Source organism: Hyphomicrobium methylovorum, assembly GCF_013626205.1.
GTDB lineage: Bacteria > Pseudomonadota > Alphaproteobacteria > Rhizobiales > Hyphomicrobiaceae > Hyphomicrobium_B > Hyphomicrobium_B methylovorum.
This window is the reverse complement of the sequence record NZ_QHJE01000001.1, coordinates 3,340,292-3,442,264: the sequence shown is the minus strand read 5'-3', so window position 1 is coordinate 3,442,264 and position 101,973 is coordinate 3,340,292. Positions and strand designations below refer to the sequence as shown.

The following is a 101,973-nucleotide window of genomic DNA, read 5'->3' as shown; positions in this document are numbered from 1 at the left end:
CACCAGCGATGGCAACCTTGAAGCCGTGGTGTTCGCCAGCGTAACGAGCTGCGACATCCCAGAAGTCGTCTTCACCCCAAGAAGCCGAAACCGAGAAGCCAGCAAACGTCGGCGAGTCGTAACGGACTGAGTTGGTCGGGAGACCATTGCAGTCACCCCAAACGCAGCCGCCAGCGGCGCCCCACTTCAATTCCGTCAAATTGCCGGTAGCCGAGTTGCGGATGAAGAAGTTATTGACGTCGAACGAAACCCAGTTGGCGGGAACGAGCGAACCCGAGCCGTCGACCAAGATGGCCGTGTTGTCCGAAGCCTGAGACTGCTTACCAACCGACACCTTGCCGAGCTGATCGCTCTTGATGAACCAGAATGACTGCAGCGTACCTACGCCGTTCGGCGCGCCCGTCAGAACCGACGGACCGTCAACGAGGTCCTGGTTCATCGTCAAGCTATCGGAGCCGACGGCTTCAAGATGGAGAACATAACCAGCGGTCCAGCCCGGGACGATCGTGGCTTGACCCGTAAATTTCACGTGGCTGGCGAGCGTGGTGCCGAGATCGTGCACGTACACGTTCGATTCGCCACCATCATCCCACCAGGTGACCTGCTGACCGACCCAACCGGATACCGTCAGCGAAACCTTGCGGTTGCCTTTGCGTGCCGTCGTCGCCTCGAGTTCCGCAATGCGTTCCTCAAGGTCGGCGCAGCAGTTGCCACCGAGGTCGGCAGCAGAAGCACTGCTGGTCGACATTGTCATGCCGCCTGCCAGCAGGCCTGCAGCGACGACAGCGCTCAGCCCATATTTCATCATCTCACTCTCCCGATCCGCTAACGATCCTTGACCGGGAAGCTCTGTGATTCTTCACCTTGCACAAAGTGAGTTCGGGGAAAGATACATGAATAGCACAATCGATGTTGCGAGGTAGCAACTGACAGATGAAACGAAAAAGGCCGCCCCGAAGGGCGGCCTCAATCATTTCAGTCGTTCGGTTGAGCTAGATCAGAAGTTGATCAGAGCGCCCATGCCAACGTACTGGAAGTTGTCGGTCGGGAGCGTGCCACGTGTGTCGTCGACGAGGCTAGCATCGAGATGGCGATACTTGAGCCAGATCGACATAGCAGCCGCATCGATTTCCTGAACAACACCGAGACCCCAGACGTCAACCTTGCCGGTGCCGACGAAGTCGTCAGTTGGCGAGAAGCCGGCATTTGCGAATGCAAGATTGTTGTTCTCAGCGCGCTCGTACTCACCGTAGAGAACGGTGTGACCGAGCGGGTTCCAACGCTGACGGATACCAGCCTTGATGTAGTACGTGTTGTTCGAGTCGATGCCGGAAAGGTTCAGGTCGAGGTGACCGTAAGCACCGTAGACGAACAAGCCAGTTGCGACGTGCTCAGCATATGCACCGAGCTGGAAGTAGTCGCTGCCAGCCGGCTGAGCAACGTTGACGTTGATCGAACCCGGGCTGCCCGTGAAGTCCGACACGTGGCTGAAGGCACCAGCGATGGCAACCTTGAAGCCGTGGTGTTCGCCAGCGTAACGAGCTGCGACATCCCAGAAGTCGTCTTCACCCCAAGAAGCCGAAACCGAGAAGCCAGCAAACGTCGGCGAGTCGTAACGGACCGAGTTGGTCGGGAGACCGTTGCAGTCACCCCAGACGCAGCCGCCGGAACCGCCCCATGTCGCATCGGTCAGCTGTCCAGTAGCCGAGTTGCGAACGAAGAAGCTGTTGACGTCGAACGAAACCCAGTTGGCGGGAACGAGCGAACCCGAACCGTCAACGAGAATGGCCGTGTTGTCCGAAGCCTGCGACTGCTTACCGACCGACACCTTGCCGAGCTGATCGCTCTTCAAGAACCAGAAGGACTGCAGCGTACCAACGCCGTTCGGCGCGCCCGTCAGAACCGACGGACCATCAACGGTGTTCTGGTTCATCGTCAAGCTGTCGGAACCGACGGCTTCAAGATGGAGAACATAACCAGCGGTCCAGCCCGGGACGATCGTGGCTTGACCCGTAAATTTCACGTGGCTGGCGAGCGTGGTGCCGAGATCGTGCACGTACACGTTCGATTCGCCGCCATCATCCCACCAGGTGACCTGCTGACCGACCCAACCGGATACCGTCAGCGAAACCTTGCGGTTGCCTTTGCGTGCCGTCGTCGCCTCGAGTTCCGCAATGCGTTCCTCAAGGTCGGCGCAGCAGTTGCCACCGAGGTCGGCAGCAGAAGCACTGCTGGTCGACATTGTCATGCCGCCTGCCAGCAGGCCTGCAGCGACGACAGCGCTCAGCCCATATTTCATCATTCTACCTTCTCCCGTCTTCATCACTTCTAGTGGTGGACGCGCTACTTGGCCCCTTCGCCTTGTTAGCCGTGTTTAAAAACACAGCCACGGCGTACACCTGCCAAGTGACTTCGCCGCTTGACGGGGAAGCTCTGCGATTCGCCCTTCTGCAACAATTACGCTTTGCGAAAACGCCCAGACGAATCCAAGGTTGTGGCGAACGGGCAACTAAATCCCGATTCAGAAGAAGTGATATATGGCGGATAAGATATTGATTTAAAATATGAAAAATAGATATCGACGCGATGTGTCATAGCCAATGGGTTTTCAACGCATCACTGGCGAACAACCTGTGTACGAAATGAAAAAGGCCGCCCCGGAGGGCGGCCTTAATGATTTCAGTCGCTGGATCGAGTCGGATCAGAAGTTGATCAGAGCGCCCGCGCCGACATACTGGAACTTGTCCGCATCGAATGCGCCGACACCCGAGGTATCTGCATCGAGGTTGCGATACTTGACCCAGATCGACATCGCAGCGGCGTCGATTTCCTGGACAACGCCAAGACCCCAGACGTTGACTTCGCTGCGTCCCAGGAAGGCTACGCCTGCACCGTTGTCGCCCGCATTGATATCGCCGTCGGCGTCAATGAATGCCGACGAAGACAACTTGTTCTGGGCCCGCAGGTACTCACCGTAGAGAACCGTGTGGCCAAGTGGGCTCCAACGCTGGCGGAGACCGCCCTTTGCGTACCAGGTGTTGTTCGAACCAACGCCTGCGATGTTCGGATCAAGGTGACCGTAAGCACCGTAAGCAAAGAGACCCGTCGGGATGTGCTCCAAGTAAGCGCCAACCTGGAGGTAGCTGCTGCCATTCGGCTGAGCTACGTTACCCGAGGTTTCGAAGTCCGAAACTTCGCTATAGGCAGCGGCAACAGCAAGCTTGAAGTCGCCCAGTTCGCCAGCGTAGCGGCCTGCGACATCCCAGAAGTCGTCTTCACCCCAAGAGGCCGAAACCGAGAAGCCACCGAAGGACGGCGAGTCGTAACGGACCGAGTTGGTCGGGAGACCGTTGCAGTCACCCCAGACGCAGCCACCGGCTCCACCCCAGCGAAGCGTGCTGAGATCACCCGTCGATTTGTTGCGGATGAAGAAGCTGTTGACGTCGAACGACACCCAGTTGGCAGGAACGAGCGAACCCGAACCATCGACCAGAATGGCCGTGTTGTCCGAAGCCTGCGACTGCTTACCGACCGACACCTTACCGAGCTGTTCGCTCTTGATGAACCAGAAGGACTGCAGCGTGCCGACGCCGTTCGTCGTGCCCGTCAGAACCGACGGACCGTCAACGGTGTTCTGATCCATCGTCAAGCTGTCGGAGCCGACGGCTTCAAGATGGAGAACATAACCAGCGGTCCAGCCGGGGACGATCGTGGCTTGACCCGTAAATTTCACGTGGCTGGCGAGCGTAGAACCAAGATCGTGGACGTACACGTTCGATTCACCGCCGTCATCCCACCAGGTCACCTGCTGACCGACCCAACCGGATACCGTCAGCGAAACCTTGCGGTTGCCCTTGCGGGCCGTCGTTGCTTCAAGTTCTGCAATCCGCTCTTCGAGGTCCGCGCAGCAGTTCCCCCCGAGGTCGGCTGCAGTGGCGCTGCCAGCCGACATCCCGCCTGCCAGCAGGCCTGCCGCCACCAGGGCACTCAGACTGTACTTGTTCATTGACCTACTCCCGTCTGCTTCGACTTGAGAAATGAGGGACGGGACGTATCACCCAGCCCAACACTCGCCTGTATGATCTTCTTGTGAAACCCGTCCTCAAACCCGTCATCCGCGGCCTACGGGATTTGTGTCCCCCCGAATCACCGCTCAGGGCATTGCTTAAAGCAGATCCGATTCGGGTATGAAACAGTCTTGGTAACTTCGGCTGTGGAATTGCGGGGATTTGTGACGGAAAAGCCACGAATAACGAGAGTGCCGCAAGCCCGTCCTAAAGCGGTCGAACTCACGACATTTTCTCGCGAAACCGCGCGGCCAGCAGCGGCGTCCGACGCGTTTCTTTCAATCATTCCAAGCGGCACGTTGCGAGAGTTGGGCTTCAGAGCGAATTGAACCCAGTGGGACGATAAGTCTGCACGCAAGCTTCCCGGCCGCCCGGTCCTTTTCATGAGCGAGCGCTGTGGAGAAAGTCCTAGGCGACGGATATGTCAGGGATATTGCGCCACCTTCGTTTTGTGGCCTCGAAAATTCTGACCTTTACTCGCTGACAGCAAGCCCAAGGGGTGACGCTATCCCGGCGAATTATTCGAGCGAGTCCCCGGCACGCATCTGATTTCATTCCAATGTCTACACCGCGCTCGAAAATTAGGCCCGGTCGGTGCCACAAGATCGCCCTTAACCGGAGTATCCAATTATCTGAGCCGGCGACATGGAATCCACTTGTCGAGAGGCGGGGAAAGAGCGCTCTATAGGTGGCGCGAAAACGAATAGGAGAGCTGCCCGGTGCTCCATTTTGCGCCGCATTAAAGGGCGAGAAAGTCACACATACTGCATCGCCGAGTGGAAAATCTGCCACAATCATTGTTTAGCAATTTTAGTCGTAGCGCTTGTACCTGGAACCAGGACGGTGCACGCCCAACTCAACGCTCACCCCAGGGGCTGACAGTATTCCGGACATGACAGGTAATTCGCTCGATCGCCGAACGGTGCTCGGTCAGGCTGCCGTAGGAACTTTTGCCCTCGCCCTCTCCAAAATGGCACTGGCCGCATCCGCGGCGACAGCCGACACCGTTTCTCCGCCGAAGGGCACGCCCTTCACCGCGACGAACGCGAACACCGAGGCTAAGCGCCTTGCGGACCAGCCGTTTGCCAAGCAGACGATGGATCTGCCCCCTCCATTCAATAAGCTGACTTACGATCAGTACCGCGATATTCGCTTTCGCGCCGAGAAGGCGATCTGGAAGGGCGAGAATATCGATTTTGAGATCCAGCCGTTCGCGATGGGCTGGCTCTACGACACGCCGGTCGATCTATGGCTCGTCGACAATGGACAGGCGACGCGCCTCATCGCCGATAGCAATCTCTTTTCCTTTGGCACCTTGATTGGCCCCGGCCCCGAGGCGGCGCCCTATGGCTTTTCCGGCTTCCGCATTCACGGGCCGATCAACAGGTCTGATGTTTTCGACGAATACGCCGGTTTTCAAGGTGCGAGCTACTTCCGCGCGATCGGCCGAGGGCAATCTTACGGCGCGTCCGCGAGAGGACTTGCGCTGAGCACAGCCCGTGCCGAGGGCGAAGAATTTCCCTTCTTCCGCAAATTCTGGATCGAGAAGCCGAAGCCGGGTGCAACCCAAATCGTCATTCACGCGTTGTTGGATAGTGTATCCACGACCGGCGCGTACCGGTTCATCATCGAGCCGGGATTGACCACGGTTATGGACGTATCGGCAACGCTGTATCCGCGCACCACGCTAACCCACGTCGGAATAGCACCTCTCACGAGCATGTTCCTGCACGGCAAGTCCAGTCAGCGCTTGACGCGCGACTATCGCCCGGAAGTGCATGACAGCGGCGGGCTCGCCATGATCAATGGTGCCGGTGAGCGCATCTGGCGTCCGCTAAACAACCCGAAAACGCTCCAACTGAGTGCTTTCACTGATCGCGACCCTAAAGGCTTCGGACTCTGGCAGCGCGACCGGTCTTTTGACACCTATGAGGATCTCGAATCTCGCTACGAGCGCCGGCCGAGCGTTTGGATCCAACCGAAAAGTGGCTGGGGCGAGGGCTTCATCGAACTGATCGAAATCCCGGTCGAGAACGAGATCCACGACAATGTCGTCGCCTACTGGAAGCCGGTGCAGGAACTGACGCCTGGCGGTCCGCACGTATTTTCTTACAAGATCTTCTGGGGAGACGGCGTGCCGTCATCTTGGGCAGGTTCGCGAGTGGTCAAGACGCGGATCGCAAAAGGCAAGAGCCCCGACACAATCCTGTTCGTTCTCGATCTGACCGGCGCTTCGGTAAAGGACGCTCGTGACCTCCCAGTCGCCGATGTGTCCGCGCGAACCGGCAAGATTTCGAACGTCAGCGTGCAACGCAATTCCGAGATTTCTGGCGTGCGGGTCATGTTCGAACTCACTCCGGGTGACGCCGAACTTGTTGAACTCAGATGCGTTCTGAAAGCCGGTCAGCAGCCGGTATCCGAGACATGGCTTTACCGATGGACCAAGCCGTAAACGAAAACTTCAAAGGCAGGATTCCGGACATGTCTGCGGAGACGCAAAAAGCGCTCGACGCAGGACCGTGGGTGAATCTTCCGCCTCCAGCTCCGCTCGCGATGCCGGTGCAGGAATTTTCTGTACGCGCCGAACATCCTCCCGAGTCGAGAAGGCGCGTCTACTGGGTACCGCGCGCTGCGATCTTTGCAGGCGCCGCTGCGTTAACGGCAGCATTCGCGCATGAGCTCTTCAGCATTCTGGCGTTCGTTGTCATTACGCCCGTGCAGTTTCTGTTTCTCATTCTGTCGACGATTGCGTTCGGTTGGATCGCCATCGGCAGCCTGAGCGCCGCGCTCGGATTTTTGCCGTTGTTCGCCGGTGAGCGACCCGACACGATGGAGCCGCCGCCGCTCGATACCCCGCTTGAATCGAAAGTCGCGCTGCTTTTCCCCGTCTATCACGAAAGCCCGGCTATGATCGCCGGCGCGATCGAGGCGATGCTGCGAGACCTGAAGGCGCTCGGCAGAAATCAGAACTTCGACGTATTCATTCTGTCCGACACGCGCGGCGACATCGACGGAAATCGCGAAGCAAAAACCTATAGCGCCTTGAGCCAGGAGATGGCTGAGATCGCGCCGGTCTATTATCGTCGCCGGATCCAGAACACGGCCCGCAAGGCAGGTAACATCTCCGACTGGGTGGAACGCTTCGGCGCCGACTATGAGTCATTCATTATTCTCGACGGCGACAGCGTAATGAGTGGTGCAACGCTACTCTCGTTGGCGCTGGCCATGGACAGCGAACCAAAGGCTGGACTGATACAGACGGTGCCGCGCATCGTCGGTGGCGAAACGCTTCTGCAGCGATTGCAGCAATTTGCGTGCAATACGTATGGACCGCCCGTCGCCGCCGGTCTCGCATTCTGGCATCGCGATCAGGGCAACTACTGGGGCCACAACGCGATCATCCGAACACGCGCGTTCGCTGGTGCGGCTGGCCTGCCGGAACTGCCCGGGCGCAAGCCGTTCGGCGGGCACATCATGAGCCACGACTTCGTCGAAGCCGTGCTGCTGCAGCGTGCCGGATATGGCGTGCACATGATGCCATCGCTCGAAGGATCCTATGAAGGGATGCCGCCCAACATCGTCGATGTCGTTGCGCGCGATCGGCGTTGGGCGCAGGGCAATCTGCAGCATCTCGCCATCGTCTCGCAGCCCGGTTTGACGCCGATGGGCCGCCTTCATCTGGGTATGGGCGCAACGGCGTATTTGATCTCGGCCGTGTGGGCGCTGTCGCTGATCGTCGGTATCGTTCTGGCTCTGCAGGGCCAGCAGATGATCCCGAGCTACTTCCGCGACGCCAAGACTCTTTTCCCGATCTGGCCGATCATTGATCCTGGCGCCGCGCTGAGACTTTTCCTTGCAACGATCGTTGTCGTGCTGCTTCCGAAATTTCTCGGACTATTTCTGGTTTGGAAACATGCGCTCGCCGAGCGTAGCCCGCTCGGCGCTCTCCGCGTGACGTTGGGTGTCTTCACCGAAACCATCTATTCCATGCTGATCGCGCCGATCTTCATGGTCACGCAAACAGTCGGTTCCATTCAGATTTTGGCCGGGTTCGACTCCGGCTGGAAAGCACAGCGGCGAAACGATGGTGCCTTGCCGTTTGACGATGCGATGTGGTTTAGCCGCTGGCACACCGCGATTGGTATCATCGCGTCGGTCATCATCTGGAACGTCTCGCCAGGACTACTCGGCTGGATGTTGCCGGTCCTTTTGGGACTGGTGTTTGCCGGACCAGTTAGTTGGCTGACGTCTCTGAAAGCCGGACCGATCGAACGCTGGATGCTGGCGACCGCCGAAGACCGCGCGCCGCCGCCCGTGCTCGTTGATGCTGAGCACCGCGCGCGAAATTGGAGTGAGCGGATTGCCGTCGCAGATGCGCTGGCAGGCACGCCGGAAGCGGCCGCAGCCTAACCGGCGCGACCGGACGGCCGATCATCAGTCGCCTTCGAGCTACGTAGCGAACGAAAGAGTTCGTTGAAAATCTCACGCACGCGCAAAGGCTCGGTATCGAGATAGGGAAGGGGCCGAGTCACTTCGGCAGCAACCACACCGAGCCGTGCCGTGAGCGCGCCGTTGAAGGCACCTTCGCCCAGTCGCCGCGATAGACGGCGCAGCACATCCTGTCCGACAAACTGCCCAAGCAGATCGTCCGTCATGCCAATGCCGCCGGTGGCAATGACATGCCCAACGACGAGCTTCGCGAGCCGGAGCGCACCGAGCACGCCGGGCCGTCCACCGTAAATAGTCGCGATCGAGCGGAACATGCGCACGTTCTCGACGAGCACAAACCCCATCGCGATCCAGAGGATGGGCGACAGCGCCGAAACGGTCGCCACGCGCTTCGCAGATTTCAGAATGATCCGCCGCGCCTCGACATCGAGCGGCCGGATCAGTTCGCGGTCGGTGAGCCTAAGCAGTTCCCCGGGTGCGAGCACATCGCCGCGATGATCGTTGACGCGTGCAAGACCCCAGGCAAGATCCGGCCGCGCGCGATAGTGTTTTATGAGCGCGTCAGCCGCGGTTCGTTCTGCGACAGCGTCCGGCTTCGCTAGTGTCGCCTTCACCAGCGCACGAAGTTTCGCGAGCCGCGCCAGACGCCGGAAGCCGATGAGTTCGCGCAGAACGATGGCCGTGAGTGCAAAGGCAATCACCATCAAAAGCCCGAACGCAGTCCAGCCGACCCAATCTTGCCGCTCGAGCGCGACGGACACAAACCGCGCAAACCAAAGCCCGGCAGCAAGAGACGCAAGCGACGCCATCGCCCCGAAGAGAATGCCGCCAAAGCGAAAGCCGCGATTGATATCGCTGACCGTCAATCGACGTTCGGGGACGGGCATACGCCGCTGGCTCGCCGCGCCGGAGGTTTCGCTCCATTCATCGATCTGAGGTGCAGGCTCGATTTCGTCGAGCTTGAGAACGCGGGGGCGGCGCGATGGCGGATCGTTTTCGAACGTCATGTGAGATAGTCCGAAATGAGAAAATCTAGGGCTCGGTCAAGCCGGATATGAGGAAAGGCCGCCGGCGTTCCGTCGGCAAGGACGTCCAAGAGTTTTGGCGGCTGAAAGCGAATGAGTTCGAGCGGCGATGTTGCCCGCCGCGCGGCGTCGAGCGCTGCCGCTGGATCGGCCGGAAGATCGCCCGGAAAGATTGCGGCTTCTGTCTTCCCGTTGAAAGTCACGCCATCAATGCGTTCACCGGTCATCGGTATGCCGACAAGGCAGGGCAGCAGCTCTCCGCCTTGCTTCGCTGTTGTCTCGCGCGTCGCGCGGATGGCCGCGAGCGCCATTGCATTGACGCCCGCGCCTTCTCCTTCGGCACGCGTAACCGAGTCATCAACGATCAGCTTGAGAACGCTAGCCAGACGGTCGTGGCTCGATGCCGGTAAATGATCGGCCTTCGTTGCAGCAAAGAGAACGCGGTCGATCTTGCGGCCCATAAGAAGCGAAAGCCACGAGTTGGTGCCGGGCCGGAACGCTTGCAGGATTGCCGTCATCGCGCGTTCGAGATCAGCGAGTGCGTCTGCGCCTCGGTTCAATGCGGAAAGCGCGTCAACCAGCACGATCTGACGGTCGAGCCGCGCAAAGTGATCGTTAAAGAACGGGCGAACCACAGTCGACTTATAGCTTTCGAAACGCCGCGTCATCATCGCCGCGATCGATGCGCGGGGAAGGCGCTCGTCCGACGCGAGCGGCATCGGAAAGAACGTCAGTAGCGGCGATCCTTCGAGATCGCCCGGAAGGAGAAACCGTCCTGGGGCGAGCGTGGATTGGGCACCGGTCTCGCGCATGCGCGACAGATATTCGGTGAAAAGCTTCGCGCCGGTGATCGCAATTTGCTCGTCCTCACCCGCCGCCGGGTCGGTTCCCGCGAGAAACTCAAGAAACGGTTTCGCCGCCGCCGCGCGCGAGGGATCGGCTGCAAGTCGCAATGCTTCGGAAGAGAAGGCGCGATAATCCTGCGTCAGCAGCGGCAGGTCGATGAGCCATTCGCCGGGATAATCGACAATGTCGAGATAGAGCTTCGAAAGCCCGAGTGTCCGTTTCAGCAGCGATCCCGACCGGTATTCGATGGTGATGCGCAATTCCGAAATACGCCGCGTGCTATCGGGCCAGACCGGCGGCACGGCGATAAGGTCGCGCAGATGCGCCTCGTAATCGAATCGCGGAACACTGTCGTCCGGCTGCGGTTCGAGATACGCACGCACGATGCGCTGCTCAGCCTCAGGCGCGAAAAACGGCAACCGGCCGCCGCTGATGAGGTTGCGGATCAGGCTTGTGATGAAGACGGTTTTACCCGCACGCGACAGTCCGGTGACGCCGAGACGCAGCGACGGCGTTAGAAAGTCGCCGAGGCGCGTCTGAGCATCCCTGATGAGATCGCTGTAGGAGGCATCTGCCAAAGTCGCCACTCTCGGGTCACGTTGCGCGAATGACCCGTAGGTCGAATCCTTAGGTGGCCCAAGTTGTGCCCGGCGACAAGCGGCGGCTGGGTTCTATCTGGCGGTCTTCAGCCGTAGAACATCACCGCTACGCCCGCCGCGCACACGATCACCGCCATGACCATGAGGGCTCCTGAACGTAGAATTTCCGACACTTTATTCTCCATAAGCCTCGCCAATCGCGAGTACTTCAGGAGACTAGCTGTCTGGAGTTGAATGCGCGCTGAAGCATAAGTTCAGCTGGCGTTCATGGAAAAATCGCGGCGTGACGGCCCTGAATTCAGGCGTCATGCGCCTTGCGGACCTCAAAAATCTCCATGATCCGGCATCCGCGATGCGGACCATCGACCACGAACGTCCACTTGCCCTCGGTAAAGGTGTCGCACATTTTGACACCCTTCACGAGAATCCAGTGGCCTTCCTTGCCCTTGTGAATGGCGAGAATGTAGTAAGCCCAAGCATTCCGCGGCTTTTGCATCCACGTCCAGACCGTCGGACGCTCTTTGCGGGCGCGATGCAGATGTGTTTCCGTCAATTCCATGCGGTAACCGAAGTGGGCGAGAGCCGCCTCGACTTCGTCCGCATAGGTTCCGCGCACGACGGGCTTTCGATGCGGCGGCAACTCGCGCCCCTCGCGAATGACGTCCTCGATCCGGGAAATCCCATATCCAGTAATCGCGGAGAGAACGTAGGGCCCGCAGAACGCCACGCGGCCGGTATCGTTGTTCGCCGCGCCAAGATGAGAGCTGGCGGTGGAAAGCCGTTCGGCCATGTTAGAGTTGCCTTATGAATGTAAGGCCGAATGCTCAACCGATCTGGTTAAGCAAAAGTTAACGCAGTGCCGGTGCGCGCATAGGAGGGCAGTTGCCGTTGAACGTTTCCTTCTTTCAGGAACTGATGAATTCGATCGCGGAGCAGAGCCGAGCGCTTCTGCCGAAAGGGCTGTTCGGCGACGACGACCGGGGAACTCTTGAAGACCTGGCGCGGGCGCTGATGTCTGGACGAGGTGAGGCCTCCGGCGTCGCCATTGCGCGGCAATTGCTGATCGGGCTGAAAGCGGCGCCAACCGAGGAACGCCATCGCTTCTACCGCTTTCTGTCTGAGGAACTGCGCCCGGATGAGGCCGTCGTGGCCGAAGCGGCCCGCGCTTATCTTGAGCAGCCCGCCGAGGCCACGCTCTTGCGCCTACAGAAAGCCTGCTATCCGCCCCGGCTAGAATTTTTTCGCCGCCTCAACCTCGCGCACGGGGCGACGGGAGAGATCGTCGCCCTGCGTGCCGACCTTCTTCGCAACATCAAATCCGACGCGTCCTTGGCATCGATCGATCGCGATCTCGAGCGTCTTCTGACATCATGGTTCAATCGCGGCTTTCTCGTTCTGCGCCGCATCGACTGGCAGACGCCGGCAGCCATTCTCGAGAAAATCATCGCCTATGAAGCCGTGCACGAAATCCGCGGCTGGGACGATCTGCGCCGCCGCCTCGATCCGGCCGACCGGCGCTGTTTCGCCTTCTTCCACCCGGCGCTGGTAGACGAGCCGCTGATCTTCGTCGAAGTCGCCCTCACGCGCGACATTCCCGCGACGATCTCGGAAGTTCTCGACGCGCACCTGAACGACGACGCACCGCCGCCGACGACCGCCGTCTTCTATTCGATCTCCAACTGCCAGGACGGCCTCAAAGGCGTTTCGTTCGGAAATTTCCTGCTCAAACAGGTGGTCGAAGACCTCGTTCGCGATACGCCGACGCTCAAAACGTTCGTAACGCTTTCTCCCGTTCCCGGATTCGCGCGCTGGCTTGACCGGACTCTCGCAGACGAAAATGACGACAGCGTCACACTTGAGGAACGCCGGGCGCTGGCGCCGCTGCGCAAGCCAAGCTGGGTCGAAGACATCGGCAAGAACGCCGAAGCGGATGCAGAGCTCAAATCGGCTGTACTCGCGCTTGCCGCCAGGTACTTCCTTGTGGCGCGCTCGTCGGAAGATCGCCCCGTCGATCCGGTGGCGCGCTTCCATCTGGGCAATGGAGCGCGGCTGGAGCGTATGAACTGGCTGGGAGATACATCTGAGCGTGCCCTGCGCGACGCGTATGGCTTGATGGTCAACTACCGCTACGAACTCTCGGAGATCGAACGCAACCACGAGGCCTACGCTCAGGACGGTGCAGTGGCGGCGTCACGCGCGGTGCGTGCACACTTGAGAATGCCAGCGAAAGGCAAGGGCCTGGCGGCCGTTCCTGATCTGCTCGCGCTTCCCGGAAGCGGAAAAACCAAACGAGCGCCAAGCGGGGCGCAAGAGTAAATAGGCCGGAAAGGCGATAGAAAACGGCCTTGTGTTGGCTTAATGCTCGTGCAGTATGAGCGCCTTAACGGACACGGCAGAGGCTGATCTCGGCCGCGTGTCATACCGGTGTTCGCCGCTTAATCTGTAAGGTCTTCCATGCGCTACGACGACAACGATCGCGAAAGTTCCAACATCGAAGATCGGCGCGGCCAAGGCGGCGGGTTTCAATTTCCGGGACGCGTTCAAATTCCATTGGGTGGTGGTGGCGGTTTCAGCATCACGACGCTGCTGATCCTCGGCGCGCTGATGCTGTTTATGGGCATCAATCCGCTCGACGTGCTGTTCGGATCCGGCGGACAGGTCAACATGCCTGAGCTTCCGCGCAGCGAGCGACCAGCCCAACGCACGCCGAACAACAACATACCGGGCCTGCCGGGGTCCTCAGGAACGCAGACCGCGGGCCAGGAAGACGCCGAGCGCATCTTTATGGGGCGCGTGCTGGCCGACACGGAAGACGTCTGGACGCGGGTCTTCAAGAGCATCGGACGCACGTATAAAGAACCGCCGATGGTGATCTATTCCGGCATGACGCGAACAGCATGCGGCGCCGGACAGGCGGCAATGGGTCCGTTCTATTGCCCGCTGGATCAAAAGGTTTATCTCGATCTTCAGTTTTATGACGAGCTGAAGCGCAAGTTTAACGTCAGCGGAGATTTCGCTCAGGCGTACGTCGTTGCGCATGAAGTTGGACACCATGTGCAAAAGCAGCTTGGTATCCTCGATCAGGTGCAGGAGCTGAAAAATCGCGCCGACAGCGAGGCGACGGCAAACCAGATTCAGGTCCGCGCTGAATTGCAGGCAGACTGCCTTGCGGGCGTCTGGGCCAATCTCAATGACCAGTTGAAGAAGAGACTGCAGCCGGGCGACCTCGAAGAGGCGCTGAACGCAGCTTCGCAAATTGGTGACGACATGATCCAGCGGCGGATGACCGGACGGATCGTCCCGGATGCGTTCACGCACGGCACAGCGGCCCAGCGCGTTCGCTGGTTCAAGGCCGGATTTGAATCCGGACGCCTCGATCAGTGCGATACCTTCAACACGTCGAACCCGTGATGTGAAGGAAGTGTGCCAACGCGCATCGCTTCGAGGGACCTGAAAACAAAGCGGCCGATCTTTCGATCGGCCGCTTTTTTATAATTCCGCTATCGCACGTGAACGTTCGCGAATGTCTTACAACGCAGCGCCGCCTCTTAAAGCGCGTTGCCGATGAAGTCGCCGACCTTGCACGTCACGTTCTGCGCGTTGAGTTCCTTGCAGATGCGAATGGCATCCGCTTTGGTTTTTACCGGCCCGGCGACAAGCTGGAAGTTCGGATTATTCGGATCACCGTTCGAGGTGTAGCGCGGCTTGAATGTCTTCAGGCGGTCGTTGTGCAAGGCCGCGATCTGAATCCAGCTCATCCGTAGACCTTCGACGCTTGAATCAGACCCGATCTGCAATCCGATAGGCTTCGCTTCCTGCTTGACGACAGCGGTCCCGAAATCGAGCGCCTCGTTCGAAGCAGCCTTTGCTTTCGCCTTGGTCTTCGTCGGAACGGCGGCCTTATCGACACTACCGGTCACGATTGGATGCTCGGGTGATGCGTTGATGATGCGCGTCGAAGGCGAGGGCGGCGCCGCTTCTGCCGTCGTCGTCGCGGGTTCGGGAATGCCTTCCACATCGGTACCCGATTGAGACATCTGCTGAGCGCTTGCCGCCGGTGGAGCTTCCGCCAAACGCATCTTGTCTTCGATGGCCGTTACTTGCTCGCTGAGCGTGTGCGTCTGCTGTTGCTGATTACCCACGTCGGATTTCACGCTCGCAACATCGAGTTCCAGGCGCGTTAGCGACGAGCGGATACCATCGACATCGGCCGCGAGCTTGAGAACGGCGGCATCCGTTTGCGCGGATTGGGTCAGATGATTGCCCGGCGTCAATTCTCCGAGCCAATTGGGAGCGAAAATCGCGACGCCGAGATATCCGGCGCCCAGCGCTCCGAGCATGGACCAGAGAACGGCGTATGACGTTCCGGCCTTCGCCCGTCCCGTCTTGTCACTGGCTGGCTTAGTCATATCGTGTGGTGTCCTAATTCCGCATCCGGGGCACTCACTGCGAATTGGCGGATGGCGTGCCTCGAATCATTTTCTCGATCTGTCAGACGTTGGGCTCCCGATTGTCGACACTGCAATGCTTCTGACCGCCCTGTTGCATCGAAGTTGTGGATCGTGGCCAATGCGCAATTGAACTGGCCATGCATCGGAAACCTTTGAGCAAAATGGACCAGCGTTAGAACGAATCGCCGCTTATCCCCACGCGCCGCGCAAGTCTGCGGCTCTGCTGTCATGACTTATCGCGGTCCGCTATGGCGGCAGCCATTCGGGCGAGATAGAGGATGAGCAGCCAAACTCCAGAACAGGTTGTTTATGACCGCATCGTCTCCTTTGTTCGTCGTCCTGGCCGCCGGCAAGGGCGCCCGCATGAAATCAGCGTTGCCCAAGGTGCTGCACAAGATTGCCGGCCGCTCGCTCCTCGCGCACGTCCTGGCGACGGCGTCGTCGGCCGAAGGCAAGCTCGCAGTCGTTGTCGGTCCGGAGATGGAAGCCGTCGGAACCGAAGCGAAGGCGGTCGTGCCCGCGGCGCAGATATTTGTTCAGGTTGCCCAGTGCGGCACGGCCGACGCTGTAAAGGCTGCAACGCCCGCCATCGACGCGCACAGTGGCGACGTCATCGTTCTATATGCCGATACGCCGTTGATCCGGCCGGAAACCATTCAGCGCCTCAGAAGCGCACTCGATGCGGGCGCCAATGTCGCCGTCCTCGGCTTCAGGCCAACCGACCCGACCGGCTATGGCCGCCTCGTCACGGACGCGCAGGGCCGCCTGACGGCAATCCGCGAGCAGAACGACGCGACGGAGGCCGAGCGCAAAATCGGCCTGTGCAACTCTGGCGTCATGGCGTTTCGCGTGCCTCGCTTCTCCGAGCTGCTGGGTCGGATCGGCAATGCCAACGCCAAGGGCGAATACTACCTGACGGACGCCGTCGAACTGGCGATCGCGGACAAGCTGACGGCCGCCGTCGTCGAGTGCGACGCAACCGAGGTCATGGGCGTCAACTCGCGCGATCAACTCGCAGAGGCCGAAGCGATCTGGCAGTCGCGCGCGCGGATCGAACTGATGCGGTCAGGCGTGACGATGATCGCACCGGAAACCGTTTGGCTGAATTTCGACACCCGCATCGGCCAGGACGTAGCGATCGAGCCCAATGTTGTCTTCGGTCCGGGCGTCACCGTGGAAGCAGGAGCTAAGATCCTGGGCTTTTGTCACATAGAGGGCGCGACGATCGGGGCTGGCTCTCGGATCGGTCCGTTCGCACGCTTCCGGCCGGGCGCGCGGCTCGGGCCTGAGGTCCACATTGGCAATTTCGTCGAGGTGAAAAACACCACGCTCGAAGCCGGTGCCAAAGCCAATCACCTCTCCTACCTCGGAGACGGGCACATCGGCGCCAAGGCAAACGTCGGCGCGGGCACGATCTTCTGTAACTACGACGGCTTCTTCAAGCACAAGACCGAGATCGGGGAGGGGGCCTTTGTCGGCTCCAATACGTCGCTGGTTGCCCCGATCAAAGTGGGAGCGGGCGCCTATATCGGCTCAGGCAGCGTCATTACAAAGGATGTCGGTCCGGGCGCGCTGGCACTGGAACGCGGTACGCAAGAGGAGCGGCCGGGTTGGGCGGCCAAATTCCGCCAGATGATGGCCCGCCGGAAAGCCGCATCAACCAACCGTTAACGATGCACGGAACTTGCAAAGCAGGAATGCGCGCCGCTTAGGCCTTATTTTGAAACATTCTGTGATTTGAGAAGAGCTATGCCCACCGTCATCGTTGCAGTGGGGACTGATCAAGTGAGGGACAGCTACGAATGTGCGGGATCGTCGGAATCCTCGGGAAATCTGCCGTTTCGACCAACCTCGTCGAAGCGCTGCGCCGGCTCGAGTATCGCGGCTATGATTCGGCGGGAATCGCCACGGTCGAGGCGGGCTCCCTCGCGCGGCGCCGCGCCGAAGGCAAACTTCGGAACTTGGAAACGCGCCTGCTGAGCGACCCGCTCGACGGACGGACTGGCATCGGCCACACGCGCTGGGCAACGCACGGCCGCCCGATCGAACGCAACGCGCATCCGCACATGACGGCGAAAGTCTCTGTCGTCCACAACGGCATTATCGAGAATTTCCGTGAGCTGAAAGCCACGCTGGAAGCCAAGGGCCACCGGTTTGAGACGGACACGGACACAGAAGCGGTCGTCCACCTGATCTCCGACAGCCTGGACCGCGGACTGGATCCCGTAGCGGCGGTCCAAGAGGCCTTGCAGCATATCAAAGGTGCATTCGCGCTCGGCATCATCTTTGCGGGCTACGATGATCTCATGATCGCCGCGCGCAAAGGGTCTCCCCTCGCCATTGGCCACGGCTCCGGCGAAATGTATCTCGGGTCCGACGCCATCGCGCTTGCGCCGTTCACGGACACCATCACGTATCTCGAAGACGGCGACTGGGCCGTTCTGCGCCGGTCGGGCGTCGAAATTTTTGACAGTGAAGGTGCGCGCGTCGACCGTCCCGTCATCAATGCGGTGGCAAGTTCGTTGCTGGTCGACAAGGGCAACTATCGCCACTTCATGCTCAAGGAAATCCACGAGCAGCCGGAAGTCATTTCGCATACACTCGCAAGTTACCTCGACATGGCGAACGCGCGCGTTGCCTTTCCGGATCTCGGTGTCGATCTCGCGAAAATCAGCCGTGTCACCATTTCGGCGTGCGGCACCGCTTATTACGCGGGTCTTGTCGCAAAGTATTGGATCGAACGCTTCGCCCGCCTGCCGGTCGATATCGATGTCGCGTCCGAGATGCGTTACCGCGAAACGCCCTTGCCGAAGGACGGCCTCGCGGTGTTCGTATCCCAGTCGGGCGAAACCGCAGATACACTGGCGACGCTGCGTTACTGCAAGGACAACGGCCAGCGCATCGCATCCGTCGTCAACGTCAGAAGCTCGACGATCGCCCGCGAATCCCATGCCGTGCTGCCGACGCTTGCCGGACCTGAGATTGGCGTTGCCTCCACCAAGGCATTCACCTGCCAGCTCTCAGTCCTCGCCGGACTCGCGATCGCGATCGCACGTGCGCGCAACACGATCACGCCTGAAGAAGAAACCGAGCTCGTCACCGCGTTGACCGAGGTGCCTCGGCACATGGCGTCGTTGCTGCATCACGACGAAAACTATCTTTCCATCACCGACGTGCTCTCCAAGGCGCGTGACGTCCTTTATCTCGGACGCGGCCTGAGCTTCCCGATCGCCCTTGAAGGCGCATTGAAGCTGAAGGAAATCTCCTACATCCACGCCGAGGGCTATGCGGCCGGAGAACTGAAACACGGCCCGATTGCGCTGATCGACGAGACGGTGCCGGTGATCGTGGTCGCGCCGGAGGATGAACTGTTCGAGAAGACGGTCTCGAACCTCCAGGAAGTCGCCGCGCGTGGCGGGCAGATCATCCTGATTTCGGACGCCGAGCCCGAGAAGGCGGGCTGCAAGCTCGCCGGGCATATCCAGATGCCGAAGGTTGCACCGTTGGTCGCCCCGCTGCTTTATGCTATACCGATACAACTCATTGCCTATCATACGGCCGTGCAGATCGGTACCGATGTGGATCAGCCACGCAATCTCGCAAAATCTGTCACTGTCGAATGATGGGGGAAAGTGAACAGGGGATAGGGCCGTGAAATTGCCCAGTTCTCTTGCATGCACTAGGTTCGGGCACGGGCACCGCTTGAACACTTGCTAATGGGGAAGAGACGGACATGACGCCAATACAAAGCCTGGCGCGTAGCGTAATGCTCGCGACGGCTGCGGCTTGCGCGCTGGCTGTGGGTGTTACCGCGTCGTCGCCGGCCGCCGTGGCCAAGAAAAAAGCCGAGCAGTCGGCTCAGCCAGCAGGCGAAGGATCCGAAGCTCAGAAGACTGAGGCGGCGCGTAAAGCCTATGACGCGGGCCTGAAGGAATACGCCAACGGCCGCAGTCAGGGCGCGATCGATCAGATATCGGCGGCTCTGAAATCCGGCGGGCTCAATGGCCAGCAGACGGCCAAGGCGCTCTATACGCGTGGGCTCGCCTACAAAAAGCTGAAGCAGCCCGGCCTCGCAATCTCCGATCTCACGAGCGCGCTTTGGCTCAAGAATGGCCTGACCGACGCTGACCGGGCCAGCGCCACGAGCGAACGCGCCGCGGCCTATCAAATGGCCGGCATCCAGGACGAAGGCAAAGGCCCGGAACGAGTAGTCGGCGTAGCGAGTGCGGTAAAGCCAACTGCAACACCAGCCGTTACGCCAACAGCGGGTCCGAATGCGGGCTCCGCTGGCTTGTCCGCTGCCGCGATCGCGCAAGCCGCGTCAAGTAACTCGAACTCAGCTTCGGGCCCGGTAACGCGGCAGGATACCGAGAGTCAGGCAGCGAAGGATGCTGCGAATGCCCGCGCAGCGTACGCGCCGGTGAACACCGGCTTGCAGTCCGTCGCCTCGTCGACGGTTACGTCGGGTGGCGCCGCAACACCGCCTCCAGCCGCGGCACCGCCCACATCGTCGAGCGGAAGTTCGGGCGTAAGCGGTTTCTTCTCAAATCTCTTTGGTGGCGGGACATCGGCGCCTCCACCGCCCCAAGCGTCAGTAACGACGGCATCAACCGGCCCAGCCGCAGACGTGTCGGAGTGGAGCAGTGCGACCGTCGTCAATAAAGGCGGCAAGGCGAGCCGCACGGCCGCCGCCACGCCGGTCACTGGCCGCGCAACCAAAGGCAAGTACAAGGTTCACATCGCGGCGTTACGCTCGCGCGCGGAAGCTGATGCGCTGGCGCAGCAGATCGTGGCTCAGCACGGCGCTGAACTCGCAAATCACGTTCCGATGGTCGATGAGGCCGTTATCGGTAGCATGGGCACCTTCTATCGCGTTCGCATCGTTGGCTATGCCAATCAGGAAGAGCCGCGCGGCGTATGCGATAAGCTCAGGACCAGTGGCCTTGACTGTCTTGTCGTGACAAACTGACGGCCGCCCGAACTCCGTCGGGCATTTGCCCGAGTAGGAGAGTATGAGCACGCCCCCTTCCGACCCGAACAATCCAGCTCGCCACGGCCCATCCGCGGCCGAGGCAGCTCAATTGACCGAAGGCCTGAAGCGGCTTGCGAGTAATGAGAGTCGCGCCGGTCGCTGGCGCCTGGGCTCGCGCTTTCGCAACGCATTCTTGACCGGGCTTGTGATCGTCGGCCCCGTGACGATTACGCTGTGGCTGATGTGGGGCGTGATCCACTGGATCGACGCCTGGATCAAACCGCTCCTGCCGAACACATTCAATCCCGACACGTATCTGCCGTTTCCAATCCCCGGCATCGGGCTCGTCGTAGCCGTCTTCGGTCTGACGATCATCGGCGCGTTGGCCGCCAACCTCCTTGGACGCACGCTTGTCTCGTCTGGCGAGCTGATGCTGTCGCGCACGCCGATCGTCCGCAACGTGTACGGCGCGATCAAGCAGATCTTCGAGAGCGTCGTCTCGACGGCTGGCCCCAATCAGAGCTTCCAGAAAGTCGGCCTGATTGAATTTCCGTCGAAGAGCATCTGGAGCATCGTCTTTGTTACGGGCGAGACGACCGGCGAGATCAAGGATGTCGGCCCTGGCGGTGAAACGGACCTGCTGACGGTTTTCATGCCGACCGGCATCGTGCCGCCGGCTGGCTTCATCTGCTTCGTGCCGCGTTCGAGTGTCGTGTTCCTCTCGATGACGGTTGAGGAAGCGGCGAAAATCATTCTGTCCGGCGGCATCGTGATGCCAGACCTGGAAGAGAAGTCGAAGCGTCTGGCAGCTGCCGCATCGTCAGGTTCACGGACGCGCTTCGGGCGTGGCAAGACGCCAGCTTAGATCCCGATCGTCACGCAACGCGGAAGAGACGGACGGCGTCGTCGCGCTCGAATAGATAAAGCAGCGTCCGCAGAGCTTGCCCGCGTGACGATGTCAACATCGGATCTTGCGCAATGATCAGTGCCGCGTCGTCATGCGCCGCCGCCAACAGTTGATCCGATCCTGGAATATCCGCGAGACGAAAGCCCGGCGTGCCGCTTTGCCGTGCGCCAAGGATCTCGCCGCCACCACGCAGTTTGAGGTCGGTTTCGGCAATCAAGAACCCGTCTTCCGTTTCTTCCATCATGGCGAGCCGCTTGCCTGCGGTTTCCCCGAGCGGCGCTTTGTAAAGCAGCATGCAAAAAGATTCACGCGTACCACGCCCGACGCGTCCCCTTAGCTGATGCAGCTGCGCAAGTCCGAACCGTTCTGCATGCTCGATCACCATGATGTTCGCGTTCGGCACGTTGACGCCGACTTCGATGACGGTCGTCGCCACGAGGATCTTGATCTGCCCCGCTTCAAACCGGCTCATCGTCTCGTCTTTTTCTTTCGCCGCGAGTGCGCCGTGCAGCAAGCCCACCTGGTCGCCGAAGAGCTGGCGCAGATAAGCGAAACGCTCCTCAGCCGCCGCGAGATCGACCACCTCAGAACTCTCGATCAGCGGACAAACCCAATAGACCTGCGCGCCTTCCTGAAGCTGCACGCGAATGCGCTCGATGAGCCGTTCGAGCGATTCAATCGGCACCGCCTTCGTCACGATAGGCTTTCGCCCGGCGGGCTTTTCCGTGAGCTTTGAAACGTCGAGGTCGCCGTAGTGGGTCATCAGCAACGTGCGCGGGATCGGCGTCGCCGTCATCACCAGCACGTTCGTATCTTCGTTGTTGCCTTTCGCCTGAAGCGCCAGCCGCTGATGCACGCCGAAACGGTGCTGCTCGTCGATGATGGCGACAGCCAGATCCTTGAAGTGAACGTCGGGTTGAAAGATTGCGTGTGTCCCGATCAGAATATCGACGTCCCCGGACGCGAGGTGTTTCAACACCGCGTCGCGCGCCTTGCCCTTTTCGCGACCCGTCAGAAGAGCCGCGCGAAGCCCCGCGGCTTCAGCAAGCGGGGCAATGGTTTCGAGATGCTGCCGCGCCAGAACTTCCGTCGGCGCCATCAAAGCCGCCTGTGCACCAGCTTCGACGGCAACGGCCATCGTCAGGAGCGCGACGACTGTTTTGCCTGAGCCGACGTCTCCCTGAAGGAGGCGGAGCATCCGATGCGGCGCCGCCAGATCGTCAGCGATTTCGCCGAGTGCCGTGCGCTGCGATCCTGTGAGCGAGAAGGGAAGGGCCGCTTCAATTTTGCGGCGGATATTTCCATTTCCAGAGATCTGCCGTCCGCGATCGATTTTCGATGTCTGGCGAACGAGGGCGAAAGCTAGTTGCCCCGCGAGAAGCTCGTCGTAAGCGAGGCGCTGCCAGGGCGCGGCACCGTTTGAAACATCCTGAGCATCGAGCGGGCGATGCACGCGCGTCAGCGCAGTCCTGAAATCTGGCCAATGCCGCGCGCCCAGCCAGTCGGCTTGCTGCCACTCGTCAACCTCGGGAACACGTTCGAGAGCCTGGCGCTGGGCTTTCAGCAGGATTTTTCCGGAGAGCCCTGCCGTGAGCGGATAGACGGGCTCGAGCATCGGCAACTCATTGCGCGATTCCGGCGGCACAATGTAATCGGGATGCGCCATCTGCAGTGCTTCGCCGTACTTCTCGACCCGGCCCGAGACGTAGCGCACTTCGCCGACCGGAAGCTGCCCTTCGACGAATTTCCGCTCGGCATGAAAGAATACGAGATCGATGCGGCCGGTATCGTCCTCGCACGTGACCTTGTACGGAGCCTTTTTGTTGCCCCTTGGCGGCGCCTTGTGCTTCAGCACGCGGAGCTTCAAGGTTACGATGGTTCCAGGCACCGCCGCCGCCAATTCGGGCTCCGCCCGCCGGTCGATCACCCCGGTCGGCATATGCCAGAGCATATCCGCAACGCGCGGCTCGGTGACCCCAGGCGGCAGCGCGAGGCACTTCTTCAACAACAGGATCAATCGCGGCCCGATTCCCGACAGCGACTGGGCCGAGGCAAACAGCGGATTGAGCGATGATGGGCGCATTTCGTGGGAAACCGGCTCGCGAGAGACGCTAGGAAGGGACCCTAGGATGAGGCCCAGGCGTGCACCCGGCGGGTCGCGGCAATAAGCACCGCGCTCTATGCTAGGCTTAGGGTGCCACGGGCGCTATAGGAGCCTTTCGCATGGAAGGCGCACCGTGACGACTGACCGCCCCGCAGTCAAGTCGGGGGGCGGCCGATTTCCATGTGTCATCGAACCAGGGCCCGGCATGACCGACGACCTCGACGTGCGACGGCGGCGAGCCGCCTACCGCTCTCACCACCGCGGCACGAAGGAGATGGATTTCCTGCTCGGCCGCTTTGCCGATCAGCATCTTCCAGCGTTTCTCGATGCGGAGATGGCGCAGTTCGAGGGTTTGTTGGAGCTACCCGATCCCACTCTGCAACGGTGGATCCTCAGCGGGGCCGAGCCGGACCAGAGCGAGTTTCGGACCCTGATCGCCGACATTCGCGTTTTCCACGGACTTTGAACGAAGAGACGAACATTTTCGATGGCCGAGCAGCAGCAATCCCGCGCGATCTTCTCCGGTGTTCCGGAGGGCTTCGACGCGCGCGTCATTGCCGATATCACGAAGGCTGCCCGCTCCGGTGACCAGCATGGTCTGCATCTCCACATCGCGCGCGACGATCGCCGCATGGAGGAACTGCAGGCTGCGATGGCGTTCTTCGCGCCGGACGTCGCCGTTGTTCCGTTTCCGGCTTGGGATTCCGTTCCCTACGACCGCACCAGCCCCAACGCTGAGATCGTCTCGAAACGCATCATGGCGCTGGGCAAGCTGGCGTTGGGCGGCCGCAAAAAGCCGACGCTCGTTCTGACGACCGTAAACGCAATTCTGCAACGTCTTCCGCCGCAATCTTTCATTCGCGGCGCGGTCAAGACGATCGCGCCCGGTCAGCGCCTCGATCCGGCCGATTTGATCAAACGGCTTGAATCCTACGGCTACGATCGGTCGAGCACCGTGATGGAGCCGGGCGAATACGCGCAACGCGGCGGCATCCTCGATCTTTATCCGCCGGGCCGCTCCAATCCGATGCGTCTCGACTTCTTTGGCGACACTCTTGAATCGATAAAGTCGTTCGATGCTGAAACGCAGCGATCGCTGAAGCCCGTTCCGAAGTTTTCGCTGATGCCGGTCAGCGAAGTGGCCTTCGGTGAAGCCGCAACAGCGCTCTTCAGAACACGCTACGTCTCGATCTTCGGCGGCAATACGGGTGACGATCCGCTTTATGAAGCCGTCAGCAGCGGTCGTCGCTACCAGGGCCAAGAGCATTGGCTGCCGTTCTTCCATCCCCATCTCGAAACGCTTTTCGATTATCTGCAGGGCGCAGGCGTCAGCTTCGATCACATGGCGGACGAAGCTATCAGCCAGCGTTTCGAACAGATCCGCGAACACTACGAAGCCCGCGTCGATAGCCTCGAAGGTCAACGCTTCGGCGCGCCGCCGTATCGACCCGTTCCGCCTCACGAAATGTTCCTCGACGGCAAGGATTGGGCAGCCGCCCTCTCGACGCGCACCATTTCGCGTCTGACGCCGTTCGATGAAGCGGGCGCCACCGGCGTCTACGAGATGAAGGGCAAGCGCGGACGCACCTTCGCAGCTGAGCGCGCAGACCCCGACGCCAATGTGTTCGACTCCGTCGTTGGTCATATCCGGCGCATTCTTGCTGAGCGCCGCCGCGTTATTCTCGCGGCATGGTCGACCGGCGCGCGCGAACGCCTGATGACGCTCCTCGCAGAGCATGGCCTTGCCGATGCTCACCGCGTCGAGAGTTTCGCTGAGGTGCAGGCGCTTTCGTTCGGCGCAACGGCCTTCGCCGTATTCGGCGTTGAAGAGGGTTTCGAAACTCCGGATTTCATCGTCATCGCTGAGCAGGATGTGCTGGGTGATCGGCTCGTGCGCCAGCGCCGCCGCGCACGCAAGGCCGCGGATGTTCTTACGGAAGCGACAAGCCTTTCGGTCGGCGACCTCGTGGTTCACAGCGATCACGGCATCGGTCGCTTCGCAGGCCTGCAGACCATCACCGCGCTCGGCGCACCGCACGATTGTCTCGAACTGCACTACGCAGGTGGCGACAAGCTCTTTCTCCCCGTCGAGAATATCGAACTTCTATCGCGCTACGGCGCCGACGAGAGCGACGCGCAGCTCGACCGGCTCGGCGGTGTGGCTTGGCAAACGCGTAAGGCGCGGCTGAAGAAACGCCTTCGCGAGATCGCGAACGAGCTGATTAAGATCGCGGCCATGCGCGCGATGCGCGAAGCACCGGTTCTGGTAGCGCCGACAGGCGCCTATGACGAATTCGTCGCGCGTTTTCCGTATGAGGAAACAGAAGATCAGGCCGCGAGCATCGATGCGGTTCTGGGCGACCTTGCATCCGGCAAGCCGATGGACCGTCTCGTCTGCGGCGACGTCGGTTTCGGCAAGACCGAAGTTGCGATCCGCGCTGCGTTCGCTGCGGCAATGAACGGCCTGCAGGTCGCGGTCGTGGTGCCGACGACGCTGCTGGCACGCCAGCATTTCAAGACGTTCTCAGAACGCTTCCGCGGTTTGCCCATCAAGGTCGGGCAGGCATCGCGTATGGTCGGAAGCAAAGGATTGGCCGAGGTTAAAGCCGGTTTGAAATCCGGCGACGTCGACATTGTCGTTGGTACGCACGCCCTGCTTAGCAAGTCGATCGAGTTTCAGCGTCTCGGATTGCTCATCATCGACGAGGAACAGCACTTCGGCGTCAACCACAAGGAGCGCCTGAAGAAAATGCGCGAGGACGTCCACGTCCTGACGCTGTCGGCAACGCCGATCCCGCGCACGCTGCAATTGGCTCTGACAGGCGTGCGCGAACTCTCGTTGATTACGACGCCGCCTGTCGATCGCTTGGCGGTGCGCACGTACATTTCGCCCTTCGATCCCGTCATTCTCAAGGAAGCGCTTCGGCGCGAACGCTTCCGCGGCGGCCAGACGTATTACGTCGCCCCGCGCATTTCTGATCTCGACGAGATCGCAGAATTCCTTCGCGAAGCTGTGCCCGATCTCGCCTTCTCGCGAGCGACCGGGCAGATGTCGCCGACCGAACTCGAAGACGTGATGACCGCGTTCTACGAGGGCAAGTACGACATTCTTCTTTCGACAGCGATTGTCGAATCCGGCCTCGACGTACCGAACGCCAACACGCTGATCGTGCATCGCGCGGACATGTTCGGCTTGGCGCAGCTCTATCAGCTGAGAGGTCGCGTCGGCCGTTCGAAGACGCGCGCATACGCGTACATCACGACGCCGCCCGGAAAGCAGCTGACGGAAGGCGCCGACAAGCGTCTCAAGGTTCTGCAATCGCTCGACACGCTTGGAGCGGGCTTCTCGCTCGCATCGCACGATCTCGACATTCGCGGCGCAGGCAATTTGCTCGGCGAAGAGCAGTCCGGCCATATCCGCGAAGTTGGTTTCGAACTCTATCAATCGATGCTCGAGGAAGCCGTTGCCGCAATGAAGGGCGGCGATCTCGAAGCCGACGACAAGTGGAGCCCGGAGATCCAGCTCGGCACCGCGATCATGATCCCCGAGTCCTACGTCTCGGATCTGCAATTGCGCCTCGGTCTCTATCGCCGTTTGTCCTCTCTCGAAACGCGAGCCGAGATCGACGCATTCGCGGCAGAGCTTGTCGACCGCTTCGGCGCATTCCCGCCCGAGGTCGAACATCTGCTGGATGTGATGGAGATCAAGGGCCTCTGCCGCATCGCGGGCATTTCCAAGGTCGACGCTGGCCCGAAGGGCGGAGTGGTAACGCTCTACAAGTCGAAGTTCGCGAATCCCGACGGCCTGATTGCATTCGTGCAGAGTTCGCGCGGCGCACTGAAGGTGCAACCCGATCAGCGTCTCGTGTTCCGCGCCGACTGGGATCTACCCGAAACGCGCCTCAAGGGCGTGCGCTCGCTCATCCAGAAATTTGCAGACCTCGCGAGCAAGCCGAAACAGGCCGCTTAATTCCTGCGTGACGAGCGGACAGAACTCAGGCGATGGTGCGCGCAAGATCGAGTGACAACGCCTTGCGCTGAACTTTCCCGTTAGCGGTGCGCGGCAGGCTCGACACGAACACCACTTCGCGCGGCACCTTGTATCCAGCGAGATGTTTGCTGGCGAACGCCGTCACCGTCGAGGCGTCGAGAGCTTCGCTGGAGCGCACGACGAACGCTGCGATAATCGAGACGTCGCTGCGGATGTGAACTTCGCGGCATGCCACTTCCGCAACGCCGGGGCACTGCCCGAGCACGGCTTCCACATCGAGCGGCGAGACCCGAAAGCCGCCTGCATTCATCAGTTCGTTCGCGCGGCCAAGGTGCGTCACGTATCCGTCGGCATCGATCGATCCGAGATCGCCGCCCGCGAACCATTCACCGAAATAGACTTCGGCTTCTTCATCCGGTCGCTGCCAATAGCCGAGCATGAGTCCCGGATCGGAGCGATGCACCGCGATCAGGCCTTCCTGATTTGCGCCGAGCACGTTTCCATTCGCGACATCGAGGATTGCAATGCGCCGCCCGGCCTGACCTTTACCGACGGTTCCGGGACGATAGGGAACGCTTGGCGCCGTCGAAATGTAGGTCGAGATTTCGCTCATGCCGAGCGCTTCGTAGAGCGGCAAGCCGGTCATCGCTGTCCAGCTTTCGATCAGCCCCGGCGGCGGTGTCTCGCCCGCCATCAATCCGTGACGCAGTCGGCCGAGTGCGCTCCGGTCGGGCTGCGCATATTTCATCATCTGGCGATAGACGCCGGGAACAGCCGCAAACAGCGTAGCGCCGGTCTCTGAAATAACGCGCGGCCAAAGTTCCGGCGCTTTGTCACCGGTGCAGACGATCGCGGTTGCACCGTTCGCCCACGGGTCTGTCAGGCCAACGCCCAGCGTGAATGTCCAGTTGAATGCCCCCGCGTGAAGCATGCGGTCGTCGCTGCGAATGCCGTACCATCCCTGATACATGGGCTGGCGTCCGCGCGCGGAGCGATGCGCATGGAGAACGCCCTTTGCACGCGCCGTCGTGCCGGACGTGTAAACGAGGAAGGCCGGATCGTCCGCCTGCGTTGCTGCATAGGGAGCCGACGTTTCATCGGCGACCATTCTTGCGACATCGTCTGGCGTGATCTGCAGAGCGCTTTCGAATGCAGCCTCGCGCGGTAACGTATCCGCCGATGCGATCATGGCTGCACCGCTATCTTCAACGAGGACGGCGAATTCGCTTAGTGTAAGTTGGTCCGAAAGCGGCATCGCCACGAAGCCGCCTGCAATCGCGCCAAAAAACATCAGCGCCGATTGGCTCGAATTGCCGAGACGAATGGCAACGCGATCGCCGCGTTTCAATCCGCGCGCTGCAAGCCCCGACGCGATCCGGCGAACGGCGATTTCAATCTCGCCGAATGTCCAAGTCTCGAGCGGCACACCCGGATGATGCGCATCGCATACAAGCAGCGCGATTTTATATGCGTTCGCTCGCGCTTGGCGGCCGATCGTATAGTCGGCCATGTTGAACGATGCGCTTGGATCCGTCATGACGTCCATTATTTCTTCTCGAACCACCATGTATCGACCGAGTAGCCGAACAGCGGCGTCTTTTCTGGATGACCGAGCCGCGCCCAGTAGGCCACCCATTGGCGCGGCATGAAGAACAACGGAACGACGTAATCGCCCGAGAGCAGCACGCGGTCGAGCGCACGCACCGAAGATACGAAATCGCCTTGTGTCTCCGCCGCAAGCATCGCAGCGATCATTGCATCCGCCGCCGGGTTTTTGACGCCCGCGAAATTAAACGATCCCTTTGTGTCTGCCGTCTTCGCTGACCAGCGGAACAACTGCTCGTTCCCCGGCGATAGTGACGACGGCCAACTGTTCTGGATCATGTCGTAATCGTAGCTCGCCAGCCTTTGCTGATATTGCGCGCTATCGACGACCCTGACACGCGCGCGAATGCCGAGCGGTTCGAGACTGCGCGCGTAGCTCAGGAGTAAAGCTTCCTGCGCGTTGCTGTTGGCGAGAATTTCGAACGACAGCGGCTGCTGCGTTTTACCATCGACGAGGCGGCCATTCTTCATCACCATTCCTGCTTCGCGAAGAAGGGCAAATGCAACTTTCTGGTTCGCGCGGTTCTGTCCGCTGCCGTCAGTGACAGGAAAGCGATAAGTGCCGTCGAGAAATTCGGGACGGACGGCATCCGGATACGGAGCGAGAATTTTCTTCTCGTAGTCGTCAGCAGGTCGCCCGGTCGAGGCGAGCTCGGAACGTTCGAAGTAACTTTCGGTGCGTTTGAAGAGACCGTTGTAAAGCGTGCGGTTCGTCCACTCGAAATCGAACAGCGTCATCAGCGCGCGCCGCACGCGCGGATCCGCAAACACAGGCCGCCGCGTATTGAAGACGAGAGCCGTCATCCCCGCTGGCAGCCCTATGGGAAATTCCGCTTTGATGATCCGTCCGTCGCGAACCGCTGGAATGCCGTAGGCATCCGCCCAGCGTCCCGGATCTTCTTCCAAACGAAGATCGAGTGCGCCAGACTTGAACGCTTCCATCATCACGGACGCGTCGCGGAAATAATCGAACTTCACCTCGTCGAAGTTGAAGCGCCCGCGGCTTACAGGCAGATCGCGTCCCCAATAGTCCGGATTGCGCGTATAGGTGAGCGAACGCCCCGCATCGACACGCGAGATCGTATAAGGACCGGAGCCAACGAGCGGCGTCATCGACGACGCTTCGAATTTTTCGGGGCTGGTTGCGTGCGCTGCGAACACAGGCATCAGACCGAGGATGAGCGGCAACTCGCGATCGTTCGCGTCTTCAAAAGTGAAGCGCACCTTGCCGTTGTCGATCACCTCGGCCTTCGTCACCTTTTCGAAATACGTTCGGTGATTTGGCCGCCCTTTGGCCTTCAACAATTCAAACGAGGTGATCACGTCCGCGGGCGTCACGGGCGTATTGTCGGAAAACCGCGCTCGGGGATCGATCTCGAACGTCACAGATTTATGATCGCTCGCGACGTCGATCGTCTTCGCCAACAGTCCGTAGAGTGTGAAAGGCTCTTCGAGGCTGCGCGCCATCAGACTTTCGACACTGAATTCGCGAACGCCCGCCGCCGCGACGCCCTGGACGATGAGCGGGTTGAGATTTTCAAACGAACCGAGAACGCCAAGCGTCAGACGCCCTCCTTTCGGCGCATCGGGGTTCACATATGGAAACGCTCTAAAGTCTTCGCCGAAGAGCGGCTCGCCATGAAGCGCGATTGCGTGGCGTGGCTCAGCCAAGGCCGCCGTCGAGACGGCAGACAGGATCGCAGCCAGAAAAATAGCGCGAGAAATCTTCCCAAGTGACATCGCTGGCCCCGGAATCAGGATTGTTGGGCACACCGCGCCGCAAAGCCACGTGGTTATTGCACTTTTTAAGCGACACCAAGGCTTTGTATCGATCGATTGCAGCGCTTGTCCAGTTTGCGGCCGTTGCCCACAAGCCACGTGCTCAGATTGGAGCGAACGACCCCCAATTGTGGCGTTACCCGGCCACGGGATTGCCGCATTCGAGGCCTTAGTCGCCCCCCAAACGGCCGTTGGGTGCCGAAAGTGCGCGGCGGCTTTCGATCTTGCTCCGCGCTGAACTATAGAGGGGCACAGGCGGCATTGCCGGCCTGATGAACAAGCGAGGATTTTTACGTTGATGGGAAACGCAGTATTGCGCACGGGTGGTAAAGCGCTCGCTTCGGCTTTGGCGATTGCGATGATGTGCGGTTCGGCAGTGTACGCACAGGACGCTGAGCAAGAAGTTCAGATCACGCCGAAGAAGGTTCAGTCGGCTCCGGCCGCGAAGGCAGCGCCAGCCGCAAAGGCGGCGCCTGCAGCCGGTAAGGCAGCAGCTCCGGCGATGGCCGGCAAGACCGCGACGACTGCAAACGGACACCAGAGCGCCTGGGTCAAGCTTTGCGAGGCCGCGCCGATCGTCAAGAGAGACAAGGACGGCAAGGAAGAGAAGAGCGAGAAGCGTCTCTGCCTTACGCATCACGAACGCCTCGACGGCAACACCGGCATGGTTCTCGTGTCCGCTGCCATTCGCGACGTTGAAGGTCAGGCGAAGAAATCGCTGATGATCATGGTTCCGCTCGGCATGGCGATCCCGCCGGGCATCCGCGCCGCTGTGTACACCAAGGACCAGTGGGAAAAGGCTGCCAAGAACGAGAAGATCGACGAAAACGCACTGAAGCCGATCGAACTCAAGTACGCGCTCTGCCACCCGGCAGGCTGCACGGCTGAGACCGAGGCGACGGCTGACATTCTCGATCAAATGTCGAAGGGCGGCGGCATCATGGTTCTCGCCATGAACGCAGCAGCACAGCCTGTCGGCTTCCCGGTTCCGCTTGACGGCTACAATGAAGCCGCTGCTGGTCCTCCGGTCGACAACAAGAAGTACGCTGAAGCACGCAGCGCTCTGATGAAGCAGATCCACGACCGTCAGCAGAAGATGGCTGAGCAGTGGAAGGCTGATGAGCTGAAGAAGCTGCCGCTCGACGCGCCGGGCGCGCCGCCGACCACCACGGGTTCGACGGCAAAGAAGCCAGCCGCGAAGGCTCCGGCACCGAAGAAGGCAGCGGAGTAACGTCGTCTCCGCAGGCCGAAACGGGCTTTGCTTGAAGTTTGAACCGCCCTGGGACACCCGGGGCGGTTTCTTTTTGTCTCAATGAAACCAGGGAAAATCGACACGCTAGAGAGCGTCGATCGTAGATCCGCCCGTCAGTTCTCCGAGCCGGGCAGCAGGCGGTAAACCCCATTCCCGTCCGCTATAAACTGGTCCGCGATATCCGGATGGCGCAGCGGCACATCCGACTCGTCGATCAGCAGATTTTGCTCGGAGACATAAGCGAGATACGTCATCTCCGCGTTCTCCGCGTAGAGATGATAAAACGGCTGGTCTTTCCGGGGACGGATTTGTTCCGGGATCGACAGCCACCATTCTTCGGTGTTGGCAAATTCCGGATCGATATCGAAGATCAGCCCGCGAAACGGAAATATCCGGTGGCGTACCACCTGACCAATCGCGAATTTGGCATGTCTGATCGGGCTCATGCCAGCAATGTGTGGCTTGACGTGAAAACTCGCAAGCCCCGGACGGCGCGGCGGCAAGAATTCACCGCCATTCCGTCCAATCCCGCCAGATGCGTCCGGCGGGATTGGCGGCAAGGGCCTAAGTCTTAGAGGTCGCCGTAAAGCGCCGCGCGCTCCGCGTCCTTCGAGGCCACGATGCGCGCAAGATCGACGATCACCTTTGCCTGCTTCCAGGTCGCGTCGTCCTGCATCTTGCCGTCGAGCATAACGGCGCCCGTGCCGTCCGGCATCGCGTCGAGAATGCGCTTGGCGAATTTGACTTCAGCCGGATCGGGCGAGAACACACGCTTGGCAATATCGATCTGCGAGGGATGCAGCGTCCACGCGCCAAGGCAGCCCTGCAGAAACGCGTTGCGGAACTGCGCTTCGCATGCCGCGAGATCGGCAAAGTCGCCGAATGGCCCGTAGAACGGCTTGAGCCCATAGGCGAGGCACGCGTCCACCATCTTGCCGATCGTATAGTGCCAGAGGTCCTGCTGATAGAATGTCCGCGCCGCGCTTGCGTCCTTTCCAGGGTCCGCCAGCACGCCGTAATCGGGATGGCCGCCGCCAACGCGCGTCGTCTTCATTCCGCGCGACGCAGCGAGGTCGGCCGGACCGAGGCTCATGCCGTGCATGCGGGGGGAGGCGGCAGCGATCGCTTCGACGTTGTTGACGCCTTCAGCGGTTTCCAGAATGGCGTGGATCAGGATCGGCTTCGTCACGCCGTGGCGCGCTTCAAGCTGCGCCAGAAGCTGATCGAGATAATTGATGTCCCAAGGCCCTTCGACCTTCGGCAGCATGATGACGTCGATCTTGTTTCCGGCGTTCGCGACGATCTCCGTCACGTCGTCGAGCACCCACGGCGAATTGAGGCAATTGATACGGGACCAAACGCCGGTCGATCCGAAATCGTTCTCGCGCAGCATGGCGATGAAACCCTTGCGCGCATTCTCTTTCTGATCGAGCGGAACTGCATCTTCAAGGTTGCCAAGAACCACATCAACTTGGCTCGCGATGTCTTTAACCTTGGAGCGAATTTTCTCGTTATGCGGCGGCACGAAATGGATCATGCGCTCGAGATTGACCGGAAGCGACCGATAAGGCTCCGGCGCGCCAATAGCCAGGGGCGAAAAAAACTTGGCGGGCGTGCGCGTTGAGGCCATCGTGCTATCCTATTCAAAGAGCCTGGGATTGGCGGCAGCAATGAAGCGGGGTGTCGCCGCTGTCAATCGGGCACGGTTTCGCGGCTCGATCTGCGCTGCCGAATGCCGCCGATGCGCCGTCTGAGCCATAATATTAAGGCTATCTGGATCACCCCGATGATCGAAGTCTCCAATCAACCGCCCGCGCTCGAAAATTACAATGTCTACTCAAGCGATACCGTTCTGCGCACCGCCGTCGCCCGCGAAGGGGCAGGTTGGGCCGAGCCTGAGCTCGACGAACTCGGCGAAACATTCGGACGGGCGGGCACGATTGCGCTTGGCGCAGTCGCCAATCGAATAACGCCCGAACTGATTGCCTATGACAGGGTTGGCCGTGAGCAAGGCGACGTTTCGTTTCATCCGGCCTGGCACGCTCTTCTCAAGATCGCGGTTGGCGCGGGGCTGCATTGCAGCCCGTGGTCCGATCCACGCCCCGGTGCTCACGTCGCGCGCGCCGCCGGAACTTACATGCTCGCGGGCGTCGAAAGCGGAGTCTATTGCCCCGTCTCGATGACGTACGGAGCGGTTCCGGCGCTGGGGCAGAGTACAGGCATCGCCGAGGAATGGCTGCCGCGCATTTTCTCGCGCACCTATGATCCGGCGTCGCGACCGGCGGCTGAAAAAGCATCTGCGCTCATCGGTATGGCGATGACCGAAAATCAAGGCGGATCGGATTTGCGCGCCAACGGCACGCGTGCCGAGCCTTATGCCACCGAGGGCGATCGCCGTTACTATCGCCTGACAGGTCACAAGTGGTTCATGTCCGCGCCGATGTGCGACGCGTTTCTCGTTCTCGCGCAGACCAAGGACGGACCGACGTGCTTTCTGGTTCCGCGATACGCACCCGACGGAAGCCGCAACGCCATCCACATCCGCCGCTTGAAGGACAAGCTCGGCAATCGCTCGAATGCATCGAGCGAAGTCGAACTCACGGACGCGCACGGCGAGCTTCTGGGTGAAGAAGGCAGAGGCATCCCGACGATCATCGAAATGGGAAATCATACGCGGCTCGACTGCGCGATAGGCTCCTCGGGCCTGATGCGTCGCGCGCTGGCAGAAGCAACCCATCACGCAAAATTCCGCATGACGTTCGGCAAGCGCCTTGCCGATCATCCGCTGATGACGAACGTACTGGCTGATCTCGCAATCGAGTCCGAAGCCGCAACCGTGCTGACGTTTCGTTTGGCGCGCGCCTACGACGAAACGGATGAAGCCTCAGCAACCTTCCGGCGTCTCGTCACGCCCGCCGCGAAATTCTGGATCTGCAAACGCGGAGCCGCCTTCGCCGCTGAAGCGATGGAAGTTCTCGGCGGCAATGGCTACGTCGAAGATTTTCACGTCGCGCGCATCTATCGTGAAATGCCGGTGAACTCGATCTGGGAAGGATCGGGCAACATCATGTGTCTCGACGTGCTGCGTGCCCTGACGCGGACGCCGGCGGCCATCGACGTGCTGACGGAGGAGATACGCCCCGTGGCGAGCGCGGATCGACGCCTGGGCCAATTCCTTGCGCGGATGCATGAGACGGCAACGGACGACGAAGCGCACGCGCGCGCCTTTGTCCGCGATCTTGTGATTGCGCTCCAGGCTGCGCTTCTCATCCAGTATGCACCCCAGATCGTCGCTGACGGCTTCTGTGCGTCGCGTCTCGGCGGCAATACGAGTGCCTTCGGCTTCCTTCCCCCAGCAGTGGATACACGCCGTATCGTTACGCGTGCTGCGCCCGATTTTAGTTGATTGCTCGGATTGCTATCCCCGTAGTCGTGACGCTCACTCGCTGCTTCTTCAGGTCCGTCGATCGGTGAGGCGAGGGAGCTGAGCGCGTATGCCGCGCGTCGGGTTAGACCGGATGATTTTTTGTCCGGTCCGCGCAAAGCCCGTACACGCTATGATCCGCGCGTCAACCATGCCTCATGGTTATTTCGCAAATGCAAAATTGCATCGCCCGCGGGGTCGACAGGCTTGAAATGCGCAAGCATATCCATGGCTTAGTTTTCCCCGATTTTTACCGAACGGCATAGACGTGAAAGCGCGCGAATGACCCTGACGGACTCCCGCACCACCGCGTTCGAAACGCCCGAGAGCCCCGCAACGGCTCCGGTGCATTCCGCGTTGGTGCTTTTCGCGCTGGCGATGGGCGGCTTCGCGATCGGCACGACCGAATTTTCTGCAATGAGCCTGCTGCCGTATTTCGCTGCCGACCTTCGGATCGACGAGCCGACGGCGGGTCACGTCATCAGTGCGTATGCGTTGGGTGTCGTGGTCGGCGCACCCGCGCTGGCGCTGCTCGGCGCGAAATGGTCTCGCCGTTCTCTGCTGATCGCGCTGATGAGCATGTTCGCGATCGCCAACCTTCTGAGCGCATTTTCCCAGAGCTACGGCTCGATGATGACGTTCCGCTTTTTGAGTGGCGTGCCGCACGGCGCTTACTTCGGCGTCGCGATGCTCGTCGCGGCTTCGGTTGCTGGGCCTGATAAGCGCGCTCAGGCTGTCGGCTGGATCATGACAGGCTTGACAGTCTCGACCGTCGTCGGCGTGCCGCTCGCCACGTGGATGGGGCAGGCACTCGGATGGCGCAGCGCCTTCGCAGTGGTTGCGCTTTTAGCGGCGCTAACCGCGCTACTCATTCTCAAATTCGTACCCATCGACCGGCCGGTTCCCGGCGCGAGCGCATTGCGTGAACTCGGCGCGCTGAAACGTCCGCAGGTGTGGCTGACACTCGCGATCGGAGCCATCGGCTTCGGCGGCATGTTCGCAGTCTATGCCTATCTCGCGTCGACCTTGATGGCTGTTACGAATGTTTCGCCATCCGTCATCCCGCTTGTGCTTGTGATTTTCGGCTTGGGCATGACGGTGGGCACCCTCATCACCGGATGGGCCGCGGATCGCGCGTTGATGCCCACGGTCGGCGCGTTGCTGCTCTGGAGCGCGGCATCTCTCGCGCTGTTCCCGTTCGCCGCTGGAAACGTCTACACGCTCTCGCTTGTCGTGTTCATGATCGGCTGCGGCGGTGGCCTCGGAACCGCGCTGCAGACGCGCCTGATGGACGTCGCCGAAGATGCCCAGACACTTGCCGCAGCGCTCAATCACAGCGCGTTCAATATGGCCAATGCGCTTGGTCCATGGCTCGCAGGTCTCGCGATTGCAGCGGGCTTTGGCTGGACATCGTCAGGTTTCGTCGGTGTCGGATTGGCCGCAGGTGGATTGATGTTCTGGGCGCTGTCGATCGCGCTTGAACGCCAAAGCACACGTTCGAGGATAACGCGTCGCTAAGATTCAGGGCATAGGGGTGGTGTGCCACATCATAATCAAAGTTCGACGTTAGGAGGCCATATGCTCTCGTTCTGCGTGAAATCTTTGGTGACGATGCCCCGCGCGCTGCGTGCCACCGTCGCCCCGTGCGCCATTGTTGCAAGTCTCGCCATGGCGGTCCCATTTTCGTCTGCGGCTCGCGCAGACTGCATCGAGGGGGCAGCGAGCACGAGCGATGTTCAAATCTCGAACTGTGATCTCACATGGCAGGACGTTGACGTCGAGGATGCGCTGAATGCGCAGACGGCACCGCATTTGGATGGAACGGCCGGTGGCACGCCCTGGATCGCGCAACGCGCTGCGGGCGCGCCGGTAAGAGTCAATTCATCCGACACGGGCGTCTCGGTACGCACCAGCCTCGACGATGTCCGCAGCTTCAACGCCCAGAAAGCGTCGCGCAGCTTCTCAGATCCGGATGCAACACCAAGCGCCATTCCGCTGCCGAAAGGCCCGGTCCGGAAGTCGGCGCTGGACGTTTGGACCAATGTCGACGTCAACGGATACAACGGCAATACAGACCAGGCGACGCGCGCTGGCGTCGGTGCGGATTACAAGCTGTCACGCTCCGCGACCGTTGGCGTATCTGCCGAACGTGGTGACGCGCGCACGGCGGCAAGTGCGGCGACGGAGGCCGATTCCAAAGCGTCCGCTTACGTCACGCTTCAGGCCGCACCGATGTTGAGCCTGGATGCGCGCAGTCAATGGCAGGCGGGCAACGCCGAATTCGCCGCGGCATCCGGCGTGATGGAGAAAAGCTCGGTGACGCTGTCGCCGAAGATCAATCATTCCTTCTCACTCGAAAACGGCAAGACGATCGAGCCATACGTCAGCTACAAGCGCGAATTCGATGTCAGCACCAGCGGACGCGAAACAATCGATGCGCTTGCTGCCGAACGGTCGGCTGAAGCTGGCATCAAATACGTCAGTCCCGACGCATACACGTTGAGCGTGACGACCGGCGTCAATGGCGTCGGCGCGTCTGAATCCGAACGCAGCGTCAACAGCAAATTCCAGTTGAGCGTACCGATCAACTGACTTGCTCTGCATAGATGTGAGGAGAGCGCGCCGCGGTTTAGAGCGGCCCCTTGAACACGAAGAACGCGCCTGACGCGATCAAAAGAAAACCAATAGCGTGATTGATCGTCAGCGGCTCTTTGAGATACGCGACAGAGAAGACCGCGAATACGATCAGCGTAATGACCTCCTGCATCGTCTTGAGTTCGGCCGCCGAATAAACGGTGTGTCCGATGCGATTTGCAGGCACCGCTAAACAATACTCAAAAAACGCGATTCCCCAGCTGACGACGATGACGAGCATCAGCGGACGGTCGGTGTATTTCAAATGGCCGTACCACGCGAACGTCATGAATACGTTCGACATCGCCAGCAGCGCGATCGGAAGAAGGTTTTGCGATAGCATGAAGATCTCGGCTTATTGCGGAAACGGTGGAGAGGGTCGGCGTTGGCCAGCCCGGCGTTAACGTATCGACGATCAAGATACGACGCGCAATTGGAACTGATGGCGGAGCGCGGCGTTCATAGAACAGTCATATCCCTGAAAGGCGCCGAGAGGTTCCAATGGCCGAAAGTATCAAAGACTCAATTCCGAAAGTCCTGAAAACGCTTTGGGACCTTGAAAACGAGCTTCGCGGTGCTGCTCAAAACGGAGTGTTTATGCGCGGCGAGGAAGCGAGCAAGCATCTGTCCGAAGCTCGCCGGCACCTCGACGAATTGCTCGGAATGGCACGGTCGCCGGACGAGTCGGCGTCACAGTCTGTCCCCCCTGTCCCTACCGCTCGAAACGCCGAGTCAGGCGCGAGCTCAAACAACCAAATGAAGGAGTAACGACATGGCACGCGATTTAATTCTCTGGTTTGCCGGTGTTCCGCTGGTCGTCATCATCGGCTTGCACCTCTTCGGCTTCCTTCACTGAATTTGACGCTTTTTTACCTATCTACGTCCCGCGCTGAATCCATCCTAGACTTCAAACTAAACCCGAGGCTCATCGCTTCGGGTTTTTTTGCGTCTCCAATACGCCCCGCGTAACGGCGGGAACAGCGCGAACCTTTGAAGTCCGGCATCTCATTCAGCAAAGGCCAAGATGGCTTGGCCGCTGGATAGTATGGAGATCGCCGATGCAAGCTTCGCCTCGCACCGTTTTGGCCGCTGCAGTCACGTTAACCGCCCTCACGGCTTTGACCGGAAATGCCTCTGCCGTAAATCTGCGCGTTCAGGTGGCGTGCGCCGCCGACTATTACGCTCACTGCAGCGCCCACAGCCCAGACAGCCCGCAAGTTCGGTCTTGCATGAGAGCGGTCGGCTCTGGGCTGTCAAAAACCTGCGTCAACGCACTTGTCGCGGCCGGAGAGGTTTCCGCCGCAGAAGTTGCGCACCGCCGCGGCGTCGCGAAGACGGCAGCCCGGTAACCCGCGTGTTTACAGGCTTATCCGAACATCGGCGCGGTGCCCGGCGGCTAGCATTTGCGCGGCTGCTGTTCCCGTGTTTTCGGCGCGGCGACGGATAATCCGACCATGGTGCAACCAACGTCTGGGCACGGCGTTGCACAAGGGCAATTGCAACCATGGAGTCAAATGACATGACAGCCCAATCATCGTCTTCAAGCTACGGTTCTGGCTCGATTGAAGACATCAAAGGCAAAGCGAAACAGTCGTTCGATGCGGCCGCCGACCGCGTGCAGGAAGCTGCAAGCGAAGCGCGCGATCAGGTCGAAGATTTCGCCGGTAACATCAAAGGCCAGATTGATCGCTCGGTCAGAGATCAGCCTCTCACAACGCTTCTGACGGCCGCTGCAATCGGTTTCGTCGTCGGAGCAATCTGGAAGTCGTAACTCGGTTCGCCTCGCGAGTTCGCTCGCGTTCAAGATCTCATTCGGTCTCGCGCCCCCGCAAAGAGGAATGATCTGTGAAGTCTGTTTTAGGCAGAGCGAAACGATCCGTCGACAATACCTTTAACGCCTATTTGGGGCGCGCTGCTTTCGCAGCGTGCCTCATTGGCGCAATTGTACTTGCCATGCGCGGCGTGTGGCTGCTCGCATTAGATCACTATGGAACGCTTGGAGCCTGCTTCGCCGTCGCAATCGTGCTGGCGCTCGTCGGGCTTGTCGTCCGCTCCATCGTTATCTCGAATGAGAAGGCGGCGAAGGAAGAGGCCGCGGCACGTGCACGTATCGAAGCCGCCGAGAAGGAAAAGGCATCGCAGAGCGGTCTACCATTCGACATGTCACAAGTGATGAGCGCATTGCCTATCGTGATGCCGCTTCTACGCTCGTCGAAAGGTGCTGCTTCGCTGATTGCGATTGCCACGGCCGTCGGTGGTCACGCTTTCGCAAATGCAAAGTCTCCTGAACAAAACACCGGCAACGCCGATCCAACGCCCCGGCCGCAACCGGATCGCACGCCTCACGCTTGAGGTTCGGCGTCTGAAGCAGGCGGCGGCACTTTCGATTTTGACTGCGCACGACCGGCAGCGGCGGCTCTCCTGAGTTCGCCGCTGTACAGATCGACAGACGCCGCACCGACTTCGTTGACGAAAGCGCGTGAGAGCCGTCCGGTGATCGATCCCTTCAACCACTGCAGCAGCGAGCCTGAAAGCCGCTCGCGCATTTCGTACGTAAGGGCCGTTGCGGGATTGACGACGCGCAGAACACGCCAGATCGACCAGGCACGCCCCGCGAAGTCGTAAATCCCGCGCCAACGATAAATCTGCGCGAATTGCGCAACCGTCAGACGGCCTCCAAACGGAATAATGCCTTCGAAGACAGGGCGAAGCCGCCCGCTTACTTGTTCCACCAGTGTCAACGCTTCCGGCACCGTAAAGCGCAGCATCGGATCATCGCGGTCTGGATGATAGACCTTCGCGACTGTTTCGACCGTGTTCAGACCGGTTTGCAGAAGTCCGTCCCACGAGTCGATCGTTTCGGTCGCGGCTTTGTTCGCGAGTTGCTCGACGGCAGCTTCCGCTCGCGCCCGTAGAGGGTCCACGCCGTCACTCATTTTGAGGTCGCCCGCAGGGCCGCTGAGCGTTTCACCGACGGTCGGTCGTTCCGGGACGCCGCTGAGCGTCGTGCGCTCGAAGATGTACGCGATCAGCGTGCACGCGAGCGTCGCGCCAGCCCAGTAGATGAGATAGCCGTTCTGCCATAGCCACAGACTGCCCAGCGGGATGAGCGCCAGCGTCGGGAACAGCAACCCGAGAAAGATGATGAAAGAGCGCAAGGGGGTGAGGGTGTCGCGCATCGAGGGCCCTCGTTGATGAGACCTATAAAACGCTCCTCGGTCGAGAACTGTTCCCCCGCGCTAACGCACGCCGGATGGCCACAGAAACCGCCCGCCGATCAGCTCCAGCGCCGGTTCGACCACATCCACTGTTCCGGCGTTTCCCGCACCCAGGCTTCGAACTGCCGCGTCATTTCGGCGGTGGCCCATTTCACGTCTTCACCGTGATTGGCCGTGCGCGGAATGCGAAGCTCCTTGAGCTCGATTTCGAAACGGCTGTCCTTCCCGACGCGCAGGCAGCGTGACATCCAGATCCGTGCGCCCGTTCTGCGCGCAATCATCGCCGGTATCGCGACGGTGCGCGCAGGCTTGCCGAAAAAGGGAACCGGCAATCCTGTCCGGTCATAGAGATCGCAAACGAGCCCGAGGCGGCCGCCGCGACGCACGAAATCCATGATGAGGCGCGCCGTCTTCTGGCTTTCGTCGTGTTCGCCTTCGACCTTGCCACGCCCAAAGAGCCCGCCAGGATAAAGGTCCCGGCGCTGGTAGCGGATGTAGCGGTCGACGTACGGGTTGTTCACGCTGCGATAGACACATGCCGGATCGGCGCCAGCAATCGTCAGCGGCCAGATTGCCAGCTCCCAATTGCCGACATGGAGCGACGCGCCAACGATCGGCCCAAGCTTGCTCGAATAACGGCTGAACACATGTGGATCGCGGATCGTCATGCGCGAGGGATCGGCGATGATCTGATCGATGCGCATCGTCTCGGCCATCACCCGGCCAAGGTTCTCCCAGTGAGCGAGCGCAATCGCGAGACGCTCTTCCTCGGTTTTTTCCGGAAAGGCGATGCGGAGATTATCGAGTGCCCGGTTGTGCCGCTTCGGATTGATGATCGGCGCAAGACGTCGCCACGACCAGGCCGAGAACCGCGTCGCCCAATCGAGGGGCACGGCGCGGATCCCGCCCGCGATGACGCGAAGCAGCGCGTATTCCAGTCGGAACTGCAGATCGCGCAGCGGCGATACGACGGCAGTGCTCAGTCGAAGTCTCCCAGCGAGCATTGGCACGGGCAACCGCGGGGAGGATCAAATCCCGCCCGATACGCATCCCCAGCGCACCCGAAAAGCTAGCGTTCAATCGTTGCGAGGGTCATGCCCGTGACGGAGAGGGCGCGTCAAGGCCGGGCGCGGCTTTTCCCACTCCGGCGGCAATTGGCGCCGTGAGCATAAGGGGCGCGAGAGAGGGCGAAACGCCTTCACGCATCGCCTGCTGGCGAAGGGTGCGGCTGGCGGCGAGCGCGGCCAATCCGGCGCCGCGCGCAAGATTGACGCCGGGAAATGACGTCAGCAGCGAGCGATTCAGGAGATTGACCGCGAACACACGCGACGCGACGTCCGCCCGCCGCGAGCGATCGTAGCGATCGACCGTCTCTGGGGCGCCGATGGCCGATCCGCCGCTCCGTGCCGCCGCCGCGATCTCCGCAAGGGCCGCTGCGTCACGAAACCCAAGATTGAGGCCCTGCGCCCCGATGGGTGGCACGACGTGCCCGGCTTCACCGATGAGCACGACGCACCCCTTGCCGAAACGCATCGCCGTTTGGCCGGATAGCGGATAGGAGCGGCGCGGAGCAAGCGCGCTTATAGGGCCAAGCAGCGGCGCGATATGCGTATTGAGAGCACGTATGAATCCATCGTCGTCGAGCCTCAGCAGTCGTTCGGCTTCCCGTGGCGTCTCAACCCAAACGAGGCTCGACGTATTGCCAGGGCCGGGAACGACGGTGAGCGGACCAGAAGGTCGATGCAACTCAGTCGAGACGCCGTTATGTGGACGCGGATGCGCGAACGACGTGACGACTGCGATCTGCGGATATGACCAGTCCGTGACAGGAATTCCGGCATAGCGACGGATGAACGAGTTGCGTCCGTCCGCCGCCGCGACGAGTGAAGCCGTGACCGTCTCGCCATCGGCCGTCGTCAGGAAGGCGCCGCTGTCGGTCGACTCGAATGATGTAACCGCGCGGGTCGTGATGCGGGCGAGGCGTGTTTCGGCCGCGGCTTCGAGCGCGCGCGTAAGATCCGAGTTGGCGACGTTGTAGCCGAACGCGGGAAGGTCGATCTCGCTCGCGTCGAAAAGAACCTCCGGTGCGCGAAAAATGTGGTCCGTCGCGTCAACGAGCCGAATGCCCGTCAGAGGTGCCGCGACAGGTTCGATCGTCTCCCAGAGGCCGAGACGCTTGATGACGTTGATCGAGCCGTTGAGGAGCGCCGCGACGCGTCCGTCGGCCGCGTCCGCCCGCGGACCGATGACAGCAGTCTTCAATCCGGACGCCGCGCAAGCGAGCCCCGCCACCAGCCCCGCAGGCCCTGCTCCAACAACGGCGATGTCGAATTGATGTGCGTCTTTCACGGTCGGCCTACTGAAATCCTCTGTGGCTGTAGAAGCACATAATCATTGGGAAAAGCCAGTGCTGCAGCGAAGCAAGGCAAACGCTGTCACACTGTCACGAACCTGTAAAACACGCGTGGTTAGCAGTCCGTGGAGCCGCTGGGGGAAAGTAAACCTTTCGGAGCGGTGGACCTGGGACGCCCGACAACGAGCGCTTCAGGGGTTGGGGTGGCTAGTCAAATTAAAGGGGCACCGATGACATCGGTATTCAAAGTGGCGCGCGTCCAATGGGCGTGTCTTGCAGCGTTCGGTCTTGCCGCAGGGGTTTCCCCGGCAAGCGCAGCTGATCTCGGGGGCAACTGCTGCGCAGATCTCGAGGAACGCATCGCGGAACTCGAAGCGACGACAGCGCGCAAAGGCAATCGCAAGGTGTCGCTGACCGTATCGGGCTGGGTCAACGAAGCTGTGTTCCTGTGGGACGACGGCACGGAGCGCAACGCTTACATCGGCACGAACTCGCTTGAGCAGACGCGCTTCAAGTTTGCCGGCGATGCAAAGATCAACGGCGATCTCTCCGCCGGTTACACGTTGGAAATCGGCCTTCAGGGCAACGCATCCAACAAGTGGGATCAGAATTCCGCCAGCTCTTCGTCCAGCAACACGCTGAGCGTTCGTAAGAGCAACTGGTGGCTGAAGAGCAAGTCCTTCGGTAAGGTAACGGTCGGCCTCGAAGGCACCGCCACCTACCATCTGCTGGACGACGCAGCCACGGGCAACACCCGTAACTACTCTGACGCTGAAGCAGCCGCTGTGGCGCAGGGTGCATTCTTCCTGCGGAGCAACGGCGCGTTCTTCGGCAACGGCTCGAACCTTCGCTGGAGCGACGTTCTGCGCGGCGTCAACAACGGCACGCCCGGCCAGAACGGCCGCCGCAACATCGTTCGTTACGACTCGCCTGAGATCGCCGGCTTCACCGGTACGGCCTCGTGGGGCGAAGACGACATGTGGGGCCTCGCACTGACCTACAAAAAGAGCTGGGGCGATTTCGACGTCATCGGTAAGGTCGGCTACGAGCACAACTCAGACGAAAATTCCTCAAGCTGCTCGAAGATCAGCGGCCAGGATTGCGAATGGTGGGGTGCAGCCGGTTCGGTCATGCACGTTCCGACGGGCCTCTTCGTTTACGGTGGCTACGGCGAGAACAGCGACGATGCTGAAGCCGCATTCAATCCGACCGCCCAGTCCAAGGACAAAATGTGGTTCATCCAGGCCGGTATCCAGCAGAAGTGGACCCCGCTCGGCAAGACCACAGTGTTCGGCGACTATCGTAACGACAATGCAGGTTCGAACCTCGACAAGTCGTTCACTGTCGATGGCGCCTCTGGTTACGTCCACAACAGCGACCTGAAGTTCATCGGCGCCGGCGTCATCCAGACGATCGATGCCGCTGCGATGGATCTTTATGTGATCTATCGGCACGCTGAAGGCGATGTCACCAACTCGGCCAACGCGACCGTCGAGCTCGACGATTTCGATATGGTCATGACGGGTGCCCGCATCCAATTCTGATTGCAAACCCTCCCGTCTGCATCAGTCTTAGGGGCCACCTTCGGGTGGTCCCTTTTTTGTGTCGAAGGGCTTAAAATTCGGGGTGCGCGACCTATCTCTCTTTTTGTGTTATTATGGCAACATGGCGGGGTTGCAACAGCCACGGCCAGAAACGGGGTTTATGGCCATACGCCTAGGAAAAGGACATTGAACTTCCACACTCTCCCGCGCATCACTAGCCCATGTGCGTGCTTTCAAGGCGCTGCGGGGTTTATGTGAAACGGTTTTGTTTGGTGATGGGTGCGCTGGCGTTACTCGCTGCAGCCGCGGCCACCGCAGCCACGGCGCTTGAGGAACAGCGCGGCCCCGCGCCGGTTATCGGGCCGGACGGCACGAAAGCGCAGGTCCAGGATCAGTCGGCCCCGGCAAAGAGCGAAGGTACGGAAATCCGCATCCCGGGCTTAGGCAAGCTCGGCACGCTCCCGAAGATGGATTTCGGCTTGGAGCTTCTCTACGGCGCGGCTGACGGCGGCCGTCCCGCGAACGAGAACGAATCCCCCGCAACGGACGATCAGCGCGATCTGATGATCCATGGCACGGTGAAGCACCGCTTCTGAACGTAGTCTCGGCTTTCGGAAATCTCGCTGCGCTTGCAGGCGATGCGTCAGCTCGCCTTTGATCCGGAAGTCTTTTCCCGCTTCGGTGCGCGCCAAAAACATTCGCCGGTTTACTCGCTCTTAAACGGTCCCCAGCATAGTCGAGCGCGTTACGGAATTCTCCAAGTGGAGACCGATGCGCGTGCTGCGTTTCAATACGTTTGAGGGGCGAAATAGGCCGAGATCCTTTATGGGACAGGCGCTTGTGTTGCTTGCCTGCCTTACGGCAACGGCCTATTTCGTCTATCACGCTCGCCATGGGCGCCACGGGCTTGATGTCCGCGCCCAGCTCATCGAGCGGATGGCTCTCCTGGATTTCGAGATCAAGGGACTGGAGACGGTGCGCTCCAAGCTTCGCCGCGACGTGGCATTGCTGTCGCCCGAAATCCCGAATGCCGACCTCGTCGAGGAGATCGCACGCGATGTTCTCGGCTACGTTCGGCCCAACGAAAAAATCCTGACATCACGCTAATTCTCGAACATTCGAGCGTATTTCTGCGGATGTGCGGCGGGCTCTTTGCGTTTGGCAAGTTGAGCGCTTCTTAATGGTATGAGCAAGCCTAAGGGCAATTCACTTGTCCCGTCCGGATCGAGCGGCTAAAGGCTGTCTTAAAAACTTACGTTTGCGTACGGAGACGGCAATGAGCGATGCACCGGAATCAGAAGAGCTGTTGGAGCTCGAGATCCCGGACGGTGTTCCCGAAGCGGATCAGGCCGTGGAACTCATTCGCGCCTGGATTGCTGACGGCACGTTGATGGTAACGCTCAACGGCGAAGCTTTGGGCGATCGGATGCAGGACTGGGGCAGGCTCCTCGCGCAGATTGCCCATCACGTCGCGCGTTCTTCGGCGTTGAACGGTAATGCGAACGAGTTCCAAGCGCTGACCGAACTCCGCAAAGGCTTTGATGCTCTCGTGCCGGTAAACGAGCCGACGCTCACCGGAAAAACGCGCCGACGCGTGATGCACTGACGCGTCACCTCTTTCAGCTAAAGCGATCTCCTCGCGTCGCGGATGTTTCGCGACGCTTTCCTGTGGCCGATTCGCATCAATTGGCCCCTGTCCACTATTTCCGGGAAGTTTGCCGCCGATCATCGGGGATGATCGCGGCCGCTCACTTGTAGGCGCTGCTCTCCGCCCGCTAAGGACGGTTGAAGTGCGCGTATTTGTTGCGGATGGCAACGTTCCGGGGGTTGGGATGAAACAAGGCGCGGCTAGGAAATTAGCATTCGTCGTCGTGGCAGCGGGGCTCGCTACGGGATGCGCGGACGGAAACGGCGGGCTTTCGACGCAAGCGCTTGCCCCAGACAAGACGGTTGATCCAGTCTGTGTTTCGCTGGCGAGCCAGATCGCGTCGCTGCGGGACGACGGAACGATCGAGCGCCTGGAAAAGGCTGCCGACGGCAAGTCGAGCAACGTCCAGGTCAAGCGCGCATCGCTTCAGAGGCAGGCTGATCTGAACAAGGCCAACGCCGATTATCAGGCGCGTTGCGGCAAGGCGGTTCCGGCGGCCCAGCAGTCCGCATCGGCTGCACCGTCTGCAACGACTGCGGTAGCTCCGGCGAAAACCGCGTCCGCAACACCCGCCGCGACGCCGTCGTCGACGCCGGTTGCAGCAGTACCGGGACAGGCTCAGGATTAAGGCAGCTGGCGCGCGGCAAGCGGCGGTCATCTATGCGAAATCCGCAAGCCGTGTGCGCCTTCGACAACATCCAGCAGCCGATTGGCGTAGGATCGCCACATGAGCGCCATTGAGGCTTGCGAAGCCACTAGGGCTATGGTCTTTGCAGTGCAGCGAGTTTTATTCGTCGTTCGCTGTCGTCTCTAAGCCAGTAGGATCGAGGAATGCGGGGTTTTCTCACGGTCGTATTTGTGACCGTCACGTCTGTGATTTTGCAGGGTTGCGGTGGCGCGTCTGGTGGCGGCTATTCGGATCCGGGACCGCGTTCGCTTCCGAGCGGTCAATCGTGCCAATCCATTCGTGGCGAACTCAATCGACTCGATTCGCGCGGCGTGCCCGCACAAGTCGAACGTGCGAGTTCGGGTGGATCGCTGAATGCGTCGCAGCGTTCGGATGTCGACCGGTATAACGAACTTCTCAATCAGTATCTCGGTGCCCGCTGCCACGTCTGATGGCGCTGGCACTTGACTGCCGGATCGTTTCTGCGTGTGCTGAGCATACGCTGGACTTCTTCGGAGACCCCACATGGACGACCAAGCCCGCGATCTCCTCATTTTCGCAATCATCGGCATCGTCGCCGGATTTCTTGCGTCTTTCGTCGTCGGAGGCAGCGGGATCGTCCGCTATCTGATTACGGGAATCATCGGCGCGTTTGTCGGCGGCTACCTGTTCAAGGCGATGGGCATCAATCTCGGCATCGGTAACGAACTTCTCTCGCAGATCGTCACTGCCGCCATCGGCGCGATCATCGTCGTGCTGCTCGCGCGTCTCATCGCGTGACGCAACATCTCAAGGCGCGCAGGATGACTTGGCAAAAAGGCACGCGCAGCTAGTACTCTGAAGCCATGCCATCCTTCGCAACCAAGCACCACGTACCGTTCTCGGCCGCACAGATGTTCGCGCTCGTCGCAGACATCGAGCGCTATCCGGAATTCCTTCCGCTATGTACGGGATTGACCGTTCTCACGCGCCTTCCGGCAGGCGAGGGCGAAGAGATGACCGCGCGTATGGAGGCCGGTTACAAGGCGATCAAGGAAAGCTTCACGACGCGCGTCGTGACGTTCCCGGCTGAGAAGCGGATCGAGGTTGCGTACCTCGACGGGCCCTTCAAGCACCTTGAAAATCGCTGGTCCTTCATCGATGACGCAACCGGCTCGACGATCGATTTCTTCATCGATTACGAATTCCGTTCCCGTCTTCTCGGCGTACTCGTCGGCCAGATGTTCGACCAGGCGTTCCGACGTTTCGTAGTGGCCTTCGAAGAACGCGCAGGCGCGGTCTACGGCCACCCGGGTCAGCCGGAAATCAAGCACGCCGAAACCTGACGCGCCCAGCGCCAAAAACTATCTCACAGCCTTCGTAGCGTTGCGTGCGAAGGCCGCGCCTTTCAGGCTATCGAAGCCCGTTACATTGTGCAGCTTCGCGCCCTCGAGATTGGCATCGGTCACGTTGGCGTTCGTCAGGTCAGCGCCGCTTAAATTCGCGCCCGAGAGATCCGCACCAGTCAGATCAGCTCCCGAGAGATCGGCGTCGACCAAAATGACGTCGCGCAGAACCGCGCCCTTGAGGTTTGTAAAGCTCAGGTTCGCACGCGTCATGTCGGCCCGAGTGAGGGTCGCCCCGGCAAGATTCGCGCTGGTGAAATCCGTCCGCCAGATGTGCTCGATGAAACCCGTTTTGCTCGTCGGCGCACAGACGGAATCCGTAAGGTCGGCGCCCGTGAAATCAGCGCCGGTGAAGGTCCCAAAAAATTTAACGCTGCGCAGTGACGATCCTTTGAGGCTTGGAGCTTCGCTGGCGAGCATAACCAGCCCCTGCGAGGTCGAAGGCCGCATGAGCGAAGCATTGTCGAGCCGCGCGCCATCAAGCCGAGTGCCGATAAGCGTTACGCGATCGAGGTTCGTCCCCTCGAGATTGGTTCCAGAAAGGTTGGCACCCGAAAGATCCGCGCCGAAAAAATTCGCTGACCGGAGATCGGCGCCTTTGAAATCCAGATTGGCGAGATCGAGACGCGAAAGGTTCTGTCCGCGCAATGTGGGATGGGTTCCGGGCGCCGCGTTGAACAACAGCTTGGCAATGTCGCGCGCCGTTGCATCCGCCGCGATCGCGCGGGAGCCAGGCGTCGGCGCAAATAAGAATGCCGCAATGGCCAGACCGAATAGGCATTTCGAAACGCCAAACGTCATACCGCCTCCTCGAGCATACGCAACGCCTCTAGAACGCTGGAGAGGCGAATTTGGTCACGCCCGACTTCGCCGAAGGTGAATCGTTCAACGCGCACAGCGCCGCCCTTTGTGGCTGTGGCGATGTAGACGAGGCCGACGGGCTTGTCCGCCGATCCGCCGCCGGGCCCCGCAATGCCGGTAATTGCGACCGAGAGATCGCTCATCCCCGTGCGAAGCGCCCCGGTTGTCATCGCTTCCGCAACTTCGGCGCTGACCGCGCCTTGGCGCTCAATCAACGCCGCGTCGACACCGATCATCCCCGTCTTCGCGTCGTTGGAATACGTAACGAAGCCGCGCTCGAACACCTCTGACGAACCGGCCACAGCGGTGAGTGCCCCGGCGACGAGTCCTCCAGTGCAGCTTTCGGCTGTCGATACAGTCAGCCGACGTGCGCGGAGGTGGGCGATGAGGCGTTCCGCGCGATCCTGGATCTGTGGGGGAAACACGCCGCGCGCCTCTGGCTAGGTCCAAAACGATTTCGGAGAGTGCTTCGATTGAAGCACTCTCCGAAAACTAGCTAGAGAGAGGCGAATGTGCAAACGGCCTTGCTGATCAGGCCGCTGCCAGAACTTCGGCGTGCGACAGCAGTCCATCGAGGACGGAGCGGCTATCGGAACCCATGGCTCCGACAGCCCGCTTCTGGGCACCTTGCCAGATCGGATAGGCATCCTTCAGAACGACCTGACCTTTGGGCGTAAGGTGAAGACCGCGACCGCGACGTCCCGCGGGAGGATCCATAATGATATGGCCGAGTGCCAAGAGGCGCTTCAGGTTGCGAGAGAGTGTAGACTTCTCGATATCGAGTTCGTGACCGATCTCGACTGCAGTAATTCCGTCACGCGAGGCAAGCTGCGCGAGCAAGGTGTACTGGCTCGCGGTGATGCCGAGTGGGCGCAAGGCATCGTCGTATACGCGCGTGACGATACGTGAAAGTTGACGCACACGGGTGGCTAAACACATCTCAGACGTCATCTCGGCGATCGTACTAATCGCTGCATCGGCGGGTTGGCGGTCGAGAGTGTGGGGCATGATGTTCATATCGGCTCCCGTGAGCGCTATCTTCCGGGTCGTGGCAATACAACCACTTACCCATTGATGCCGCGATTCTCTCAAGCCGGTCAACGACCGTGCGTGACAAACATGCCTTCCGGCGCGTCGAAAAACGATGCGCGGATGCAACTCAGTCCCGCGCCGCCCTGTGCTCTTCGCGGGCCGCCTCGTAGACCTCGTGGGCCGCTCCGGCGTTGAGCGCGGCGATACCCAGGCCCGCGATAATGTCGGGCCAGCGCGAAGCGAGGAGGGCGGTCAAAAGCCCGGCAATAACAATCGCGATGTTGGCAATCACGTCATTGCGTGCCGAGAGGAAAGCCGCCCGCGTCAAGCTGCCGCCCACGGTCCGGAAAGGAGCCAGCATGCGCGCGCAGATGAAGTTTACGGCCATGGCGCCCATGCCCGTCAATGTCAGCGGTACGGGATCGGGTACGGCGCCGGTCGTAAAGTTCTGCCAAGCCGTCCAGAGCGTTGCCAGCGCCGGAAGCAGAATGATGGCGGCGAGCAGCATGCCGAGTTTCGCCCGCCGCGCCGCCGTGAAGCCGAGCCCCGCAAGGATCAGCAGATTGACCGCGCCGTCCTCGAGGAAATCCACGCTGTCGGCAAAGAGCGCAACCGAGCCGATCGCCAGCGCAACCGCGAACTCGATACCGAAGTAGCTAAGGTTGAGCACCGCGACGTTGCGCACAGTGTAGCGCAGCGCGCGGTTGCCTTTGACGTCATCGATTTCGATGTCGTCATCGTCGCTCATCGGCGTTGAACCGGCAGATGCAGGGTTGCGCTCGCCATTGCCGCAATACCTTCGCGTCGCCCAACGAAGCCCATGCCTTCCATCGTCGTCGCCTTGATACCGATCCGGTCAGAGGAAAGGCCGAGCACCTCTCCAATTAACGCCTGTATTTGCGGCCGATGTGGGCCGATGCGTGGTGCTTCCGCCAGAACTGTTATGTCGACATTGCCGATGCGCCCGCCAAGGGCACGAACGCGCCGGGCCGCATCTTTGAGAAAAAGCCGTGACGCAGCGCCTTTCCATTTGGGATCGGAAGGCGGGAAATGCTGGCCGATATCGCCGTCGCCGATTGCGCCGAGGAGCGCATCCGTCAGCGCGTGCAGCACGACGTCGGCATCGGAATGGCCTTCCAGCTTATGCGTATGGGGGATTTTGATGCCGCCAAGCCAGACATGGTCGCCGTCGGTAAAGCAATGCACGTCGAAGCCGGAGCCGGTCCGTGTTTCGAACATGACGGTTGCCGCGCTCGTCAGTTTCTGATCTGCGGCGATGATGTCGGCCGCCGTCGTCAGCTTGATGTTCTCGACGTTGCCATCAACCAGCGTCACTGGAATTCCGGCCCATTCTGCAAGAGCCGCGTCATCGGTGAAGTCATCGCGATCTGCATTAGCGGCACGACGATGCGCTTCCAAAATCGCGTCGAAGCGGAAGGCTTGCGGAGTTTGCGCACACCAAAGTCCGCGCCGGTCGATCGTCTCTGCGATCGTACCGTTACCGCCCGCGCGCTTGAGCGTATCGGCCAAGGGGAGGGCCGCAATCGCTGCCGGTTCCGATTGAAGAACCGCGATAACGCGTGCGATCGTCTCCTGCGAAACGAACGGACGCGCAGCGTCGTGAATGAGCACGGCGTCAGGCTTTAGCGCGCTCAGCGCTTCGAGCCCGAGCCTGACGGAGACTTGCCGCGTCGCGCCCCCCGTGACGGGCGGCCAGACGGTTGCGGCCGAGGGCGGAACGCTTTCGCGATAGAATTCCATGTCATCGGCATGAATGACGACCTGAACATCGCTAATACCCGGCGCCGCCGCGAAGGCGCCAAGCGTATGCCAAAGGACCGGCGCACCTCCGATCACGGCATATTGCTTGGGGGCGGACGCGGCCGAAACGGCACGCGTGCCCCGTCCGGCGGCGACGATCAAAGCGGCGATGCGCAAGGCGAACTCCATATCCTGAATTAAATCCAGCCGAGCGATAGCCCGGATGGGCGCGGCGGGGCAATTCCGCGCGGAAAGAGCCCTTGCGCAATTTGCCCATCTCAGAATAGCTTGCCCAATCTCGCGGCAGTTGTTACTCGTGTCTAATTATTAGGCAAACAAGGAATACCCTTGCCCCCGTTCGAAATGAAATCCGACGCGACAGCCGGACCGACGGTGGCGCTCGCCCCGATGTCCGGCGTGAGTGACCTGCCGTTCCGTCGCCTCGCCCACAGCCTCGGCGCGACATACGTCGTCTCGGAGATGATCGCCAGCGAGGAACTCGTGCGCGCGCGTGCGGACGTCGTCCGCCGCGCGGAGGGGCGCGACCTCACCCCGTTCGTCATCCAGATCGCCGGCCGCGAACCACACTGGATGGCAGAAGGCGCGCGCATCGCCGAAGATAAAGGCGCGCAGACAATCGACATCAACATGGGCTGCCCGGCCAAGGAGGTAACGGGCAAGCTTTCGGGCTCGGCGCTGATGCGCAATCTCGATCACGCGCAGGAATTGATCCGAGCGGTCGTCGGCGCCGTTCGCGTATCGGTGACCCTGAAGATGCGCCTCGGTTGGGATCACGCCACAGCAAACGCAGCCGAACTCGCGCGCCGGGCTGAAGCCGAAGGCGTTCGTCTCATCGCCGTGCATGGGCGCACGCGCTGTCAGTTCTTCACGGGCACGGCCGACTGGAAGGCGGTGCGCTCCGTCGTCGAGGCAACGAGTCTGCCCGTGCTCGTCAACGGCGACATCCTCACGCCGGAAGACGCGAAGGCCGCGCTCGAAGCCTCAGGCGCGCACGGCGTCATGATCGGACGCGGCGCATATGGTGCGCCGTGGCTACCGGGACGCATCGCATCGTACTTGGCGTCTGGCCGCGATCCCGGTGCGCCGATCCTCTCTCAGCAGCGCGATATCGCGCTTTCGCATGTGGACGCCATGCTCGCGCACTACGGTCGCGATCTCGGCCTCAAAAACGCGCGCAAGCACATCGGCTGGTATCTGCTGTCGAGTGGTGCATCCGTTGTCGAGGCCAAGCCGTGGCGCGCGAAACTCTGCACCGAAACCGATCCCGAGCGCGTCTTTGCCGGGTTGAAACAGTTTTACGCGGAGCGGGAGCCGTTAGCCGCATGAGTAACAAAGTGTCGTCAGTGCGTATGCCGTCGTTCGCCGCCAACCTGGTGCCAGGCTTCATCGATGGCGAGAGCCTGCTCAACGCCCTGCCGCACGCGATCCTTGTCATAGGCAGCGATCGCGGAATCGTATTCGCCAATCAGGCGGCGGAACAGTTTTTCTCGATGAGCGCGCCGACGCTTGGCCGCAGCCGGATCGCGGATATCGTTGCATTCGGTTCGCCGCTATTGCCGCTGATCGAACAGGTTGAAACAACGGGCGCGACAGTCAGCGAGTACGCCATCGAGGTCGCATCTCCGCGTATCGGTACGCCGAAACTCGTCGACATCTTCGCTGGTCCGCTACCCGAGGACCCGAGCTTTGTTTTCCTGATGCTGCAGCATCGATCGGTCGCGCAGATGATCGAACGGCAGTTGACGCATCGCGCCGCCGCCCGCTCCGTCTCGGGCATGGCCGACATGCTGGCGCACGAAATCAAAAATCCGTTGTCCGGAATCCGTGGCGCCGCGCAGCTTCTTGAGCCCGGCCTATCCGACGAAGACCGGTCGCTGACACAACTCATCTGCGCTGAGACGGATCGCATTCGCGACCTCGTCGATCGGATGGAAGTGTTCGGCGATGAGCGGCCACTGACGAAGGACGCCGTCAACATTCATGACGTGCTGAGCCACGTGCGCAAGATTGCCCAACACGGTTTCGGCAGCCGCATCGAATTCATCGAGAACTACGACCCTTCGCTGCCGCACGTGCTCGGCAATCGCGATAAGCTCGTGCAGTTGTTCCTCAATCTTCTGAAGAACGCCGCGGAGTCCATCGGTGCGCGCTCGGGCAATGGCCGCATCGTTTTGCAAACGGCTTTCCGTCCGGGCGTCCGCCTCTCGCTTCCGGGCACCGGCACGCGCGTCAGCCTGCCGTTGATGATCCAGATCGAAGACAACGGCGCCGGAATTCCAGATCACCTGAAGCAACACCTGTTCGATCCGTTCGTGACGACGAAACCGTCAGGCAACGGATTGGGCCTCGCCCTTGTGGCGAAGATCGTCGCCGATCATGGCGGCATCATCGAATGCGAAAGCGAAGATAAGCGCACCGCCTTCCGCGTTTTGCTGCCGATGCAGCAGACACGCGGCGAACCTTCAACCAGCGAGTAGTCAATCATGGTCAAAGGAACCGTCCTCATCGCCGACGACGACACAGCGATCCGAACGGTGCTCAATCAAGCGTTAGCCCGCGCAGGATTTTCGCCGCGTGCCACGGGCAACGCGGCAACGCTCTGGCGCTGGGTCAGTCAAGGCGAGGGCGATGTCGTCATCACGGACGTTGTCATGCCTGATGAGAACGCTTTCGATCTCATCCCGCGCATGAAGAAGATGCGTCCCGATCTGCCGATCATCGTCATGAGCGCGCAGAACACCTTGATGACGGCATTAACAGCGACCGAGAAGGGCGCGTTCGAATATCTTCCCAAACCGTTCGACCTGAATGAAGTCGTGGCCGTCGTCACGCGAGCATTGTCGGACCCCGGACGGCCGCGAACGTCCGCTGCAGCCGAACGCGAGACGGACGAGCTTCCGCTGATCGGCCGTTCGGCGCCGATGCAGGATATCTACCGCGTCCTGGCGCGCCTGACGCAGAGCGATCTGACGGTGATGATCAATGGCGAGTCGGGAACCGGCAAAGAACTCGTCGCCCGCGTGCTGCACGATTACGGCAAGCGCCGTCATGGACCGTTCGTTGCGATCAACATGGCAGCGATCCCGCGCGAATTGATCGAAAGCGAGCTCTTCGGCCACGAGAAGGGCGCCTTCACCGGCGCGCAGACACGTACCGCGGGCCGCTTTGAGCAAGCCGAGGGCGGTACGCTCTTTCTCGACGAAATCGGCGACATGCCGCTTGAGGCGCAGACGCGTTTGCTCCGCGTTTTGCAGCAGGGCGAATACACGTCCGTCGGCGGACGCACGCCGCTCAAGACGAACGTTCGCATCGTCGCCGCGACGCACCGCGATCTCAAGGCGCTCATCCAGCAGGGCATATTTCGCGAAGACCTCTACTACCGCCTCAACGTCGTGCCGATCCGCCTGCCGCCCCTGCGCGAGCGCTTGGAAGATATCGGCGATCTCGTGCGCCATTTCCTTCGCCAGGCCGGACGCGACGGGCTCGGTCAGAAATCCATCGAAAGCTCCGCCATCGAGCGACTGAAGGCGCATCCCTGGCCCGGCAATATCCGCGAGCTCGAAAACGTCGTGCGCCGTCTCGTGGCGCTGCATCCGCAAGACACGCTGACGACAGCGATCGTCGATCATGAGTTGACCGAAAGCCAGTCCGGCGCGCCAGCAGGGAGCGGTTCGGACGGCGGAGACCTCGGCGAAGCGGTTGAGCGCTATCTCGCGCGCTACTTCTCTTCGTTCGGAGATAGTCTTCCGCCGCCGGGCCTATATGAGCGCATCATGCGCGAAGTCGAAAAGCCGCTGATGAGCGCCGCGCTCGCCGCAACGCGCGGCAATCAGATCCGTGCCGCGGAGTTGCTCGGCTTAAATCGGAACACCCTGCGCACGCGCATCCGCGACCTTAATATCCGTGTCTTCCGCTCCGCGGACGTCTAGACCCGGACCGATAGCAGCGACGAAAAATCTGTCGGCACTTTGCCCAGAGCATTGAAAAAGCTCATGGAGCAGGCCACAGTAGTCGCGAAAATGTCACAGTTAGGATATTGGGTCTCTCTGAGCAAACGGGGGAGAGCCACAGTGCGTTATGCAACTTGCCTGCGGCGACTGGAAATCCTCCCGCAAAATTCTGAATCAACAAGCGAATTTAATACGTTGAATTGCCGGGACGAGTATTGATGGAAGCGCGCCACAGCGATGCAGCCGTGCCCGGACCGGCACCCGAACGTGCTCCCGCGGTCGCTGCGGCGGCGCGTGAGGAAGCGGCTGCCCACCTCAATCCGTCGGGCCCAGCATTCTGGTTTGGCCTTGGCGTCGTATTGCTGTCGATGCTGTCGGCGCTCGTCAGCTACCTGATCCTGACCGGGCTGACGGCCATCGCGCCGCGCAACGAATACGTCTGGACCGCGCTCGCCGTGAATGTCCTGCTGATCCTGACGATGCTCGGCATCATCGTCTGGCAGGCGGTTGGTTTGAGCCGCGCGTGGAAGAAACGCGTTCCCGGTGCTCGCCTTCATATTCGCATCGTCGCGCTTTTCAGTTTGATCGCCGCGCTGCCGGCTGTGCTTCTCGCCGTCGCCGCAACGACGACGTTTTCGCGTTCGCTCGACGGATGGTTCTCGGGCCGCACGCGCGCAATCGTCGAGAATTCCTACGACGTCGCCAAAGCCTACGTCGATGAGCACAATCAGATCATCCGCACCGACATCGTCAACATGGTGCGAGACATCAACGGCGAGTCCGCGACTCTGAACACCGACGCAGATGCCTTTCAGAAATTCCTCATCGGCCAGGCCGGGCTGCGCGATCTGACGTCCGCTTACATCATCGACGCCGAAGGTGTTCCGACCGTCCTCGCCCTGGACGATCCGAAGTTGCCCTATGTCGTGCCGCCACAAGCAGCGATCCAACAAGCGGAGTCGGGGCAGGTGGCACTGTCGTTGCCGTCGAGCGATTACCGCATGTCGGCCATTGCCAAAATCGACACGATGCCGGGCCGTTATCTCTATGTCGCGCGCGGCGTCAGTCCGAAGGTGATCAGCCACCTCCTGAGCACCGAGCAGAACGTCTACGAGTATTCGCGGCTGCGGCAGGCGAAGGGCGGGCTCAAGGTCGCGCACGGCCTGATCTACTTTATGATTTCGATGACGTCGCTGCTCGCGGCGATCTGGGTCGGCATGTGGTTCGCAGGCCGTTTCGTTGCCCCGATCCGCCGTCTGATCGCGGGCGCGCAGGAGGTATCGAAGGGCAACCTCGAAGTTGCGCTACCCGAACGGCGAGGGGAGGGCGATTTGCGACGGCTCTCCGAAACGTTCAACCTGATGACGCGCGAGCTGAAGAGCCAGCAGGACGCGCTGCATCAAACCAACACGCAGTTGACCGAGCGGCACAACTTCATCGAGGCGGTGCTTTCCGGCGTCTCCGCTGGCGTTATCGGCATGGATAGCTCCGATCGCATCACGTTGCTCAGCCGCTCAGCGGAACGCCTGCTTGGGCTCGAAGGGGAGAGCGTCGTCGGCAAAACGCTCGCGGAAGTCGTGCCTGAATTTGCTGAGATCCTCGCGGCGAATGAAGAGTCCGGTTTCAAGAGCAAAGGTCAAAGCGAAATCCAGAAGCAGATCGGCGACGAGGAACGCACGTTCGCCGTCAAGATCACGCACGAAAAGGCAGACGAGGGTGACGTCGGCTCGGTGTTGACGTTCGACGACGTCTCGGAACTCGTGTTGGCGCAGCGGACGAGCGCCTGGGCTGACATCGCGCGCCGGATTGCACACGAGATCAAAAACCCACTGACGCCGATACAACTTTCGGCCGAACGCCTGCGCCGCAAATTCGGCAAGCAGGTCGTCGAAGATCACGATCTATTCGAGACGCTGACCCAGACGATCGAGCGCCAGACAGGTCAGATCAAGAGCATGGTCGATGAGTTCGCCTCGTTCGCGCGCATGCCGCAGCCCGTCATCACCGATCAGGATTTGCGTCTCGCCGTTCAGGAACCGGCGATCCTTTTCCGCGAAGGCCACAAAGACGTGGACTTCAAAATCACGATTCCCGATACGCCGGTTCGTGCGCGCTTCGATCTGCGCCTCGTATCCCAAGCAGTCACCAACCTGATCAAAAACGCCGCCGAAGCAATTGAATCGTATGGCGAGGCACAGGGCCGTCCGCCCGATTACAAGCCAGCGATAGAAGTCCGCGTCGTTCCGGGAACCGATCGCGTTGCGATCGAAGTGATCGACAACGGCATCGGCCTGCCGAAACAGAACCGCGCCAAGTTGCTCGAACCGTATGTCACGACGCGCGCGAAAGGCACCGGCCTCGGCCTTGCCATCGTGCAGAAGGTCGTTGAGCAGCACAATGGCGCGCTGTCACTTGAAGATGCGCCGCTGACCGAAACGCGAACGCGAGGCGCGCTTGTCCGCCTCACATTGCCGATCGGTACTAAAAATCATCAGACTGTTTCCAACGAAGACGCTCGCGCCCCCTCCCATGTCGCGAGTGGAGCATGATACAACCGCTTAATCCCCCAGGAGCGCCGTGATGTCCGCTGATATTTTGATCGTAGATGACGAAGCCGATATCCGAGATCTGGTCTCGGGTATTCTGCAAGATGAAGGCCACCGCACGCGCCTTGCGCGCGACAGCGATGAAGCGCTGCGCGCGATCGAAGATCGCAAGCCGCATCTTGTCGTGCTCGACATCTGGCTTCAGGGCAGTCGCCTTGACGGGCTGGAAGTGCTTACGATCATGAAGCGCACGTATCCCGATCTGCCCGTCGTCATCATTTCCGGACACGGCAACATCGAAACCGCGGTAACGGCGATTAAACGCGGCGCCTACGATTACATCGAAAAGCCGTTCAAGGCTGATCGCCTCGTGCTCGTCGCGCTACGTGCGCTAGAAGCCTCGCAATTGAAGCGCGAGGTGAAGGAGCTGAAGGAGCGCTCGGTCGTCTCCGCCGAGATGATCGGCAAATCGCCTGCGATCAATCAACTGAAGAACAACATCGACAAGGCAGGGCCGACCAACAGCCGCATCATGCTGCGTGGCTCATCCGGCACGGGCAAAGAACTGGCCGCCCGCGTGCTGCATCAGAAGTCGCTGCGCAGCGACGGTCCGTTCGTCGTGCTGAACGCTGCCGCAATGGTGCCTGAACGTGTCGAGGACGAACTCTTCGGCACTGAAGATCGCACCGGCGGGCCGCGTAAGGTCGGTGCGCTCGAAGAAGCTCACACCGGAACGCTGTACATCGACGAAGTCGCTGACATGCCGATGGAAACGCAAGGCAAGATCCTGCGCGTTCTGGTCGAGCAGAAGTTCCTTCGCCTCGGTGGAGCGCAGAAGGTGTCGGTCGACGTCCGCATCATCTCGTCAACGTCGCGCGATCTCGAACAGGACATTCGCGAAGGGCGTTTCCGCGAAGATCTTTATCACCGCCTGAACGTCGTGACGTTGCGCGTGCCGAGCCTTGCGGAACGGCGCGAAGACATTCCCGACCTTATTCAGTATTTCATCGGGCAGGTGGCGCAGACGTCAGGCCTTGCACCGCGCCGTATCGGCGAAGATGCAATCGCCGTGCTGCAGGCGCATGACTGGCCGGGCAACGTGCGCGAGCTTCGAAACAACGTCGAGCGTCTGTTGATCCTGGCGGGTGGTGACGCCGGCGCGGCGATCACAGCCGATATGCTTCCCGATGAGATCGGCTCCAATGTGCCGCTGCCCGTCAACGGTGGGGCGGAACATCTGATGTCGCTGCCGTTGCGTGAAGCGCGCGAAATTTTCGAACGCGAGTATTTGCTGGCGCAGATCAATCGGTTCGGCGGAAATATTTCGCGGACGGCGGAGTTCGTCGGCATGGAGCGGTCTGCTTTGCATAGAAAGCTGCGGGCGCTCGGCGTTTCGTCCGAGCAGCGCTCCGGCGATTTGCGTTCCGCATCATAGGGCAGCAGCGTGACCCGCATCGTCTATGTCAACGGCGCATACAAACGTTACGCCGAAGCGGCTATTCATGCCGAGGATCGCGGCTTCCAGTTTGCCGACGCCATCTATGAGGTGATCGAGGTCCGTGACGGCAAATTGGTTGATGCAACTCAACACCTGTCGCGGCTCAACAACTCACTGGCCGAACTCGCAATTCCGCGCCCGATGTCGGACGCAGCTCTGCGGATCATCATCGCGCGGGTGATCCGGTTGAACGCCGTCCGCAACGGTGTCGTCTATATGCAGGTAACGCGCGGTGCCGGACCGCGCGATTTTGCGCTTCCGCCCGCTGATACCCCGCCGACCCTTGTCGTTCTGGCCCGCCAGCTCCGCGCGGGCATGGCAGACGAACGCGCGCTCGAAGGCATCGCGGTCAAGACGATGCCGGACCCGCGCTGGGCTCGGTGCGATATTAAAACTGTCATGTTGCTGCCCGCGGTGCTGGCCAAGGAGGAGGCTCGCAAGGAGGGCGCGCGCGAAGTCTGGTTCCTCGACCCCAAAGGCGCAATCACCGAAGGCGGTTCGAGCAACGCGTGGATCGTGACGGACAAGGGTGTGCTGGTGACGCGTCAGCTCGACCCGAGTATCTTGCCGGGAGTCACGCGTTTGACTGTTCTTGATGTGGCAAAAGCGCTGGGGCTGAACGTGGAAGAACGCCCGTTCAATCGCAGCGAAGCGCTTGCTGCCCAGGAAGCTTTTTTAACATCGGCGACCCAAACTGTGATGCCGATCGTCAAGATTGATGAAAAATTAGTGGCAGACGGCCGACCGGGCGCTATAGCCAAGCGGCTACGAAGAGAGTTCTACCGATTTGCCGCATTTTCAGGCGTTTGAGCATATACCTATGCCGCATTGTGCGGAGCAATAACGTCTATAATGTACAATGACTTCACAGCCTCCCCCGGGCTCGAACACACTGGCCGGATACATTTGACGACGCCGGTGTTTAGAGACGACGGACTAAGAAGAACGGACAAAAACAATGGCCGCCGAAAAAACCCAAAATCTTCAAGACACGTTTCTCAACTACGTCCGCAAAAACAAAACGCCCCTGACAATATTCCTCATCAATGGCGTGAAGCTCCAAGGCATCGTTAGCTGGTTCGATAATTTCTGCGTGCTGCTCCGGCGCGACGGGCATTCGCAGCTTGTCTACAAGCATGCGATCTCGACCATCATGCCGGGTGGTCCTGTGAACCTCAACGATCAGGACAATGAAAGCGGTCCCGGTTGACGTCGCGCTCCGAAGAGGGGGACGACAAGGGATTTCCGGATAAGCGCCGTCGCGGTCGCGTCAGCGAAGAGACGCGGCGGCCGCGAACACGCGCTCTTGTCCTGGTGCCGATTTTGAAGCGCGCCGCGCGCGGCAGCAAGATCGCGGGCGCGGAAACGCACACCCCGGAAAATAAGCTTGCCGAGGCTGTAGGCCTCGCGAACGCGATCGATCTCGACGTCATCGATGCGTCGACCGTTCCGATGAACGAGCCGCGCCCGTCGACGTTGCTCGGATCGGGCAAGGTCGAAGAGATTGCGCAACGCGTTGTTGAACTCGAGATCGGGCTCATCATCATCGATCACACTGTGACGCCGGTCCAGCAGCGCAATCTCGAGAAGGCGTGGAACGCCAAAGTTCTCGACCGGACAGGGCTCATCCTCGAAATCTTCGGTTCACGCGCGCGAACGCGCGAAGGCGTGCTGCAGGTCGAGCTTGCGCATCTCTCATATCAGAAGGGGCGTCTCGTTCGCGCCTGGACACACTTGGAACGTCAGCGCGGCGGCGGCGGCTTCCTCGGCGGCCCTGGCGAAGCACAGATCGAACTTGACCGCCGCATGCTGCAAGACCGCATCGACTCGATCAAAAGCGATCTCGCCGACGTTATCAAAACGCGCGATCTGCATCGCAAGGGACGGCGCAAAGTGCCGTACCCGATCGTGGCCGTCGTCGGTTACACGAACGCTGGCAAGTCGACGCTCTTCAACAAGATCACGGGCGCCGGTGTCGTCGCGCTCGACCAGGTCTTCGCGACGCTCGATCCAACGATGCGTGAAGTGAAGTTGCCGAGCGGGCGACGCATCATCCTGTCGGATACGGTCGGCTTCATTTCCGATCTGCCGACGATGCTCGTCGCGGCTTTCCGCGCCACGCTCGAAGAGGTGATCGAAGCCGATCTCATTTTGCATGTCCGTGACATCTCGCACGCCGAGTCCGAAGCGCAGGCGCGTGACGTTGAGAAGGTCCTGACCGAACTCGGCATCGATACGCTGCCGGTCGATGGCCACATCCTCGAAGTCTGGAACAAGATCGATCTACTGACGCACGATCGCCGCGAGGAGCTGCAACACGAAAGTCGCCGCGACGCGCGACCGCCGGTTCTCGTTTCGGCGGCAACCGGCGAGGGGATCGCGCCGCTGCTCGATACGATCGACGCCGCGCTCAGCACGTCCGACGTGATGTTAGACGTCGTGGTGCCGGGCAGCGAAGGCCAACTTCTCAACTGGCTGCACGAGACCAGCGAAGTCATCGCGCGCGAAGGCCGCAAGGACGGCGCGATTGAACTGCGGTTACGCATTCCGAGCGAAAAGAAAGACCGCGTGATCGGCCGATTGCGAAAAGCCGGTTTGAAAGTCTGAGCAGCGCCGCTACAACAGTAAGCATGGAACAACGCCAGACGTGCTGCATAGCCGGAGGCGGTCCGGCCGGAATGATGCTCGGCGTGCTGTTGGCACGCGCGGGCGTCGATGTGCTTGTTCTCGAGAAGCACAAGGATTTTTTGCGCGACTTCCGTGGCGATACAATCCACCCATCAACGCTTCAGATGATGGATGAGCTTGGCTGGCTCGACGAGTTTCTCCGTCTCCCGCATCAGAAGGTGACGAAGCTAACCGGCCAGTTTGGCGACACGCCGCTGACGATCGCAGACCTCTCGCATCTTCCGGTGAAAGCGAAATACATCGCGCTGATGCCGCAATGGGATTTTCTCGATTTTCTCGCGCGCAAGGGCCGCGCGTATCCGAGCTTCCATCTGATGATGAATGCCGAAGCGTTGGGGCTCATCTCGGAAGATGGACACGTAACCGGCGTCGAAGCGCGAACGCCCGAAGGGCCGTTGACGGTGCGAGCGGATCTCGTCGTCGCCGCGGATGGACGCTCGTCAGTGCTGCGCAAAGCGGCGGGTTTTATTAGTGAAGACTATGGCGCGCCAATGGATGTCATGTGGTTTCGCCTGCCGCGCCGTGAGACCGATACGGAAGACACGCAAGCGCGCTTCGAAGCAGGGCACCTGTTCATCATGCTCCAGCGTGGCGACTATTGGCAGTGCGCGTATGTCATTCCGAAAGGTGGCGATGCCGAGGTGCGCAAAAAGGGGCTCGACGCCTTCAGGCGATCAGTCGGTGCGCTGCTGCCGTTCGACGCCGCGCGCGCAAACGACATTCCCGATTGGGATCACGTCAAGCTGCTCACCGTTACGGTCGATCGGCTGAAAGAGTGGGCACGGCCAGGGTTTCTCTGTATCGGCGATGCGGCGCACGCCATGAGCCCGGTTGGTGGAGTCGGCATCAATCTCGCCGTGCAGGACGCCGTCGCGGCTGCCAATGTCCTCTGGCAACCGCTGAAGGAGAAGCGGTTGAGCTTCGACGATCTGAAAAAAGTTCAAGCGCGACGCGATTTTCCAACGCGCGCCACCCAGCGCCTGCAACTAACGATGCAGAATTCAATCATCGCCCCGACGCTCGCCGCGACAGGAAAAATCAAGCCGCCACTGCTGCTGAGACTTCTCACCAGCTTGCCGCTGATATCACGCATTCCAGCGCGATTGCTCGCTTTGGGGTTCCGTCCAGAGCACATATCGCAAGCCATTCGCGACGGCGGGCGGACGGTCACTTAAAGCGGTCGTTCAGCGCGACTTCGCCAGCTTGTCGATCGCTTTTGCTTCGTCCCAGAACGCATCCATTTCCGCGAGCGTCGATTGCTCCGGCGTCCGGCCGCTTTCCGCCAGCCGCGCCTCGATATGTGCGAAGCGGCGCACGAATTTCTGGTTGGCGGACCGAAGAGCCGCCTCGGGATCAATTTCAAGATGCCGCGCGATGTTCGCCATCACGAACAGCATATCTCCGAACTCTTCTTTGATTGCGTCAGGCGACTCGCGTTCCGCGAGCCGGCCGCCTGACGCAGCGCCTACCGACTCCCCTACGGGGTGCCGGCCGGAAGGCGCAGACAAAACCATCTCTTCTTCAAGCTCTGCGATCTCTTCTTTCAGCTTGTCGAACACCGGCCCGATGCTGGGCCAATCGAACCCGGTCTTTGCGGCTTTGTCCTGCAACTTGATCGCGCGTGCGAACGCTGGAAGCGTCACGGGAATGTCGCCCAAGAGACCGGTCGCCCGCTCCTTTGCCGGATCGTGTCCGCGCGCAGCGGCCCGCTCGGCGCGCTCCTCGGCCTTGATTGCGCTCCAGGTCCGTTTGATGGACGCTTGATCGCGCGCCGCATTCTCGAAGACGTGCGGATGCCGACGGATCATCTTCCGGGTGATCGCTTCGACCACGTCCCCGAATTGAAACGCGCCTTCTTCTTCCGCGAGCCGCGCGTGATAGACGACCTGCAGCAGGAGATCGCCCAGCTCGTCTTTGAGGTCATCGCGGTCGTCGCGTTCGATGGCGTCGGCAACCTCGTAGGCTTCCTCGATGGTGTAAGGCGCGATGGTCGCGAACGTCTGATCGAGATCCCATGGGCAACCTGTGCCGGGCGTTCTCAGCGCCGCCATGATCTCGATGAGACGACCAATATCCCGGGAAGGTTTCATTCCGCCTGCCATGTCCAATCCTTCAATCGGGCGGGAGACTAGAGGAAGGGAAGCGGCACGGCGAGGGGAGGGCCGTCGCAGCGCCAGGCTAGGAGGCAAACGCGCGTGCGAAGAGCCGCGGCTTTGCCGTAACGATGGCAAGAGGCAGCAGCCAGCCGAGCCACGCGGCAAGCGCGTAGACCGGTTCGAAGGGCCACTGGAAGGCGATGGCCGTGCCCGTCATCAGGCGAAACCAGACCGCGCCGGTCGTTACTGCAACCATTGCGATCATCAGGCGCGCATGGCGGGGAACGTCACCAGCCCGGATCGCGACGACGGCGGCGATCATCAGGTAAAGCCAGACGAGCCCCTGGACAAAAAAACCGGCCCGCGCCAACGGTGTCGAATGGCTCAGCACCGCTACGGGCAAAGCTGTCAGCCCACCAATCAACACAAATATGCCCAACGCCCGGCCAAGCGGTCTGTGAATCTCCGGGCGGCGGCGGAGCAGGATGACGGCCGGCGCCAGCAGCAGAGCCAGAGCCGACGAGAGCATATGCAGCGGAAACAGGATCGGCGTGCGGCGCGCCAGTTCGAACATCTCATAGGGCAGCGGGATCAACCCGGTGCCTGACCCGATCGCGACGACCCCAACCGGAACAACGAGGACAGCGATGATAACAAGGCTTGCGAACCGAACGAGAGAGACGGCCGGGCGAGCGCGCGTTCTGGCGGCGGCAAAGCTCCGGTATCGGTCGGCAGGGATCGTCGCGGCGCTGTCACTCATGGCAGGGGTGATGATCGCGGCTAGTTTTGTCGGCTCTGCGGCAGCGCAGGACGATGTGAAAGAAAAGGTGACGACGGCTGCGGTGGTCCCTTCGCTCGCGGGCCGCTGGACGGGACACTACTACAGCTACGATCATCGCGGCGATCCGGCATGCGATGAAAAAGGCTGCGCGCTGACGTATGATATCGTCGCCTGCAAGGATGGTTGGTGCGGTATCGCGGTAACGAACGAGAAGACGTGCGGCGCGGTGGGGTTCCGCTTGGCGGCCGCCGACAACAGGCCCGCTAACGTCTTCCGAGGCAAATTCGAAGTGGCGAAAGGCTCTCAGGCCTATACTGTCGAAGCGTCCACGCACAGCGCAGACGATCCCGCACAGCGGCTCGATTTCGTCGGCGACACTGGGCCCGAGCTTCGTCTGTTCCGGCGCTCCTATCCGTTCCATGCCAATTTCGTTCGCGCCGGAGATGCGATCTGCACCCTCGAGAAGGCGACCAGCTAGAGGCATGAGCATCGTTATCCGCAGCGAAATCCCGGCCGACGCGCCGGAAATAAGCAGGCTCATAACCCAAGCATTTTTAGGTAATCCCCATAGCGAGGGCACCGAGGCAGCAATCGTAGACGCGTTGCGCAGTGCTGGAGCCCTGGTGTTGCCGCTCGTGGCGCTCAGGGACGGCGAAATCGTTGGATATTCCACGTTCTCGCCTGTCCGTTTGAGCACGGGAGAGAGCGGCTGGTTCGGATTGGGGCCGGTAGCAGTTGCGCCAGACGCTCAGCGGCAAGGGATCGGCACAAGGCTGATCGAAGACGACCTCCTACAACTCATCGCGGCGGATGCTGCGGGTTGCGTTGTCGTCGGTGAGCCGAATTTCTACCGCCGCTTTGGCTTCGCGCCCGTCGCGCATTTGCGGGTCAACGGCATTCCGCCGGAATACATTCTCGCGCGGGCGTTCGCTGGGCCGGAACCAGATGCGGTGCTCATCTACCATCCGGCGTTCGGGCTGCCAGATCCAAACGCATAGACCCAAACGCATAGAGAATGACGCTACCGGAGAAGCCTTGAGGCGCCGTCAACGAATTGATGTTACGATCGCGTGCGAGGGAGCGGAAACGCACGAACGGGGCGCGGGCGGGTGCACATCCTTTTCAACGGCCTGATGATGGTTCTGGAGCTGGCGGCGATCGCTGGCATCGCCTGGATCGGCTTCACCGAACCGCTGCTGTTCGCAGGTGGAACCGCGCTCATCGCACTCGCCGTCGGCGCTTCGCTGGAGGTCGCGCGCCTCAACTACGAATTTCCGTTCTACTTCGACCGCCTGCCGGGCCGCTCCCGTTATCTCATCATCGCCGTCGGCGCTCTGGAAGCGATCACGAAGGCGGTGCTCGCCGGTGTGGTCGGCCTGCTGACATTCCTCGGCACCGATCAGGATCGCCTTATGTGGGTCGCGGTGATCTTCGCCGTCACGCTTTTCCTCGGCGTCCAGGCTGTGCGCTTCCTGATCGAGCGTTTGAAAGCCAAGCCGCTGCGCTGGGGATACTTCCGCCTCGCAGCGCCGCTCGGGCTCCTGTTCTCCGCCGGGCTGACGTTCCTGCCAGCGCCCGGCATCACGGAGCTTGCCAAGCGCGCCACGTTCGATCTCCCAGCGCGCCCGACAATGGAGCAGGGCAGCGAGTTCCTGTTCCTCCTGAAACAGAGCTTTGATGAAATCGTGGTACGCATGCTGTCGTGGATATTCGATCCGTCACTCGCCCAGGCGATCGGCGCGGTCGTCTCCGTCAACATGCTGACCGGGTTCGTGCTGGCGCTCTATGCGGTTCTGATCGCTGAAGGGATACGGCGGCTCGAAACGAGAGCGTAACCAACAAGGGACTGCGCACATGGCGCTCGTCACCGCCCATAGAACGCTGATGCTGCCGGAAGCGCTCGTTATCGAGAGCTTGCTCGAAGCCCATGGCATTGCCGTCGCGACAGCCAGCAAAGACATCGTCTTCCAGTGCCCGCAACTCACAACATTGTTCGGCGGCATAGAGATCCGCGTCGCGGAATCCGATCTCGCCGCCGCACGTGCTCTGATTGCCGACGTGGTGGAGGAGGTGCCAGGCTACGAGACGCTGGAGAGCCGCGCTTTCAGACGGCGGCCCATCCGCAACGCGCTGCTCACGTTCGCGATGCTGCTGATCGGTGCGCCGTTTCCGTTCTGGTATCGCAACGAAGGACTGCGAGGGTTGGGCTCCGGAGAATGACGGCGCGCATCGCTGCCGAGCGTCCAAAATTTCTCATCAGCAACTCGATCTGCCGAACGCTTATTAAGGCCATCCGAGCGCGAATATCAAATTCGCATAATATATATTATGGAAACAAAACGATGGAGTTAATTATATAACAGGATATTAACGGTCAGACAGCGCGAGCTGTCTGGCCGTTATGCGATCCTTACTTCTCGTGATGCTGCGCCACGAAATCGTTCAGCAGCCGGACACCCCAGCCAGCGCCCCAGCTTTGATTGATGTCGTTGCGCGCGCCGTCCATCGCCGTGCCAGCGAGATCGATGTGGCTCCACGGAACGTCCTTCTGCACGAAGCGCTGCAGGAACGCTGCCGCCGTCGCCGAGCCGCCCCAGCGCCCGCCGGTGTTCTTCATGTCGGCGTTCTTGGAATCCATCGCCTTGTCGAATGCCTTGTCGAGCGGCATGCGCCAGAGCTTCTCGCCTGTGCTGCGTGCCGACGCCAGTAGATCGTCCGCAAGTTTGTCGTCGCTCGCGAACAGCCCCGCATACTCCTTGCCGAGCGCGATCATGATGGCGCCGGTCAGCGTCGCAAGATCGATGACGAGTTTCGGCTTGAACTGCTCCTGCGCGTACCAGAGCACGTCCGCAAGCACGAGGCGGCCTTCCGCGTCCGTGTTGATGACTTCGATCGTCTGGCCCGACATTGACGTGACGATGTCGCCCGGACGCACCGCATTGCCCGACGGCATGTTCTCGACGCAGCCGACGAGCCCGACGGCGTTGACGTTCGCCTTGCGCTCAGCGAGGGCATACATCGTGCCGATGACGGCTGCCGCGCCACCCATGTCGCCCTTCATGTCTTCCATGCCGGCCGCTGGCTTGATCGAAATACCGCCGGTGTCGAATACGACACCCTTGCCGACGAAGCAGATGGGCTTTTGTTTCTTCGCGCCCTTCGCGCCGTTCCACACCATAACTGCGAGACGCGACGGCCGCGCACTGCCTTGGCCGACGCACAAAAGCGAGCCCATGCCCAGCTTTTCCATATCCTTCACGTCGAGAATTTTGACGTCTACGCCGAGCTTTTCGAGCGCCGTGGTCTTCTCTGCGAGTTCGACGGGACCGAGAATATTGGCCGGCTCATTGACGAGATCGCGCGCGAAGTTGACTCCGTTCGCGACGGCTTTCAGCGGATGGAATGCGGTCTTCGCCTTGTCGGGATGCGCCACATGGATGATCAGCTTCTTCAAGCCGTCCTTGCCCGATCCGCCGCTCTCGCTCGTCTTCTTTGTGTGATACTTTTTGAACGTGTAGTGACGCAGCAGGGCGCCCTGTCCGATCAGCGCGGCGATGCGCTCAGCCGGGAAGTCTTCACCAGCATCCGCATCGACAACGATGCTCGCGCTCGATGTCTTGCGCCCTTCGATCGCGGCTAGGATTGCACCACCAAGTTCGACATAGGGCTGTGCCCCAGCCTCGCTGTTGTCCTTGCCAAGCCCTGCCACGATCAGGCGCTTCACGGAGAGTTTCGCTGGCGCCAGAATTTCGATCGTCGCCTTCAACTTGCCCTTGTAGTCCGCCGCGTCCGCCGCCTTGGTGATCGCGCCGCCGGATTTGGAATCGAGATCCTTCGCCTGTGGTCCGAACGCTGGCCCATCGGCCGCCAGAATGACGGTTACTGCCTCCGGGTCTGCGTTGAGAGGCGCAAAGCTAACGTCAAGACGATCGGCCATTTCAGATAAGCTCCATTGAGGACGGTTCGAACCAGGATGGTTTTTCGAGAAGTCGCGAACGCCGATCCGCGGTTCGGTCCGGCGCCTGCCTCGGAAAGAGGCCGCGGTGAGGACACGTCAGGAAGGTTGAGACACGTTAGATTAGTCGTTCGCGCGGGTCTGGCAAGACGGGCATTCCAGTCTACGAGCGCCAGAACACGAAAGAGGGTCAACTCTCTGTGTTCAAATGCCGATTCTGCTCCACGACACCATCGGCCACATAGCCTGGAGCCGAAATTCCGCCACTGTGGTATGGGACCTCCGAGGTAGAGGGGTTAGGCGAGCGGCCGGCGGAAGCGCCAGCGCCGGCATGGCCGGCTGGGGGGATACGGCGGACGCATGCGAATTTTTTCGCGCTATGTGTTTCGACAGGTCACGGGATCGTTTTTGCTGATCCTTGTGTCGCTGACCGGCATTGTCTGGATTGCGCTGGCACTGCGCCAGTTCAACGTCGTGACGAGCCAGGGTCAGGACACCTGGACTCTGATCAAGATGACGTCCCTCGCCGTTCCCAATCTGATGGCGATCATCGCCCCCTTCTCGTTCCTCATCGCCGCCATCCATACGCTCAACCGCCTCAATACCGACAGCGAGCTCATCGTGCTCTCGGCCGCGGGCTCGAAAGTCTGGACGGCCGCGCGTCCGCTGCTGTTGTTGGCGGTCATCGTCAGCGTCTTCCTCGCGCTTGTCGGACATTTTGCGCAGCCGTGGAGCATGCGCACGCTGCGTGACTACATGGTGCAGGTGCGCAGTGATTTGCTCACGCAAGTCATCCAGCCCGGCCGGTTTTCGAGCCCCGAACAAAACCTGATGTTCCACATCCGCGACCGTGACGTCGAAGGCCGCCTTCTCGGCCTCGTGATGCACGACACGCGCGACAAGGCGCAGACGCAAAGCTACCTCGCCGAGCACGGGACGATCGTGAAGCAGGACGGCACGGCCTACCTCGTCATGACGGAAGGCCACATCATCCGCCGCACGGACGCCAACGAGCCGCCCCAGATCGTCGCGTTTGACAAATATGTCGTCGACCTCGACCGGTTCGAACCGCAGGACGGCGGCGCGGGTGAATTGAAGCCGCGTGAGCGGTACTACGATGAACTCGTCAATCCTGCACCCGACAGCAAAATCTACGCCCAGTCGCCCGGCCAATTCCGAGCCGAGTTGCATGAGCGCCTGAGCAATCCGTTTTATCCGATCGCCTTCGCGTTTCTGATCATAGCGTTCGTCGGCCAGGCGCAATCGACGCGATCGAGCCGCATGGAAAGCCTTGTGATCACATTCGTCGTGGCCGCAGCCTGTCGTCTCATCGGTCTCGCGGTGAACAACGCAATGGCGCGCAACCCGAGCATGGTCATCGTCGCCTATGCGCTGCCGATCGGCGCCATCGTTCTATCGATGATCATTCTCAGAAGGCAGGAGGTCCAGCGATCCGGCCCCGGCCTGCGCGATTACATTAGCGACGCAACCGACTTCATAGGCGCGGGGCTTCGCTCGCTCTTTCGCCGTCGCAGAGCACAAGGAACGCCGTCATGATCGGCGTCAGCACCCTCTCCCGCTATATCGCCAAGCTGTTCCTGGTTTCGATCACCTCGACGCTCGCCGTTTGCGCCCTTCTGATCTTCATGATCGACTTTGTCGAACTCCTTAGAATGTCAGGAAAATTCGGGAATGTTCCGGGGCTGACGCTGCTGCGCATCGCCCTCCTCCGCCTGCCCGCATACATCGAATTCCTGATCGGCTTCGCGGTCCTCGTCGGCAGCATCAGCACGTTGATCTACCTCAATCGCAAAAGCGAGCTGGCCGTCATGCGCGCCGGCGGCATGTCCGTGTGGCAATTCCTGAAGCCCGGCCTCTTCGTGGGGCTCTGTGTCGGGATTTTCTCCATGGCGGTCTTCAACCCGCTCGCCTCGCGCGGCCGCGCCACCTCGGAGAAAATCTTCGCCAAAGCGTTCGGCAACGAAACCAATCTCCTGCGCGCACAGGGCGGTGGCTCATGGATTCGCCAGAACGGCGCCGATGGAGAATCGATTCTGGGAGCCGCAGCCGCGTCTAATCGGGGCCTGACCCTCACGGGCGTGCTGCTTTTCGCTTATGATCGCGAGGGGCATTTCACCGAACGCGTCGATGCAGGCCGCGCCGAGCTGAAAGACGGCTACTGGGACATGGAAGATGCGTGGGTCGCGCGCCTCGGTCAGCAGCCCGAAAAATACTCATCCTACTACGTCTCGACCTACCTTACGCCAGATCGCGTTCAGGAGGCCTTGGGCACCGTTTTTTCTATTTCTTTTTGGGACTTGCCGAGCCTAATCGAAGACTCTGAAAAAGCTAAACTTTCCACCGAAAGGCTGCGCGTTCAGTTTCAGTCCCTCCTGGTTCGTCCGCTCCTGTGCCTGGCGATGGTCCTTTTGGCGGCAACTGTGTCATTGCGGTCATTCCGGTCAGGCGGCATCCAGACTATGGTTACGACCGGGATGGTAGGTGGGGTTGGGTTCTTCTTGCTTTCGGAAATTGCAAGACAAATTGGTATCGCCGGACTCACGCCTGCGTGGGTCTCTGCGTGGGTGCCTGTTATCTTGGCCCTGGCCATTTCAACCACGGTGCTCCTGCATCAGGAGGACGGCTGAGTGAGGCGTATGGCGCGGACACCGCAGGGTTGCGGAACGTCACGCGACGGTCCCAGTAGCTTCAAGGCACTGGTAACCGGTCGTGCGCTTTCGTGCGTCCTGTTTACGGCTCTTCTGGCAACAACGGCCCTCCATCCCACGGAAGCCCTCAGCCAGAAAAAACAGCCGTCGTCCTTCGGCAGCAATCAGAGCATTTTCGGCAAGGTCGACACCAAGATAGATCACACGCAGCCCATGCGTTTGCAGGGCGATCAACTGATCTACGACAAGTCCGGAAACCGCGTGATCGCGCGCGGAAACGTCGAAATCTACTACAACGACAACATGTTGACGGCGAACGAGGTCATCTATGACCAGAGCGCCGGCACGCTGACGGCAATCGGCAACGTCACGCTCAAGGAGCCGCAAGGCAACATCGTCCACGCCGACCGCTACACACTGACGGACGATTTCCGGGACGGCTTCGTGCAGTCGCTCTCAGTCGTCTCGAAGGATGAATCGCGCATCACGGCAGACCGCGCGACGCGCCGCGGCGGCAACGTCAACGAATTCGAAAACGGCCGCTTCACGCCGTGCAAAAGCGACGGGAACACGCCGCCGCTCTGGTGCATCAGCGCCGCCCGGATCGTGCATGACGCAGACGCGGCGACGATCACCTACCAGGACGCGTATTTCGAGATCTACGGCCAGCCCGTGTTTTATATGCCGTGGTTCCAGACGCCTGACCCCTCGGTCAAGCGCAAGTCTGGCTTCCTGACGCCTGACTACGGACACTCCACGTCGCTCGGTTACATCACCGGCATCCCCTATTATTGGGCGATCGCGCCGAACTACGACGCGACGATCACGCCGACCTACATGAGCAATCAAGGCCTCTTCATGCAGGCCGAATGGCGTCATCGCCTTGCCAACGGATATTACAACGTCAAGCTCGCGGGCATCGATCAGGATGCAGCCGATCTTGATGGAACGCCTTCGACGAATGCAAAATACGACGGCTTGCGCGGCAGCGTCGAAACGCATGGCGCGTTCCGGCTATCGAGCTGGTGGAAGTTCGGCTGGGACGCGATCGTCGAAAGCGACGACCAGTTCCGTCGCTTCTATAAGCTCGACAGCCTTCTGGTCACCGACCGCGTCAACCAGATCTACCTGACGGGCCAATCGGACCGGAACTACTTCAGCGCCAAGCTCTACCAGTTCGGCGGCTTGTTGACCGAAGACACGCCACGAACGGAAAGCTATGCCCATCCGCTCATTGACTATAACTACGTCTTCGCCGATCCCGTGCTCGGCGGCGAATTGCGCTGGAACACGAACGCGCTGAGCTTCACGCGCGAAGACGGCACGACGGTATTCTCAAGCCCGGACACGACGCGGAACCAGAACATCAACCGTATCGTCACTGAGCTGAAATGGCGTCGCCGCCTGACCGACGCCATCGGCATCAGCTACACGCCGTTCGCCAACGTTCGCGGCGATGTCTACCAGTTCGACGACTATAACGACCCGACGTCGATAACGCTGAACCCGGACGGCTCCGTGAATCCGGCGACTGCCCGCCTCGTCGGCAGTGATACTCTTACGCGCGGCGTCGTCGATGGTGGCGCCACGGTCTCCTATCCGTTGATCGCCCATAGCGGCAACGCCAGCCACATTGTCGAGCCGATCGGTCAGGTTGTCGTGCACCAGGAAAGCCTGCCGCAGCGCCGCTTCCCGAACGAAGACGCACAGAGCCTCGTCTTCGACGACACCAACCTGTTCGCAACTACAAAGTTCTCCGGCTACGACCGTATCGAAACGGGCACACGCGCCAACGTTGGCGTGCAGTACACGTTCCAGGCGAATGATGGCGGCTATGCTCGCTTCCTCGCGGGGCAAAGCTATCACCTAAGCGGCGACAACATTTATTTGAATCCCGGCCGCGACGACGACGGCAACTACATCTACACGCCCTACAGCGGCCTTGAGACGGATCGCTCCGATTACGTGCTCGGTGCCTACATCGCGCCCGTCGACTCGTTCCGCATCATCTCGCAAAGCCGCTTCGACCAATCGTCGATGGACCTTCGCCGCCAGGATACAGCAGCGGTGTTCGACTACGGCCCGCTGTCGGCGCAGGCCGGCTACAGCTACGACTCCAACGCTTTCCTCTATGATCCGTTGAATCCAAGCCAGGGTATTCGGACGGGCATCCCGCAGCAGGAAATCCTGGGCGGCGTCACCCTTCGCCTGACGGATCGCTGGAGCGTTGGCGGCATCGTCCGTTACGACATCGACGCCGATGAGATCCTTTACGATGCCGTTAACGTCAAATACTCTGACGAATGCTTCGTGCTGACCGCCTCGTACATTGAATCCAACTACAAGGATAATACTATCGAGGCCGATCGTACCTTCATGCTGCGCTTCGAGTTCAAGCACCTTGGTGACTTCGCGGCGAAGACCGACACGCTCGGCTTTAACCTTGGCGGCGACGAGCGCACGCAGTAGCAAGCGTCTATCGCGCCAGCCAAATCCGGCCGAGCCGCGCAAATATCTATGCCGGAAGCCTCACCCTGACAGCTTCCGGATTTTAGCCACTCTTGATGTGGATAAGGCCATATAGGTTGCTTCGGCTGCTATAAACTACGGCCTAGCGACTCGGGGACCCATTGGACGCCACTTCGGATGCCGAACCTGTACACACACTCGACCATTTTGCGCTCCGTGCGCCTGCTCGCATTGGCAGCCGCGCTGCCGTCCGCCCTGATGCTGGCGTCCGCGCCGGTATCGGCTCAAGGCGGCACCGTCGCCGTCACGGGTGATGGCTCGGGCTCGTTTCTTCGCCCCTCTGTCGGCGGCGACACGAAGGACATGGAAGCGACGCCGAAAGACAAGAAAGCTGGCAAGGCATCCAAAGCTAAGAAAGGCACAGAGACCGCAAGTCGTGACGCTGGCATGGACTCCATGTCCGGTGATCACGCCATCACCGCCCTCGTCAACGATGAGCCGGTAACCGGTTTCGAAGTCGACCGCCGCGCCATGATGCTCGGCGGCGCCAGCGTGCAGCAGCAGGCGAAGTCGAACTTCGAAGCGATCGTCAAGAATCCCAAAACATCTGAGCGCCTGAAGGCCATTCTCAACGAAGTCGTCGAAGCCAATCAGGGCAAGTCGCGCGATGAGATCATCGCCATCTTCGAACGGCGCAAAAAAGAATTCGGCATGAGCATGCAGCGCCAGGCACTCGAAAACGCGCGCAAGACGGCGTTGCCTGCGGTGAAGAAACAGGCTCTCGAAGAGCTGATCGACGAAAAGCTGAAACTGCAGGAAGCTAAGAAGCAGAGCGTTGCGATTGAAGATGCCGAGGTGGACCGCGTCATCACCGGTATCGCCCAGCGCAATAAGATGACGATGGAGCAGTTTGCGCAGCAGCTTGGCGGGTCCATCGATCCGATGAAGAACCGCATCCGTGCGGCGCTATCCTGGAACGAAGTCGTCCGCCGCCGCTTCGGGCCGCTGATCAATATCAATAATAGAGACGTCGACAAGATGGTCGCCAGCGCGAGCGGCGCCGCACAGCAAGATACTGAGTTGCAGATTCAGCGTATCAGCATCACGCTGCCGAAGAAGATGGAAGAACACGGCGTCGCGCAGCGCCTGCAGGACGCGGAAAAAATCCGCTCGCGCTTCACAGATTGCAAATCGACGGCAACCGCCGCAACCGGCGTCGCGGGCGCGAAGTTCGAACAGCTCGGCAAGCGCCGCACATCGTCGATCCCCGAACCCACACGCACCCTCCTGCTCAACGCACACGATGGCGAAATGCTGCCGCCGAGCGTCGAGGAAGGCGAGGTCCAGCTTTGGGTCGTGTGCGGCCGCGATGCCGTCGCGGGCGATGCGGATGCGCGCACCAAAGTCGAAGGCGAGCTGAAGCAGAAAGAATTCGAAGTGATGGCCCAGCGCTATCTCAAGGATCTGCGGGAAGACGCACACATCGAGTACCGCTAGCATGACCGCTCCTCGTGCGGAGGCTGCCAGTCCGCTCGCCCTGACAATGGGTGATCCCGCCGGTATCGGCCCGGAGATCGCGATGGAGGCGTGGCGCGTCCGCGAAACGTCCGACGTGCCGCCATTCGCGCTTTACGCCGATCCCAAACTGATCGCGACGACAGCCGACCGACTGACGACGCGAATACCGGTTCGCATCGTGCCGAATGCTGCCGCTGCTGCAGCGGTCTTTGCCAAGGCCCTCCCCGTCGTCGAAGTGCCGCTCGCAGTCAGCGCCGTTCCGGGCACGCCCGACGTTAAAAACGGCCCAGCGACGATCCAATCCATCAAGCGCGCCGTGGCGGACGTTGCGGCCGGTCGAGCTGGCGCCGTCGTCACGAACCCCATAGCGAAGGCCGTGTTGTATGAGGCGGGCTTCAAGCACGCAGGCCACACCGAATATCTCGGCGAACTGGCGCAAGACCACTGGCCCGGCAAACCCGCCGACCCGGTGATGATGCTTGCCTCTCCCGAGCTTCGGGTCGTTCCTGTCACCATCCACGTCGCACTGAAAGACGTGCCCGTGTTGTTGACGACCGAGAAGATCGTAGCCGTTGCGCGCATCACCGCTGCCGCGCTGAAGAGCGATTTCGGTATTCACGCACCGCGGATCGTCCTGACCGGACTCAATCCACATGCGGGCGAGAACGGCGCGCTGGGCCTCGAAGATCGCGACGTCGTCAAACCGGCCGTAGACGCCTTGCGCGCGGAAGGACTGAACGTCACCGGCCCACATTCCGCTGACACACTGTTCCACGCCGCGGCACGCCGAAACTACGACGCGGCGATCGCGATGTATCACGATCAGGCGCTCATCCCGATCAAGACGCTGTCGTTCGACGAAGGCGTCAACGTTACGCTCGGTCTTCCTTTCGTGCGCACGTCGCCGGATCATGGCACCGCGTTCGGCATCGCTGGAAAAGGCAGGGCATCTGCGGCGAGCCTGATCGCAGCGCTACAGCTGGCTGGCGAAATGGTTGAACGTCGGCAATTTGCCGGGTCGACATGAGCACCGCGACACCGGACGGCCTTCCCCCGCTACGCGACGTCATCGAGCGCCACGAACTGCGCGCGAAAAAATCGCTCGGCCAGAATTTTCTGCTCGACCTCAATCTGACGCGCAAGATTGCCCGCCTTGCAGGCAGCTTGGACGACCGCACGATTATCGAAGTCGGCCCCGGCCCCGGCGGGCTGACGCGCGCCCTTCTTATGGAAGGCGCCAAACGCATCGTTGCCGTTGAGCGGGACAGCCGTTGCCTCCCGGCGCTTGAAGACATATCGCGCGCGTATCCCGGCCGTCTCGAAGTTGAAGCTGCGGATGCCCTCGCAGTCGATTGGCTTCGCCTCATCGGCGAAGAGCGTCCCGTCACGATTGCCGCCAATCTTCCTTACGGCATTGCATCCGCGCTTCTCGTCGGTTGGCTCGAAACGGATCCCTGGCCGCCGTGGTTCGATCGCATGGTGCTGATGTTCCAGCGCGAGGTTGCAGAACGCATCGTAGCGGCGCCGAACAGCAAAGCATACGGACGGCTCTCGGTGCTGTCGCAATGGCGGACCGAGCCGCGGATCGCACTACATCTGTCGCCCGAGGCCTTCACGCCGCCGCCGAAGGTGTCCTCGGCCGTTGTCGAGTTCCGGCCGCGCGAACGCCCGGAGCCCGCCTGCCGCGTTGAAACGCTGTCGCGCGTAACGGCATCCGCCTTCGGTCAGCGCCGCAAGATGCTGCGCTCGAGCCTCAAGCAACTGACGCCGATGGCGGAAATCCTGTTGCGCGAAGCAGGCATCGCACCCGAACGCAGGGCGGAAGATCTCTCTGTCGCGGAATTCGCGCACCTCGCCGCCATCTTCGACCGCGGCGAACTCGCATAAGCCTCCGAGTTGGCTCACCCCTTCCGTCATCCTCGGCCGAATGAGCGAAGCGAATGTGGGCCGGGGATCCAGCGTGAGACTCGGCGAAGCCGTTCCTTCGTCTTCAGGGCTGTTCAGCCGAACGTTTTCGCGCATTCGACGCGACTGCGTCGCGCTCGAGCGAGGATGACGGGCGCACCGCCTCGCAATCAAAAAACTAAAGCACGCTCTGCATGTCGCGAACGAATTCGGAAAGTCCGAGCAACCGCGCCCGCTTGAGACGCTCCGCCGTCAGGATCGATTGCGCCGCTATCACACTCTGCGCCAGATCCGAATTGACGAGCACGTAATCGTACTCCGGCCAGTGGCTGAGTTCGGACGCAGCCGCTGCCATGCGTCGCGCAACGACCTCCGCCGAATCCTGCGCGCGCGTCTTCAAACGATCCTCGAGAACGTGCCCCGAAGGCGGCAGAACGAACACGCGCACCACGTCGCCCGGAAGTTTCTCGGAAAGCTGCTGCGCGCCCTGCCAGTCGATATCGAAGAGAACGTCCTCTCCCGCAGCGATGGCCTTTTCGACGGGTTCCCGCGGCGTGCCGTAATGATTGTCGAACACGCGCGCCCATTCGAGCAGGTCGCCGCGTTCGCGCATGATTTCGAAGCGGTCCCGATCGACGAAATGATAATCGACGCCGTCGCGCTCGCCCGGCCGCGGCGAACGCGTCGTGATAGAGACGGACATCGTGATCCCTCGTGCCGTCGCAAGGAGCTTGCGGGCCAGCGTCGTCTTCCCTGCGCCGGAGGGTGACGAGATGATGTACAAAAGTCCGCGGCGCGCGATGTGCGGTTCGCTCAATTCGGAGCCCTCAGGCGAATCTGGTGCGCGTGTGCTCATGCTATTCGACGTTCTGAACCTGTTCGCGGAATTGATCGATAACCGTCTTGAGCTGCAAACCGAGCCGCGTGACGTCGACGGCATTCGCCTTCGAGCATAGCGTATTGGCCTCGCGGTTGAACTCCTGCGCGAGAAAGTCGAGTTTTCGCCCAACCGATCCGCGTTCCTGAAGAATTTCGCGCGCGGCCGCAACGTGCGCGGCGAGCCGCTGCAGTTCCTCTTCGACATCGGCGCGCGTGGCGATCAAAACGGCTTCCTGATGCAGCCTCTCCTGATCGAGAGTAGCAGTTGTATCCACGAGGCGCGCGATGGCGTCGCGAAGCCGTCCCATGATCGCTTCCGGCGTGCGCGACGGAGACACACGGACACTCGCGGCAAGCTGATCGATCTGCGCAATCTGGTCCGTGATCACCGTCTGCAGCCGCGCGCCCTCCCCGCGCCGTGCTTCGGCAAGCTTGTCGAGGGCTGTCTCCAGGCTCTGCAGCAGCGAAGCCTCGCGACGCTGGCGCGCGCCCGCATCTTCCACCGTTTGGTCAGACGTTTCGAGAACGCCCTTGATCATCAGGAGCTGCGCCGCATCCGGCCGCGTCGCGCCGCTCAATTCCGTCACGCGTTCTGCGGCCTTGATGACGTCCGCTAATACTGCTTCGTTCAGGCGGAAAGCACCGTTGGCCTGCTGCTTTTCGATGGTGAGCGTCACCGAGATATTGCCGCGTGTAAGTCGCTTGCTGACAGCTTCGCGGGCCGCAATCTCGATAGGTTCAAAGCCCGGCGGCAGACGCAGCCGCACATCGAGGCCGCGGCCGTTGACGCTGCGGGCTTCCCAGGTCCAGGCCACACCTTCGCCGCTGCCGTCCGCGCGGGCAAAGCCTGTCATGCTGGAAATTGTCATTACGTATGCATCCCGCCTTGTTGAAGGCGGGCAACTTAGCGGGTCAGCGGCCGAACGCCAACCCAAGGGCCAATTCAAGGAATTGCCGTCCGTAGACTGTTTTACGGCTTCTTGGGTTTGCGCACTGGCAAGGGCACGCCGCCGGAAGCGCGAGGCTCGGTATCGGAAGCGTCATCGTCAGGTGACGCATCGGCCTGGCTGCCAGCGTCAGAGGCGTTCGAGTGGCCCGATGAGCTAGCCTTGGCCGTCTTCGAGCCCTTTACAGGCGCAACTGCGGGAGCCGGCGCATCCCCAGCGCTCGGCGGAATGGGCGCGGCGTTGCTGTTCGCATCGGAGCTCAGCTTCTCTCGCGCCTGCTTCTCGACGGCGCGCCACTTCTGAACCGCCGAGTTATGATCCTTCAGCGTTTCGGAGAACGCATGTCCGCCCGTACCGTCCGCTACGAAGTAAAGCTCGTTCGTCTTGGCCGGTTTGAGACCTGCTTCCAGCGATGATTTTCCCGGATTGCAGATCGGCCCGGGCGGCAGACCGTTGATCTGATATGTGTTGTATGGCGACTTTGCATCGATATCGGCCCGCGTGATGCCGCGACCAAGAACGCCTTGCGTACCGACGATTCCGTAGATGATCGTCGGGTCGGACTGCAGCCGCATCCCTTTGCGGAGACGATTATAGAACACGCCAGCAACCCGCTCGCGTTCATCCGCACGTCCCGTCTCCTTCTCGACGATCGACGCGAACGTCACCAATTCCTTTTCCGAACGGATCGGCAAATCCGGATCGCGCGTTTCCCAAAGAGCGCTGAGCGCCTTCTGCATCTCGCCCTGCATGCGGTCGATGATTTCCTGCCGCGAAGCGCCCTTCGAATAATAGTAGGTGTCGGGCAGCAGCGTCCCCTCTTCCGGGATCATCGCGATCTCGCCGGTGAGGTTCGGATCGGCGCGCAAGCGCTCAACGATCTGTCCGCTCGTCAACCCTTCGGGCAGCGTTGTTTTGTAAAGGATCGACTTGCCTTCCGAGAGCGTATCGATCACGTCGCGCATCGACGCGTGCTCTTTTATTTGATACTCGCCCGCCTTCAGCTCCGAATTCTTGCGATGGCTGACAAAGCCTTGCAGCAGATGGCCTCCAACGAACGTCCAGCGGTTGGTGATGATGCCCTCGCGCTCGAGCCGTTCGGCGATCGCGATGCGGCCTTCGCCCTTCGGAATGATAACGGTCCGCACCTCTGTGAGCGGTCCGGGGCTTTCGTACTGATTGAAAATCACGAACGCGGTGCCGCCGATGATCAGCATGCCCACCAGCGCAATCGTCAGCACACCGCTTATGACATGCACAAATCCGGAAACGACGCGTGACGGTTCGCGCGCGTCAAGCCCGCGCGGCCGGCTGGGAGCGCGGCCAGGCGCAAGGCGTTCTGCGGGGCTGCGCGCACCTGCGGTCCGGGCCGTTCTGGTCGCGTCCGGGCGCCTTCGATTTTGACTCATGATACCGCGAGCATTGTCCCTTGAAGAAGCGGCTCGGCGTGCTGGGGGCAGCCCCTCAGCCGTGTCTCTTCATCGTCCGCCCCCTACCAAGGACGCTCACCGGAAATTGTGGCAAAAACGCGAGTTTCGCACTCGACTAGTCAGCGCGAGCGAAAACAAGGCATGCATTGGTGCCGCCAAACCCAAATGAGTTGGAAAGCACGACATTGATGTCACGCTTCTTCGGGGTGTGCGGCACGAGATCGATGGGCGTCTCCACCGACGGATTGTCGAGATTGAGCGTCGCCGGAGCAATGTTATCACGCATTGCCAGCACCGAGAAAATGGCTTCGACGGCACCAGCCGCGCCGAGCAGATGCCCGATCGCAGATTTGGTCGAGGAGACCGTGAGGTCGTTCGCAGCATTGCCGAACAAACGCTCGATTGCCTTGAGCTCGATCTCGTCGCCCATCGGCGTCGACGTGCCGTGCGCGTTCACGTAATCGATCTGACTGGGCAAAACGTTCGCCCGCTTCAGTGCCGTCGTCATGCACCGGTACGCACCGTCACCGTCTTCGGCTGGCGCCGTGATGTGGAAAGCGTCCGCCGACATGCCGTAGCCGACGACCTCCGCATAAATCTTGGCGCCGCGCGCCTTCGCGTGCTCATAGCTCTCGAGCACGACGATGCCCGAACCTTCGCCCATGACGAACCCGTCGCGATCCTTGTCGTACGGACGCGATGCCTTCGTAGGCTGGTCATTGAAGCCGGTCGAGAGCGCACGGCATGCTGCGAAGCCCGCCATCGCGATTCGGCAAATGGGGCTCTCAGCGCCGCCTGCCACCATCACGTCGGCGTCGTCGAGCGCGATGATGCGCGCTGCGTCGCCGATAGCGTGCGTGCCGGTTGCGCACGCCGTCACAACCGCATTGTTCGGTCCGCGCAGGTTATGTTTGATCGAGACGTAGCCACCCGCAAGATTGATGAGGCGTCCGGGAATGAAGAACGGCGAGACGCGGCGCGGGCCCTTCTCCTTGAGCAAGAGCGACGTATCCGCAATGCCTGAGAGCCCGCCAATGCCCGAGCCGATCAATACGCCCGCGCGTTCCTGCGCTTCCGAAGTGTCGAGCTTCAAGCCTGCGTCTGCAATCGCCTGATCGGCCGCCGCAACGGCATAGATGATGAAGTCATCGACCTTGCGCTGTTCCTTCGGCTCCATCCAATCGTCGGCATTGAATTTGCCTTCGGATGTTGCGCCGCGCGGAACGAAATTGGCGATCTGGCAGGTGATGTCGGAGACTTCGAATTCTTCGATCCGCCGCGCGCCGTTGTGCCCGGCAAGCAGGTTAGACCAAGCGGCTTCGACGCCACATCCAACCGGTGTGACGAGACCCAATCCGGTAATAACGACACGTCGCATGCGAGCTTCTTGTGTTGTGTTGCTAATGAATGGCCGTCGTGGATCGGGCAGCTGAAGGGGGCCGGTCACCCAGCCCCCTTCTGATCCGGTCCGAGGCGCGCACGCGCGCCAAATTCTTGCGGATGAACGAGGGGCCGTTAGGCCGCGCTTGCGTTCTTTTCGAGAAACTTCACGGCATCGCCGACCGTCAGGATGTGCTCAGCAGCATCATCCGGAATTTCGCAGCCGAATTCTTCTTCAAACGCCATCACGAGTTCAACAGTATCCAAGCTGTCTGCGCCAAGATCATCGATGAAGCTGGCGTTGTCGGTGACCTTGTCGGCCTCGACCCCAAGATGCTCCACGACAATTTTCTTCACGCGCTCTGCCACATCGCTCATCGTCTATCCTCGTGTCTTTCTATCTATTTTTTGGCGCGCCTTATTGGCCCGCCTGTTTGCTCAGCTCAACCGTGACCGGACAGACGCTAGGCTCTCGGCCTACGAAAAGTCTAGCCTGTTCGGTTAAGACGCTCGCCTCATTGTAGAGTGTAATCTTTTATCCTGACGCCGTAGCGTGAGTCTCACGCCGAGGCACCGCAATGCCTTCCGCTGCGCCGGTTTGTCCCCAGCTTCGCGCGTCCCGGAAGCGTTGTATGCCCGCCCCAAAACCGTGGTGTCGTTAACACACTTCACCTGCCTTGCAAAGCTCACGGTGACGCACCCGAACGCAGTTTCATGCCGCTCCTGAAATGCAAAGAAGTCTGGAGTTATCGGCGTTTACCATGCCCAGCGCATTCGCCCTTAGACCATCGCCATACCGCCGTTGATGTGCAGCGTTTGGCCGGTGATGTAGCCGCCCTCGTTAGACGCGAGATAGAGACAACCTGCCGCGACATCCATGGGCTCGCCGAATCTCTGCGCTGGGATGATTTGCGCGATCTCGCCCTTTTGCTTGTCCGTCAGAACATCGGTCATCGACGTCTTGATAAAGCCCGGCGCAATCGAATTCGCCGTAATGCCGCGCGAAGCGACCTCGCGCGCCAGCGATTTCGTCATGCCGATAATACCGGCCTTCGAAGCTGCATAGTTGCCCTGGCCAGGATTGCCGAAAACGCCCGACACCGAAGCGATGTTGATGATGCGGCCATATCCGGTCTTTGAACGCATCATGTGGCGCGACGCGGCGCGGCACAGCATGAACGTCGACGTCAGGTTGACGGCGATGACGTCGTCCCACTGGTCGTCCTTCATCACCATGAACAGGTTGTCTTTGGTGAGACCCGCGTTGTTGACGAGAATATCGAGACGCCCGCCGAGCGCTTTCACCGCTTCGTCGATGAGCTTCGCGACGCCCGCCCGATCGGCGAGATCGCAAGGCAGCACGTGAACGCGGTCGCCCAGTTCTTTGGCCAGCGTGTCGAGCGCTTCAACCTTGCGGCCCGAAATGGCGACCGTTGCGCCGGCCTTGTGAAACACGCGAGCGATCTCCGCGCCAAGTCCGCCGCTGGCGCCTGTCACGAGCGCCGTCTTACCAGTCAAGTCGAACATCAATGTCTCCTTAGGACGTAAGCGCGGCGAGCGCCGCGTCGATATCGGTGGGTAGGCCAATGCTGACAGCGTTCGCCGTCGGTGCCGTTCGTTTCACGAGACCAGCGAGCACCTTGCCCGCGCCGATCTCATAGAAGTCCGTGACGCCAAGCGCGCTCATCGCAGCAACACATTCGCGCCAGCGAACACGCTGCGTGACCTGCTCGATCAGCCGCTTTTTAATTTCCTCAGGGTCGCTGAGCGGAGCCGCCAATACGTTCGCGACGACCGGCACGACCGGCGTATTGACTTTGACTGAGGCGAGCGCTTCCGCCATCGCGTCGGCAGCAGGTTGCATCAGCGCGCAATGGAAGGGCGCGGATACAGGCAGCGGAACCGCGCGGCGCACGCCGTGAGCTTTACCGATCTCCGCCACGCGATCGATCGCCGTCTTGTGACCCGAAAGCACGACCTGCGTCGGCTCGTTGTCATTAGCGACATCGCAGACATCGCCCTGCGCCGCTTCAGCCGCGACTTTCTCCGCAACATCGACGCCGACGCCAAGTAGCGCCGCCATGCCGCCCAAGCCGACGGGAACGGCCTTCTGCATCGCACGTCCGCGCAGTCGCAACAGCCGCGCCGCGTCACCGAGCGAAAATGCCCCGGCCGCTGCAAGAGCTGAGTATTCGCCGAGCGAATGACCGGCCACGAATGAGACAGTCTTCCCCAGCGACACGCCTCGCTCCGCTTCAAGAGCGCGAACCACCGCCATCGAGACAGCCATCAGCGCCGGTTGCGCGTTCTCGGTTAGCGTGAGTGTTTCCTTCGGGCCTTCCCAGATCAGCGCCGAAAGCTTTTCGCCCAGCGCATCATCGACCTCTTCGAAGACCGCCCGCGCGGAAGGAAATGCGTCGGCGAGAGCCTTGCCCATACCAACGTCCTGGCTGCCCTGACCGGGAAAAACGAATGCGCGTGCCATGTGGTCCTGGAATATGAGTGGGTTTAATGAGGAATGCTGCCGATCTCGACTGCGCCGGTAATTCCCGGGCGTCGGTCGCGGACTTAGTTCACGGCCGTCCGCTCGCTGTCAAGTTTCCGCCGGCACAATGCCGCGCCTTGGCCCTCGCGCCGCCCGACCGCCCATGCTAACCGTCTCGAACCGCTTGGTGTGGCTGCGGAGAGGCCGTAGGTCTCTTGTTTGCAGGGGTTTGCCGGCGGTCTCGGGCCATTGACCTGATCCAGAACCGGCTCTTCCGGAGCCAGCCGAAAGGCAACCGTCACGCCGCCCTGCGGGCTCGTCTTCGGACGGTCGCCCCCGTGTCGTGACCGTGGCGCCGGAAGAGCTTCTTTTAAAGGACTGCGGATGCTCGCGGACGATCCCTATATTTCGGCGATTGTTGTGTTCCTCGTCGCGCTGGCGATCATCCTCGCGATGCAGGCCTGGAAGACGTTCGCAGGCGCGGCGAATATCGTTTCCGAAACAGAGCGCGGCGTTCTCTACAAGCACGGCTTGTTCGTGCGTGAGGTCGGCCCCGGGCGCTACTGGAATTTTCCAGGCACGGTTCTGAAGCGGTTGACCGTCAACGAAATGGCGATCACCGTTCCCTCGCAGGAGGTGATGAGCCAGGACCGCTTGCCGATCCGCCTCAGCGCCATCGCGATCATCAAGGTGCGCGACCCCCGCAAAGCGCTGGAAGCCAGTTCCGACGGCTATTATTCGGCAGTCTATCGCACGCTTCAGCTTGCGCTGCGCGATCTCGCGGCCGAAGCCCCGCTCGAAGGATTGTTGGACCAGCGCGCGTCTCTCGATGAGCGCTTGACGGAAAAGGCGCGCGCGGGCTGCGAGGAGCAGGGTTGCGAGCTGGTGCGCGCCAATGTGCGTGATGTGATGATGCCCGCCGAAATCCGCCGGATCGCGACGGAAACGGTGCGCGCCCGGCTCGAGGCGCAGGCCCAGCTCGAACGCGCACGCGGCGAGCAGGCGTCATTGCGCGCGCTGAACAACGCGGCGCGGCTTCTGAAAGACAATCCGGAGTTGATGAACCTGCGTATCCTGCAGACGATGACAGCAGGCGCCGGAAAAACGCCGCCCACGCTGGTTCTGCAGGGCGGCGCCGGATTATTACCCATTCGCGCCGCAACTCCCGGCCCAGCGGACGGCGGCGACGTAACGAACGAGGAAAGCTGAAGCGGCGTTAATCGACCGCTTCGACTTCGCACAACTCGCCATCGATCAGGTCGAACAGCACTTCTGCGCCTGTTTCTTCCGCTGCGGCGAGCGCTTCGACGAGATCTTCGTCGATCGGCGCGACCTTCAGCGTTGCCGGATCAGCGTCAGAGCCCAGTTCTTCCATCGTTGCTTCGCCTTCGGCGCGAGCGTCTTCCTCGCTGTCCTCGACGGCCCAGATCGTTTCCTCTGTATAGGCTGCATACTTCATGTGGGTTCTCTCCCTCGACGCGCCGATGGAAATGGAATCGGCTCAGTCGCGCCCATAGGCCATGATTCCCCCGGCTTGCGCATGCTCCTCCGAGCCACGTTCACGGAGAAATTCGACGCCCCCGGCAAATGGCCGCCCCGCCAGCGCTTGCCGGGGGGCGCAAATCCTGTATAAGGCCCACTTCCCGCTCCGGTTGGAGGCTGAACGGGGGCTTGGGTTGCATCCGCTATTTGGATTGCAGGCCAGGAGGCTAACCGCCGCCCCCCAGTGTCTTCTCCTAATGGGAACCAGATCGGCCTTTCTCGGCCCGATTGGGGCTTTGCACCGGAGCTAGGAACGTATCGCGCCTCCAAAGGACGATGCGTCAACTCGAACCGAAAGGCCAACCGTATGCCGCTATACGAGCATACGTTCCTGGCACGCCAGGACGTTACCCAAGCCCAAGTCGAAGCCTTGATGAAAGAATTTCAGGGCATCATCGAAGAGGGCACGGGCAAGATCAGCAAGCAGGAATACTGGGGTCTCAAGAACCTCGCATTCAAGATCAAGAAGAACCGCAAAGCTCACTTTGCTTTCTTCAACATCGACGCGCCGCCCGCAGCCGTGACCGAAATGGAACGGCGCATGGGCCTCAACACCGACGTCATTCGTTTCATGACGATCCGCGTTGAAGATCACGAAACCGAACCCAGCATCCAGATGCGCAAGCAGGATCGCGACGAGCGCGGTGATCGTGGCGGCTTCGGCGGCCGTGGTGGCCCTCCGCGTGGTGATCGTGGCGGTTTTGGCGGTCGCGAAGGCGGCTCCACGTTCCGCTCGCGTCCCCCGCGTGAAGGCGATCGCGGTCCGCGTCCCCCGCGTGATGGAGAGGCGCCGCGCGCGCCCCGTCCTCCGCGTGATTCCAATCCTGGCTCGGAGGGCTAACCCATGGCCGAAATCGCATCAGCCGGTGGCGGCGCCCGCCGTCCTTTCCAGCGTCGTCGCAAGACCTGCCCGTTCTCGGGTGAAGGCGCTCCGAAGATTGACTACAAGGACGTTCGCACGCTCGGCCGTTACATTTCCGAGCGCGGCAAGATCGTCCCGAGCCGCATCACGGCAGTCTCCGCGAAAAAGCAGCGCGAACTCGCGCGCGCCATCAAGCGCGCCCGCTTTCTCGGCCTGCTGCCTTACGTGATCAAGTAAGCACCTACCGCACCCGGCGGCCGGCTCCCCGAAGGGGAGTCGCCGGGTGCAATCAAGATTGCGCCGCCGGGTGCAACGAAAGTTGGGTCGGAACGGGAAACCGGATCCGGCTCTAACCGCCAAGGCGGGACAGCGAGAGATGCCGACGAACGTTATCCTTTTAGCAATTGCCGCGGGCATCATGTCCGCAGTCGTCTTCGCTTCGGCGACGGCGGGCGCGATGCTGTTCCGCGTCTTGCTCTTCCTGTTGACGCCGCTCTCGCTTTACCTCGCGGGCCTCGGCCTCGGAACGGTTGCCGCAACGATCGCCGCCGTCACCGCCACGATCACGATTTTTCTGATCGCCAATCCCCTCGCCGCTGAAGTCTACGCTATCAGCACCGCGATCCCTGCCGTGATCCTGACGCGACTCGCGCAGTTGAGCCGTGGCGAGGATGAGGATCGCGAATGGTATCCAATCGGCCGCCTTGTCGTCGTCGCGGCCGCCTTCGCCGGTGTTTTCGCATCTCTCGCCATCATCCTGATGGGCGGTGACGTCGACACGCTGAGTAAGATGCTCCGCACCGTCGTTGAATCGTTCGTCAAATCGGATCTCGCGCGCCTGCCGGGTGCGCCGGAGGTCACGAGCCAGCAAATCGACGAGATCACGCAAACCACGCTGTCCACACTGCCTTGGGCGCTGGGTCTACTTGCGATGTCGACGACGCTGCTCAATCTCTGGCTCGCGGGGCGCATTACGCTCGCGTCGGGACGCCTGAAACGCCCGTGGCCCGACCTCGCCTATTTCTCGATGCCACCCAGCGCGACCCTCGTTCTGCTCGTCGCAACCGCTGTCAGCTTTACCGGCGGATTGCCCGGTCTGCTCGCAGGAGGAATTGCAGCACCTTTCCTTCTCGCGTTCGCGCTCGTTGGGCTCGGTGTCGTCCACGTACTCACGCGCAATTCGCCGTGGCAGATCTTCATTCTCACCGCGCTTTATACCGGCGCGCTCATCATCCCGCATGTCGGCTTGTTGCTCGCGCTCGGAGGCCTTGCCGAAACGATTTTTCACTATCGCCGCGCCGGTCCGCCGCCCGCAGCGCCCCATTAAAACAAACCAGAACCAAACGAACTTAAAGGAGTTGAACCCATGCAAGTTATTCTGCTTCAGCGCATCGGCCGTCTTGGTCAGATGGGCGACGTCGTCAACGTAAAAGACGGCTACGCACGCAATTTCCTTCTTCCGCAGAAGAAGGCTCTGCGCGCCAACGAAGAAAACAAGAAGGTGTTCGAAGGCCGTCGCGCTCAGCTCGAAGCCGAGAACCTCTCGCACAAGAAGGATGCGGAAACCGTTTCCGCGAAGCTCGACGGCATGAGCTTCACGCTCATCCGCGCTGCCGGCGACACCGGCCAGCTCTACGGCTCGGTCTCGACGCGCGACATCGCTGAAGTCGTCAGCGAGAACGGCTTCACCGTGAACCGTAACCAGATCATCCTCGACAAGCCGATCAAGGCTCTGGGCCTGACGGAAGCCAAGGTTCAGCTCCATCCGGAAGTTGTAAGCGCCATCACGCTCAACATCGCCCGCTCGCAGGACGAAGCCGATAAGCAGGCGCGTGGCGAGAACGTCACGGTCGTTCAGGATGAAGCGCTCGAACTCGAAACCTTCAATCCGGATGCGGAATTCGAAGACGCACGGCCGGAAGCTGAATCTGAAGGCGACGCGGCCTAAGCCAGCGTTATCGGCAGGATAACCTGCCAGAATTGTAGGGCTTGGCCGTTGCCGGATTCGCACGGCCAAGCCTTTCTACTCCATGCATGTTGATATCGGGGATGACTACCGCCTCACCCCACGTTCCCCCGAATCTCTTTCCTGAATCAGGTAGGGTCCGCCACATGGCAGACCCCGCATACCTCGCAACTGAGAAGCTCCAACAAGCTGTCTCGGCAAATGAACCGCTGACGTTCCGTCAGCCCCCCCATAACGTCGAAGCCGAGCAGGCGCTCCTTGGCGCAATCCTCGTCAACAACGAAGCGCTTGACCGCGTCTCGGGCTTCCTCTCGCCCGATCATTTCTTCGAGCCGCTTCACGGGCGAATCTTCGAAACGCTCGCAACGCTCATCCACGCGGGCAAAGTCGCGACACCCATCACCGTCAAGACGTTCTTCGAGAATGTCGAGCCGATCGATGCGTCGACGACGGTGCCGCAGTACCTCGGCCGGCTCGCCGCCAATGCGACGACGATCATCAACGCCGCCGAGTACGGCCGCACGATCTACGATCTGGCGACGCGACGCGCGCTGATCGTCATCGGCGAAGACATGGTCAACACCGCTTACGAGAGCGCGGTGGATCAGGCGCCGAAAGCGCAGATCGAGGAAGCGGAAACGCGGCTCTATTCGCTCGCGGAGCAGAACAAGTACGGCAAGGGGTTCGAGACGTTCAAATCGGCGCTCGCAACCGCCATCGAAGTCGCGAACAGCGCATTCCAGCGCGCTGGGCATCTATCGGGCGCCTCCACGGGCCTCTCCGATCTCGACAGCAAGCTCGGCGGTCTACAGCGCTCGGATCTCATCATCCTCGCGGGCCGTCCTTCGATGGGAAAAACCGCGCTCGCCACCAACATCGCCTACAACGTCGCCAAGGCATACCAGTCGGAGCGTCGTGCCGATGGCTCGACGGAAACGACCAACGGCGGCATTGTCGGCTTCTTCTCTCTTGAAATGTCGTCCGAACAGCTCGCAACGCGTATTCTCGCCGAGCAGGCGGAAATCAGTTCCGAGAAGATCCGTCGCGGCATGATCGACGAGAACGAATTCCGCAAGCTCTCCGAAGTCGCCAACGAGATGTCGCGCATCCCGCTTTACATCGACCAGACGGGCGGTATCACGATCGCGCAGCTCTCATCGCGCGCCCGAAAGCTCAAACGCCAGCACGGTCTCGACCTGATCGTCGTCGACTATTTGCAGTTGCTCGCCGGATCCAAGGGCCGCGGTGAAAACCGCGTGCAGGAAGTCACCGAAATCACCACGGGCCTGAAAGCACTCGCGAAGGAACTCGATCTGCCGATCATGGCCCTGTCGCAGCTTTCGCGTCAGGTTGAAGCGCGCGAAGACAAGCGCCCGCAGCTCTCAGACCTTCGTGAATCGGGTTCGATCGAGCAGGACGCTGACGTCGTCATGTTCGTATACCGTGAGGAATATTACGTCGAACGGACCAAGCCGAACGAAGGAACGCCCGAATTCGCTGATTGGATGACCAAGATGAGCCAGGTCTCGGGCAAGGCCGAGTGTATCATCGGCAAACAGCGTCATGGCCCGGTGGGCACGGTCGAACTGTCGTTCGAGGGTCAATTTACCCGCTTTGGCAATCTCGCACGCGATTTTATGTTGCCGCGTGATTGAACGAGCATAGCGTGGCTAGGGACGTGATGACGGTGGACGCGCGCATATCGGATCATCTGGCGGGCGCCACCGGAACGATCACGATCGACCTCGGGCGAATTGCTGCCAACTGGAAGGCGCTCGCGGACAAAGTCGCGCCTGCGCGCTGCGGCGCCGTCGTTAAAGCAAATGCGTACGGCCTCGGTGCGGATCGCGTGATACCCGCGCTGTACCGCGCGGGCTGTACGGCATTCTTCATCGCAACACCCGCTGAAGCGGAAGCCGCGCGCCTGCTTGCGCCGGATGCCGACATTTACGCACTCGATGGGCTCGTCGGGAACGCAGCGCAGATATTCGTGCGCCATAACATCCATCCCGTTCTGTCGACTCTGGACGACGTCGCCGCCTGGTCCCTCGCCGCTCGCAACCACGGCGACGCGTTGCCCGCAGCGCTGCATATCGATACCGGCCTGAACCGCCTCGGACTGCCCTCGCGTGACGTTCGCCGTCTGGCAGCCGACCCAGCGCTTCTCAGCGGCATACGCGTCGAACTGGTGATGAGCCACCTCGCATCTGCTGACGTGCCGAACGATCCAAAGAATCGCGAGCAGCTTGTCGCCTTCGGCACGCTCTCAGCACTCTTTCCGAACGTCCCGAAAAGTCTGGCCGCATCGGACGGTCTGATGCTCGGCCCCGCATATCACTTCGAAATCGTTCGACCGGGTTACGCGCTCTATGGCGGACAGGCATCCGCGGCCGACACCGCTCCCGTCGCGCCCGCCGTGACAGTTGCGGCGCGCATTCTCGCAGTCACAGCCATCGCGCCGGGCGAAACGGTCGGTTACTCGGCCACATGGCAGGCCGAACGCGCGAGCCGCATCGCAACGATTGCCGCTGGCTACGCGGACGGAATTCCGCGCTCGGCAGGATGCTCGAATGGCGAGACCGGCGGCCACGTCATCATTGGCGGACACCGCGCCCCGATCGTGGGACGTATTTCGATGGATCTGATCACCGTCGACGTGACGGATCTCCCGATCGACGCGGCAAAACCGGGCGCCTTCGCAACGCTCGTCGGGAACGGTCTGACAATCGAGGATCAGGGCTTTGCCGCGGGCACCATTGGATACGAGATCCTGACGCGCCTCGGCCCGCGCTTCACGCGCCTCTACATCGATGAGCGAACCTGACCATGGCGAAGGCATCTCGCTCACTCTACGTCTGTCAGGCGTGCGGCGCGACTGCGGCGCGCTGGGCGGGCAAATGCTCCGCTTGCAACGAGTGGAATACGCTCGTCGAAGAAACCGACGCTGGTCCGCCGCCCGGCTCCGGCATCACGCGGCAATCGAAGGGACGCGTCGTCAAGCTCGAATCCCTGCAGGGCTCGGTGGCGGAAGCACCGCGCTTCTCGACCGGCATCGACGAACTCGACCGTGTCATGGGTGGCGGCATTGTTCCGGGCTCCGCAATCCTGATCGGCGGCGAACCCGGCATCGGTAAATCGACGTTGCTCCTGCAGGTCGCCGCGCACCTCGCGCAGCGGGGCAAACGTTCAGTGTATTTCTCGGGCGAGGAAGCCGTGGCGCAGGTCCGTCTGCGTGCCGCGCGGCTCGGTCTGGCGGAGGCGCCCGTCGGCCTCGCATCCGAAACCAATCTGTCGAACATTCTCACGACGCTGAGCGATGACCGCCCGCCGGATCTCGTCATCATCGATTCCGTGCAAACGCTCTGGGCAGACACGCTCGACGCTGCGCCCGGCACAGTCAGCCAGGTTCGCGCGGCCGCTCAGGCGCTGATCCGTTATGCAAAAATGGCAGGCGCGGCCCTGCTGCTTGTCGGTCACGTCACCAAGGACGGCCAGATCGCCGGTCCGAAGGTGATCGAGCACATGGTCGACACTGTGTTGTATTTCGAAGGCGATCGTGGCCTCTCTTACCGCATCCTGCGCGCCGTCAAAAATCGCTTCGGCCCGAGCGATGAGATCGGCGTGTTCGAGATGGTGGCGGGCGGCCTGCGCGAGGTCGCCAATCCGTCGGAGCTCTTTCTAGGCGATCGCACGAGCCAAAGTCCTGGCGCCGCCGTCTTCGCCGGGATCGAAGGCACGCGCCCGCTGCTCGTCGAAATCCAGGCCCTCGTCGCCCCCTCGGGCCTCGGCACGCCGCGCCGCGCGGTTGTGGGCTGGGACAGCAACCGGCTCAATATGCTTCTGGCCGTGCTGGACGCCCGCTGTGGGGTGTCGTTTTCAGGCCACGACGTTTACCTCAATGTGGCTGGCGGCCTGAAGATCACCGAGCCCGCGGCCGATCTCGCCGCCGCCGCCGCGCTGCTGTCGTCGATCTCTGGGATAACGCTCCCAAGAGAGGCCGTGTATTTCGGCGAAGTCTCGCTTTCCGGCGCGGTTCGAGGCGCCGCCATGACCACGTCGCGCCTGAAGGAAGCCGCAAAACTGGGGTTTATGCAGGCCGTGCTGCCCGAAGCCGGCGAGGCCGATACCAACGGTTTGAAGTTGACGCTATCCCGCATTGCACACCTCAAGTCCCTTGCGGCAGCGGCGGCTGCGTGCGACTGACTTTTTCGGGGTGCGAATCTCGGCCCGGCGGGGCTGGTTAAAAGAGGGACTTCGGCCATGATCGGCCCGCTGACGTATCTCGATCTCGCTTTGATCGCCGTCGCATTTATTTCCGGCCTTTTGGCGATGTATCGTGGCTTTGCCCGCGAACTGCTCTCGATCCTCTCCTGGATTGCGGCAGCCGCTGTCGGCTATTGGGTTTTCTCGACCAAGAAAGACATGACGGCCGAAATCGCGGCGCAGACGAGCCTCCCGCCTCAGATCGCAACGGCAGCCATTGCGCTCGTCGTGGCGCTGATCGTTCTCATCATCGTCCATCTCATCACCGCGCGCATATCGGACGCCATTCTCGACAGTCAGGTCGGCATGGTTGACCGTGTACTGGGCTTCATCTTCGGCGTGCTTCGCGGCTTCCTGCTCTTCGTTATCCCATACATGGCGTATGAGGCCTTCATTTCGCCGGACAAGGAGAAGCAGCATCCGCTTGTCCGGGATGCCTATTTCCGCGATTCCGTAAAGGCAACGGGCGAGTCGATCCGCTCTGTTCTGTTGCAGGTCATCCCGCAACCTTCCACGGCGCCACCGGCGACGGAGCAGCCGGGTGGTCAGCAGGGTTCGCTGGGACAAAAAGAGCGGTCCGTCGCGCTGGTCATCAACGGCACTCGGTACTATATGACCGTCGTGTGACGACACCATTCGCCGCGCGTCTGGACCGCGTTTAGCGTTTTATTACCGGCGTATCGGACATTAAGGCAGCCCAAGCGGAGGTGCCATGGCACAGCGACCTGACGCAGCCAAAGTCGATGGTTTGACGGTAACGCGATACGACGATGATCGCCTGCGGGAAGAATGCGGCGTATTCGGCATCTTCGATCATCCCGATGCCGCGGCCATCACGGCGCTGGGCCTCCACGCACTTCAGCACCGGGGGCAGGAAGCGGCCGGCATCTGCTCCTACGACGGGCACAATTTCCACTCCGAGCGCCGTATGGGCCTCGTCGGCGATAACTTCTCGCGAGCCGACGTCCTCGCCCGCCTCAAAGGCCGCATGGCCATCGGCCACGATCGCTACTCCACGACGGGCGACGCCCTGATCCGCAACGTTCAGCCGCTCTTCTGCGATATTGATACCGGGGGTTTCGCCGTCGCCCACAACGGCAACCTGACGAACGCCCTCACAATACGGCGCGAGCTGATCTCCTCCGGCGCCATCTGCCAGTCCACCTCAGACACCGAAGTCATTCTCCATCTTCTTGCGCGCTCCAAGAAGCGCCGCATCGTTGAACGCTTTGTCGACGCTATTCGCCAGATCGAAGGCTCATACGCCCTCGTTTGCCTGACCAACGATATGATGATCGGCGCCCGCGATCCGATCGGCATTCGCCCGCTCGTCATCGGACGTCTCGGCACCTCATACGTCCTCGCGTCCGAAACATGCGCGCTCGATATCGTCGGCGCGGAATTCTTGCGCGAAGTCGATAACGGCGAAGTCGTCGTCATCACGGACGAAGGCCTCGAGAGCCATCGCCCCTTCCCGCTGCGCCCAGCGCGGCCCTGCATCTTCGAATACATTTACTTCGCCCGGCCAGACTCCATCGTCGGCGGCCAAACCGTTTACGACATCCGCAAACACATGGGTGTCGAACTCGCGCGCGAAGCCCCGATCGAAGCGGACGTCGTCGTCCCTATTCCCGACTCGGGCGTTCCAGCCGCCATCGGCTTCAGCCAGCAGAGCGGTGTGCCGTTTGAACTCGGCATCATTCGCAACCACTACGTCGGGCGCACCTTCATCGAGCCGGAGCAGCGCATTCGCCAGCTCGGCGTGAAGCTGAAGCATTCGGCGAACTCCGGCGTCATTCGCGGCAACCGCGTCGTTCTGATTGACGACAGCGTCGTGCGCGGCACCACGTCGAAGAAGATCGTCCAGCTCATCCGCGACGCGGGCGCAAGCGAAGTGCACATGCGCATATCTTCGCCGCCGATTACGCATCCCGATTTTTACGGCATCGATACGCCGAGCAAGGCAGACCTGCTGGCCGCCAACCACTCGCTCGAGGGCATGCGTGAATTCATGGGCGCCGACAGCCTGGCGTTTCTCTCCGTGAACGGCATCTATCGCGCGATCGGCCTCGAAAATCGCGATGATCGCGCCCCGCAATTCACCGACCATTGCTTTACGGGCGATTATCCGACCAATCTGACCGACCATGATGGCGAAGCCATCCCGAGGCAGCTCTCCCTCCTCGCCGAAGTCGGCTAACGAGCGGACAGGCGTTCGGCCAACCGAGTTCTGAGTACCTTTGATGACCGACAGCACCGTTCATGCCGGCCTCAGCGGACGCACCGCGCTTGTTACAGGAGCGTCACGCGGCATCGGCCGTGCCGTCGCACTCGGTCTCGCGAAAGCAGGCGCGCACGTCATCATCACCGCGCGTTCGCTCGGCGGACTTGAAAGCCTCGATGATGAGATCCAGGCAGCGGGCGGCGCGGCAACGCTTCTCCAACTTGATCTGCGCAAGGGCGATCGCATCGACCAGCTTGGCCCGACCATCTATCAGCGCTGGCAGAAGCTCGACATCCTCGTCGCCAACGCAGGCATCCTCGGTCCGCTTTCACCGCTGGGCCACACGACTGAGGACGGGTTTCTCGCAACCATCGACATCAATCTCAATGCCAACTGGCGCCTCATCCGCACGCTCGATCCGCTGTTGAAGCTGTCGGACGCCGGACGAGCCGTCTTCGTCACTTCGGGCGCGGCAAGCGGCAAGTATGCGTACTGGGGCGCTTATTCCGCGTCGAAGGCGGGCCTTGAGGCAATGGTGAAGACGTGGGCTGAGGAACTGACGAATACAAATGTTCGCGCCAACCTCATCAATCCTGGCGCAACGCGCACGCAAATGCGCGCCAAGGCATTTCCGGGTGAGGATGAATCGAAACTTCCGTTACCGGCAGACCTCGTGCCGCTCTTCCTCGAGCTCGCCTCGCCCGCGTATACCGGCAACGGCAATGTCATAAACTTTCGGCAATGGCGCGCATCACGGCACAGCGGTGAACAGACGTCCGATATCGGCGTAGCAAACGCCGACGTATAAATCAGCCTACGTCGCATTTGCACGTACTGACGCAGCGCAGCATAACGAAGAAGATTCTGCGCTTGCAGTTTTTGCCTCATTGAGGACACATGCACGCGTGTTTTGATGAGTGTCGTCGGGGGGCGGCAGCGGCTTGCTATTGAGGCCGTGAGAACATGGGAATTGGGGAAGTCCGAATGCGTTTGTTGACGATGTACACGGCCGTCTGCGTGGCCACGTTAGGTGCACTTGCAGGTGCGACGGGAGCAATCGCGGAAACGCATATGGATCGCGCGATGATGAAGCTCGAGCCTGAAGAGCGCGCGCATCAGGCATGCAATATGCGCGGAATTGAAGCCGTTCGCAAAGGCGCCAAACTCAAGGGCGTGGATCGTCTGAAGTCGGGCAGCCTGTCGCCAGCGCACTTCAAGGACAACAAGGTGACGGCGAATGGCGCTGCCGTACGAGCGGGCCATCACTGGTACGAACTGAAGTACACGTGCACCGTCACCGACGACCAGATGCGCGCGACGTCGTTTGACTTCAAGCTTGGTGCTGAAATTCCCGAAGACAAATGGGAAGACTACGGCCTCTGGAAATAAGCGCATACCGAACTGAGAGAGTGCGTCGCGCTGGCCGAGTTCAATCGAATTGTATCGTCATTCCGTCGTATGCCGGTTCGACTCCGGCTGGCAATTCGCGCAGCAGCGTGTCGTAGTCGAGTTCGCTCGTCATGTGCGTCAGGATCGTCCGCTTCGGCTTCAACCGCTCCACCCATTTGAGCGCCTGCTTCACGCTGAAATGACTCTCATGCGGCGTGTAGCGCAACGCATCGACGATCCAGACGTCGAGCCCTTCGAGAAGGGGTAGCGACGAGTCTGGCAAATCACTGACGTCTGGCGAATACGCAAAATTACCGAAGCGGAATCCGAGCGACGGGATTGACCCGTGCTGCTGCAGGATCGGCTGCGCGGAAATCGGACCGCCAGCGCCTTCGATAACGATGGGCTGAATGCCATCGATCAGATGCCCATTGAGAATGGGCATATAGGGCGATCCCTCTGGCGTCTCGAAGCAATATCCGAAGCGCGTCATGAGGCTCGCGCGGGTCGCCTCGTCGAAATACACGTTCACACGTCGCCGCATCGCGAACGCGATCATGCGGAGATCATCAATTCCGTGCGTATGGTCTGCATGATCGTGCGTATAGAGAACGCCATCTAGTGTCGTCGTCCGCGTCGTAAGGATCTGCGCGCGAAAATCAGGCGACGTGTCGATCAGAACAGACGTTTGCCCTTCGGCACCGTTGCGCTCGACCAGCAGCGAGCACCTGAGACGACGGTTTTTAGAGTTGGCCGGATCGCACGCACCCCAGTTCATTCCGACGCGCGGCACGCCACCCGAGGAGCCACACCCAAGGATGGTGCATTTGTAGTTCATGCCGCTCCTGGTCCTCCGGCAAGTTCAGACACGGGACGCTTCGCCTTGCCGTAAAGCCGAAAGAAATTCTCGGTCGTGGCCGCTGCAATCCCGTCATTGGAGACGCCCTTGATCCCGGCAAGCACAGATGCCGTCCGCGCGACATATGCGGGCTCGTTGCGCCTCCCCCGGAAAGGATCCGGCGCAAGGAAGGGCGCGTCCGTTTCGACAAGCAGTCGATCAAGCGGAACATCGCGCGCAATCTCGCGCAGAGGCTCCGACTTCTTGAAGGTGATGACGCCGCTGAACGACACATAGAGCCCGAGATCGAGCGCGCGCATCGCGAGTTCCCGCCCGCCCGTGAAACAGTGCAGCACTGCCGGAAACGCTCCGCGTGCATGCTCGTCTTCGAGAATGGCGATCGTATCGGCGTCTGCATCGCGCGTATGAATTTCGAGCGGCAAACCGGTTTCACGCGCCGCTGCGATATGCCGGCGGAAACCTTCCGCCTGCGCCGCGGGCGTTGAATGCTGGTAGTGATAATCGAGACCCGCTTCACCCACCGATACGACCTTCGGATGCCGCGTCAGCTCGATGATCCGCTCCAGCGGAATATCGAGTTCTTCGTGCGCATTGTGCGGATGCGTGCCGACCGAGCACCAGACGTTGTCGAACCGCTCGGCAACGCCCAGCACCTTGTCGAACTGACGAATACGCGTCGAGATCGTCACCATCGTGCCGACGCCCGCTTCGTGAGCGCGCGCAACGACCTGATCGAGTTCCGGGGCAAAATCAGGAAAATCGAGATGGCAATGATGATCGACGAGCATCGAATGAGTTTACTTTCTTAATGTCGTCCCGGTTCTGCGTCGCGTTGTCCTCAAGCGGGTTCAACGTAACGCGGAAACACGCCCTGCGGCTCCGGTATTGAAATACCGGCCGTCAGACGGCCTGCTGCGCCGAGGCTGGCAAATGTGCGCCCATTGTTCGGCACAGCGAGCAGATCGAGAAGCTTCTCCGCGCTTTCGGGCATCACGGGCTGCGCAAGGATCGCGAACTGGCGCACCGTCTCTGCGGTAACATAAAGGATTGTCGCCATCCGCGCCGGATCGGTCTTCTTCTTCGCCCACGGCTCCTCGGCCGCGAAGTAGCGGTTGACGTCAGCGATGACGCCCCAAACCGCGTCGAGATATTTCGAGATCGCCTGCTGATCCATCTCTCGCCGTGCCACGGCATAGAGCGCATCCGTCGCATCGAGAACGGCGCGGTCTTCGGCGGTGAATTCGCCCGGCTCAGGAATTTTGCCGTCGCAATTCTTGTAGATCATCGACAGCGAACGCTGCGCCAGATTGCCGAGGTTGTTCGCGAGATCGGCGTTGATCCGGTTGATGATGACTTCGGGCGAATAACTGCCATCCTGGCCAAACGCAACTTCGCGCAGAAAGAAATAGCGCAACGCATCACGGCCGAATGTTTTCACGAGATCGAACGGATCGACGACGTTGCCGACCGACTTCGACATCTTCTCCCCGCGATTGAACAGGAACCCGTGCGCGAACACGCGCTTCGGCAGCTCAATCCCGGCTGACATCAAAAACGCAGGCCAATAGACCGCGTGAAAGCGCACGATATCCTTGCCGATCATATGAACGTCGGCGGGCCAGCGCTTGAACTTGGGGCTGGACGTATCGGGATAACCGGCACCCGTCAGATAGTTCGTCAGCGCATCAACCCACACGTACATGACGTGCTTGTCGTCGCCTGGAACGGGTACACCCCAATTGAAGCTCGCGCGTGAAATCGACAGATCCCGGAGGCCCGAACGCACAAAACTTGCAACCTCGTTCAAGCGTTCTTGCGGGCCGACGAAATCAGGATTGCTTTCATAGAGCGCGGTGAGCTTGTCCTGATAAGCCGACAAGCGGAAGAAGTAGCTTTCTTCCTCCGTCCATTCGACGGGCGAGCCGAGCGGCTCACGGCGAACGCCGTCCTCTCCGACGATCGTTTCCTTCTCGTCGAAGTAGGCTTCCTGGCGCACCGAATACCAGCCGCCGTAACTGCCAAGATAGATATCGCCATTGTCTGCCATCTTTTTCCAGATGGCCTGACACGATTCAAAGTGACGTTTTTCTGTGGTGCGGATGAACTCATCGTTCGACCCGCCCACGGCTTCGATCATCGCGCGAAAGATTGCCGAGTTCCGGTCGGCAAGCTGCTGCGGGGAAATACCTTCCGCTTCGGCCGCCTGCTGCATTTTGAGGCCGTGCTCGTCGGTACCGGAAAGAAAGAATACGTCTTTGCCGTCGAGGCGCTCGAAACGCGCCAGCGTATCGCTCGCGATCACGGTATAGGCGTGTCCGATGTGCGGCTTGCCGTTCGGATAGAAAATCGGCGTCGAGATGTAATATTTATCCGGCACGCGGGGGGCGTCCTTTCGATTGTCGGTAACAACCGCGGCGGCCACCACGTCAGCGGCGGCTCGCGGCCTCAAGACGCGCGAAACTGCCGACGATCAGCAATTTCCTGTCAAGATTGAGGGAGTTGGCATCGGCCTTGTCGCGTGCCGTTGTTTCCCATAGCTCGGCGAAAGTGGCAAGGCGGTCAGGCCCGATGATCCGCCCGGCAAGCGAGATGTCGTCCGGCGCGCCCTGGCCGGTCGCCTGCGCCGCAATTAGCCGCGCCAGGCGCGATTGGTAGAGATCGAAGAAAAGTTCGAATTTCGGCGTATTGGCCTGCGACTGCAGATCGTCGCCCAGCGCATGAACCGCCTTGAGGTCGAGCTTGGGGAGCGCCTTCAGGATTCCGTCGATCCGTCCTTTGAGCGCCAGCCCTCCGCCTTCGATCATGCTGAGCGCACGGCCAACGCTGCCGTCGGCCACAGCCAGCAACCCCTGCCAGGCCGCTTCATCCGGCAACGGCTTCTCCGCTGCCGTCAACGCCTGTTCCGTTGCGCGGATGAGATCCTGATCGCCAAGCGGCGCCAGCGACACGACACGGCAGCGCGATCGGATCGTCGGCAGAAGGCGTCCGGGTGCGGATGTCAGGATGAGGAAGACGGTGCGCGCTGGCGGCTCCTCGAGCGATTTGAGAAGCGCGTTTGCGGAATTGAGATTGAGATC

The 101,973-nt window shown here is 60.9% G+C and carries 91 protein-coding genes (1 of these 91 running past the window's edge); 55 read left to right on the top strand and 36 right to left on the bottom strand.

What is annotated here, in order from left to right; genetic code table 11:
* From DLM45_RS16350 to DLM45_RS16340, 3 genes are all read right to left on the bottom strand, one after another.
* Positions 1 to 808: porin (locus tag DLM45_RS16350; protein ID WP_181338125.1), on the bottom strand; the 808-nt coding region annotated here is incomplete at its 3' end.
* A 189-nt stretch (positions 809 to 997) separates the two neighbouring features.
* On the bottom strand, positions 998 to 2,302 hold the full coding sequence (locus DLM45_RS16345; RefSeq protein ID WP_181338124.1) for a porin: 1,305 nt from the start codon (positions 2,300 to 2,302) through the stop codon (positions 998 to 1,000).
* Positions 2,303 to 2,701: 399 nt separating this feature from the next.
* Positions 2,702 to 4,006: a porin gene (locus DLM45_RS16340; RefSeq protein ID WP_181338123.1), complete on the bottom strand. Its 1,305-nt coding sequence runs from the start codon at positions 4,004 to 4,006 to the stop codon at positions 2,702 to 2,704.
* Between the two features lie 953 nt (positions 4,007 to 4,959).
* On the opposite strand from DLM45_RS16340, the gene DLM45_RS16335 reads away from it, so the two are divergent.
* Entirely contained in the window at positions 4,960 to 6,519 is a 1,560-nt protein-coding gene (locus DLM45_RS16335) for an OpgD/OpgG family glucan biosynthesis protein (RefSeq protein WP_181338122.1), read from the top strand.
* A complete protein-coding gene (gene mdoH / locus DLM45_RS16330; protein WP_181338121.1) occupies positions 6,504 to 8,477 on the top strand; it encodes a glucans biosynthesis glucosyltransferase MdoH in 1,974 nt (657 codons plus the stop codon). Before DLM45_RS16335 ends, mdoH begins: the two co-directional genes overlap by 16 nt.
* Here mdoH and DLM45_RS16325 read toward each other — a convergent pair.
* From DLM45_RS16325 to DLM45_RS16315, 3 genes are all read right to left on the bottom strand, one after another.
* The gene (locus DLM45_RS16325) at positions 8,474 to 9,523 is read right to left on the bottom strand and encodes a YcjF family protein (protein WP_181338120.1); all 1,050 of its coding nucleotides are present in this window, start codon (positions 9,521 to 9,523) and stop codon (positions 8,474 to 8,476) included. The two genes, mdoH and DLM45_RS16325, sit on opposite strands and share 4 nt — an antisense overlap.
* Positions 9,520 to 10,965: a YcjX family GTP-binding protein gene (locus DLM45_RS16320; RefSeq protein ID WP_181338388.1), complete on the bottom strand. Its 1,446-nt coding sequence runs from the start codon at positions 10,963 to 10,965 to the stop codon at positions 9,520 to 9,522. The genes DLM45_RS16325 and DLM45_RS16320 overlap by 4 nt, the downstream gene beginning before the upstream one ends.
* A gap of 319 nt (positions 10,966 to 11,284) precedes the next feature.
* Positions 11,285 to 11,776, bottom strand: coding sequence for a hypothetical protein (locus DLM45_RS16315; protein ID WP_181338119.1), 492 nt, complete (start codon positions 11,774 to 11,776; stop codon positions 11,285 to 11,287).
* Positions 11,777 to 11,901: 125 nt separating this feature from the next.
* On the opposite strand from DLM45_RS16315, the gene DLM45_RS16310 reads away from it, so the two are divergent.
* Entirely contained in the window at positions 11,902 to 13,302 is a 1,401-nt protein-coding gene (locus DLM45_RS16310; protein ID WP_181338387.1) for a malonyl-CoA decarboxylase domain-containing protein, read from the top strand.
* A gap of 138 nt (positions 13,303 to 13,440) precedes the next feature.
* The gene (ypfJ, locus tag DLM45_RS16305) at positions 13,441 to 14,397 is read left to right on the top strand and encodes a KPN_02809 family neutral zinc metallopeptidase (RefSeq protein ID WP_181338118.1); all 957 of its coding nucleotides are present in this window, start codon (positions 13,441 to 13,443) and stop codon (positions 14,395 to 14,397) included.
* Between the two features lie 137 nt (positions 14,398 to 14,534).
* Here the strand turns inward: ypfJ and DLM45_RS16300 are convergent, their stop codons facing one another.
* Positions 14,535 to 15,395 carry an SPOR domain-containing protein gene (locus DLM45_RS16300; RefSeq protein ID WP_181338117.1) on the bottom strand — a complete coding sequence of 287 codons (861 nt, stop codon included), beginning with the start codon at positions 15,393 to 15,395 and terminating at the stop codon, positions 14,535 to 14,537.
* 351 nt (positions 15,396 to 15,746) lie between these two features.
* Here DLM45_RS16300 and glmU point away from each other — a divergent pair, with 351 nt between their 5' ends.
* The 4 genes from glmU to DLM45_RS16280 all read left to right on the top strand — a co-directional run bounded on the left by glmU (position 15,747) and on the right by DLM45_RS16280 (position 21,274).
* Entirely contained in the window at positions 15,747 to 17,108 is a 1,362-nt protein-coding gene (gene glmU, locus DLM45_RS16295) for a bifunctional UDP-N-acetylglucosamine diphosphorylase/glucosamine-1-phosphate N-acetyltransferase GlmU (protein WP_181338116.1), read from the top strand.
* 131 nt (positions 17,109 to 17,239) lie between these two features.
* Entirely contained in the window at positions 17,240 to 19,060 is a 1,821-nt protein-coding gene (gene glmS / locus DLM45_RS16290; protein WP_181338115.1) for a glutamine--fructose-6-phosphate transaminase (isomerizing), read from the top strand.
* Between the two features lie 110 nt (positions 19,061 to 19,170).
* On the top strand, positions 19,171 to 20,406 hold the full coding sequence (locus tag DLM45_RS16285; protein ID WP_181338114.1) for an SPOR domain-containing protein: 1,236 nt from the start codon (positions 19,171 to 19,173) through the stop codon (positions 20,404 to 20,406).
* Positions 20,407 to 20,449: 43 nt separating this feature from the next.
* Positions 20,450 to 21,274, top strand: coding sequence for a DUF502 domain-containing protein (locus DLM45_RS16280; protein ID WP_181338113.1), 825 nt, complete (start codon positions 20,450 to 20,452; stop codon positions 21,272 to 21,274).
* Positions 21,275 to 21,284: 10 nt separating this feature from the next.
* Here the strand turns inward: DLM45_RS16280 and recG are convergent, their stop codons facing one another.
* On the bottom strand, positions 21,285 to 23,399 hold the full coding sequence (recG, locus tag DLM45_RS16275) for an ATP-dependent DNA helicase RecG (RefSeq protein ID WP_181338112.1): 2,115 nt from the start codon (positions 23,397 to 23,399) through the stop codon (positions 21,285 to 21,287).
* A gap of 226 nt (positions 23,400 to 23,625) precedes the next feature.
* Between recG and DLM45_RS16270 the strand changes: the two genes are divergently transcribed.
* Positions 23,626 to 23,886: an FAD assembly factor SdhE gene (locus DLM45_RS16270; RefSeq protein ID WP_181338111.1), complete on the top strand. Its 261-nt coding sequence runs from the start codon at positions 23,626 to 23,628 to the stop codon at positions 23,884 to 23,886.
* 21 nt (positions 23,887 to 23,907) lie between these two features.
* Positions 23,908 to 27,390 (top strand): transcription-repair coupling factor, encoded by a 3,483-nt coding sequence (gene mfd, locus DLM45_RS16265; protein ID WP_181338110.1) that lies wholly within the window; start codon positions 23,908 to 23,910, stop codon positions 27,388 to 27,390.
* Between the two features lie 25 nt (positions 27,391 to 27,415).
* Here mfd and DLM45_RS16260 read toward each other — a convergent pair whose 3' ends face one another.
* Positions 27,416 to 28,957 carry a class I adenylate-forming enzyme family protein gene (locus DLM45_RS16260; protein WP_246317473.1) on the bottom strand — a complete coding sequence of 514 codons (1,542 nt, stop codon included), beginning with the start codon at positions 28,955 to 28,957 and terminating at the stop codon, positions 27,416 to 27,418.
* On the bottom strand, positions 28,957 to 30,756 hold the full coding sequence (locus DLM45_RS16255; RefSeq protein WP_181338109.1) for an extracellular solute-binding protein: 1,800 nt from the start codon (positions 30,754 to 30,756) through the stop codon (positions 28,957 to 28,959). The genes DLM45_RS16260 and DLM45_RS16255 overlap by 1 nt, the downstream gene beginning before the upstream one ends.
* A 337-nt stretch (positions 30,757 to 31,093) precedes the next feature.
* On the opposite strand from DLM45_RS16255, the gene DLM45_RS16250 reads away from it, so the two are divergent.
* Entirely contained in the window at positions 31,094 to 32,026 is a 933-nt protein-coding gene (locus DLM45_RS16250) for an invasion associated locus B family protein (RefSeq protein ID WP_181338108.1), read from the top strand.
* A 134-nt stretch (positions 32,027 to 32,160) separates the two neighbouring features.
* On the opposite strand, the gene hspQ is transcribed toward DLM45_RS16250, so the two are convergent.
* Together hspQ and DLM45_RS16240 are read right to left on the bottom strand one after the other, a co-directional pair.
* Positions 32,161 to 32,493, bottom strand: a complete 333-nt coding sequence (gene hspQ, locus DLM45_RS16245) for a heat shock protein HspQ (protein ID WP_181338107.1) — start codon at positions 32,491 to 32,493, stop codon at positions 32,161 to 32,163.
* A 125-nt stretch (positions 32,494 to 32,618) separates the two neighbouring features.
* The gene (locus tag DLM45_RS16240; protein WP_181338106.1) at positions 32,619 to 33,677 is read right to left on the bottom strand and encodes an HpcH/HpaI aldolase/citrate lyase family protein; all 1,059 of its coding nucleotides are present in this window, start codon (positions 33,675 to 33,677) and stop codon (positions 32,619 to 32,621) included.
* A 156-nt stretch (positions 33,678 to 33,833) separates the two neighbouring features.
* On the opposite strand from DLM45_RS16240, the gene DLM45_RS16235 reads away from it, so the two are divergent.
* The 3 genes from DLM45_RS16235 to DLM45_RS16225 all read left to right on the top strand — a co-directional run bounded on the left by DLM45_RS16235 (position 33,834) and on the right by DLM45_RS16225 (position 38,063).
* Positions 33,834 to 35,453: an isovaleryl-CoA dehydrogenase gene (locus tag DLM45_RS16235; protein ID WP_181338105.1), complete on the top strand. Its 1,620-nt coding sequence runs from the start codon at positions 33,834 to 33,836 to the stop codon at positions 35,451 to 35,453.
* A gap of 300 nt (positions 35,454 to 35,753) precedes the next feature.
* A complete protein-coding gene (locus tag DLM45_RS16230) occupies positions 35,754 to 36,989 on the top strand; it encodes an MFS transporter (protein ID WP_181338104.1) in 1,236 nt (411 codons plus the stop codon).
* Positions 36,990 to 37,049: 60 nt separating this feature from the next.
* Positions 37,050 to 38,063 (top strand): autotransporter domain-containing protein, encoded by a 1,014-nt coding sequence (locus DLM45_RS16225; protein WP_181338103.1) that lies wholly within the window; start codon positions 37,050 to 37,052, stop codon positions 38,061 to 38,063.
* A gap of 37 nt (positions 38,064 to 38,100) precedes the next feature.
* Here the strand turns inward: DLM45_RS16225 and DLM45_RS16220 are convergent, their stop codons facing one another.
* Positions 38,101 to 38,448, bottom strand: a complete 348-nt coding sequence (locus tag DLM45_RS16220; protein WP_181338102.1) for a DMT family protein — start codon at positions 38,446 to 38,448, stop codon at positions 38,101 to 38,103.
* Between the two features lie 1,176 nt (positions 38,449 to 39,624).
* Between DLM45_RS16220 and DLM45_RS16215 the strand changes: the two genes are divergently transcribed.
* Positions 39,625 to 39,876, top strand: a complete 252-nt coding sequence (locus tag DLM45_RS16215) for a hypothetical protein (RefSeq protein ID WP_181338101.1) — start codon at positions 39,625 to 39,627, stop codon at positions 39,874 to 39,876.
* Positions 39,877 to 39,950: 74 nt separating this feature from the next.
* A complete protein-coding gene (locus DLM45_RS16210) occupies positions 39,951 to 40,457 on the top strand; it encodes a hypothetical protein (RefSeq protein WP_181338100.1) in 507 nt (168 codons plus the stop codon).
* On the opposite strand, the gene DLM45_RS16205 is transcribed toward DLM45_RS16210, so the two are convergent.
* The 3 genes from DLM45_RS16205 to DLM45_RS16195 all read right to left on the bottom strand — a co-directional run bounded on the left by DLM45_RS16205 (position 40,448) and on the right by DLM45_RS16195 (position 43,672).
* The gene (locus DLM45_RS16205; RefSeq protein ID WP_246317471.1) at positions 40,448 to 41,284 is read right to left on the bottom strand and encodes a GTP-binding protein HSR1; all 837 of its coding nucleotides are present in this window, start codon (positions 41,282 to 41,284) and stop codon (positions 40,448 to 40,450) included. The two genes, DLM45_RS16210 and DLM45_RS16205, sit on opposite strands and share 10 nt — an antisense overlap.
* A gap of 98 nt (positions 41,285 to 41,382) precedes the next feature.
* The gene (locus DLM45_RS16200; protein ID WP_181338099.1) at positions 41,383 to 42,327 is read right to left on the bottom strand and encodes a lysophospholipid acyltransferase family protein; all 945 of its coding nucleotides are present in this window, start codon (positions 42,325 to 42,327) and stop codon (positions 41,383 to 41,385) included.
* A gap of 88 nt (positions 42,328 to 42,415) precedes the next feature.
* Complete coding sequence (locus DLM45_RS16195; RefSeq protein ID WP_181338098.1) at positions 42,416 to 43,672, bottom strand: FAD-dependent monooxygenase; 1,257 nt, start codon at positions 43,670 to 43,672, stop codon at positions 42,416 to 42,418.
* Positions 43,673 to 43,906: 234 nt separating this feature from the next.
* Here DLM45_RS16195 and DLM45_RS16190 point away from each other — a divergent pair, with 234 nt between their 5' ends.
* The 8 genes from DLM45_RS16190 (at position 43,907) to DLM45_RS16155 (ending at position 48,860) form a co-directional block, all read left to right on the top strand.
* On the top strand, positions 43,907 to 45,220 hold the full coding sequence (locus tag DLM45_RS16190; RefSeq protein ID WP_181338097.1) for a porin: 1,314 nt from the start codon (positions 43,907 to 43,909) through the stop codon (positions 45,218 to 45,220).
* A gap of 254 nt (positions 45,221 to 45,474) precedes the next feature.
* Positions 45,475 to 45,816 carry a hypothetical protein gene (locus DLM45_RS16185; protein WP_343062331.1) on the top strand — a complete coding sequence of 114 codons (342 nt, stop codon included), beginning with the start codon at positions 45,475 to 45,477 and terminating at the stop codon, positions 45,814 to 45,816.
* A 229-nt stretch (positions 45,817 to 46,045) separates the two neighbouring features.
* The gene (locus DLM45_RS16180; protein WP_246317469.1) at positions 46,046 to 46,327 is read left to right on the top strand and encodes an FtsB family cell division protein; all 282 of its coding nucleotides are present in this window, start codon (positions 46,046 to 46,048) and stop codon (positions 46,325 to 46,327) included.
* Between the two features lie 169 nt (positions 46,328 to 46,496).
* A complete protein-coding gene (locus DLM45_RS16175) occupies positions 46,497 to 46,826 on the top strand; it encodes a DUF5076 domain-containing protein (RefSeq protein WP_181338094.1) in 330 nt (109 codons plus the stop codon).
* A gap of 184 nt (positions 46,827 to 47,010) precedes the next feature.
* Positions 47,011 to 47,496 (top strand): hypothetical protein, encoded by a 486-nt coding sequence (locus tag DLM45_RS16170; protein ID WP_343062330.1) that lies wholly within the window; start codon positions 47,011 to 47,013, stop codon positions 47,494 to 47,496.
* Between the two features lie 203 nt (positions 47,497 to 47,699).
* Complete coding sequence (locus tag DLM45_RS16165) at positions 47,700 to 47,987, top strand: hypothetical protein (protein WP_181338093.1); 288 nt, start codon at positions 47,700 to 47,702, stop codon at positions 47,985 to 47,987.
* 73 nt (positions 47,988 to 48,060) lie between these two features.
* On the top strand, positions 48,061 to 48,315 hold the full coding sequence (locus DLM45_RS16160; RefSeq protein WP_181338092.1) for a GlsB/YeaQ/YmgE family stress response membrane protein: 255 nt from the start codon (positions 48,061 to 48,063) through the stop codon (positions 48,313 to 48,315).
* A 65-nt stretch (positions 48,316 to 48,380) separates the two neighbouring features.
* On the top strand, positions 48,381 to 48,860 hold the full coding sequence (locus tag DLM45_RS16155) for a type II toxin-antitoxin system RatA family toxin (protein WP_181338091.1): 480 nt from the start codon (positions 48,381 to 48,383) through the stop codon (positions 48,858 to 48,860).
* Positions 48,861 to 48,878: 18 nt separating this feature from the next.
* On the opposite strand, the gene DLM45_RS16150 is transcribed toward DLM45_RS16155, so the two are convergent.
* From DLM45_RS16150 to DLM45_RS16130, 5 genes are all read right to left on the bottom strand, one after another.
* Complete coding sequence (locus DLM45_RS16150; RefSeq protein ID WP_181338090.1) at positions 48,879 to 49,721, bottom strand: pentapeptide repeat-containing protein; 843 nt, start codon at positions 49,719 to 49,721, stop codon at positions 48,879 to 48,881.
* Entirely contained in the window at positions 49,718 to 50,206 is a 489-nt protein-coding gene (locus tag DLM45_RS16145) for a nicotinamide-nucleotide amidohydrolase family protein (protein ID WP_181338089.1), read from the bottom strand. The genes DLM45_RS16150 and DLM45_RS16145 overlap by 4 nt, the downstream gene beginning before the upstream one ends.
* A gap of 106 nt (positions 50,207 to 50,312) precedes the next feature.
* Positions 50,313 to 50,798 carry a MarR family winged helix-turn-helix transcriptional regulator gene (locus tag DLM45_RS16140; protein ID WP_181338088.1) on the bottom strand — a complete coding sequence of 162 codons (486 nt, stop codon included), beginning with the start codon at positions 50,796 to 50,798 and terminating at the stop codon, positions 50,313 to 50,315.
* A 142-nt stretch (positions 50,799 to 50,940) separates the two neighbouring features.
* The gene (locus DLM45_RS16135) at positions 50,941 to 51,561 is read right to left on the bottom strand and encodes a cation efflux transmembrane domain-containing protein (protein WP_181338087.1); all 621 of its coding nucleotides are present in this window, start codon (positions 51,559 to 51,561) and stop codon (positions 50,941 to 50,943) included.
* The gene (locus DLM45_RS16130) at positions 51,558 to 52,763 is read right to left on the bottom strand and encodes a bifunctional 2-C-methyl-D-erythritol 4-phosphate cytidylyltransferase/2-C-methyl-D-erythritol 2,4-cyclodiphosphate synthase (RefSeq protein WP_181338086.1); all 1,206 of its coding nucleotides are present in this window, start codon (positions 52,761 to 52,763) and stop codon (positions 51,558 to 51,560) included. The genes DLM45_RS16135 and DLM45_RS16130 overlap by 4 nt, the downstream gene beginning before the upstream one ends.
* 174 nt (positions 52,764 to 52,937) lie before the next feature.
* Between DLM45_RS16130 and dusB the strand changes: the two genes are divergently transcribed.
* The 9 genes from dusB to DLM45_RS16085 all read left to right on the top strand — a co-directional run bounded on the left by dusB (position 52,938) and on the right by DLM45_RS16085 (position 64,452).
* Complete coding sequence (gene dusB, locus DLM45_RS16125; protein ID WP_181338383.1) at positions 52,938 to 53,921, top strand: tRNA dihydrouridine synthase DusB; 984 nt, start codon at positions 52,938 to 52,940, stop codon at positions 53,919 to 53,921.
* A gap of 23 nt (positions 53,922 to 53,944) precedes the next feature.
* Positions 53,945 to 55,072, top strand: a complete 1,128-nt coding sequence (locus tag DLM45_RS16120) for a two-component system sensor histidine kinase NtrB (RefSeq protein WP_246317673.1) — start codon at positions 53,945 to 53,947, stop codon at positions 55,070 to 55,072.
* Between the two features lie 6 nt (positions 55,073 to 55,078).
* Positions 55,079 to 56,524 (top strand): nitrogen regulation protein NR(I), encoded by a 1,446-nt coding sequence (ntrC, locus tag DLM45_RS16115; protein WP_181338084.1) that lies wholly within the window; start codon positions 55,079 to 55,081, stop codon positions 56,522 to 56,524.
* Between the two features lie 239 nt (positions 56,525 to 56,763).
* Complete coding sequence (locus DLM45_RS16110) at positions 56,764 to 59,094, top strand: sensor histidine kinase NtrY-like (protein ID WP_181338083.1); 2,331 nt, start codon at positions 56,764 to 56,766, stop codon at positions 59,092 to 59,094.
* Between the two features lie 31 nt (positions 59,095 to 59,125).
* Entirely contained in the window at positions 59,126 to 60,526 is a 1,401-nt protein-coding gene (gene ntrX / locus DLM45_RS16105) for a nitrogen assimilation response regulator NtrX (protein WP_181338082.1), read from the top strand.
* 9 nt (positions 60,527 to 60,535) lie between these two features.
* Positions 60,536 to 61,399, top strand: a complete 864-nt coding sequence (locus tag DLM45_RS16100) for a D-amino-acid transaminase (RefSeq protein WP_181338081.1) — start codon at positions 60,536 to 60,538, stop codon at positions 61,397 to 61,399.
* A 148-nt stretch (positions 61,400 to 61,547) separates the two neighbouring features.
* On the top strand, positions 61,548 to 61,799 hold the full coding sequence (hfq, locus tag DLM45_RS16095) for an RNA chaperone Hfq (protein WP_181338080.1): 252 nt from the start codon (positions 61,548 to 61,550) through the stop codon (positions 61,797 to 61,799).
* A 101-nt stretch (positions 61,800 to 61,900) separates the two neighbouring features.
* On the top strand, positions 61,901 to 63,196 hold the full coding sequence (hflX, locus tag DLM45_RS16090; RefSeq protein WP_246317672.1) for a GTPase HflX: 1,296 nt from the start codon (positions 61,901 to 61,903) through the stop codon (positions 63,194 to 63,196).
* 23 nt (positions 63,197 to 63,219) lie between these two features.
* Positions 63,220 to 64,452: an FAD-dependent oxidoreductase gene (locus DLM45_RS16085; protein ID WP_181338078.1), complete on the top strand. Its 1,233-nt coding sequence runs from the start codon at positions 63,220 to 63,222 to the stop codon at positions 64,450 to 64,452.
* Positions 64,453 to 64,461: 9 nt separating this feature from the next.
* Here DLM45_RS16085 and mazG read toward each other — a convergent pair whose 3' ends face one another.
* Positions 64,462 to 65,367 (bottom strand): nucleoside triphosphate pyrophosphohydrolase, encoded by a 906-nt coding sequence (gene mazG / locus DLM45_RS16080; RefSeq protein ID WP_181338077.1) that lies wholly within the window; start codon positions 65,365 to 65,367, stop codon positions 64,462 to 64,464.
* A gap of 88 nt (positions 65,368 to 65,455) precedes the next feature.
* A complete protein-coding gene (locus DLM45_RS16075) occupies positions 65,456 to 66,133 on the bottom strand; it encodes a DUF2306 domain-containing protein (protein WP_181338076.1) in 678 nt (225 codons plus the stop codon).
* On the opposite strand from DLM45_RS16075, the gene DLM45_RS16070 reads away from it, so the two are divergent.
* The 4 genes from DLM45_RS16070 (at position 66,132) to DLM45_RS16055 (ending at position 68,374) form a co-directional block, all read left to right on the top strand.
* Positions 66,132 to 66,632 (top strand): hypothetical protein, encoded by a 501-nt coding sequence (locus tag DLM45_RS16070; protein WP_181338075.1) that lies wholly within the window; start codon positions 66,132 to 66,134, stop codon positions 66,630 to 66,632. The two genes, DLM45_RS16075 and DLM45_RS16070, sit on opposite strands and share 2 nt — an antisense overlap.
* Positions 66,633 to 66,636: 4 nt before the next feature.
* On the top strand, positions 66,637 to 67,152 hold the full coding sequence (locus DLM45_RS16065; protein ID WP_181338074.1) for a GNAT family N-acetyltransferase: 516 nt from the start codon (positions 66,637 to 66,639) through the stop codon (positions 67,150 to 67,152).
* 111 nt (positions 67,153 to 67,263) lie between these two features.
* Positions 67,264 to 67,989 carry a hypothetical protein gene (locus DLM45_RS16060; RefSeq protein WP_181338073.1) on the top strand — a complete coding sequence of 242 codons (726 nt, stop codon included), beginning with the start codon at positions 67,264 to 67,266 and terminating at the stop codon, positions 67,987 to 67,989.
* A 19-nt stretch (positions 67,990 to 68,008) separates the two neighbouring features.
* Positions 68,009 to 68,374, top strand: a complete 366-nt coding sequence (locus DLM45_RS16055; RefSeq protein WP_181338072.1) for a hypothetical protein — start codon at positions 68,009 to 68,011, stop codon at positions 68,372 to 68,374.
* A gap of 190 nt (positions 68,375 to 68,564) precedes the next feature.
* Here DLM45_RS16055 and DLM45_RS16050 read toward each other — a convergent pair whose 3' ends face one another.
* On the bottom strand, positions 68,565 to 70,091 hold the full coding sequence (locus DLM45_RS16050; protein ID WP_181338071.1) for a leucyl aminopeptidase: 1,527 nt from the start codon (positions 70,089 to 70,091) through the stop codon (positions 68,565 to 68,567).
* A 378-nt stretch (positions 70,092 to 70,469) separates the two neighbouring features.
* On the opposite strand from DLM45_RS16050, the gene lptF reads away from it, so the two are divergent.
* The 6 genes from lptF (at position 70,470) to rsmA (ending at position 78,652) form a co-directional block, all read left to right on the top strand.
* On the top strand, positions 70,470 to 71,666 hold the full coding sequence (lptF, locus tag DLM45_RS16045; protein ID WP_181338070.1) for an LPS export ABC transporter permease LptF: 1,197 nt from the start codon (positions 70,470 to 70,472) through the stop codon (positions 71,664 to 71,666).
* On the top strand, positions 71,663 to 72,757 hold the full coding sequence (gene lptG, locus DLM45_RS16040; RefSeq protein WP_181338069.1) for an LPS export ABC transporter permease LptG: 1,095 nt from the start codon (positions 71,663 to 71,665) through the stop codon (positions 72,755 to 72,757). The genes lptF and lptG overlap by 4 nt, the downstream gene beginning before the upstream one ends.
* A gap of 9 nt (positions 72,758 to 72,766) precedes the next feature.
* The gene (locus DLM45_RS16035) at positions 72,767 to 75,247 is read left to right on the top strand and encodes an LPS-assembly protein LptD (protein WP_181338068.1); all 2,481 of its coding nucleotides are present in this window, start codon (positions 72,767 to 72,769) and stop codon (positions 75,245 to 75,247) included.
* Positions 75,248 to 75,424: 177 nt separating this feature from the next.
* Positions 75,425 to 76,744 (top strand): SurA N-terminal domain-containing protein, encoded by a 1,320-nt coding sequence (locus tag DLM45_RS16030; protein ID WP_181338067.1) that lies wholly within the window; start codon positions 75,425 to 75,427, stop codon positions 76,742 to 76,744.
* 1 nt (position 76,745) lies between these two features.
* On the top strand, positions 76,746 to 77,792 hold the full coding sequence (gene pdxA, locus DLM45_RS16025; RefSeq protein WP_181338066.1) for a 4-hydroxythreonine-4-phosphate dehydrogenase PdxA: 1,047 nt from the start codon (positions 76,746 to 76,748) through the stop codon (positions 77,790 to 77,792).
* On the top strand, positions 77,789 to 78,652 hold the full coding sequence (rsmA, locus tag DLM45_RS16020; RefSeq protein WP_181338065.1) for a 16S rRNA (adenine(1518)-N(6)/adenine(1519)-N(6))-dimethyltransferase RsmA: 864 nt from the start codon (positions 77,789 to 77,791) through the stop codon (positions 78,650 to 78,652). The genes pdxA and rsmA overlap by 4 nt, the downstream gene beginning before the upstream one ends.
* Before the next feature lie 196 nt (positions 78,653 to 78,848).
* Here rsmA and gmk read toward each other — a convergent pair whose 3' ends face one another.
* The 7 genes from gmk to fabD form a co-directional block, all read right to left on the bottom strand.
* Positions 78,849 to 79,526, bottom strand: a complete 678-nt coding sequence (gene gmk, locus DLM45_RS16015; protein ID WP_181338064.1) for a guanylate kinase — start codon at positions 79,524 to 79,526, stop codon at positions 78,849 to 78,851.
* A gap of 1 nt (position 79,527) precedes the next feature.
* A complete protein-coding gene (locus tag DLM45_RS16010; RefSeq protein ID WP_181338063.1) occupies positions 79,528 to 80,418 on the bottom strand; it encodes a YicC/YloC family endoribonuclease in 891 nt (296 codons plus the stop codon).
* A 101-nt stretch (positions 80,419 to 80,519) separates the two neighbouring features.
* Positions 80,520 to 81,905 (bottom strand): endolytic transglycosylase MltG, encoded by a 1,386-nt coding sequence (mltG, locus tag DLM45_RS16005; protein ID WP_181338062.1) that lies wholly within the window; start codon positions 81,903 to 81,905, stop codon positions 80,520 to 80,522.
* A 136-nt stretch (positions 81,906 to 82,041) separates the two neighbouring features.
* On the bottom strand, positions 82,042 to 83,304 hold the full coding sequence (gene fabF, locus DLM45_RS16000; protein WP_181338061.1) for a beta-ketoacyl-ACP synthase II: 1,263 nt from the start codon (positions 83,302 to 83,304) through the stop codon (positions 82,042 to 82,044).
* Positions 83,305 to 83,441: 137 nt separating this feature from the next.
* A complete protein-coding gene (locus tag DLM45_RS15995; RefSeq protein ID WP_013215676.1) occupies positions 83,442 to 83,684 on the bottom strand; it encodes an acyl carrier protein in 243 nt (80 codons plus the stop codon).
* Positions 83,685 to 84,086: 402 nt separating this feature from the next.
* Entirely contained in the window at positions 84,087 to 84,833 is a 747-nt protein-coding gene (gene fabG / locus DLM45_RS15990; protein ID WP_181338060.1) for a 3-oxoacyl-[acyl-carrier-protein] reductase, read from the bottom strand.
* A 10-nt stretch (positions 84,834 to 84,843) separates the two neighbouring features.
* Positions 84,844 to 85,791: an ACP S-malonyltransferase gene (fabD, locus tag DLM45_RS15985; protein ID WP_181338059.1), complete on the bottom strand. Its 948-nt coding sequence runs from the start codon at positions 85,789 to 85,791 to the stop codon at positions 84,844 to 84,846.
* 384 nt (positions 85,792 to 86,175) lie between these two features.
* Between fabD and DLM45_RS15980 the strand changes: the two genes are divergently transcribed.
* A complete protein-coding gene (locus tag DLM45_RS15980) occupies positions 86,176 to 87,000 on the top strand; it encodes a slipin family protein (protein ID WP_181338058.1) in 825 nt (274 codons plus the stop codon).
* Positions 87,001 to 87,007: 7 nt separating this feature from the next.
* Here the strand turns inward: DLM45_RS15980 and DLM45_RS15975 are convergent, their stop codons facing one another.
* Positions 87,008 to 87,250 carry a hypothetical protein gene (locus tag DLM45_RS15975; protein ID WP_181338057.1) on the bottom strand — a complete coding sequence of 81 codons (243 nt, stop codon included), beginning with the start codon at positions 87,248 to 87,250 and terminating at the stop codon, positions 87,008 to 87,010.
* A gap of 390 nt (positions 87,251 to 87,640) precedes the next feature.
* On the opposite strand from DLM45_RS15975, the gene rpsF reads away from it, so the two are divergent.
* From rpsF to DLM45_RS15920, 11 genes are all read left to right on the top strand, one after another.
* A complete protein-coding gene (rpsF, locus tag DLM45_RS15970) occupies positions 87,641 to 88,174 on the top strand; it encodes a 30S ribosomal protein S6 (RefSeq protein WP_181338056.1) in 534 nt (177 codons plus the stop codon).
* A 3-nt stretch (positions 88,175 to 88,177) separates the two neighbouring features.
* Entirely contained in the window at positions 88,178 to 88,432 is a 255-nt protein-coding gene (rpsR, locus tag DLM45_RS15965) for a 30S ribosomal protein S18 (RefSeq protein ID WP_181338055.1), read from the top strand.
* 139 nt (positions 88,433 to 88,571) lie between these two features.
* Positions 88,572 to 89,522 carry a DUF2232 domain-containing protein gene (locus DLM45_RS15960; protein ID WP_181338054.1) on the top strand — a complete coding sequence of 317 codons (951 nt, stop codon included), beginning with the start codon at positions 88,572 to 88,574 and terminating at the stop codon, positions 89,520 to 89,522.
* A 39-nt stretch (positions 89,523 to 89,561) separates the two neighbouring features.
* Positions 89,562 to 90,143 carry a 50S ribosomal protein L9 gene (gene rplI / locus DLM45_RS15955; RefSeq protein WP_181338053.1) on the top strand — a complete coding sequence of 194 codons (582 nt, stop codon included), beginning with the start codon at positions 89,562 to 89,564 and terminating at the stop codon, positions 90,141 to 90,143.
* Between the two features lie 164 nt (positions 90,144 to 90,307).
* Positions 90,308 to 91,816, top strand: a complete 1,509-nt coding sequence (locus DLM45_RS15950; RefSeq protein WP_181338052.1) for a replicative DNA helicase — start codon at positions 90,308 to 90,310, stop codon at positions 91,814 to 91,816.
* An 11-nt stretch (positions 91,817 to 91,827) separates the two neighbouring features.
* A complete protein-coding gene (alr, locus tag DLM45_RS15945) occupies positions 91,828 to 92,985 on the top strand; it encodes an alanine racemase (RefSeq protein WP_343062329.1) in 1,158 nt (385 codons plus the stop codon).
* 2 nt (positions 92,986 to 92,987) lie between these two features.
* On the top strand, positions 92,988 to 94,364 hold the full coding sequence (radA, locus tag DLM45_RS15940) for a DNA repair protein RadA (protein WP_181338051.1): 1,377 nt from the start codon (positions 92,988 to 92,990) through the stop codon (positions 94,362 to 94,364).
* A gap of 57 nt (positions 94,365 to 94,421) precedes the next feature.
* Positions 94,422 to 95,051, top strand: a complete 630-nt coding sequence (locus DLM45_RS15935; RefSeq protein WP_181338050.1) for a CvpA family protein — start codon at positions 94,422 to 94,424, stop codon at positions 95,049 to 95,051.
* Positions 95,052 to 95,136: 85 nt separating this feature from the next.
* Positions 95,137 to 96,624: an amidophosphoribosyltransferase gene (gene purF, locus DLM45_RS15930; RefSeq protein WP_181338049.1), complete on the top strand. Its 1,488-nt coding sequence runs from the start codon at positions 95,137 to 95,139 to the stop codon at positions 96,622 to 96,624.
* A gap of 43 nt (positions 96,625 to 96,667) precedes the next feature.
* Positions 96,668 to 97,456: an SDR family NAD(P)-dependent oxidoreductase gene (locus DLM45_RS15925; protein ID WP_181338048.1), complete on the top strand. Its 789-nt coding sequence runs from the start codon at positions 96,668 to 96,670 to the stop codon at positions 97,454 to 97,456.
* A gap of 176 nt (positions 97,457 to 97,632) precedes the next feature.
* Positions 97,633 to 98,037, top strand: coding sequence for a DUF930 domain-containing protein (locus DLM45_RS15920; RefSeq protein WP_181338047.1), 405 nt, complete (start codon positions 97,633 to 97,635; stop codon positions 98,035 to 98,037).
* 40 nt (positions 98,038 to 98,077) lie between these two features.
* Here DLM45_RS15920 and DLM45_RS15915 read toward each other — a convergent pair whose 3' ends face one another.
* The 4 genes in view from DLM45_RS15915 to DLM45_RS15900 are tightly spaced (at most 50 nt apart) and all read right to left on the bottom strand, a layout consistent with a single transcriptional unit that may run on beyond the window.
* The gene (locus DLM45_RS15915; protein WP_181338046.1) at positions 98,078 to 98,875 is read right to left on the bottom strand and encodes an MBL fold metallo-hydrolase; all 798 of its coding nucleotides are present in this window, start codon (positions 98,873 to 98,875) and stop codon (positions 98,078 to 98,080) included.
* A complete protein-coding gene (locus DLM45_RS15910; protein ID WP_181338045.1) occupies positions 98,872 to 99,684 on the bottom strand; it encodes a TatD family hydrolase in 813 nt (270 codons plus the stop codon). Before DLM45_RS15910 ends, DLM45_RS15915 begins: the two co-directional genes overlap by 4 nt.
* A gap of 50 nt (positions 99,685 to 99,734) precedes the next feature.
* Positions 99,735 to 101,273 (bottom strand): methionine--tRNA ligase, encoded by a 1,539-nt coding sequence (metG, locus tag DLM45_RS15905; RefSeq protein WP_181338044.1) that lies wholly within the window; start codon positions 101,271 to 101,273, stop codon positions 99,735 to 99,737.
* A gap of 49 nt (positions 101,274 to 101,322) precedes the next feature.
* Positions 101,323 to 101,973, bottom strand: the 3' portion of a protein-coding gene (locus tag DLM45_RS15900; protein WP_181338043.1) for a DNA polymerase III subunit delta'. It continues 471 nt past the right edge of the window; 651 of the gene's 1,122 nt are visible here — the last part of the coding sequence; its start codon lies off the right edge, out of view — the gene reads right to left on this strand; its stop codon occupies positions 101,323 to 101,325.

Bases quoted from the DNA above. Each gene is read 5' to 3' on its own strand.
- DLM45_RS16345 (WP_181338124.1), bottom strand. From the start codon at position 2,302: ATGATGAAATATGGGCTGAGCGCTGTCGTCGCTGCAGGCCTGCTGGCA.
- DLM45_RS16340 (WP_181338123.1), bottom strand. From the start codon at position 4,006: ATGAACAAGTACAGTCTGAGTGCCCTGGTGGCGGCAGGCCTGCTGGCA.
- DLM45_RS16335 (WP_181338122.1), top strand. From the start codon at position 4,960: ATGACAGGTAATTCGCTCGATCGCCGAACGGTGCTCGGTCAGGCTGCC.
- mdoH (WP_181338121.1), top strand. From the start codon at position 6,504: ATGGACCAAGCCGTAAACGAAAACTTCAAAGGCAGGATTCCGGACATG.
- DLM45_RS16325 (WP_181338120.1), bottom strand. From the start codon at position 9,523: ATGACGTTCGAAAACGATCCGCCATCGCGCCGCCCCCGCGTTCTCAAG.
- DLM45_RS16315 (WP_181338119.1), bottom strand. From the start codon at position 11,776: ATGGCCGAACGGCTTTCCACCGCCAGCTCTCATCTTGGCGCGGCGAAC.
- DLM45_RS16310 (WP_181338387.1), top strand. From the start codon at position 11,902: ATGAATTCGATCGCGGAGCAGAGCCGAGCGCTTCTGCCGAAAGGGCTG.
- ypfJ (WP_181338118.1), top strand. From the start codon at position 13,441: ATGCGCTACGACGACAACGATCGCGAAAGTTCCAACATCGAAGATCGG.
- DLM45_RS16300 (WP_181338117.1), bottom strand. From the start codon at position 15,395: ATGACTAAGCCAGCCAGTGACAAGACGGGACGGGCGAAGGCCGGAACG.
- glmU (WP_181338116.1), top strand. From the start codon at position 15,747: ATGACCGCATCGTCTCCTTTGTTCGTCGTCCTGGCCGCCGGCAAGGGC.
- glmS (WP_181338115.1), top strand. From the start codon at position 17,240: ATGTGCGGGATCGTCGGAATCCTCGGGAAATCTGCCGTTTCGACCAAC.
- DLM45_RS16285 (WP_181338114.1), top strand. From the start codon at position 19,171: ATGACGCCAATACAAAGCCTGGCGCGTAGCGTAATGCTCGCGACGGCT.
- DLM45_RS16280 (WP_181338113.1), top strand. From the start codon at position 20,450: ATGAGCACGCCCCCTTCCGACCCGAACAATCCAGCTCGCCACGGCCCA.
- recG (WP_181338112.1), bottom strand. From the start codon at position 23,399: ATGCGCCCATCATCGCTCAATCCGCTGTTTGCCTCGGCCCAGTCGCTG.
- DLM45_RS16270 (WP_181338111.1), top strand. From the start codon at position 23,626: ATGACCGACGACCTCGACGTGCGACGGCGGCGAGCCGCCTACCGCTCT.
- mfd (WP_181338110.1), top strand. From the start codon at position 23,908: ATGGCCGAGCAGCAGCAATCCCGCGCGATCTTCTCCGGTGTTCCGGAG.
- DLM45_RS16260 (WP_246317473.1), bottom strand. From the start codon at position 28,957: ATGGACGTCATGACGGATCCAAGCGCATCGTTCAACATGGCCGACTAT.
- DLM45_RS16255 (WP_181338109.1), bottom strand. From the start codon at position 30,756: ATGTCACTTGGGAAGATTTCTCGCGCTATTTTTCTGGCTGCGATCCTG.
- DLM45_RS16250 (WP_181338108.1), top strand. From the start codon at position 31,094: ATGGGAAACGCAGTATTGCGCACGGGTGGTAAAGCGCTCGCTTCGGCT.
- hspQ (WP_181338107.1), bottom strand. From the start codon at position 32,493: ATGAGCCCGATCAGACATGCCAAATTCGCGATTGGTCAGGTGGTACGC.
- DLM45_RS16240 (WP_181338106.1), bottom strand. From the start codon at position 33,677: ATGGCCTCAACGCGCACGCCCGCCAAGTTTTTTTCGCCCCTGGCTATT.
- DLM45_RS16235 (WP_181338105.1), top strand. From the start codon at position 33,834: ATGATCGAAGTCTCCAATCAACCGCCCGCGCTCGAAAATTACAATGTC.
- DLM45_RS16230 (WP_181338104.1), top strand. From the start codon at position 35,754: ATGACCCTGACGGACTCCCGCACCACCGCGTTCGAAACGCCCGAGAGC.
- DLM45_RS16225 (WP_181338103.1), top strand. From the start codon at position 37,050: ATGCTCTCGTTCTGCGTGAAATCTTTGGTGACGATGCCCCGCGCGCTG.
- DLM45_RS16220 (WP_181338102.1), bottom strand. From the start codon at position 38,448: ATGCTATCGCAAAACCTTCTTCCGATCGCGCTGCTGGCGATGTCGAAC.
- DLM45_RS16215 (WP_181338101.1), top strand. From the start codon at position 39,625: ATGACAGCCCAATCATCGTCTTCAAGCTACGGTTCTGGCTCGATTGAA.
- DLM45_RS16205 (WP_246317471.1), bottom strand. From the start codon at position 41,284: ATGCGCGACACCCTCACCCCCTTGCGCTCTTTCATCATCTTTCTCGGG.
- DLM45_RS16200 (WP_181338099.1), bottom strand. From the start codon at position 42,327: ATGCTCGCTGGGAGACTTCGACTGAGCACTGCCGTCGTATCGCCGCTG.
- DLM45_RS16190 (WP_181338097.1), top strand. From the start codon at position 43,907: ATGACATCGGTATTCAAAGTGGCGCGCGTCCAATGGGCGTGTCTTGCA.
- DLM45_RS16180 (WP_246317469.1), top strand. From the start codon at position 46,046: ATGGGACAGGCGCTTGTGTTGCTTGCCTGCCTTACGGCAACGGCCTAT.
- DLM45_RS16175 (WP_181338094.1), top strand. From the start codon at position 46,497: ATGAGCGATGCACCGGAATCAGAAGAGCTGTTGGAGCTCGAGATCCCG.
- DLM45_RS16165 (WP_181338093.1), top strand. From the start codon at position 47,700: ATGCGGGGTTTTCTCACGGTCGTATTTGTGACCGTCACGTCTGTGATT.
- DLM45_RS16160 (WP_181338092.1), top strand. From the start codon at position 48,061: ATGGACGACCAAGCCCGCGATCTCCTCATTTTCGCAATCATCGGCATC.
- DLM45_RS16155 (WP_181338091.1), top strand. From the start codon at position 48,381: ATGCCATCCTTCGCAACCAAGCACCACGTACCGTTCTCGGCCGCACAG.
- DLM45_RS16150 (WP_181338090.1), bottom strand. From the start codon at position 49,721: ATGACGTTTGGCGTTTCGAAATGCCTATTCGGTCTGGCCATTGCGGCA.
- DLM45_RS16140 (WP_181338088.1), bottom strand. From the start codon at position 50,798: ATGAACATCATGCCCCACACTCTCGACCGCCAACCCGCCGATGCAGCG.
- DLM45_RS16135 (WP_181338087.1), bottom strand. From the start codon at position 51,561: ATGAGCGACGATGACGACATCGAAATCGATGACGTCAAAGGCAACCGC.
- DLM45_RS16130 (WP_181338086.1), bottom strand. From the start codon at position 52,763: ATGGAGTTCGCCTTGCGCATCGCCGCTTTGATCGTCGCCGCCGGACGG.
- dusB (WP_181338383.1), top strand. From the start codon at position 52,938: ATGAAATCCGACGCGACAGCCGGACCGACGGTGGCGCTCGCCCCGATG.
- DLM45_RS16120 (WP_246317673.1), top strand. From the start codon at position 53,945: ATGCCGTCGTTCGCCGCCAACCTGGTGCCAGGCTTCATCGATGGCGAG.
- ntrC (WP_181338084.1), top strand. From the start codon at position 55,079: ATGGTCAAAGGAACCGTCCTCATCGCCGACGACGACACAGCGATCCGA.
- DLM45_RS16110 (WP_181338083.1), top strand. From the start codon at position 56,764: ATGGAAGCGCGCCACAGCGATGCAGCCGTGCCCGGACCGGCACCCGAA.
- ntrX (WP_181338082.1), top strand. From the start codon at position 59,126: ATGTCCGCTGATATTTTGATCGTAGATGACGAAGCCGATATCCGAGAT.
- hfq (WP_181338080.1), top strand. From the start codon at position 61,548: ATGGCCGCCGAAAAAACCCAAAATCTTCAAGACACGTTTCTCAACTAC.
- DLM45_RS16085 (WP_181338078.1), top strand. From the start codon at position 63,220: ATGGAACAACGCCAGACGTGCTGCATAGCCGGAGGCGGTCCGGCCGGA.
- mazG (WP_181338077.1), bottom strand. From the start codon at position 65,367: ATGAAACCTTCCCGGGATATTGGTCGTCTCATCGAGATCATGGCGGCG.
- DLM45_RS16070 (WP_181338075.1), top strand. From the start codon at position 66,132: ATGGCAGGGGTGATGATCGCGGCTAGTTTTGTCGGCTCTGCGGCAGCG.
- DLM45_RS16075 (WP_181338076.1), bottom strand. From the start codon at position 66,133: ATGAGTGACAGCGCCGCGACGATCCCTGCCGACCGATACCGGAGCTTT.
- DLM45_RS16065 (WP_181338074.1), top strand. From the start codon at position 66,637: ATGAGCATCGTTATCCGCAGCGAAATCCCGGCCGACGCGCCGGAAATA.
- DLM45_RS16055 (WP_181338072.1), top strand. From the start codon at position 68,009: ATGGCGCTCGTCACCGCCCATAGAACGCTGATGCTGCCGGAAGCGCTC.
- DLM45_RS16050 (WP_181338071.1), bottom strand. From the start codon at position 70,091: ATGGCCGATCGTCTTGACGTTAGCTTTGCGCCTCTCAACGCAGACCCG.
- lptF (WP_181338070.1), top strand. From the start codon at position 70,470: ATGCGAATTTTTTCGCGCTATGTGTTTCGACAGGTCACGGGATCGTTT.
- lptG (WP_181338069.1), top strand. From the start codon at position 71,663: ATGATCGGCGTCAGCACCCTCTCCCGCTATATCGCCAAGCTGTTCCTG.
- DLM45_RS16035 (WP_181338068.1), top strand. From the start codon at position 72,767: ATGGCGCGGACACCGCAGGGTTGCGGAACGTCACGCGACGGTCCCAGT.
- DLM45_RS16030 (WP_181338067.1), top strand. From the start codon at position 75,425: ATGCCGAACCTGTACACACACTCGACCATTTTGCGCTCCGTGCGCCTG.
- pdxA (WP_181338066.1), top strand. From the start codon at position 76,746: ATGACCGCTCCTCGTGCGGAGGCTGCCAGTCCGCTCGCCCTGACAATG.
- rsmA (WP_181338065.1), top strand. From the start codon at position 77,789: ATGAGCACCGCGACACCGGACGGCCTTCCCCCGCTACGCGACGTCATC.
- gmk (WP_181338064.1), bottom strand. From the start codon at position 79,526: ATGAGCACACGCGCACCAGATTCGCCTGAGGGCTCCGAATTGAGCGAA.
- DLM45_RS16010 (WP_181338063.1), bottom strand. From the start codon at position 80,418: ATGACAATTTCCAGCATGACAGGCTTTGCCCGCGCGGACGGCAGCGGC.
- mltG (WP_181338062.1), bottom strand. From the start codon at position 81,905: ATGAGTCAAAATCGAAGGCGCCCGGACGCGACCAGAACGGCCCGGACC.
- fabF (WP_181338061.1), bottom strand. From the start codon at position 83,304: ATGCGACGTGTCGTTATTACCGGATTGGGTCTCGTCACACCGGTTGGA.
- DLM45_RS15995 (WP_013215676.1), bottom strand. From the start codon at position 83,684: ATGAGCGATGTGGCAGAGCGCGTGAAGAAAATTGTCGTGGAGCATCTT.
- fabG (WP_181338060.1), bottom strand. From the start codon at position 84,833: ATGTTCGACTTGACTGGTAAGACGGCGCTCGTGACAGGCGCCAGCGGC.
- fabD (WP_181338059.1), bottom strand. From the start codon at position 85,791: ATGGCACGCGCATTCGTTTTTCCCGGTCAGGGCAGCCAGGACGTTGGT.
- DLM45_RS15980 (WP_181338058.1), top strand. From the start codon at position 86,176: ATGCTCGCGGACGATCCCTATATTTCGGCGATTGTTGTGTTCCTCGTC.
- DLM45_RS15975 (WP_181338057.1), bottom strand. From the start codon at position 87,250: ATGAAGTATGCAGCCTATACAGAGGAAACGATCTGGGCCGTCGAGGAC.
- rpsF (WP_181338056.1), top strand. From the start codon at position 87,641: ATGCCGCTATACGAGCATACGTTCCTGGCACGCCAGGACGTTACCCAA.
- rpsR (WP_181338055.1), top strand. From the start codon at position 88,178: ATGGCCGAAATCGCATCAGCCGGTGGCGGCGCCCGCCGTCCTTTCCAG.
- DLM45_RS15960 (WP_181338054.1), top strand. From the start codon at position 88,572: ATGCCGACGAACGTTATCCTTTTAGCAATTGCCGCGGGCATCATGTCC.
- rplI (WP_181338053.1), top strand. From the start codon at position 89,562: ATGCAAGTTATTCTGCTTCAGCGCATCGGCCGTCTTGGTCAGATGGGC.
- DLM45_RS15950 (WP_181338052.1), top strand. From the start codon at position 90,308: ATGGCAGACCCCGCATACCTCGCAACTGAGAAGCTCCAACAAGCTGTC.
- radA (WP_181338051.1), top strand. From the start codon at position 92,988: ATGGCGAAGGCATCTCGCTCACTCTACGTCTGTCAGGCGTGCGGCGCG.
- DLM45_RS15935 (WP_181338050.1), top strand. From the start codon at position 94,422: ATGATCGGCCCGCTGACGTATCTCGATCTCGCTTTGATCGCCGTCGCA.
- purF (WP_181338049.1), top strand. From the start codon at position 95,137: ATGGCACAGCGACCTGACGCAGCCAAAGTCGATGGTTTGACGGTAACG.
- DLM45_RS15925 (WP_181338048.1), top strand. From the start codon at position 96,668: ATGACCGACAGCACCGTTCATGCCGGCCTCAGCGGACGCACCGCGCTT.
- DLM45_RS15920 (WP_181338047.1), top strand. From the start codon at position 97,633: ATGCGTTTGTTGACGATGTACACGGCCGTCTGCGTGGCCACGTTAGGT.
- DLM45_RS15915 (WP_181338046.1), bottom strand. From the start codon at position 98,875: ATGAACTACAAATGCACCATCCTTGGGTGTGGCTCCTCGGGTGGCGTG.
- DLM45_RS15910 (WP_181338045.1), bottom strand. From the start codon at position 99,684: ATGCTCGTCGATCATCATTGCCATCTCGATTTTCCTGATTTTGCCCCG.